At 51.4% G+C, this 115343-nt stretch carries 105 protein-coding genes, 7 tRNA genes, 1 other RNA gene, 1 pseudogene and 1 riboswitch (2 of these 115 cut by a window edge); of the genes and pseudogenes, 47 read left to right on the top strand and 67 right to left on the bottom strand.

What is annotated here, in order from left to right:
• The 3 genes in view from gsiB to iaaA are tightly spaced (at most 19 nt apart) and all read right to left on the bottom strand, a layout consistent with a single transcriptional unit that may run on beyond the window.
• Positions 1-1296, bottom strand: partial view of a glutathione ABC transporter substrate-binding protein GsiB gene (gsiB, locus tag RGV86_RS20155; RefSeq protein WP_000090186.1) — the 5' portion only. Its footprint begins 243 nt before the window's first position; 1296 of the gene's 1539 nt are visible here — the first part of the coding sequence; the start codon lies at positions 1294-1296; the stop codon falls past the left edge of the window.
• A 19-nt stretch (positions 1297-1315) separates the two neighbouring features.
• Positions 1316-3187: a glutathione ABC transporter ATP-binding protein GsiA gene (gene gsiA / locus RGV86_RS20150; RefSeq protein WP_085460553.1), complete on the bottom strand. Its 1872-nt coding sequence runs from the start codon at positions 3185-3187 to the stop codon at positions 1316-1318.
• Positions 3174-4139 carry a beta-aspartyl-peptidase gene (gene iaaA / locus RGV86_RS20145; RefSeq protein ID WP_085460552.1) on the bottom strand — a complete coding sequence of 322 codons (966 nt, stop codon included), beginning with the start codon at positions 4137-4139 and terminating at the stop codon, positions 3174-3176. Before iaaA ends, gsiA begins: the two co-directional genes overlap by 14 nt.
• 201 nt (positions 4140-4340) lie before the next feature.
• Between iaaA and moeA the strand changes: the two genes are divergently transcribed.
• Positions 4341-5576 (top strand): molybdopterin molybdotransferase MoeA, encoded by a 1236-nt coding sequence (gene moeA, locus RGV86_RS20140; RefSeq protein ID WP_000397342.1) that lies wholly within the window; start codon positions 4341-4343, stop codon positions 5574-5576.
• On the top strand, positions 5576-6325 hold the full coding sequence (gene moeB, locus RGV86_RS20135) for a molybdopterin-synthase adenylyltransferase MoeB (RefSeq protein ID WP_085460551.1): 750 nt from the start codon (positions 5576-5578) through the stop codon (positions 6323-6325). Before moeA ends, moeB begins: the two co-directional genes overlap by 1 nt.
• Before the next feature lie 87 nt (positions 6326-6412).
• Here moeB and fsa read toward each other — a convergent pair whose 3' ends face one another.
• Positions 6413-7075 (bottom strand): fructose-6-phosphate aldolase, encoded by a 663-nt coding sequence (fsa, locus tag RGV86_RS20130; RefSeq protein WP_001297004.1) that lies wholly within the window; start codon positions 7073-7075, stop codon positions 6413-6415.
• Between the two features lie 130 nt (positions 7076-7205).
• On the opposite strand from fsa, the gene RGV86_RS20125 reads away from it, so the two are divergent.
• From RGV86_RS20125 to RGV86_RS20110, 4 genes are all read left to right on the top strand, one after another.
• Positions 7206-8105 carry a glycyl-radical enzyme activating protein gene (locus RGV86_RS20125; RefSeq protein WP_085460550.1) on the top strand — a complete coding sequence of 300 codons (900 nt, stop codon included), beginning with the start codon at positions 7206-7208 and terminating at the stop codon, positions 8103-8105.
• Between the two features lie 5 nt (positions 8106-8110).
• Positions 8111-10543: a glycyl radical protein gene (locus RGV86_RS20120; protein WP_000209350.1), complete on the top strand. Its 2433-nt coding sequence runs from the start codon at positions 8111-8113 to the stop codon at positions 10541-10543.
• A gap of 140 nt (positions 10544-10683) precedes the next feature.
• Positions 10684-11499 (top strand): sugar-phosphatase YbiV, encoded by an 816-nt coding sequence (gene ybiV / locus RGV86_RS20115; RefSeq protein ID WP_085460549.1) that lies wholly within the window; start codon positions 10684-10686, stop codon positions 11497-11499.
• Positions 11500-11650: 151 nt separating this feature from the next.
• Positions 11651-12910, top strand: coding sequence for a DUF1479 domain-containing protein (locus tag RGV86_RS20110; protein WP_000144772.1), 1260 nt, complete (start codon positions 11651-11653; stop codon positions 12908-12910).
• A gap of 228 nt (positions 12911-13138) precedes the next feature.
• Here RGV86_RS20110 and RGV86_RS20105 read toward each other — a convergent pair whose 3' ends face one another.
• Positions 13139-14731, bottom strand: a complete 1593-nt coding sequence (locus RGV86_RS20105) for an ABC-F family ATPase (RefSeq protein ID WP_000961452.1) — start codon at positions 14729-14731, stop codon at positions 13139-13141.
• A 218-nt stretch (positions 14732-14949) separates the two neighbouring features.
• Between RGV86_RS20105 and ldtB the strand changes: the two genes are divergently transcribed.
• Positions 14950-15870 carry a L,D-transpeptidase gene (ldtB, locus tag RGV86_RS20100; RefSeq protein WP_001056379.1) on the top strand — a complete coding sequence of 307 codons (921 nt, stop codon included), beginning with the start codon at positions 14950-14952 and terminating at the stop codon, positions 15868-15870.
• Positions 15871-15927: 57 nt separating this feature from the next.
• Here the strand turns inward: ldtB and RGV86_RS20095 are convergent, their stop codons facing one another.
• Together RGV86_RS20095 and mntR are read right to left on the bottom strand one after the other, a co-directional pair.
• Entirely contained in the window at positions 15928-17046 is a 1119-nt protein-coding gene (locus RGV86_RS20095; RefSeq protein WP_000056471.1) for an anion transporter, read from the bottom strand.
• On the bottom strand, positions 17043-17510 hold the full coding sequence (gene mntR, locus RGV86_RS20090; RefSeq protein ID WP_000091012.1) for a manganese-binding transcriptional regulator MntR: 468 nt from the start codon (positions 17508-17510) through the stop codon (positions 17043-17045). The genes RGV86_RS20095 and mntR overlap by 4 nt, the downstream gene beginning before the upstream one ends.
• Positions 17511-17695: 185 nt before the next feature.
• On the opposite strand from mntR, the gene mntS reads away from it, so the two are divergent.
• Together mntS and opgE are read left to right on the top strand one after the other, a co-directional pair.
• Positions 17696-17824 (top strand): manganase accumulation protein MntS, encoded by a 129-nt coding sequence (gene mntS / locus RGV86_RS20085; RefSeq protein WP_001001762.1) that lies wholly within the window; start codon positions 17696-17698, stop codon positions 17822-17824.
• Between the two features lie 271 nt (positions 17825-18095).
• On the top strand, positions 18096-19679 hold the full coding sequence (gene opgE / locus RGV86_RS20080) for a phosphoethanolamine transferase (protein WP_085460548.1): 1584 nt from the start codon (positions 18096-18098) through the stop codon (positions 19677-19679).
• 49 nt (positions 19680-19728) lie between these two features.
• On the opposite strand, the gene ompX is transcribed toward opgE, so the two are convergent.
• On the bottom strand, positions 19729-20244 hold the full coding sequence (ompX, locus tag RGV86_RS20075; protein ID WP_024212356.1) for an outer membrane protein OmpX: 516 nt from the start codon (positions 20242-20244) through the stop codon (positions 19729-19731).
• 52 nt (positions 20245-20296) lie between these two features.
• Complete coding sequence (locus RGV86_RS20070; RefSeq protein ID WP_123058184.1) at positions 20297-20362, bottom strand: hypothetical protein; 66 nt, start codon at positions 20360-20362, stop codon at positions 20297-20299.
• A gap of 234 nt (positions 20363-20596) precedes the next feature.
• On the opposite strand from RGV86_RS20070, the gene rhtA reads away from it, so the two are divergent.
• From rhtA to ybiO, 6 genes are all read left to right on the top strand, one after another.
• The gene (rhtA, locus tag RGV86_RS20065) at positions 20597-21484 is read left to right on the top strand and encodes a threonine/homoserine exporter RhtA (protein WP_309508450.1); all 888 of its coding nucleotides are present in this window, start codon (positions 20597-20599) and stop codon (positions 21482-21484) included.
• A 298-nt stretch (positions 21485-21782) separates the two neighbouring features.
• Positions 21783-22286, top strand: a complete 504-nt coding sequence (dps, locus tag RGV86_RS20060) for a DNA starvation/stationary phase protection protein Dps (RefSeq protein ID WP_000100800.1) — start codon at positions 21783-21785, stop codon at positions 22284-22286.
• A gap of 404 nt (positions 22287-22690) precedes the next feature.
• Positions 22691-23437, top strand: coding sequence for a glutamine ABC transporter substrate-binding protein GlnH (gene glnH, locus RGV86_RS20055; RefSeq protein ID WP_000843874.1), 747 nt, complete (start codon positions 22691-22693; stop codon positions 23435-23437).
• A gap of 126 nt (positions 23438-23563) precedes the next feature.
• Positions 23564-24223 (top strand): glutamine ABC transporter permease GlnP, encoded by a 660-nt coding sequence (glnP, locus tag RGV86_RS20050; RefSeq protein ID WP_001159053.1) that lies wholly within the window; start codon positions 23564-23566, stop codon positions 24221-24223.
• Entirely contained in the window at positions 24220-24942 is a 723-nt protein-coding gene (gene glnQ / locus RGV86_RS20045) for a glutamine ABC transporter ATP-binding protein GlnQ (RefSeq protein WP_000569080.1), read from the top strand. Before glnP ends, glnQ begins: the two co-directional genes overlap by 4 nt.
• Before the next feature lie 116 nt (positions 24943-25058).
• Positions 25059-27284 carry a mechanosensitive channel protein gene (gene ybiO / locus RGV86_RS20040; protein ID WP_001267280.1) on the top strand — a complete coding sequence of 742 codons (2226 nt, stop codon included), beginning with the start codon at positions 25059-25061 and terminating at the stop codon, positions 27282-27284.
• Here ybiO and rlmF read toward each other — a convergent pair.
• Positions 27281-28207 (bottom strand): 23S rRNA (adenine(1618)-N(6))-methyltransferase RlmF, encoded by a 927-nt coding sequence (gene rlmF / locus RGV86_RS20035; protein ID WP_010354760.1) that lies wholly within the window; start codon positions 28205-28207, stop codon positions 27281-27283. The two genes, ybiO and rlmF, sit on opposite strands and share 4 nt — an antisense overlap.
• Before the next feature lie 275 nt (positions 28208-28482).
• Here rlmF and mcbA point away from each other — a divergent pair, with 275 nt between their 5' ends.
• The 5 genes from mcbA to ybiJ all read left to right on the top strand — a co-directional run bounded on the left by mcbA (position 28483) and on the right by ybiJ (position 32874).
• Entirely contained in the window at positions 28483-28743 is a 261-nt protein-coding gene (gene mcbA, locus RGV86_RS20030) for a DUF1471 family periplasmic protein McbA (RefSeq protein ID WP_010347475.1), read from the top strand.
• Between the two features lie 264 nt (positions 28744-29007).
• On the top strand, positions 29008-31290 hold the full coding sequence (locus RGV86_RS20025; protein ID WP_085460545.1) for a catecholate siderophore receptor Fiu: 2283 nt from the start codon (positions 29008-29010) through the stop codon (positions 31288-31290).
• Positions 31291-31331: 41 nt separating this feature from the next.
• Entirely contained in the window at positions 31332-32009 is a 678-nt protein-coding gene (ybiX, locus tag RGV86_RS20020; protein ID WP_309508451.1) for a PKHD-type hydroxylase YbiX, read from the top strand.
• A gap of 73 nt (positions 32010-32082) precedes the next feature.
• The gene (gene ybiI, locus RGV86_RS20015) at positions 32083-32349 is read left to right on the top strand and encodes a C4-type zinc finger protein YbiI (RefSeq protein WP_000146362.1); all 267 of its coding nucleotides are present in this window, start codon (positions 32083-32085) and stop codon (positions 32347-32349) included.
• A 264-nt stretch (positions 32350-32613) separates the two neighbouring features.
• Positions 32614-32874 (top strand): DUF1471 family protein YbiJ, encoded by a 261-nt coding sequence (gene ybiJ, locus RGV86_RS20010; protein WP_000849301.1) that lies wholly within the window; start codon positions 32614-32616, stop codon positions 32872-32874.
• A gap of 102 nt (positions 32875-32976) precedes the next feature.
• Here the strand turns inward: ybiJ and ybiE are convergent, their stop codons facing one another.
• From ybiE to rhlE, 5 genes are all read right to left on the bottom strand, one after another.
• Positions 32977-33036 carry a protein YbiE gene (gene ybiE, locus RGV86_RS20005; protein WP_211180490.1) on the bottom strand — a complete coding sequence of 20 codons (60 nt, stop codon included), beginning with the start codon at positions 33034-33036 and terminating at the stop codon, positions 32977-32979.
• A 65-nt stretch (positions 33037-33101) separates the two neighbouring features.
• Positions 33102-34187, bottom strand: coding sequence for a malate/lactate/ureidoglycolate dehydrogenase (locus tag RGV86_RS20000; RefSeq protein ID WP_085460544.1), 1086 nt, complete (start codon positions 34185-34187; stop codon positions 33102-33104).
• A 140-nt stretch (positions 34188-34327) separates the two neighbouring features.
• Positions 34328-35290 carry a DNA-binding protein YbiB gene (gene ybiB / locus RGV86_RS19995; protein ID WP_000386505.1) on the bottom strand — a complete coding sequence of 321 codons (963 nt, stop codon included), beginning with the start codon at positions 35288-35290 and terminating at the stop codon, positions 34328-34330.
• 27 nt (positions 35291-35317) lie between these two features.
• On the bottom strand, positions 35318-37468 hold the full coding sequence (gene dinG / locus RGV86_RS19990) for an ATP-dependent DNA helicase DinG (protein WP_137598428.1): 2151 nt from the start codon (positions 37466-37468) through the stop codon (positions 35318-35320).
• Between the two features lie 325 nt (positions 37469-37793).
• On the bottom strand, positions 37794-39158 hold the full coding sequence (rhlE, locus tag RGV86_RS19985; protein WP_000007076.1) for an ATP-dependent RNA helicase RhlE: 1365 nt from the start codon (positions 39156-39158) through the stop codon (positions 37794-37796).
• 228 nt (positions 39159-39386) lie between these two features.
• Between rhlE and cecR the strand changes: the two genes are divergently transcribed.
• The 5 genes from cecR to RGV86_RS19960 are packed head-to-tail and all read left to right on the top strand — an operon-like array spanning position 39387 to position 45028.
• Complete coding sequence (cecR, locus tag RGV86_RS19980) at positions 39387-40058, top strand: DNA-binding transcriptional regulator CecR (protein WP_024212582.1); 672 nt, start codon at positions 39387-39389, stop codon at positions 40056-40058.
• A 2-nt stretch (positions 40059-40060) separates the two neighbouring features.
• Positions 40061-41056, top strand: a complete 996-nt coding sequence (gene hlyD / locus RGV86_RS19975) for a secretion protein HlyD (RefSeq protein WP_000743444.1) — start codon at positions 40061-40063, stop codon at positions 41054-41056.
• Positions 41049-42785 carry an ATP-binding cassette domain-containing protein gene (locus RGV86_RS19970; protein WP_085460542.1) on the top strand — a complete coding sequence of 579 codons (1737 nt, stop codon included), beginning with the start codon at positions 41049-41051 and terminating at the stop codon, positions 42783-42785. Before hlyD ends, RGV86_RS19970 begins: the two co-directional genes overlap by 8 nt.
• Complete coding sequence (locus tag RGV86_RS19965; RefSeq protein ID WP_000070112.1) at positions 42778-43911, top strand: ABC transporter permease; 1134 nt, start codon at positions 42778-42780, stop codon at positions 43909-43911. The genes RGV86_RS19970 and RGV86_RS19965 overlap by 8 nt, the downstream gene beginning before the upstream one ends.
• A 10-nt stretch (positions 43912-43921) precedes the next feature.
• Positions 43922-45028, top strand: coding sequence for an ABC transporter permease (locus tag RGV86_RS19960; protein WP_000469029.1), 1107 nt, complete (start codon positions 43922-43924; stop codon positions 45026-45028).
• Here the strand turns inward: RGV86_RS19960 and RGV86_RS19955 are convergent.
• The gene (locus RGV86_RS19955) at positions 44990-45400 is read right to left on the bottom strand and encodes a YbhQ family protein (RefSeq protein ID WP_000871987.1); all 411 of its coding nucleotides are present in this window, start codon (positions 45398-45400) and stop codon (positions 44990-44992) included. The two genes, RGV86_RS19960 and RGV86_RS19955, sit on opposite strands and share 39 nt — an antisense overlap.
• 132 nt (positions 45401-45532) lie before the next feature.
• Here RGV86_RS19955 and RGV86_RS19950 point away from each other — a divergent pair, with 132 nt between their 5' ends.
• The 3 genes from RGV86_RS19950 to RGV86_RS19940 are packed head-to-tail and all read left to right on the top strand — an operon-like array spanning position 45533 to position 48488.
• A complete protein-coding gene (locus tag RGV86_RS19950; protein ID WP_001113359.1) occupies positions 45533-46294 on the top strand; it encodes an endonuclease/exonuclease/phosphatase family protein in 762 nt (253 codons plus the stop codon).
• On the top strand, positions 46291-47532 hold the full coding sequence (gene clsB / locus RGV86_RS19945; RefSeq protein WP_000650351.1) for a cardiolipin synthase ClsB: 1242 nt from the start codon (positions 46291-46293) through the stop codon (positions 47530-47532). Before RGV86_RS19950 ends, clsB begins: the two co-directional genes overlap by 4 nt.
• Complete coding sequence (locus tag RGV86_RS19940) at positions 47532-48488, top strand: lysylphosphatidylglycerol synthase domain-containing protein (RefSeq protein WP_000045485.1); 957 nt, start codon at positions 47532-47534, stop codon at positions 48486-48488. The genes clsB and RGV86_RS19940 overlap by 1 nt, the downstream gene beginning before the upstream one ends.
• Before the next feature lie 219 nt (positions 48489-48707).
• Here the strand turns inward: RGV86_RS19940 and RGV86_RS19935 are convergent, their stop codons facing one another.
• From RGV86_RS19935 to moaA, 7 genes are all read right to left on the bottom strand, one after another.
• A complete protein-coding gene (locus RGV86_RS19935; RefSeq protein WP_000011423.1) occupies positions 48708-50369 on the bottom strand; it encodes a phosphoethanolamine transferase in 1662 nt (553 codons plus the stop codon).
• Positions 50370-50674: 305 nt separating this feature from the next.
• Positions 50675-51379 (bottom strand): Bax inhibitor-1/YccA family protein, encoded by a 705-nt coding sequence (locus tag RGV86_RS19930; RefSeq protein ID WP_000373623.1) that lies wholly within the window; start codon positions 51377-51379, stop codon positions 50675-50677.
• A gap of 134 nt (positions 51380-51513) precedes the next feature.
• Positions 51514-51966 (bottom strand): molybdopterin synthase catalytic subunit MoaE, encoded by a 453-nt coding sequence (gene moaE / locus RGV86_RS19925; RefSeq protein ID WP_000852301.1) that lies wholly within the window; start codon positions 51964-51966, stop codon positions 51514-51516.
• A gap of 1 nt (position 51967) precedes the next feature.
• Positions 51968-52213, bottom strand: a complete 246-nt coding sequence (gene moaD, locus RGV86_RS19920; protein ID WP_085460541.1) for a molybdopterin synthase sulfur carrier subunit — start codon at positions 52211-52213, stop codon at positions 51968-51970.
• Positions 52206-52691: a cyclic pyranopterin monophosphate synthase MoaC gene (gene moaC / locus RGV86_RS19915; RefSeq protein ID WP_000080885.1), complete on the bottom strand. Its 486-nt coding sequence runs from the start codon at positions 52689-52691 to the stop codon at positions 52206-52208. Before moaC ends, moaD begins: the two co-directional genes overlap by 8 nt.
• Positions 52692-52693: 2 nt before the next feature.
• Positions 52694-53206 (bottom strand): molybdenum cofactor biosynthesis protein B, encoded by a 513-nt coding sequence (gene moaB, locus RGV86_RS19910; protein WP_000084634.1) that lies wholly within the window; start codon positions 53204-53206, stop codon positions 52694-52696.
• Positions 53207-53227: 21 nt separating this feature from the next.
• Positions 53228-54217 carry a GTP 3',8-cyclase MoaA gene (gene moaA, locus RGV86_RS19905; protein ID WP_001295301.1) on the bottom strand — a complete coding sequence of 330 codons (990 nt, stop codon included), beginning with the start codon at positions 54215-54217 and terminating at the stop codon, positions 53228-53230.
• A riboswitch (molybdenum cofactor riboswitch) is annotated at positions 54205-54349 on the bottom strand. Its footprint overlaps the gene before it by 13 nt.
• 265 nt (positions 54350-54614) lie before the next feature.
• Between moaA and yvcK the strand changes: the two genes are divergently transcribed.
• Positions 54615-55523, top strand: coding sequence for a uridine diphosphate-N-acetylglucosamine-binding protein YvcK (gene yvcK / locus RGV86_RS19900; RefSeq protein ID WP_010347415.1), 909 nt, complete (start codon positions 54615-54617; stop codon positions 55521-55523).
• Between the two features lie 211 nt (positions 55524-55734).
• Here the strand turns inward: yvcK and uvrB are convergent, their stop codons facing one another.
• The 5 genes from uvrB to bioB all read right to left on the bottom strand — a co-directional run bounded on the left by uvrB (position 55735) and on the right by bioB (position 61936).
• A complete protein-coding gene (gene uvrB / locus RGV86_RS19895) occupies positions 55735-57756 on the bottom strand; it encodes an excinuclease ABC subunit UvrB (protein ID WP_000042545.1) in 2022 nt (673 codons plus the stop codon).
• Between the two features lie 573 nt (positions 57757-58329).
• Complete coding sequence (gene bioD, locus RGV86_RS19890; RefSeq protein ID WP_085460540.1) at positions 58330-59010, bottom strand: dethiobiotin synthase; 681 nt, start codon at positions 59008-59010, stop codon at positions 58330-58332.
• A complete protein-coding gene (gene bioC, locus RGV86_RS19885; RefSeq protein ID WP_309508452.1) occupies positions 59003-59758 on the bottom strand; it encodes a malonyl-ACP O-methyltransferase BioC in 756 nt (251 codons plus the stop codon). Before bioC ends, bioD begins: the two co-directional genes overlap by 8 nt.
• Entirely contained in the window at positions 59745-60899 is a 1155-nt protein-coding gene (gene bioF / locus RGV86_RS19880) for an 8-amino-7-oxononanoate synthase (protein ID WP_085460538.1), read from the bottom strand. Before bioF ends, bioC begins: the two co-directional genes overlap by 14 nt.
• The gene (bioB, locus tag RGV86_RS19875; protein WP_000951210.1) at positions 60896-61936 is read right to left on the bottom strand and encodes a biotin synthase BioB; all 1041 of its coding nucleotides are present in this window, start codon (positions 61934-61936) and stop codon (positions 60896-60898) included. Before bioB ends, bioF begins: the two co-directional genes overlap by 4 nt.
• An 86-nt stretch (positions 61937-62022) precedes the next feature.
• Between bioB and bioA the strand changes: the two genes are divergently transcribed.
• The 3 genes from bioA to RGV86_RS19860 all read left to right on the top strand — a co-directional run bounded on the left by bioA (position 62023) and on the right by RGV86_RS19860 (position 65282).
• Positions 62023-63312 carry an adenosylmethionine--8-amino-7-oxononanoate transaminase gene (gene bioA / locus RGV86_RS19870; RefSeq protein WP_085460537.1) on the top strand — a complete coding sequence of 430 codons (1290 nt, stop codon included), beginning with the start codon at positions 62023-62025 and terminating at the stop codon, positions 63310-63312.
• 58 nt (positions 63313-63370) lie between these two features.
• Positions 63371-63847 (top strand): kinase inhibitor, encoded by a 477-nt coding sequence (locus RGV86_RS19865; RefSeq protein WP_085460536.1) that lies wholly within the window; start codon positions 63371-63373, stop codon positions 63845-63847.
• Positions 63848-63998: 151 nt separating this feature from the next.
• A complete protein-coding gene (locus tag RGV86_RS19860; protein ID WP_085460535.1) occupies positions 63999-65282 on the top strand; it encodes a putative acyl-CoA thioester hydrolase in 1284 nt (427 codons plus the stop codon).
• Between the two features lie 324 nt (positions 65283-65606).
• Here RGV86_RS19860 and RGV86_RS19855 read toward each other — a convergent pair whose 3' ends face one another.
• From RGV86_RS19855 to RGV86_RS19845, 3 genes are all read right to left on the bottom strand, one after another.
• Complete coding sequence (locus RGV86_RS19855; RefSeq protein ID WP_085460534.1) at positions 65607-67868, bottom strand: hydratase; 2262 nt, start codon at positions 67866-67868, stop codon at positions 65607-65609.
• A 182-nt stretch (positions 67869-68050) separates the two neighbouring features.
• Entirely contained in the window at positions 68051-69484 is a 1434-nt protein-coding gene (locus tag RGV86_RS19850; protein WP_001036486.1) for an anion permease, read from the bottom strand.
• Between the two features lie 75 nt (positions 69485-69559).
• Positions 69560-70612, bottom strand: coding sequence for a 4-oxalomesaconate tautomerase (locus RGV86_RS19845; RefSeq protein ID WP_097748485.1), 1053 nt, complete (start codon positions 70610-70612; stop codon positions 69560-69562).
• A 184-nt stretch (positions 70613-70796) separates the two neighbouring features.
• On the opposite strand from RGV86_RS19845, the gene RGV86_RS19840 reads away from it, so the two are divergent.
• Positions 70797-71750, top strand: coding sequence for a LysR family transcriptional regulator (locus RGV86_RS19840; protein WP_000679976.1), 954 nt, complete (start codon positions 70797-70799; stop codon positions 71748-71750).
• A 40-nt stretch (positions 71751-71790) separates the two neighbouring features.
• Here the strand turns inward: RGV86_RS19840 and pgl are convergent, their stop codons facing one another.
• Positions 71791-72786, bottom strand: a complete 996-nt coding sequence (gene pgl, locus RGV86_RS19835; RefSeq protein WP_000815435.1) for a 6-phosphogluconolactonase — start codon at positions 72784-72786, stop codon at positions 71791-71793.
• A gap of 154 nt (positions 72787-72940) precedes the next feature.
• Here pgl and ybhA point away from each other — a divergent pair, with 154 nt between their 5' ends.
• Positions 72941-73759 (top strand): bifunctional pyridoxal phosphate/fructose-1,6-bisphosphate phosphatase, encoded by an 819-nt coding sequence (gene ybhA, locus RGV86_RS19830; protein WP_010347396.1) that lies wholly within the window; start codon positions 72941-72943, stop codon positions 73757-73759.
• Here ybhA and modC read toward each other — a convergent pair whose 3' ends face one another.
• From modC to acrZ, 4 genes are all read right to left on the bottom strand, one after another.
• Positions 73760-74818 (bottom strand): molybdenum ABC transporter ATP-binding protein ModC, encoded by a 1059-nt coding sequence (modC, locus tag RGV86_RS19825; protein ID WP_085460533.1) that lies wholly within the window; start codon positions 74816-74818, stop codon positions 73760-73762.
• Positions 74819-74820: 2 nt separating this feature from the next.
• Complete coding sequence (gene modB, locus RGV86_RS19820; protein ID WP_000604034.1) at positions 74821-75510, bottom strand: molybdate ABC transporter permease subunit; 690 nt, start codon at positions 75508-75510, stop codon at positions 74821-74823.
• Positions 75510-76283 (bottom strand): molybdate ABC transporter substrate-binding protein, encoded by a 774-nt coding sequence (gene modA, locus RGV86_RS19815; protein ID WP_000113010.1) that lies wholly within the window; start codon positions 76281-76283, stop codon positions 75510-75512. Before modA ends, modB begins: the two co-directional genes overlap by 1 nt.
• 166 nt (positions 76284-76449) lie before the next feature.
• Positions 76450-76599 carry a multidrug efflux pump accessory protein AcrZ gene (acrZ, locus tag RGV86_RS19810; RefSeq protein ID WP_000891515.1) on the bottom strand — a complete coding sequence of 50 codons (150 nt, stop codon included), beginning with the start codon at positions 76597-76599 and terminating at the stop codon, positions 76450-76452.
• A 128-nt stretch (positions 76600-76727) separates the two neighbouring features.
• On the opposite strand from acrZ, the gene modE reads away from it, so the two are divergent.
• The 7 genes from modE (at position 76728) to gpmA (ending at position 84520) form a co-directional block, all read left to right on the top strand.
• Positions 76728-77516, top strand: coding sequence for a molybdenum-dependent transcriptional regulator (gene modE / locus RGV86_RS19805; protein WP_001147441.1), 789 nt, complete (start codon positions 76728-76730; stop codon positions 77514-77516).
• Between the two features lie 67 nt (positions 77517-77583).
• Complete coding sequence (gene modF, locus RGV86_RS19800; RefSeq protein ID WP_085460532.1) at positions 77584-79056, top strand: molybdate ABC transporter ATP-binding protein ModF; 1473 nt, start codon at positions 77584-77586, stop codon at positions 79054-79056.
• A gap of 250 nt (positions 79057-79306) precedes the next feature.
• Positions 79307-80323, top strand: coding sequence for a UDP-glucose 4-epimerase GalE (gene galE / locus RGV86_RS19795; RefSeq protein WP_001265444.1), 1017 nt, complete (start codon positions 79307-79309; stop codon positions 80321-80323).
• Positions 80324-80332: 9 nt separating this feature from the next.
• Positions 80333-81379, top strand: a complete 1047-nt coding sequence (gene galT, locus RGV86_RS19790) for a galactose-1-phosphate uridylyltransferase (RefSeq protein ID WP_000191494.1) — start codon at positions 80333-80335, stop codon at positions 81377-81379.
• Between the two features lie 3 nt (positions 81380-81382).
• Complete coding sequence (gene galK / locus RGV86_RS19785) at positions 81383-82531, top strand: galactokinase (protein WP_000053447.1); 1149 nt, start codon at positions 81383-81385, stop codon at positions 82529-82531.
• Positions 82525-83565 (top strand): galactose-1-epimerase, encoded by a 1041-nt coding sequence (gene galM / locus RGV86_RS19780; RefSeq protein WP_000931411.1) that lies wholly within the window; start codon positions 82525-82527, stop codon positions 83563-83565. The genes galK and galM overlap by 7 nt, the downstream gene beginning before the upstream one ends.
• Positions 83566-83767: 202 nt before the next feature.
• Positions 83768-84520: a 2,3-diphosphoglycerate-dependent phosphoglycerate mutase gene (gene gpmA / locus RGV86_RS19775; RefSeq protein ID WP_001295305.1), complete on the top strand. Its 753-nt coding sequence runs from the start codon at positions 83768-83770 to the stop codon at positions 84518-84520.
• A gap of 140 nt (positions 84521-84660) precedes the next feature.
• Here the strand turns inward: gpmA and aroG are convergent, their stop codons facing one another.
• Positions 84661-85713: a 3-deoxy-7-phosphoheptulonate synthase AroG gene (gene aroG / locus RGV86_RS19770; protein ID WP_021550469.1), complete on the bottom strand. Its 1053-nt coding sequence runs from the start codon at positions 85711-85713 to the stop codon at positions 84661-84663.
• A 315-nt stretch (positions 85714-86028) separates the two neighbouring features.
• Here aroG and RGV86_RS19765 point away from each other — a divergent pair, with 315 nt between their 5' ends.
• Together RGV86_RS19765 and zitB are read left to right on the top strand one after the other, a co-directional pair.
• Positions 86029-86409, top strand: coding sequence for a YbgS-like family protein (locus RGV86_RS19765; RefSeq protein WP_000784355.1), 381 nt, complete (start codon positions 86029-86031; stop codon positions 86407-86409).
• Between the two features lie 114 nt (positions 86410-86523).
• On the top strand, positions 86524-87465 hold the full coding sequence (zitB, locus tag RGV86_RS19760; protein ID WP_032224980.1) for a CDF family zinc transporter ZitB: 942 nt from the start codon (positions 86524-86526) through the stop codon (positions 87463-87465).
• Here the strand turns inward: zitB and pnuC are convergent.
• From pnuC to sdhC, 30 genes and pseudogenes are all read right to left on the bottom strand, one after another.
• Positions 87462-88181 (bottom strand): nicotinamide riboside transporter PnuC, encoded by a 720-nt coding sequence (gene pnuC / locus RGV86_RS19755; protein WP_085460531.1) that lies wholly within the window; start codon positions 88179-88181, stop codon positions 87462-87464. The genes zitB and pnuC overlap by 4 nt on opposite strands.
• A 37-nt stretch (positions 88182-88218) precedes the next feature.
• Complete coding sequence (nadA, locus tag RGV86_RS19750) at positions 88219-89262, bottom strand: quinolinate synthase NadA (protein WP_309508453.1); 1044 nt, start codon at positions 89260-89262, stop codon at positions 88219-88221.
• 279 nt (positions 89263-89541) lie between these two features.
• Positions 89542-89673: non-coding RNA, RtT sRNA (locus RGV86_RS19745), on the bottom strand.
• Between the two features lie 24 nt (positions 89674-89697).
• A tRNA-Lys gene (locus RGV86_RS19740) sits at positions 89698-89773 on the bottom strand.
• Between the two features lie 33 nt (positions 89774-89806).
• A tRNA-Lys gene (locus RGV86_RS19735) sits at positions 89807-89882 on the bottom strand.
• Positions 89883-89930: 48 nt separating this feature from the next.
• Positions 89931-90006, bottom strand: a tRNA-Lys gene (locus RGV86_RS19730).
• 3 nt (positions 90007-90009) lie between these two features.
• Positions 90010-90085 (bottom strand) — tRNA-Val (locus RGV86_RS19725).
• Between the two features lie 51 nt (positions 90086-90136).
• A tRNA-Lys gene (locus RGV86_RS19720) sits at positions 90137-90212 on the bottom strand.
• 2 nt (positions 90213-90214) lie between these two features.
• Positions 90215-90290 (bottom strand) — tRNA-Val (locus tag RGV86_RS19715).
• A 26-nt stretch (positions 90291-90316) separates the two neighbouring features.
• A tRNA-Lys gene (locus RGV86_RS19710) sits at positions 90317-90392 on the bottom strand.
• A gap of 164 nt (positions 90393-90556) precedes the next feature.
• Positions 90557-91348 carry a cell division protein CpoB gene (cpoB, locus tag RGV86_RS19705; RefSeq protein ID WP_085460530.1) on the bottom strand — a complete coding sequence of 264 codons (792 nt, stop codon included), beginning with the start codon at positions 91346-91348 and terminating at the stop codon, positions 90557-90559.
• Between the two features lie 9 nt (positions 91349-91357).
• Positions 91358-91879, bottom strand: a complete 522-nt coding sequence (pal, locus tag RGV86_RS19700; protein ID WP_001295306.1) for a peptidoglycan-associated lipoprotein Pal — start codon at positions 91877-91879, stop codon at positions 91358-91360.
• Between the two features lie 34 nt (positions 91880-91913).
• Positions 91914-93206: a Tol-Pal system beta propeller repeat protein TolB gene (gene tolB / locus RGV86_RS19695; protein WP_010352214.1), complete on the bottom strand. Its 1293-nt coding sequence runs from the start codon at positions 93204-93206 to the stop codon at positions 91914-91916.
• Positions 93207-93338: 132 nt separating this feature from the next.
• A complete protein-coding gene (gene tolA / locus RGV86_RS19690) occupies positions 93339-94616 on the bottom strand; it encodes a cell envelope integrity protein TolA (protein WP_000030705.1) in 1278 nt (425 codons plus the stop codon).
• A 64-nt stretch (positions 94617-94680) separates the two neighbouring features.
• On the bottom strand, positions 94681-95109 hold the full coding sequence (gene tolR, locus RGV86_RS19685; protein WP_000090099.1) for a colicin uptake protein TolR: 429 nt from the start codon (positions 95107-95109) through the stop codon (positions 94681-94683).
• 3 nt (positions 95110-95112) lie between these two features.
• Positions 95113-95805: a Tol-Pal system protein TolQ gene (gene tolQ / locus RGV86_RS19680; RefSeq protein WP_000131314.1), complete on the bottom strand. Its 693-nt coding sequence runs from the start codon at positions 95803-95805 to the stop codon at positions 95113-95115.
• On the bottom strand, positions 95802-96206 hold the full coding sequence (gene ybgC / locus RGV86_RS19675) for a tol-pal system-associated acyl-CoA thioesterase (RefSeq protein WP_001098372.1): 405 nt from the start codon (positions 96204-96206) through the stop codon (positions 95802-95804). Before ybgC ends, tolQ begins: the two co-directional genes overlap by 4 nt.
• A 149-nt stretch (positions 96207-96355) precedes the next feature.
• On the bottom strand, positions 96356-96649 hold the full coding sequence (gene ybgE, locus RGV86_RS19670; RefSeq protein ID WP_000034602.1) for a cyd operon protein YbgE: 294 nt from the start codon (positions 96647-96649) through the stop codon (positions 96356-96358).
• Complete coding sequence (gene cydX / locus RGV86_RS19665; RefSeq protein ID WP_000270283.1) at positions 96649-96762, bottom strand: cytochrome bd-I oxidase subunit CydX; 114 nt, start codon at positions 96760-96762, stop codon at positions 96649-96651. Before cydX ends, ybgE begins: the two co-directional genes overlap by 1 nt.
• Positions 96763-96776: 14 nt before the next feature.
• Positions 96777-97916: a cytochrome d ubiquinol oxidase subunit II gene (cydB, locus tag RGV86_RS19660; RefSeq protein ID WP_000568271.1), complete on the bottom strand. Its 1140-nt coding sequence runs from the start codon at positions 97914-97916 to the stop codon at positions 96777-96779.
• A gap of 15 nt (positions 97917-97931) precedes the next feature.
• Positions 97932-99500, bottom strand: a complete 1569-nt coding sequence (cydA, locus tag RGV86_RS19655; protein WP_010345240.1) for a cytochrome ubiquinol oxidase subunit I — start codon at positions 99498-99500, stop codon at positions 97932-97934.
• A gap of 1477 nt (positions 99501-100977) precedes the next feature.
• Positions 100978-101678: pseudogene (locus RGV86_RS19650) on the bottom strand (tetratricopeptide repeat protein).
• Between the two features lie 166 nt (positions 101679-101844).
• Complete coding sequence (gene sucD, locus RGV86_RS19645; protein ID WP_000025458.1) at positions 101845-102714, bottom strand: succinate--CoA ligase subunit alpha; 870 nt, start codon at positions 102712-102714, stop codon at positions 101845-101847.
• Positions 102714-103880 carry an ADP-forming succinate--CoA ligase subunit beta gene (gene sucC / locus RGV86_RS19640; RefSeq protein ID WP_001048608.1) on the bottom strand — a complete coding sequence of 389 codons (1167 nt, stop codon included), beginning with the start codon at positions 103878-103880 and terminating at the stop codon, positions 102714-102716. Before sucC ends, sucD begins: the two co-directional genes overlap by 1 nt.
• Positions 103881-104061: 181 nt before the next feature.
• Positions 104062-105279 carry a 2-oxoglutarate dehydrogenase complex dihydrolipoyllysine-residue succinyltransferase gene (gene odhB / locus RGV86_RS19635; RefSeq protein WP_032224967.1) on the bottom strand — a complete coding sequence of 406 codons (1218 nt, stop codon included), beginning with the start codon at positions 105277-105279 and terminating at the stop codon, positions 104062-104064.
• Positions 105280-105293: 14 nt separating this feature from the next.
• Positions 105294-108095, bottom strand: a complete 2802-nt coding sequence (gene sucA / locus RGV86_RS19630) for a 2-oxoglutarate dehydrogenase E1 component (RefSeq protein WP_001181468.1) — start codon at positions 108093-108095, stop codon at positions 105294-105296.
• A 443-nt stretch (positions 108096-108538) separates the two neighbouring features.
• Positions 108539-109255, bottom strand: coding sequence for a succinate dehydrogenase iron-sulfur subunit SdhB (gene sdhB / locus RGV86_RS19625; RefSeq protein WP_001235258.1), 717 nt, complete (start codon positions 109253-109255; stop codon positions 108539-108541).
• Positions 109256-109270: 15 nt separating this feature from the next.
• The gene (sdhA, locus tag RGV86_RS19620) at positions 109271-111037 is read right to left on the bottom strand and encodes a succinate dehydrogenase flavoprotein subunit (RefSeq protein ID WP_000775531.1); all 1767 of its coding nucleotides are present in this window, start codon (positions 111035-111037) and stop codon (positions 109271-109273) included.
• Positions 111037-111384 carry a succinate dehydrogenase membrane anchor subunit gene (gene sdhD, locus RGV86_RS19615; protein WP_000254365.1) on the bottom strand — a complete coding sequence of 116 codons (348 nt, stop codon included), beginning with the start codon at positions 111382-111384 and terminating at the stop codon, positions 111037-111039. Before sdhD ends, sdhA begins: the two co-directional genes overlap by 1 nt.
• Positions 111378-111782: a succinate dehydrogenase cytochrome b556 subunit gene (sdhC, locus tag RGV86_RS19610; RefSeq protein WP_000263354.1), complete on the bottom strand. Its 405-nt coding sequence runs from the start codon at positions 111780-111782 to the stop codon at positions 111378-111380. Before sdhC ends, sdhD begins: the two co-directional genes overlap by 7 nt.
• Before the next feature lie 380 nt (positions 111783-112162).
• On the opposite strand from sdhC, the gene RGV86_RS19605 reads away from it, so the two are divergent.
• The 4 genes from RGV86_RS19605 to RGV86_RS19590 all read left to right on the top strand — a co-directional run.
• Positions 112163-112270 (top strand): hypothetical protein, encoded by a 108-nt coding sequence (locus tag RGV86_RS19605; protein WP_122983127.1) that lies wholly within the window; start codon positions 112163-112165, stop codon positions 112268-112270.
• Between the two features lie 205 nt (positions 112271-112475).
• Positions 112476-113759, top strand: coding sequence for a citrate synthase (gene gltA / locus RGV86_RS19600; protein WP_000785828.1), 1284 nt, complete (start codon positions 112476-112478; stop codon positions 113757-113759).
• Between the two features lie 380 nt (positions 113760-114139).
• Positions 114140-114706 (top strand): fimbrial protein, encoded by a 567-nt coding sequence (locus RGV86_RS19595; protein WP_000472409.1) that lies wholly within the window; start codon positions 114140-114142, stop codon positions 114704-114706.
• A 50-nt stretch (positions 114707-114756) separates the two neighbouring features.
• Positions 114757-115343, top strand: partial view of a fimbria/pilus outer membrane usher protein gene (locus tag RGV86_RS19590; RefSeq protein ID WP_000381917.1) — the beginning only. The gene runs 1873 nt beyond the window's last position; the window shows 587 of its 2460 coding nt (coding positions 1-587); its start codon is at positions 114757-114759; the stop codon falls past the right edge of the window.

Raw genomic sequence — 115343 nt, 5'->3', positions numbered from 1 at the left:
CGTCGGTGGCCAGTTCTGTGACGCAAACAGCGGCGATAACGCCCAGTCAGCTTCGCCGGTCGATGCCGACCAGCCGGTGTAGAACAGTCGCACGCCGCTCTCTTTTTGCCCTTTACCTTCTACTTCTGCCGCCCGCTGTCCGGCATCCATCGCCGTCACCTGGGCTTTAATTCCTACCTGCGCTAACTGCTGCTGGGTAAATTGCAGCACTTTCTGCGCGGTGCTGTGGTTATGTGACGACCACAGCGTGGTACTGAAACCGTTGGGATATCCCGCCTCTTTAAGTAATTCGCGCGCTTTTGCCGGATCGTAAGGCCACGGTTGGTAACTTTGCGCGTAGGCGATACTCGGCGGCACCACGCCAGTGGCGGGCGTTGCATATCCCGCAAACGCGACTTTCACCAGCGCCGGACGGTTGATGGCATAATTCAGCGCCTCCCGTACCTTCGGGTTATCGAACGGCTTTTGCGTCACATTCATACTGATATAACGCTGCATAATCGACGGGCTGGCCATCAGCTCGATATTTTTGTTTTTCTCCAGCAGCGCGGCCTGCTCGTAGGGAATGGGGAAAGCAAACTGCGCTTCACCGGTTTGCAACATTGCCGCGCGAGTGTTGTTATCCGCCACCGGACGCCAGGTAATGCTGTCCAGTTTGGGCAGTCCTGACTGCCAGTAACCGGTGAATTTTTTGACCTTCACAAAATCGGTCTGATTCCAGGTGTCCAGTTCATACGGCCCGGTTCCCACCGGATGAAAACCAATCTCTTTGCCATATTTTTCCAGCGCCGCCGGAGAAATCATCGCTGTCGCCGGATGGGCAAGAATATTTATAAACGCGGAGAACGGCTGTTTAAGCGTAATCTTCACCGTTGTCGGATCGACCGCTTCAGTTTTGGCAATATTCTTATACAAGTTATAGCGTTTAAGATGATTCGCTGGGTCACTGGCCCGATCCAGATTCGCTTTTACCGCCGCCGCGTTGAAGTCGGTGCCATCCTGGAACTTAATCCCTTCACGCAATTTCACGGTGTAAGTGAGGCCGTCACCGGAGACGGTATAACTCGCCGCCAGCACATTTTTCAGCTTCATCTCTTTATCCAGACCGAACAGCCCCTGGTAAAACGATTTCGCCACGGCCTGTGACAACGTGTCATTCGCGTCATACGGGTCGAGGGTGGTGAAGTTCGATCCCACCGCCACAACCACATCTTTGGCAGCGAATGCACAAGATGCCATCAACGCTGTGACAATACCCAGCGCCACTAACCCACTACGGTGTACAGCTCTTGCCATTTGATTCTCCGCCTGAATGTTATCTACGCATGAATGCGTATTCTGATTGTGGTTGTGCGACGTAATGCCCCGGCCCGACGCATTGCAACGAGACGGCTGCAACCTCTTCGCCACGCTGATGAATATTGCTGGGAAGATCGTCCGATAGCAGTACGCGCTGTGGTCGCAGCCGGGACGGTTCAGCAACCGGAACTGCCGCCAGTAATTTACGCGTATAAGGGTGCTGTGGATTTTCAAAGACCGCGCGCCGGGGGCCTATTTCGACAATTTGTCCAAGATACATCACCGCTACACGATGGCTGATCCGCTCCACGACCGCCATATCGTGAGAGATAAACAGATATGCAATGCCGAAATCACGCTGGAGATCGAGCAACAAGTTGATAATCTGCCCGCGAATAGAAACATCCAGCGCCGACACGGCTTCATCGGCAATAATGACTTTGGGATTCAACGCCAGCGCACGGGCAATACAGATACGCTGACGCTGGCCGCCGGAAAACTCATGCGGGTAGCGCCACGCATGTTCGGGTAACAGACCAACGCGTTCCAGTAGCCACGCAACGCGTGCAGCGGCTTCATTACCCTGCAATAATCCATGAACACGTAGCGGTTCGATAATCGAATCACCGATCGTCTGGCGTGGATCCAGTGAGGCGTAAGGATCCTGAAAAATAAACTGAATATCGCGGCGCAATGCCTGAAGTTTGCCGGGTGACAGAGTATCGATTCGCTGGCCGTTGAAGATAATTTCTCCGCCCTGACTTTCAACCAGGCGCAACAACGCCCGTCCGGTGGTGGATTTACCACTGCCAGACTCCCCCACCAGCGACAACGTTTCGCCCGGCCAGAGATCAAAACTAACCTTTTCAACGGCGTGCACTTCCCGCGTTACGCGATTCAACAAACCGCTGCGCAAAGGGAAACGGGTGACCAGATTACGCACCTGTAAAACAGGTTCGCCATCAACCACCGTTTTCTGCTCGACAGGGCGTTCCTGTTGAGTCGGATGTTCAAGCGATATCAACGGGAAACGTCGGGGATAATCTTGCCCTCTCATCGCGCCAAGCTGCGGAACAGCAGCCAATAGCGCACGGGTATAAGGATGCTGTGGCGCATGAAAAATCTGTTCGACGCTGCCCGTTTCCACCGCCTCGCCCTGATACATCACCAGTACCCGATCGGCAATCTCCGCCACCACGCCCATGTCGTGAGTGATAAAGATGACGCCCATCGACATCTCTTTTTGCAACACTTTGATTAATTGCAGGATCTGCGCCTGAATGGTGACGTCCAGTGCAGTCGTCGGCTCATCGGCAATCAGCACCGCCGGGCGACATGACAGCGCCATGGCAATCATCACCCGCTGACGCATCCCACCGGAGAGTTGATGCGGATAACGCGAAAGAATGGTTTGTGCTTCCGGGATGCGAACCTGATCCAGCATCCGTTTCGCCTCCGCCATCGCTTCTTCACGACTGGCGTTCTGATGCAGACGGATAGACTCGGCAATCTGCTCGCCCACGGTAAATACCGGATTCAGCGACGTCATTGGCTCCTGGAAAATCATCGCTATATCCGCACCGCGTATATGCTGCATTTGCCGGGAGCTCTGCTCACTAAGCTCAATCACCTCACGACTGCGGCGCCGCAATAACATTTTGTCGCATTGCACCAGCCCCCCCGCCTGTTCTAACAGACGCATCAACGCCAGTGCTGTGACTGACTTGCCGGAACCGGACTCTCCAACAATTGCCAGCGTCTCACCACGTCGCAGGCTAAAAGAGAGACCGCGAACCGCAGCCACTTTTTGCTGGTCCTGCATAAAGGCAATATTGAGATTATCAACAGCCAGCACATCATCGGCTTCAAGCTCATCACTGTGTGGCAACGGTGTCCCCTTTTTCACGATAGATACCGGTGGTTGGCGTATCGCCTGCGTAGCCCCAGGCGCGATACATTCCCTCGGTGTTAAAAGGTAGCGCGACGTTGCCTTCATGATCGATAGCGATTAGTCCGCCACTGCCGCCAAGCGCAGGGAGTTTTTCCATCACTACCCGCTCGCAGGCTTGTGCGAGGCTTAAGCCGCCGTAATCCATCAACGCGGCGATGTCATACGCCGCCAGCGCGCGAATGAAGACTTCGCCCGTGCCGGTACAAGAAACTGCCACGCTGGCGTTATTGGCGTAGCACCCGGCGCCAACCAGCGGGCTGTCGCCGACCCGACCAGGTAATTTATTGGTCATTCCCCCCGTGGACGTGGCAGCCGCCAGATTGCCATGGAGATCCAACGCCACGGCTCCCACAGTGCCCATTTTCTGTTTTTCATCCAACGGTGCGCCGCTATGGTCGAGGAGCATCTCCCCTTCCTCACGCGCCGCCAGTAATTGTTCATAACGCAAAGGCGTGGAGAAAATCTCCGGCAAGACGCGCTCCATGCCATGAGCAAAAGCAAAATTTTCTGCGCCATCACCTATCATCATCACATGCGGGCTTTGTTCCATCACCAGACGGGCGGCAAGAACCGGATTACGCAGATGACTGACGCCCGCCACTGCACCGGCTTTCAGGGTATTGCCATCCATCACACAGGCGTCGAGTTCATGGGTTTCATCACGCGTAAAGACAGCGCCAATTCCGGCGTTAAACAGTGGGCACTCTTCCAGCAAGCGCACGGCTTCCGTCACTGCATCCAGCGCACTTGCGCCCGCTTCGAGCATTTTCTGTCCGGTTTCAACAATGGCAGACAGTGCCTCAATGTAGCGTAATTCCTGTTGCAGACTCATCTGTGCGCGGCTAATTGCGCCTGCGCCGCCGTGAATTGCAATGACTGCTTTGCCCATAGTATTCGTCCATTAAGGGTGGCTCGCCACTTTGCTATAAATATCAGAATTTTTATGAATTATTCATTCAATTTTTGAATATAGAAAGATGTATATGGCATGTAAAGGCAGGAGCCCGCTCTACGACCGAGGTGGCATACAGTCCGTGGCGTTTTTCTGACATAATAGGCGGATTCGATTTTGCCCCGCAGGAGTGTTTTCATGGAATTTACCACCGGTTTGATGTCGCTCGACACCGCGCTTAATGAGATGCTTTCTCGCGTTACCCCTTTGACTGCTCAGGAAACGCTGCCACTGGTTCAGTGTTTTGGTCGTATTCTGGCGAGCGATGTGGTTTCGCCGCTCGATGTCCCTGGGTTTGATAACTCGGCAATGGACGGCTACGCGGTTCGTTTAGCCGATATCGCCTCCGGGCAACCGCTGCCCGTTGCTGGCAAATCGTTTGCCGGGCAGCCGTATCATGGTGAATGGCCTGCTGGCACCTGTATTCGCATTATGACCGGTGCTCCGGTGCCGGAAGGCTGTGAAGCGGTGGTGATGCAGGAACAGACCGAACAAACGGATGCAGGAGTGCGTTTTACCGCTGAAGTGCGTAGCGGGCAAAATATTCGTCGTCGCGGTGAAGATATCTCTGCGGGTGCGGTTGTTTTCCCGGCGGGGACTCGCCTGACTACCGCAGAGCTGCCGGTGATTGCTTCGCTGGGAATTGCCGACGTTCCGGTGATTCGCAAAGTGCGTGTGGCGCTGTTTTCCACCGGTGATGAACTCCAGTTGCCAGGTCAGCCACTGGGCGACGGTCAAATCTACGATACCAACCGTCTCGCCGTACACCTGATGTTAGAACAACTGGGTTGCGAGGTGATCAACTTAGGGATTATCCGCGACGATCCCCACGCCTTGCGCACAGCATTTATTGAAGCCGACAGTCAGGCGGATGTAGTGATCAGTTCTGGCGGTGTTTCGGTTGGTGAAGCGGATTACACCAAAACCATTCTCGAAGAGCTGGGCGAAATCGCCTTCTGGAAGCTGGCGATTAAACCGGGTAAACCGTTCGCGTTCGGTAAACTCGGCAATAGCTGGTTCTGCGGCCTGCCGGGTAATCCGGTTTCAGCAACGCTGACATTCTACCAACTGGTACAGCCGTTACTGGCAAAATTAAGCGGCAACACCGCCAGCGGCCTGCCTACGCGCCAGCGTGTACGCACGGCGTCTCGCCTCAAGAAAACGCCTGGTCGTCTTGATTTCCAGCGTGGTGTGCTGCAACGCAATGCCGACGGCGAACTGGAAGTGATGACCACCGGACATCAGGGTTCCCATATATTTAGCTCTTTTAGCCTCGGCAACTGCTTTATCGTGCTGGAACGCGATCGCGGCAATGTTGAAGCGGGCGAATGGGTGGAAGTCGAGCCGTTTAACGCGTTGTTCGGAGGCCTGTAATGGCGGAACTCAGCGATCAGGAGATGCTGCGCTACAACCGGCAAATCATCCTGCGTGGTTTTGATTTTGACGGCCAGGAAGCGTTGAAAGATTCTCGCGTGCTGGTCGTCGGCCTCGGTGGACTCGGTTGCGCAGCCTCGCAGTATCTGGCAAGCGCCGGTGTCGGCAACTTGACGCTGCTCGACTTCGACACGGTTTCGCTCTCGAATCTGCAACGCCAGACGCTACACAGTGACGCTACGGTCGGGCAACCGAAGGTTGAATCTGCCCGTGATGCACTGGCACGGATCAATCCACATATCGCAATTACACCAGTGAATGCGTTACTTGATGATGCTGAGCTTGCTGCGTTGATTGCTAAACACGATCTGGTGCTCGACTGTACGGATAACGTTGCGGTACGTAATCAACTGAACGCAGGCTGTTTTACCGCGAAGGTGCCGCTGGTTTCCGGCGCGGCAATTCGTATGGAAGGTCAAATCACCGTCTTTACTTATCAGGACGGCGAGCCTTGCTACCGCTGCCTTAGCCGTTTGTTTGGCGAAAACGCGTTAACCTGCGTGGAAGCAGGCGTGATGGCGCCATTGATTGGCGTAATTGGTTCGTTGCAGGCAATGGAAGCGATCAAACTGCTGGCAGGCTATGGAAAACCTGCCAGCGGAAAAATCGTTATGTACGATGCGATGACCTGTCAGTTCCGCGAAATGAAACTGATGCGCAATCCGGGATGTGAGGTTTGCGGGCAGTAATTGTCGCCTCCAGGCCTGATAAGACGCGCCAGGCATCGGTGCACTCCGCCACGTTATAAGCAATTTATGAGGATGCAGAACATCCCGTTAAATCGACGTTCTGCCAAACGCGCCCAGCCAGTCCTGCTCAAACTTCGCTACGGCAGCGTCAACCGCCGGATAGCTAATCATCTGTTGTGCCACATCCAGCGGCAGGGTGATGGATTCACATCCTGCCAGTAAGCAGTCCAGCGCCTGACGCGGGGTTTTGAAACTCGCGGCTAACACTTTCGCCTGTGGCGCATGCATTTTCAGTAACTGATGCAAATCGGTCACGGTTTGAATACCGCTACCACCCTGAGCATCAATACGGTTGACATAAGGCGCAACATATTCCGCGCCCGCCAGCGCCGACAACAGCCCTTGTGCTGCGCCATACACCGCCGTGCCCAGCGTCGGGATCCCTTCCGCTTTTAACATCTTAATAGCTGCCAGCCCCTCGGCGGTCACCGGGACTTTCACCACGATATCCGCAATAATAGAACGCAATTTACGTGCGTCATTCACCATCCCTTCAGCAGTGGTAGCCATTACCTGGGCAAACAGACGCCCCTGACCGCCCATCGCCTCGTGAAGTTGCGGAAGCACAACGTCCAGCGGTTTTTTACCCGCTGCGATAATGCTTGGGTTAGTGGTCACACCCGCCAGCGGAAAAATACGTGACAGCGCCTTCACCGCAACAACGTCTGAAGTATCCAGATACAGTTCCATAACCATCCTCAAAATGTACTTTTTGTCTGAAACCAGACTACCACGAGAAAACTCTCTGAACAGTTGACGCACATCAACATAACTTTCATTCGAAAGTAATTTAATATTTGAACGAAACAGAGAGGCATCTATGATCTTCAATATTCAACGCTACTCGACCCACGACGGCCCCGGCATTCGCACAGTGGTTTTTCTGAAAGGTTGCTCGCTGGGTTGTCGCTGGTGTCAGAATCCTGAAAGCCGCGCCCGCACGCAGGATCTACTGTATGACGCACGTCTGTGCCTGGAGGGCTGCGAGCTATGTGCTAAGGCCGCGCCGGAAGTGATTGAGCGCACGCTGAATGGCCTGCTTATTCATCGGGAAAAGTTAACCCCGGAGCATCTGACGGCGTTAACCAACTGCTGCCCGACACAGGCGTTAACCGTGTGTGGTGAAGTGAAAAGCGTTGAGGAGATCATGGCGACCGTTTTGCGCGATAAACCGTTTTACGATCGCAGCGGCGGCGGCTTAACGCTTTCTGGCGGTGAACCCTTTATGCAGCCGGAAATGGCGACGGCGCTACTGCAAGCCAGCCACGAGGCCGGCATTCATACTGCGGTAGAAACCTGCCTGCATGTGCCGTGGAAATATATCGCCCCTTCTCTGCCCTATATCGATCTGTTCCTTGCCGATTTAAAACACGTCGCCGACGTGCCGTTTAAACAGTGGACCGACGGTAACGCCGCCAGAGTGCTGGATAACCTGAAAAAACTCGCCGCAGCGGGGAAAAAAATCATTATCCGCGTGCCGCTGATTCAGGGCTTTAATGCTGACGAAACCTCTGTAAAAGCCATTACCGATTTTGCCGCCGACGAGCTGCACGTTGGCGAAATTCATTTCCTGCCCTACCACACGCTGGGCATCAACAAATATCACTTACTTAATCTGCCCTATGACGCCCCGGAAAAACCGCTTGATGCGCCAGAACTGCTCGACTTTGCCCAGCAGTATGCCTGCCAGAAAGGGTTAACCGCGACTTTACGAGGATAACAACCATGACAACACTGAAACTGGACACGCTCAGCGACCGCATTAAAGCGCACAAAAATGCGCTGGTGCATATTGTGAAACCGCCGGTTTGTACCGAGCGCGCACAGCACTATACCGAGATGTATCAACAACATCTCGATAAGCCGATCCCGGTTCGTCGCGCGCTGGCGCTGGCGCATCACCTGGCGAATCGCACCATCTGGATCAAACACGATGAGTTGATCATCGGCAACCAGGCAAGCGAAGTTCGCGCCGCGCCAATCTTCCCGGAATATACCGTGTCGTGGATCGAAAAAGAGATTGATGATCTGGCCGATCGTCCCGGCGCGGGTTTTGCGGTGAGCGAAGAGAACAAACGCGTTCTGCATGAAGTGTGCCCGTGGTGGCGCGGTCAGACCGTACAGGATCGCTGCTACGGCATGTTTACCGATGAGCAAAAAGGCCTGCTGGCGACCGGTATTATCAAAGCAGAAGGCAATATGACCTCCGGCGATGCACACCTGGCGGTCAATTTCCCGCTGTTGCTGGAAAAAGGGCTTGATGGTCTGCGCGAGAAAGTGGCGGAGCGTCGCTCGCGTATCAACCTGACTGTGCTGGAAGATTTGCACGGCGAGCAGTTCCTGAAAGCGATTGATATCGTGCTGGTTGCAGTCAGTGAACATATTGAACGTTTCGCTGCCCTGGCGCGTGAAATGGCAGCCACCGAAACCCGCGAAAGCCGTCGCGATGAACTGCTGGCAATGGCAGAAAATTGCGATCTTATCGCCCACCAGCCGCCGCAGACGTTCTGGCAGGCGCTGCAACTGTGCTACTTCATCCAGTTGATTTTACAGATCGAATCTAACGGTCACTCGGTGTCGTTTGGTCGTATGGACCAGTATCTCTATCCGTACTATCGCCGCGACGTTGAACTGAACCAGACGCTGGATCGCGAACACGCCATCGAGATGCTGCATAGCTGCTGGCTGAAACTGCTGGAGGTGAACAAGATCCGCTCAGGCTCGCACTCGAAAGCCTCTGCGGGAAGTCCGCTGTATCAGAACGTCACCATTGGCGGGCAAAATCTGGTTGATGGTCAGCCGATGGACGCAGTGAATCCGCTCTCTTACGCGATCCTGGAATCCTGCGGTCGTCTGCGCTCCACTCAGCCTAACCTCAGCGTGCGTTACCATGCGGGAATGAGTAACGATTTCCTCGACGCCTGCGTACAGGTGATCCGCTGCGGCTTCGGGATGCCAGCGTTCAACAACGACGAAATCGTGATCCCGGAATTTATTAAACTCGGTATTGAACCGCAGGACGCTTACGACTACGCAGCGATTGGTTGTATCGAAACCGCCGTCGGCGGCAAATGGGGCTATCGCTGCACCGGCATGAGCTTTATCAACTTCGCCCGCGTGATGCTGGCGGCGCTGGAAGGCGGTCGTGATGCCACCAGCGGCAACGTGTTCCTGCCGCAAGAAAAAGCGTTGTCAGCGGGTAACTTCAACAACTTCGATGAAGTAATGGACGCGTGGGATACGCAAATCCGTTACTACACCCGCAAATCGATCGAAATCGAATATGTGGTCGACACCATGCTGGAAGAGAACGTGCACGATATTCTCTGCTCGGCGCTGGTGGATGATTGCATTGAGCGAGCGAAAAGTATCAAGCAAGGCGGCGCGAAATATGACTGGGTTTCTGGCCTGCAGGTGGGCATTGCCAACCTCGGCAACAGCCTGGCGGCAGTGAAGAAACTGGTATTTGAACAGGGCGCGATTGGTCAACAACAACTGGCTGCCGCGCTGGCGGATGACTTCGATGGCCTGACTCATGAGCAGTTGCGTCAGCGTCTGATTAATGGCGCGCCGAAGTATGGCAACGACGATGATAGCGTCGATACGCTGCTAGCTCGCGCCTATCAGACCTATATTGACGAACTGAAGCAGTACCACAACCCGCGCTACGGTCGTGGTCCGGTTGGCGGCAACTATTACGCAGGTACGTCGTCTATCTCCGCTAACGTACCGTTTGGCGCGCAAACAATGGCAACGCCGGACGGACGTAAAGCACATACCCCGCTGGCGGAAGGCGCAAGCCCGGCTTCCGGTACTGACCATCTCGGCCCAACGGCGGTCATTGGCTCGGTGGGTAAACTGCCTACCGCAGCGATTCTCGGCGGTGTATTGCTCAACCAGAAACTAAACCCGGCGACGCTGGAGAACGAATCTGACAAGCAGAAACTGATGATCCTGCTACGCACCTTCTTCGAAGTGCATAAAGGCTGGCATATTCAGTACAACATCGTTTCCCGCGAAACGCTGCTGGAAGCGAAAAAACATCCGGATCAGTACCGGGATCTGGTCGTGCGCGTAGCGGGTTATTCCGCCTTCTTCACCGCGCTCTCTCCAGACGCCCAGGACGATATCATTGCCCGCACCGAACACATGCTGTAATCCCCTCAGCCCGGCGTCACCGCCGGGCTAAAACATTCACGAAATCAATTTTACTCTCGCTTTCATTCGAAATTAGTTTGTGCTCCGCATCACATTGTCATTACACTGTGGCGTTTGCATTCATTGCCGGGAGCACTTTTATGACTGTAAAAGTTATCGTTTGCGATATGGACGGTACTTTTCTTAACGACGCCAAAATGTACAACCAGTCACGTTTTATGGCGCAGTATCAGGAACTGAAAAAGCGCGATATTGAGTTCGTTGTCGCCAGTGGTAACCAGTATTACCAGCTTATTTCCTTCTTTCCTGAGCTAAAAGATGAAATCTCTTTTGTCGCGGAAAATGGCGCGCTGGTCTACGAACATGGCAAGCAGTTGTTCCACGGCGAACTGACCCGGCATGAATCCAGGATTGTCATTGGGGAACTGCTGAAAGATAAACAACTCAATTTTGTCGCCTGTGGTCTGCAAAGCGCATACATCAGTGAAAATGCGCCGGAAGCATTCGTCGCACTGATGGAAAAACACTACCATCGACTGAAACCTGTGAAGGATTACCAGGAGATTGATGACGTGCTTTTCAAGTTTTCGCTCAACCTGCCGGATGAACAAATCCCGCTGGTTGTCGACAAACTGCACGTTGCGCTCGATGGCATTATGAAACCTGTCACCAGTGGCGCGGGTTTTATCGACCTGATTATTCCCGGCCTGCATAAAGCAAATGGTATTTCGCGGTTGTTAAAACGCTGGGGTCTGTCGCCGCAAAATGTGGTAGCGATTGGCGACAGCGGTAACGACGCAGAGATGCTTAAAATGGCGCATTATTCCTTTGCGATGGGCAATGCTGCGGAAAACATTAAACAAATCGCCCGTTACGCTACCGATGATAATAATCATGAAGGCGCGCTGAATGTGATTCAGGCGGTGCTGGATAGCTCCTCTCCTTTCAATAAGTAATCTTCTCCCGGCCGGAGCGACCGTTCCGGCATCTCTCTTTTTTGCTCACTTTGTGCACTGACTCAAGATTTTTATCTTGCGTTAACTTATTTTTAACTTAAAGTATCAATCGTAACTATTTTTACTTTCGAACGAAAGTTGCGAGGTTGATATGACTTTTACCTATGAGACGCTGCCAACAGATGCGAAAACGGCTATCCGTGAAATGAAAGCGAAGCTGCGACAACAGATCGGCGATGTACAACAGGTCTTCGAAAAACTCTCTGCAAAAATCGAAGCGCGTGTAGCAGAAATAGACGCACTGAAAGCGCAAGGATTGCCGGTTTGGCCGGAAGTTCCTTATAGCGACATTGCAGCAGGTACAGTGAGTGAAGCCACGCGCAATGAGATAAAACGTCGCGGTTGCGCGGTAATAAAAGGCAATTTCCCCCGCGAGCAGGCGCTGGCGTGGGATCGCGCAATGCTCAACTACCTTGATGCCAATCACTTTGATGATGTGTATAAAGGTCCCGGTGACAGCTTTTTCGGCTCGCTGGAGGCGTCTCGCCCCGAAATCTATCCCATTTACTGGTCACAGGCACAGATGCAGGCGCGGCAGAGCGACAATATGGCTGCGGTGCAATCTTTCCTTAACCGTCTGTGGAAGTCTGAAAGCAACGGCAAACAATGGTTTGATCCCGATGTCAGCGTGATCTATCCAGACAGGATCCGCCGCCGCCCACCGGGCACGACGTCCAAAGGTCTGGGGGCACACACTGATTCTGGCGCACTGGAACGCTGGTTATTACCTGCTTATCAGCGCGTTTTTGCCCATGTTTTCAACGGTAATTTTGATGATTACGATCCGTGGGATGCCGCACACCGTACCGAAGTAGAAGAATACACCGTCGATAACACCACCAAATGTTCGGTGTTCCGCACGTTCCAGGGCTGGACGGCACTTTCCGATATGTTACCAGGCCAGGGATTGTTACACGTGGTGCCGATCCCGGAAGCGATGGCATACGTTCTGCTGCGTCCGTTGCTGGATGACGTACCGGACGACGAGCTGTGCGGTGTTGCGCCTGGTAAAGTTCTGCCTGTTTCAGAGAAATGGCATCCCTTATTGATGAAAGCACTAACGTCAATTCCGGCAATAACAGCGGGGGATTCTGTCTGGTGGCACTGCGATGTGATCCACTGTGTCGCACCGGTAGACAATCAACAGGGCTGGGGGAATGTGATGTATATTCCTGCCGCGCCGATGTGCGAGAAAAACCGGGTTTATGCGCACAAGGTCAGGAAAGCACTGGAAAAAGGTGCATCGCCGGGAGACTTCCCACGGGAAGATTATGAAACAAACTGGCAAGGCCGATTTACACTGGAAGATCTGAACGTTCACGGTAAACGCGCGCTGGGCATGGATGTTTGAGAAGTGATGGATTAGTGGAAGTGAATTGATGTGAGGTTAAGAAAGTAGGTTCGATGTTGCTCAGATTGCTGACAAAGTGCGCTTTGTTCATGCCGGATGCGGCGTTAACGCCTTATCCTGCCTACAAAGTCCTGAAGATTCAATATATTGCAGGTACTGCATAGGCCTGATAGCAATCTTGTATTTGTCATCAGTAGCCCTGACATAACCAGGGCTACTGACTATAACTTACTCGATCCCTTTACTACGCAGGTAATCTTCGTAATTACCGCTAAAGTCAATCACGCGTTCCGGCGTGATTTCCAGAATACGGGTCGCCAGGGAGCTTACAAACTCACGGTCGTGAGAAACAAAAATCAGCGTGCCCTGATACAGTTCCAGCGCCATGTTAAGCGACTCGATGGATTCCATGTCCAGGTGGTTGGTCGGTTCGTCCATGATCAGAATGTTCGGTTTCTGCATCATTAACTTACCAAACAGCATACGGCCTTTTTCACCACCGGAAAGCACTTTAGCAGGCTTTTTGATGTCGTCCTGGCTGAACAACAAACGACCGAGAATGCTGCGCACCGCCTGCTCGTCATCGCCTTCCTGTTTCCACTGGCTCATCCATTCAAACACGGTCAGGTCATTATCGAACTCATATTCGTGATCCTGCGCGTAGTAACCAATGCGCGCGTTCTCTGACCATTTTACGGTGCCACTATCCGGTTCCAGATCACCCACCAGCGTTTTCAGCAAAGTCGATTTACCGACGCCGTTGGTGCCGAGTACCGCCAGCTTTTCACCCACTTCCAGCAGCAGGTTGAGATTTTTAAACAGTGGACCGTTATCAAACCCCTTGGTCAGCCCTTCCACTTCCAGCGCGTTACGGAACAGTTTCTTATCCTGCTCGAAACGGATGAACGGGTTCTGACGGCTGGAGGCTTTCACCTCTTCCAGTTTGATTTTATCAATCTGGCGCGCGCGCGAAGTTGCCTGGCGAGATTTCGAGGCGTTGGCGCTAAAGCGGCTGACAAAGGATTGCAGCTCGGCAATCTGCGCTTTCTTCTTGGCGTTATCAGCCAGCAGACGTTCACGCGCCTGGGTCGCCGCCGTCATGTACTCATCGTAGTTGCCCGGATAAACGCGCAGCTCGCCGTAATCCAGATCCGCCATGTGGGTACAAACCATATTAAGGAAGTGACGGTCGTGCGAGATGATGATCATGGTACTGTCACGCTCGTTCAGCACCTGCTCCAGCCAGCGAATGGTATCGATGTCCAGGTTGTTGGTTGGTTCGTCGAGCAGGAGAATGTCTGGATCAGCAAACAGCGCCTGCGCCAGCAACACACGCAGCTTCCAGCCAGGAGCAACTTCACTCATCGGGCCGTAGTGTTGTTCTACTGGAATTCCCACACCAAGCAACAGCTCACCGGCGCGCGCTTCCGCAGAGTAACCGTCCATTTCGCCGTATTTCACTTCCAGATCGGCAACTTTATAGCCATCTTCTTCGCTCATTTCCGGCAAAGCATAGATGCGGTCGCGCTCCTGCTTCACTTCCCACAACTCTTTATGCCCCATGATCACCGTATCCAGCACGGTGAACTCTTCAAAGGCAAATTGATCCTGACGCAGCTTACCAATGCGCTCGTTGGGATCGAGGGAAACGTTACCCAGCGTCGGCTCTAAGTCGCCGCCGAGGATCTTCATAAAGGTGGATTTACCACTACCGTTCGCGCCAATCAGGCCGTAACGGTTGCCGCCGCCAAATTTGACGGAAATGTTTTCAAACAACGGCTTACTGCCGAACTGCATGGTGACGTTACTGGAAACTAACACAGGCGTATCCTGAAAAGAGATATGACAAACCGCGCATTATGCCATAAGTCTGAAAGAAGATCCCGTCCCCCGCTTAAGGTCTACACTCTTCCCAAAGGCAAAAAATGTGATTTAGTACACATCTGATTTCACTGTTAGCTGGAATGAACATATAATGCGCTTCCAATACTCTAATATTCTCAACCTAATGGCCTGCCAGGCACGAAATCTCGCTTAACATGAATATGAAATTGAAAACGTTATTCGCAGCGGCCTTCGCTGTTGTCGGCTTTTGCAGTACCGCTTCAGCGGTAACTTATCCTCTGCCAACCGACGGGAGTCGCCTGGTTGGTCAGAATCAGGTGATCACTATCCCTGAAGGTAACACTCAGCCGCTGGAGTACTTTGCGGCCGAGTATCAGATGGGGCTTTCCAATATGATGGAAGCGAACCCGGGTGTGGATACCTTCCTGCCGAAAGGCGGCACCGTACTGAATATTCCGCAGCAACTGATCCTGCCGGACACTGTTCATGAAGGCATTGTGATTAACAGCGCAGAGATGCGTCTGTATTACTATCCGAAAGGAACTAACACCGTTATCGTACTGCCGATCGGCATTGGTCAGTTAGGCAAAGACACACCTATCAACTGGACCACCAAAGTAGAGCGTAAGAAAGCAGGCCCGACCTGGACGCCGACCGCCAAAATGCATGCAGAATACCGCGCTGCGGGCGAACCGCTTCCGGCTGTCGTTCCGGCTGGCCCGGATAACCCGATGGGGCTGTACGCACTGTATATCGGTCGCCTGTACGCTATCCACGGCACCAACGCCAACTTTGGTATCGGCCTGCGCGTAAGCCACGGTTGTGTGCGCCTGCGTAACGAAGACATCAAATTCCTGTTCGAGAAAGTGCCGGTCGGTACTCGCGTACAGTTTATTGATGAGCCGGTAAAAGCGACCACCGAGCCGGACGGCAGCCGTTATATTGAAGTCCATAACCCGCTGTCTACCACCGAAGCCCAATTTGAAGGTCAGGAAATTGTGCCAATTACGCTAACCAAGAGCGTGCAGACAGTGACTGGTCAGCCGGATGTCGATCAGGCTGTTCTGGATCAGGCTATTCAAAACCGTTCCGGGATGCCGGTTCGTCTGAATTAATCTTTAAAACTTAAAGCAAAGGCGGACTCATAATCCGCCTTTTTTATTTGTCGGCTCTTACACTGCCGGGAACATAACTAACAAAACGTATCCTACCAGCGCCGCCCACAACAGCATCGGTATCGAATAGAGATGGAAACGCCACCAGATCCGGCGATCGTTCGCCATCCGTAGCGCAATCAAATTTGCCAGCGATCCGGGTAATAAACCAAAGCCACCTACGTTTACCGCCCATGCCAGTAATAAAGACGGTGGTACATAATTGAGCAGCAAAATCGTGCTCGGCACGTTACTGATCACCTGCGATAAACCAATCGCCGTTAACCATAATCCGGGTTCGGATAAATGACTCACGTTACTCAACACGCCTTGCAACGCCGGAAGCTGGGTCAGTAAATGGACGTCGATAAACATCGCCATAAACACCAGCAGCAACGTCCAGTCCACACTCAGCACCACGCGACGCGCCAGAAGCGTAAACCCCACTGCCACAATCACCAGCCCCCACAGCTCTTGTTTCAACTCCAGCGCCGTAAGGAAGACGATATACAGTCCCAGACAACTCCACACCAGCCGTGGTTTCCACTCCGGCGTTTGCGTCCCCGTATGATATTGCAGCGCCTTTCCAGGGAAACAACACCAGCACAGCAGCAGCAATGTCAGCATCATTGCGCCAGCCAACGGTGCCATCTGTGCAATAAAACCGGCAAACGAAAGACCCGAACGTCCCCAGATAAGGATATTTTGCGGATTACCAATCGGCGTCAGCAGCGATCCAGCATTCACTGCCAGTGCCTCAAAAATAATCAGCCGATTAACCGGGATCTCACACAGTCTTTTCAGCGTGATGGTCAGCGGGACAACAATAAACAGCGCGACATCGTTGGTCAGAAAGGTAGAAAGCAGCGCCGCCGCCAGCACCATAAACATCGCCAGCCGACGCTCAGTAGCAAAACGGCGCACCATTTTGCGCCCAAGCACATCAAAATAACCGCTTAATTCAACACCTTTGGTCAGCAGCATCAGGCCACTTAAGGTAATGATGGTGTGCCAGTCGATAGCGCCAGGCCAGGATTTCGGCGCAAAGGGAACAAAAAAACTTAATCCGATACCAACGAGAATTAATAACTGAAAAAAGCGATCGCCTTGCAGCGTGCGTAAAAAAGGCAGGCTCATTTGGCACCGTGTTTCTGGGTAAACAAACGAAAGGCGTCCAGCGTCTCTTCACTGACATGGTGTTCCATGCCTTCCGCGTCGCGACGGGCAATTTCCGGGCTGACGCCCAACACCAACAAGAAATTTTCGACTATCTGATGGCGCTCGCGGCTTTCCTGCGCCAGCTTCTCTCCTTCCGCCGTTAAAAACACGCCACGCCACGGGATCATTTCAATCAGCCCCAGGGTTGCCAGCCGCTTAAGCATTTTAGCCACCGTCGGTTGCGAAACGCCCAGACGAGCAGCCATATCCACCTGACGGGCTTCCCCCACTTCTCTTATCAGGTCAGAAATCAGCTCAACATAATCGTCAATAAGTTCGCGGCGATGCGCTTCTCTTACCTGGCGAAACCCTTCAACGTGCTCTTCCACGTTCACTAACTGCGTCACTTTTTTTGCTGTTGGCGTACCTGCGCGACGACTCATTGTGCTTCCTCATTATGGTGACACATATATAGCGTTCTTATTTCGTGCGCACATTGTAAACCAGAGTTGCGAAGGCACAAAAAATTAACGTTTTAGCAATAGCTATATAATATAGCCTGTGCTATATCTGTATGTAATGCAATCATCCCTCAAGGAGTGACGGGATTAGCAAGTCAGGAGGTCTTATGAATGAGTTCAAGAGGTGTATGCGCGTGTTTAGTCATTCTCCCTTTAAAGTACGGTTAATGCTGCTCTCGATGTTGTGCGATATGGTCAACAATAAACCGCAGCAGGATAAACCCTCCAATAAATAGCGGCGTCGCGGTACGCCGCTTCACTCCTGCTTTATTGCAGGCATAAATCTTTACTGCCTGAAAACCCCCACTTTTTGTCAGATTTGCAATCTTCTTCGCAAAAGATTTGTTCGTCAGTAGTTGACCTGAACGGCGGCTCGCTCTATCTTCTTGCAGCCCTGCGTATATTGCGGCTCGCGGATGCGGACCCTTTTCCCCTCTTCACGCACTCTTGCAGGTATTGACCCTTGACGCCAGGGTAAGCACATGGCGTTTGTTACGATAGTGGCATATGAATTTAACCCTCAAAGAATCGCTTGTTACCCGTAGCCGGGTATTTAGCCCGTGGACTGCGTTCTACTTTTTACAGTCGCTATTAATTAATCTCGGCTTAGGCTATCCCTTCAGTTTTCTCTACACCGCCGCGTTTACGGCTATTTTGCTTTTGCTATGGCGGACATTGCCTCGCGTGCAAAAAGTCCTGGTCGGCGTCAGTTCATTAGTGGCAGCCTGTTATTTCCCTTTTGCTCAGGCCTACGGTGCGCCTAACTTCAATACCTTGCTGGCCCTGCACTCCACCAATATGGAAGAGTCAACTGAAATCCTGACGATTTTTCCGTGGTACAGCTACCTGGTCGGCTTATTTATTTTTGCGCTCGGCGTAATAGCAATCAGGCGAAAAAAAGAGAGTGAAAAAGCGCGCTGGAGTAAATTCGACAGCCTGTGTCTGGTATTCAGCGTGGCGACATTTTTTGTCGCTCCCGTGCAAAACCTGGCCTGGGGCGGCGTATTTAAATTGAAGGATACTGGCTATCCGGTATTTCGTTTCGCTAAGGATGTCATCGTCAACAATAACGAGGTGATTGAAGAGCAAGAGCGGATGGCAAAACTTTCCGGGATGAAAGATACCTGGACGGTTACTGCAGTTAAACCGAAATATCAGACCTATGTGGTGGTGATCGGTGAAAGCGCACGTCGCGACGCTCTCGGTGCCTTTGGCGGTCACTGGAATAACACCCCGTTTGCCAGCAGCGTTAACGGTCTGCTCTTCGCTGATTACATTGCCGCCAGCGGCTCCACGCAAAAATCGCTCGGCTTAACGCTTAACCGCGTCGTCGATGGCAAACCACAATTTCAGGATAACTTTGTCACCCTTGCCAACCGCGCAGGTTTTCAGACCTGGTGGTTTTCCAATCAGGGACAAATTGGTGAGTACGATACCGCCATCGCCAGCATTGCCAAACGTGCAGATGAAGTGCACTTCCTGAAAGAAGGTAATTTTGAAGCAGATAAGAACACCAAAGACGAAGCGTTACTGGACATGACCGCTCAGGTGCTGGCGCAAGAACACTCGCAACCGCAACTGATTGTTTTGCATCTGATGGGCTCACATCCGCAGGCCTGCGACCGGACACAAGGCAAATACGAAACCTTTGTGCAATCGAAAGAGACGTCGTGCTATCTCTACACCATGACGCAAACAGACGATTTACTGCGCAAACTCTATGACCAGTTACGCAACAGCGGTAGCAGTTTCTCGCTGGTTTACTTTTCTGACCACGGTCTGGCCTTTAAAGAACGCGGTAAAGAAGTGCAATATCTGGCTCATGACGATAAATATCAGCAAAATTTCCAGGTGCCTTTTATGGTCATTTCCAGCGACGATAAAGCGCACCGGATAATTAAAGCCCGCCGTTCAGCCAATGACTTCTTAGGTTTTTTCTCTCAATGGACAGGGATTAAAGCGAAGGAGATCAACATCAATTACCCGTTTATCTCTGAGAAGAAAGCCGGGCCGATATATATCACTAACTTCCAGTTACAGAAGGTGGATTACAACCATCTCGGAACCGATATATTCGATCCCAAATCTTAAGATAAAAAAATCCGCCCCGAGAGGCGGATTTTTTATATCACCGAAGTGATTAGAAGCGGTAACCAACACCGGCAATCCAGGTGCCTACGTCAACGTTACGAATACGGCTCTGCTCGTAAGAGAAGTCCAGAGCAACGTTTTCGATTGGGTTGAACTGCAGACCCGCACCGTAGGAGAAGCCGTAGTCGCTGGTGTCATGTTTGTAGGTCGGGTATTCAGTGGTCTGGAATTTACCATAGCCCACACCGACTACACCGTAGATGCTTGCCCAGTCGTTAATGCGGTAAGCCGGACCAGCAGTGATGCCGTAGTACTGGGTTTTGTTGTAGTCACCAGAGCTTGCAGTACGGCTTTTCTCGGTGTAAGTGAAAGAACCGATCACACCCAGCGGGCTGTTGTCTTCTTCATAGCGGTATTTCAGGTTGAAACCGCCCATTTTGTTCATTTTGCCCTGAGCGTCGCTCTGTGCATAACCACCAGTTACGGTAGAAGTAGCAGCTACAGAAGTACCTGCGGTGAAAGCCAGAACTGCGGCCAGTGCTGAAAGACATGCAATTTTTTTCATAACCACCTCAAATGTGATTCAAATAAGTCCTAAGTTTTAAATATATCAAAAATTAATGGGAAACTCTTGGCGATTTGTGATGTCTAACGGGCCATTTCGTGTAACAGAACGTTTCCATTCACCGCTATCCATCTAAATTTAAATCATTTTTTCAGTGAACTGCGTAAGTATTACGCATATATTCACACTCTCTCATCCAGATTATTCTTAATCAGCAAACTGATGAATCCATCAATCCTGGCGCATTTTAGCCAAAACGGGGAAAAAATTTTTCAACAAATGCTCAACCACCCACTGGTACATCCAGTACACTCCACGCTTTACCTTGCTATACAACTTTATGGGAGAAAGGATGCCAGGGTCATTACGTAAAATGCCGGTCTGGTTACCAATAGCCATATTGCTCGTTGCCATGGCGTCTATTCAGGGTGGGGCTTCATTAGCAAAATCACTTTTTCCACTGGTTGGCGCGCCTGGAGTGACTGCGCTGCGCCTTGCACTGGGAACACTGATTCTTATCGCTTTCTTTAAACCGTGGCGGCTGCGTTTTGCCAGAGAACAACGGTTGCCGCTGTTGTTTTACGGTGTATCTCTGGGTGGGATGAACTATCTCTTTTATCTCTCTATTCAGACTGTACCTCTGGGAATTGCAGTTGCGCTGGAGTTCACCGGGCCACTGGCGGTGGCGCTGTTCTCCTCTCGTCGCCCGGTAGATTTCGTTTGGGTTTTGCTGGCAGTGCTCGGTCTGTGGTTCCTGCTGCCGCTGGGGCAAGATGTTTCCCATGTCGATTTAACCGGCTGTGCGCTGGCGCTCGGTGCCGGTGCTTGTTGGGCTATCTACATATTAAGTGGGCAACGTGCTGGTGCTGAACACGGCCCTGCGACGGTGGCGATCGGTTCGCTGATTGCGGCATTAATTTTCGTGCCAATCGGTGCGTTACAGGCTGGAGAGGCTCTCTGGCATTGGTCGGTTGTTCCATTAGGTTTAGCTGTCGCAATTCTCTCGACCGCTCTGCCCTACTCGCTGGAGATGATTGCCCTCACCCGTTTGCCGACGCGGACATTTGGTACGCTGATGAGCATGGAACCAGCACTGGCCGCCATTTCCGGGATGATTTTCCTCGGTGAGATGCTGACGCCAATACAGATTCTGGCGCTCGGCGCAATCATCACCGCTTCAATGGGTTCCACGCTGACAGCACGCAAAGAGAGCAAAATAGAAGAAATAGATATTAATTAAATTTACAATTCTGCATGGTTATGCATAACCATGCAGAATATTTCGCTAAATTTCACCTGCCACATCCTTATATATCTGACTATACAAAAGCATATTTATTCCGAAAATTCCTGGTGAATATATAAATAAGAATTATTCTTACTATAATATATAACCAACTGTATTTTATGCAGTTTTATTTTTTACGTTTGTTACCACTATTAGTGTGATAGGAACAGCCAGAATAGCGGAACACATAGCCGGTGCTATACTTAGTCTCGTTAATTACTGGGACATAACATCAAGAGGATATGAAATTATGAGTACCGCTAAATTAGTTAAATCAAAAGCGACCAATCTGCTTTATACCCGCAACGATGTCTCTGACAGCGAGAAAAAAGCGACAGTAGAGTTGCTGAATCGTCAGGTTATCCAGTTTATTGATCTTTCGTTGATTACCAAACAGGCACACTGGAATATGCGCGGCGCCAACTTCATTGCCGTACATGAAATGCTGGATGGCTTCCGTACCGCTCTGATCGATCATCTGGATACCATGGCTGAACGCGCGGTACAACTGGGCGGCGTTGCCCTTGGCACCACTCAAGTTATCAATAGCAAAACACCGCTGAAAAGCTACCCGCTGGACATCCACAACGTTCAGGATCACCTGAAAGAGCTGGCGGATCGTTATGCAATTGTCGCCAATGATGTACGTAAAGCCATTGGTGAAGCAAAAGATGATGATACTGCAGATATCCTGACCGCCGCCTCCCGCGACCTGGATAAATTCCTGTGGTTTATCGAATCTAACATCGAATAACACCACCGCTGATGGTTCAAAACGTTAACAAACAATAAAAGCGGCTTCCTGAAAGGGGGCCGTTTTTTTTTGATGCCCTGTCTCTACGCACTTTTTTAGTGCATCCCATTCCCCTTCCAGCCTGACAAAGTAAACTTTTTGTATCAACATCATCACACAATCGTTACATAAAGATTGTTTTTTCATCAGGATTTACGCTAAATAATCATTGTGTTGACTGCACTATTTTAGCGCACCACTTTGGCGCCCCATAATGGTGCAATCTAACGGTGTTGCCTCATAAATCGTGCAATGCATTTTTATCGCCTCTCGAAAAATCAACGAGTTGCAAAACTGGCACGATTTTTTCATATAGGTAAATGTTACGCAGGGGATCGTCCCGTGGATAGAAAAAAGGAAATGCTATGAAGTCTGTATTAAAAGTTTCACTGGCAGCACTGACCCTGGCTTTTGCGGTTTCTTCCCATGCCGCAGATAAAAAATTAGTTGTCGCGACAGATACCGCTTTCGTTCCGTTTGAATTTAAACAGGGCGACAAATACGTGGGCTTTGATGTCGATCTGTGGGCGGCAATCGCCAAAGAACTGAAGCTGGATTACGAGCTGAAACCGATGGATTTCAGCGGTATCATTCCGGCGCTGCAAACCAAAAACGTCGATCTGGCGCTGGCGGGCATCACTATCACCGACGAGCGTAAAAAAGCGATCGATTTCTCTGACGGCTACTACAAAAGCGGTCTGTTAGTGATGGTGAAAGCGAACAACAACGATGTGAAAAGCGTGAAAGATCTCGACGGTAAAGTGGTTGCAGTGAAGAGCGGCACTGGCTCCGTTGATTACGCGAAGACGAACATCAAAACCAAAGATCTGCGACAGTTCCCGAACATCGATAACGCCTATATGGAACTGGGTACTAACCGCGCAGACGCCGTCCTGCACGATACACCAAACATTCTTTACTTCATCAAAACCGCTGGTAACGGCCAGTTTAAAGCGGTGGGTGACTCTCTGGAAGCACAGCAATACGGTATTGCTTTCCCGAAAGGTAGCGACGAGCTGCGTGACAAAGTTAACGGCGCGTTGAAAACTCTGCGCGAAAACGGAACTTACAACGAAATCTACAAAAAGTGGTTCGGTACTGAACCGAAATAATAACGCTACACCTGTAAAGCGCACGGACAGTTCCCTCTCCCCTCTGGGGAGAGGGGCACAGGCCTGCTCCAACACCATTAATTACCCTGAATTTGATTATTTACACCACGGTAACAGGAACAACATATGCAGTTTGACTGGAGTGCCATCTGGCCTGCCATTCCGCTTCTGATTGAAGGCGCCAAAATGACCCTGTGGATTTCGATCCTCGGTCTGGCTGGCGGCCTGGTGATCGGACTGGCGGCAGGTTTTGCACGCACCTTTGGCGGTTGGATAGCCAACCACGTCGCGCTAGTCTTTATTGAAGTGATTCGCGGCACACCTATCGTCGTCCAGGTGATGTTTATCTACTTCGCCCTGCCGATGGCGTTTAACGACTTACGCATCGACCCGTTTACTGCGGCGGTGGTCACCATCATGATCAACTCCGGCGCGTACATTGCGGAAATCACGCGTGGCGCAGTGCTGTCTATTCACAAAGGTTTTCGTGAAGCAGGACTGGCGCTCGGTCTTTCACGTTGGGAAACCATTCGCTACGTCATTTTACCGCTGGCACTGCGTCGTATGCTGCCGCCGCTGGGTAACCAGTGGATCATCAGCATTAAAGACACCTCGCTGTTTATTGTTATCGGCGTGGCGGAACTGACCCGTCAGGGGCAAGAAATTATTGCCGGTAACTTCCGCGCCCTTGAGATCTGGAGCGCCGTGGCGGTGTTCTATCTGATTATTACCCTGGTGCTGAGCTTTATTCTGCGTCGTCTGGAAAGAAGGATGAAAATCCTGTGATTGAATTTAAAAACGTCTCCAAGCATTTTGGTCCAACCCAGGTGCTGCACAATATTGATTTGAACATTGCCCAGGGTGAAGTGGTGGTGATTATCGGGCCTTCTGGTTCCGGTAAATCAACCCTGCTGCGCTGCATCAACAAACTGGAAGAAATTACCTCTGGCGATCTGATTGTCGATGGTCTGAAGGTTAACGATCCGAAAGTTGACGAGCGACTGATTCGCCAGGAAGCGGGTATGGTGTTCCAGCAGTTTTACCTCTTCCCGCATCTGACGGCGCTGGAAAACGTGATGTTTGGCCCTCTACGCGTGCGTGGCGCAAACAAAGAAGAGGCGGAAAAACTGGCTCGTGAGTTACTGGCGAAGGTCGGTCTGGCAGAACGCGCGCATCACTACCCTTCCGAACTTTCTGGTGGTCAGCAGCAGCGCGTAGCGATTGCCCGTGCGCTGGCGGTGAAGCCGAAAATGATGCTGTTCGATGAACCGACTTCCGCTCTCGATCCTGAACTGCGCCATGAAGTGCTGAAGGTTATGCAGGATCTGGCTGAAGAAGGGATGACGATGGTGATCGTGACCCACGAAATCGGTTTTGCTGAGAAAGTGGCTTCACGTCTAATCTTTATTGATAAAGGCCGGATTGCGGAAGATGGCGATCCGCAGGTGTTGATCAAGAACCCACCGAGCCAGCGTTTGCAGGAATTTTTACAGCACGTCTCTTAACTTCTCAGCCTCCCTTTCCCCCGAAAGGGAGGCACACCAGATTCCTCTCATTTCAAATCGCCCCTCCCCCAGCATCTATACTTATCTTTTTGCTTTGTTTTCTCACTGGAGGAGTCATGCGGTGGATCCTGTTCATCCTCATCTGCCTGCTGGGCGCACCTGCCCACGCGGTGTCCATACCCGGCGTAACAACCACAGCAACAACAGATTCAACCTCTGAACCGGTTTCAGAACCGGATATCGAACAAAAAAAAGCGGCCTATGGCGCACTGGCGGACGTGCTGGATAATGACACCTCGCGCAAAGAGTTGATCGACCAGCTACGCACCGTTGCCGCCACGCCCCCCACAGACCCCGTACCGAAAATCGTACCGCCGACGCTGGTTGAAGAGCAAACCGTGCTGCAAAAGGTGACTGAAATCAGCCGCCATTATGGCGAAGCACTCTCCGCGCGCTTCGGGCAACTTTACCGTAATATCACTGGCTCCCCGCATAAACCCTTTAACCCGCAAACCTTCAACAACGCGCTGACCCATTTTTCAATGCTAGCGGTGCTGGTGTTTGGCTTTTACTGGCTGATTCGCCTGTGCGCGCTGCCGTTATATCGCAAAATGGGTCAGTGGGCGCGGCAAAAAAACCGTGAGCGCAGCAACTGGTTACAGCTTCCGGCGATGATTATCGGGGCGTTTATTATCGATTTGCTGTTGCTGGCACTGACGTTATTTGTCGGCCAGGTATTAAGCGACAACCTGAACGCCGGTAGTAAAACCATTGCTTTTCAACAAAGCCTGTTTCTCAATGCTTTCGCTCTGATTGAGTTTTTCAAAGCTGTTTTACGCCTGATTTTCTGCCCGAACGTGGCAGAGCTGCGCCCGTTCAATATTCAGGATGAAAGCGCCCGCTACTGGTGCCGCCGCCTTAGCTGGTTAAGCAGTCTGATTGGTTATGGACTGATTGTGGCAGTGCCAATTATCTCTAATCAGGTGAATGTGCAAATCGGGGCGCTCGCCAACGTGATAATCATGCTGTGCATGACCGTCTGGGCGCTCTATCTGATCTTTCGTAATAAAAAAGAGATCACCCAGCATCTGCTCAACTTTGCGGAGCACTCGCTGGCATTCTTCAGCCTGTTTATTCGCGCTTTTGCGCTGGTGTGGCACTGGCTGGCAAGCGCCTATTTTATTGTGCTGTTTTTCTTTTCGTTGTTCGATCCGGGCAACAGCCTGAAATTTATGATGGGTGCAACGGTGCGCAGCCTGGCGATTATTGGTATCGCAGCGTTTGTTTCCGGTATGTTTTCCCGCTGGCTGGCGAAGACCATCACCCTCTCGCCACATACTCAGCGTAACTATCCGGAGCTGCAAAAACGGCTGAACGGCTGGCTATCAGCGGCGCTGAAAACGGCGCGTATTCTGACGGTATGCGTGGCAGTGATGCTGCTACTCAGCGCCTGGGGGCTGTTCGATTTCTGGAACTGGCTGCAAAACGGCGCGGGGCAGAAAACCGTGGATATCCTGATCCGTATCGCGCTCATCCTTTTCTTCTCGGCGGTTGGCTGGACAGTGCTCGCCAGTTTGATCGAAAACCGGCTGGCTTCGGATATTCATGGCCGCCCGCTGCCCAGCGCCCGCACGCGCACCCTGCTGACGCTGTTCCGTAATGCGCTGGCGGTAATCATCAGTACCATCACCATCATGATTGTGTTGTCGGAAATCGGCGTCAATATCGCGCCACTGCTGGCAGGTGCCGGGGCATTAGGCCTGGCTATCTCGTTTGGTTCGCAAACGCTGGTAAAAGATATTATTACCGGCGTGTTCATTCAGTTTGAAAACGGCATGAACACTGGAGATTTGGTTACCATCGGGCCGTTGACCGGCACGGTGGAACGGATGTCGATTCGCTCCGTGGGCGTGCGTCAGGATACCGGGGCATATCACATTATTCCGTGGTCTTCGATAACCACCTTTGCTAACTTCGTCCGTGGCATTGGTTCGGTGGTCGCAAATTATGATGTCGATCGTCATGAAGATGCCGATAAAGCCAATCAGGCACTGAAAGATGCGGTAGCGGAATTGATGGAAAATGAAGAAATTCGCGGGCTGATTATTGGTGAACCGAACTTTGCCGGCATTGTCGGCTTAAGCAATACCGCGTTTACGTTGCGTGTTTCGTTCACCACACTGCCACTCAAACAGTGGACGGTACGCTTTGCCCTCGACAGCCAGGTGAAAAAGCATTTCGACCTGGCGGGTGTTCGCGCGCCGGTGCAAACTTATCAGGTGCTACCTGCACCGGGAACGCCCCCGGTAGCACCACTGCCATCGGGGGAGCCAACGCTTTAACGCTGGCGATTGACAAAACGACGGCGCTGTTCGTCGTTCATAAAGGTCCAGGCAATAAAGCGACTCTGCTTTTGCCCCTGGGCCATCTCTTTTTTGACCACTTTCACCGCACCAACATCCGTCAGTGCACGATACAAAGGCGGTAAGTTTTCGCCACGAGATACCAGCGAGGTAAACCACATCACCTGCTTTGCGAAGCCTTTACTCTCTTCAATCATCTTTTTGATAAAGGCCACTTCGCCGCCTTCACACCACAATTCCTGCTGTTGACCACCAAAGTTCAGCGCGTTATCTCTGTCCAGCCCCAGGTTACGCCGTTTGCGCTCGCTGCCGGCACGCGCTGCTGCTGCGGAGTCATGGAACGGCGGGTTGCACAAGGTTGCGTCGTATTGCTCGTTTTTGTGGATGATGCCGTTAAAAATGGCGCCGGTATCCTTTTGCCGACGCAGACGGATAGCGCGGTTAAGACCCGGATTGGCGCTGATGATCGCCTGCGCACTGCTTAACGCCTGGCTGTTAGTTTCTGTACCGGTAAAACGCCAGCCATATTCATGCACACCAATCAGCGGATAAATACAATTCGCACCAACACCGATATCCAGAATACTGGCATTGGCTGGAATTGTTCCGCTTGCCTCAGCCAGTAAATCGGCAAGATGATGAATATAATCTGCCCGCCCCGGCACTGGTGGGCAGAGAAAACCGTCAGGGATATCCCAGCTCGCCACAGCATAAAAATGTGCCAACAGCGCCTTGTTGAGCGCCTTCACTGCCAGCGGATTGGCGAAATCAACGCTTTGCTCACCGGCAGGGGTAAGCGTAAGGAATTGCGCCAGTTCAGGATTCACCTGACAAAGCGTGGCGAGATCGTAGCGACTGTGATGACGATTGCGCGGGTGTAACCCCGGTTTCTGGGCGGACATAGCATTCTCCTTTAAGCAGCGGCGTAAGATACCCGCATAACGCAGCAGGGTAAATATCTGGCTGCGTTTAACATGCTTCAAAACCTTAACCCGACTTCATTTTTTATCAATTCATCATAAAAATCAGTGTTCTTCATGTCATTGATTTGTCTGGTTTTGTAAAATTATTTTGTTCAAAAAATAAGCACATCTCTGTCAATTTTTTGCGTCATTTCCATCGCACAGGAGACCTACACTTATCATGCACTACTCGTTGTATTTATGAGGATGTCATTATGAAAAAGTGCCTCGCACTACTGATTGCCACCGTCCTGAGCGGAATCACCTTCACGGCTTATGCCGCGCAACCACTGAGTAACCAGGACAGCGGTCAACTACGACCCGCCGGAACCGTTTCGGCGACCGGCGCATCTAACTTAAGCGATCTGGAGGATAAACTGGCAGAAAAAGCGCGCGAACAAGGCGCGAAAGGTTATGTCATTAATTCCGCAGGCGGAAATGACCAGATGTTCGGTACTGCAACCATCTACAAATAATCCCACCAACGCAACTGCATTCACCTCTGGATGCAGTTTTCGCCCAATTTGTAATCAAAAAACATCAAATATGAACACAATGTAAATAAATGTATTTCTTTTTCGTGCAATGGGTGATAGAAAATCGCGCCAAGTGATAATGCTTATCAAAATTATTATCACTTGCACGATCGCTTTTACGGGATTAACAGTGGCATCGCATCCGCAGAGATGCTTTCTCGTGACAGTGAAAATTTCAACATATAAGAAAAAGTCACCTGCAAAATGGAAAACAATCGCAATTTCCCTGCCAGACAATTTCATTCGCTCACGTTCTTTGCCGGTTTTTGTATCGGTATCACGCCTGTGGCTCAGGCACTCGCCGCCGAAGGGCAAACTAACGCGGATGACACACTGGTTGTCGAGGCATCAACGCCTTCACTTTATGCACCACAACAATCTGCCGATCCGAAATTCTCACGTCCGGTAGCGGATACTACCCGCACGATGACGGTGATTTCTGAACAAGTGATTAAAGATCAGGGCGCAACCAACCTTACCGACGCGCTCAAAAACGTTCCCGGCGTGGGTGCGTTTTTTGCTGGTGAGAACGGTAACTCCACCACTGGCGACGCTATTTATATGCGCGGCGCCGATACCTCTAACAGCATTTATATTGATGGCATTCGCGATATTGGCAGCGTCTCGCGCGACACCTTCAATACCGAACAGGTCGAAGTGATTAAAGGGCCGTCCGGCACCGACTACGGGCGCAGCGCGCCGACTGGCTCAATCAATATGATCAGCAAACAGCCGCGCAATGATTCAGGTATTGACGCCTCCGCCAGTATTGGTAGCGCCTGGTTCCGTCGCGGCACTCTGGACGTTAATCAGGTCATTGGCGATACCACTGCGGTACGTCTGAATATGATGGGCGAAAAAACGCACGATGCCGGGCGCGATAAAGTCAAAAATGAGCGTTACGGCGTCGCCCCTTCCGTGGCATTTGGTCTTGGTACATCGAATCGTTTGTATCTCAACTATTTACACGTTACCCAACACAATACGCCAGACGGCGGCATTCCGACCATTGGTTTACCGGGCTATTCCGCACCTTCTGCGGGTACGGCGGCGCTGAATCATTCCGGAAAAGTTGATACACATAACTTTTATGGTACGGATTCCGATTACGACGATTCGACCACCGATACTGCCACCATGCGTTTTGAGCACGACATCAGCGATAACACCACGATTCGCAATACCACACGTTGGTCGCGCGTGAAGCAGGATTACCTGATGACGGCGATTATGGGAGGGGCGTCAAATATTACCCAGCCCACCAGCAATGTGGATAGCTGGACATGGTCACGCACGGCGAATACCAAAGATGTAAGCAATAAAATCCTCACCAACCAGACTAACCTGACATCGGCATTTTATACCGGTTCAATTGGTCATGACGTCAGTACCGGCGTGGAATTTACCCGCGAAACGCAGACCAACTACGGCGTTAATCCGGTGACGTTACCGGCGGTGAATATTTATCATCCTGACAGTAGCATTCATCCTGGCGGCCTGACGCGCAATGGCGCAAACGCCAATGGTCAGACGGATACCTTCGCGATTTATGCCTTCGATACGCTGCAAATCACCCGTGATTTTGAGCTAAACGGCGGAGTTCGGCTGGACAATTATCATACTGAATATGACAGTGCCACCGCCTGCGGCGGCAGCGGACGCGGTGCCATCACCTGCCCTGATGGCGTAGCGAAAGGTTCTCCGGTCACCACCGTCGACACCGCCAAGTCGGGCAATCTGGTGAACTGGAAAGCCGGGGCGCTGTATCACCTGACGGAAAACGGCAATGTCTATATTAACTATGCCGTTTCCCAGCAGCCGCCGGGCGGCAACAACTTCGCCCTTGCGCAGTCTGGCAGCGGTAACAGTGCCAACCGCACCGATTTTAAACCGCAAAAAGCCAACACCAGCGAGATTGGCACCAAATGGCAGGTTCTGGATAAACGCCTGTTGCTCACCGCCGCGCTGTTCCGTACTGATATCGAAAATGAAGTTGAGCAAAATGATGACGGGACTTATTCGCAATACGGTAAGAAACGCGTCGAAGGCTATGAGATATCCGTGGCCGGGAATATCACTCCCGCGTGGCAGGTGATTGGCGGCTATACCCAGCAAAAAGCAACCATCAAAAACGGCAAAGATGTTGCCCAGGATGGTTCCTCATCGCTGCCGTATACCCCGGAGCACGCCTTTACCCTATGGAGCCAGTATCAGGCAACCGATGATATTTCTGTTGGTGCGGGCGCGCGGTATATCGGCAGTATGCATAAAGGTTCAGACGGCGCGGTGGGAACGCCAGCATTTACCGAAAGTTATTGGGTCGCCGACGCCAAACTGGGGTATCGGGTTAATCGCAATCTCGACTTCCAGCTAAACGTCTACAACTTGTTTGATACCGATTACGTCGCCTCAATCAATAAGAGCGGATACCGTTATCATCCGGGCGAGCCAAGAACTTTCCTGCTCACCGCCAATATGCATTTCTGATTCAGATGTGGGGTGAAAGCCCCACTTTTTGGAGAACTTATATGATGTACCACATTCCCGGCGTGTTATCGCCACAAGACGTCGCCCGCTTTCGTGCACAACTGGAACAAGCCGAATGGATTGATGGACGCGTCACCACCGGCGCACAAGGCGCGCAGGTCAAGAATAATCAACAGGTAGACACCCGCAGCGCGTTATATGCCGCATTACAAAATGAAGTGCTGAACGCGGTTAACCAACATGCTTTGTTCTTTGCCGCTGCCTTGCCGCGTACCATTTCCACGCCGCTGTTTAATCGCTATCGGAACAATGAAACCTATGGTTTTCATGTGGATGGCGCAGTACGCAGTCATCCACAAAACGGCTGGATGCGCACCGATCTTTCCGCCACGCTATTTTTGAGCGATCCGCAAAGTTACGAAGGCGGCGAACTGGTCGTCAATGACGCCTTCGGGCAACATCGGGTAAAACTCCCGGCTGGCGATCTGGTGTTGTATCCCTCCAGCAGCCTGCACTGTGTGACCCCCGTAACGCACGGCGTAAGGGTGGCATCATTTATGTGGATACAATCAATGATCCGCGATGATAAAAAGCGCGCCATGCTGTTCGAACTGGACAACAATATTCAGTCACTCAAAAGCCGCTACGGCGAAGGAGAAGAGATCCTGTCGCTACTCAATCTTTATCATAATCTGCTGCGGGAATGGTCGGAGATCTGACGCTTGAACTGCCCAGGTTCATCCCTGGATTAGCTACACTTAACAGTACAAGCATTGATATGGGGAGGACAATATGGCATCCGGTTGGGCTAACGATGACGCCGTCAACGAACAGATCAACAGTACAATTGAAGATGCGATTGCCCGCGCCAGGGGTGAAATTCCGCGTGGCGAAAGCCTGTATGAATGTGAAGAGTGCGGTGCCCCCATCCCGCAGGCCCGTCGGGAAGCCATTCCTGGCGTGCGCTTATGCATCCATTGTCAGCAGGAGAAAGATTTACAAAAACCATCTTATACAGGATATAATCGCAGAGGTTCGAAAGACAGCCAGTTACGTTAACTACAACTGGCGGGATGTTTAGCGTGTATAATTTGTATTTTGCGTGGCATTCCGTGCCTTTAACGCAGCCGTAACTGCCACATGTTACAAAATTGGTTCATACATACGATAAATGAATGGATTATCAGCATGTTAGATATCAATCAATTTATTTGAACAAGGCGGTCAATTCTCTTCGATTTTATCTCTCGTAAAAAAACGTGATACTCATCACATCGACGAGACAACGTCACTTATACAAAAATCACCTGCGAGAGATTAATTATGAAAACTATCAATACTGTTGTTGCTGCTATGGCGCTTTCAACTCTGTCTTTTGGCGTATTCGCGGCGGAGCCGGTCACGGCATCCCAGGCACAGAACATGAATAAAATCGGCGTGGTTTCTGCCGATGGCGCATCCACCCTCGATGCCCTGGAAGCAAAACTGGCTGAGAAAGCGGCAGCAGCCGGTGCTAGTGGATACAGCATTACTTCCGCCACCAACAACAATAAATTAAGCGGTACTGCGGTAATTTATAAGTAATTCGTAGGACGGATAAAGCGTTTACGCCGCATCCGGCAACAGATGCCTGATGCGACGCTACCGCGTTTTATCAGGCCTACAAAATCCGAACCGTTGGACGGATCAGGCGTTTACGCTACGTCCAGCACAAGTATTTCCCTGTCTGTTTGCCGACAGACGCATGTGCTCCAACCCTCATTGATCCTATGTTACCCTTGTTTGCCCGTCCGTCACTGGACGGGCTTTTTTTAGCTGACTGATTGCTGGCAGAAAGCCTGCAACGTCTCTTCTGATATACCAATCTGCCGCGCTGCGTCGCAAATTGCCTGCCAGCTTCCGGCATCCAACGGGATCCCCATCTCCTGCCGTTCGCGACGCGTATTCACTTCCCACTCACCCGGCAGCAAAATCGGTTTATCGTCATCATGCGGCGAGGCTTTCACCCACTCGGCAAAGGCTTCGGACTGCGTTGCACAATCTGGCGCACCGAACAGCTCCGGGTTAATGATAATGGTCGTCATGCAGTTAAAACCGGCATCGGGGCTGTGCTGCAATGTTTCCTGATAAGTAGTTTTGCCGCCAGAAAGTGCACCACCGAGAATTTCGCACATCACTGCCAGGGCATAACCTTTATGTTCAGCAAAGGCCAGCAACGCTCCTAACGGTGACTCCAGCATGACTGCCGGATCGGTCGTTGGCACGCCATTAACGTCGATCAGGCAACCAGGTGGTACAGGCACGCCTTTATGCCAGGCCACACGCGCTTTACCAAACGCAATGGTGCTGGTGGCGTAATCAAGCAACAACGGGAAATTATCTTTTCGGGGAAAGACCACGCAGAACGGATTTGTGCCAAAGCGACTGTCACGACCACGGAACGGCGCGACAGCCTTACTCCCTACCACACTGACAAAGTGGATAGAGACAAACCCCGCCGCCGCGCACTGTTCCGCCCAATAACCAATGCGCCCGATATGATGTGAGTTACGCAGCGCCACGGCAGCAATGCCGTGGTGACGTGCTTTTTCAATCCCCAGAGCCATGGCCTCATATGCAGCGACCTGACCACATGCACGATCGCCATCAAGCGTGACCACTGCCCCCGCATCTTTGACAATTTTGGCGTGATGGTTGATCTGCAAATAGCCCTGCTGCCAGGAACGCACATAATTCGGGATCATGCCAATACCATGTGAATCATGTCCTGCCAGATTTGCTGCGATTAAATGATCTGCTACTAATTTTGCTTCCTGTTCCTCGCTACCCATCTGACGAAACACAGTCAGGACAAAGTTGTGCAGCGTCCGGGCATCAAAGCGATGACCACTTTCCATGGTTAACTCCTGTTTATGTTATATGCCTGTTGTTTTTTTATGCTGCGCGCCGCACACGGGAAGGTCAATAAAGATGCTGCACTTTCATGGTGCAGTGGAGTAAAGACCGGATGACAGTCATCATCCGGCTGAGGAAGAAATTAAAAGGATTGTTTAATGCGCGCCAGACCATCGCTAATGGTTGCCACTTCGCCCGCCGCCGCCAGACAGCAAGCCATCTGGATGTTCAGTGACTCAGGAATTGGTTCGTTGCCTGCCAGGCAACGCTCAATCCACTTCGCCGTGGTTTCCGGGTCTTTTGCTTGTGGCAGTAGCTCGTTGCCAGCAGTGTCCTGTTTTTCATACAGCACCCGCATCCCTTCGCGGTCAATAAGATTTATTTGCGGGCAGCGTTGCGGATTAGCATAGACTTCGCCTTCGGTGCCGTGCATTAACAGCGCCCGTCCGCCAATATCGCTAAAGAATTTCGCGACTCGCCCGATGTATTCCGGATGCGAGACGCTGGAAAGACGCAGTGCCTCACCTTCGGCAAACGGTGTCGCCAGTTTCGCCAGGGTATGCGCACTGTTACGCACGCCCATCCGCCAGCGCATTGCCAGTTGTTTTTCCAGCGGCGGGCAAAACGCGCCTACGGGCATAAATACCGGCTGGTGCTCGTCAAGCTTCGCCTGTGCTTGTCCGGCATGTAGCGTTGGCGCAATCCCCATCAGTTGAAAAATGGTTTCGGTCAGCACGCGAGTCGGATCTTCACTCACGCCGTGAACCACCACCGGAAAACCGAGTTTATGCAGCAGAATCGCCAGCAACGGTGTCAGGTTGGCCTGTTTACGCGCACCGTTGTAACTGGGGATGACAATCGGCATCGGCTTGCCGGCGGGGGGCGTTAGCTTGATGGTGTGATTTTGCATGGCTTCGTAAAAGCCGAGCATCTCTGCTTCCCCTTCCCCTTTGATACGCAGTGCAATCAATACACCACCCAACTCAAGGTCAGGCACTTCGCCATTGAGCATATGGGCATACAGACCGCGCGCCGTATCCTGATCCAGATCGCGCGCGTGGTTTTTCCCGCGCCCGATCTCTTTGATGATTTTGCGATAGTCCATTTACGACTCCTTACCTGACTCACATCATTAACGCCGCCGACGGCGTGGGGATTTCGCTTTTTCTTTCTTTTTAACTATACCTTCAGGGACTTCCGGTTGCTCTATCGGAAATACCGGTAATGCGTCCAGTAGTCGCTTGCCATAATTTTTGGTCAACAAGCGTTTGTCGTAGATAACCACCTCGCCCCAGCAACTGTGGCTTCGAATAAGACGCCCAACCTGCTGAATCAGATTAAACGAAGCACTCGGCAGGCTTTGCACCTCAAACGGGTAGCGGTTAAGACTTTTTAGCCATTCGCCTTCGGTAATCACCACTGGACTGTCGATAGGCGGAAAGGCGATTTTATGGATATGCACCTGGCTGAGCAGATCGCCTTTCAAATCAAGCCCTTCGGCAAATGACTGTAAACCTACCAGTACACTGCGTTCACCGTTAGCGACGCGTTTGCGATGCAGTTCAACTAAGCGGTAGCGCGGCTGATCTCCCTGCACTAACAGCATCAGACGTAAATCCATCACATAGTCGAGAAACCGCTGCATCGCCCGTCCGCTGGCAAACAGCACCAACATGCCGAGATGCTTTTTGCTCTCCACCTGCTCACGGAAAAAGGCGGCCATTTCGGCAATATGCTGCTCTTCGCTGTCGATAGAAGGCTCAACGCGCATCCGGGGAATAACAATTTTGCCCTGCTCACAGTGGTTGAACGGTGAATCCAGCGCCACGAAGCGATCGCCCGCTTTTTCTTTCAGCCCGCTCATCTCCTGCAAACGCGAAAAACTGTTCAACGAACGCAAGGTCGCGGAAGTGACAATAATGTGCGGAATGCTGCGCCACAGCAGCCTTTCCAGCTGATCGCTGACGCGGATCCCCACGCAGTGAAACCAGAGATGTAGCTGCCCGTCACGCTCTTCCCGCGTCGCCCATTTGGTCACTGGCGCACCGGAAGATTGCGCCAGCGAGGCCAGCCGCCAGAGTTTGCTTTGCGCCTCAAACATTCCCAGCGCGCGGTTCATCTGCAAAATAAGCCGATGCAGGCGCACAATGTCATGGCTGCCGGTTTTCTCGCTTAAATCGTTGAGGAATAGTTCTGCCAGACCACGCAACATCTCTGTCAGTTTCGCCAGCCGCTGGCAGATCTCCAGCACTTCATCAGGCAGTTCGCCCATCGCAAACCGGTGCTCAGCCTCCTGCCCGGCAGGCATATAGAGATTGAGAATGTTGTTTAAAGAGGCGATAAGCTCATACAACTCTTCACAATGCGCATTCAAACGTTCAGGGATCGCCAACGGCGGGATCGTCTTCGGGCAAAACTGCTCCATGCAGGTGGCGACCAGTTTCGTGAACAAGTCCAGTTGCAGCCGATACCAGGGCGCGGTGATTTCGGCGCTCATCTCCAGCGCATCCCGCGCCACGTCCGGCAGGTGATGCCCTTCATCCAGCACCAGCAGCAAGTTTTTCGGGTCTGGCAATACCGCTTCGCTTTCCATCGCCGCCATCACCAGCGCATGGTTTGCCACCACCACTTCCGCTTCCTGAATCTCCCGACGAGCCACAAAAAACGGGCATTCGCGGTAGTAGTAACAGTTGCGGTTCAGGCAACTGGCTTTGTCGGTACTCAAACGGCGCCAGAGATCGTCATCAATAGCGATATCCGTATGATCGCGCAGGCCATCCCATTTATAAGTGTCGAGATCGCCCTTCAGCTTTGCACAGCGTTTTTGCTCTTCCTGATTATTTGGCGTCAGTTCGTCGTCAAGAAAAGCGAGCAGATCCTGTTGCGTGGGTTCAGTGCTGGCGAGCGCCGTCAGATTGCGCGGGCAAACGTAGCGCCCACGCCCAAAAGCGGCGGTAAATTTGAGATCGGGAATGATCTTTTTCAGCAGCGGTAAATCTTTGCTGTAAATCTGATCCTGCAATGCCACGTTGGCGGTACTCACCACCAGCGTTTTTTGCTCTTCGCGGGCAATGGCGATGCCGGGGATCAAATAGGAGAGCGTTTTCCCAACGCCGGTGGGGGCTTCAATCGCCAGATGCCGCCCTTCTTCTCCGGCCAGCGTTTTGGCGACGTCCGCAATCATCTGCCGCTGCGGCGCACGGGGAATAAAGTCGGGGATCTGTTCCTGAAGCGCCTTATACCAGGCGGCAATTTGCGCTTTAAGCGCGGCGGTTAATGCCATGAGAAAACCTGAAATACTGTATAAACAGCCAATATTGTGGCATTTTTCGGTTTTCAGGGGTAATGGTTTTTCTGTTTCTGGAAAGCGGCTCGCAATAACGTTTTCCGGATGCGGGGATTTCCCGCATCGGGAGAAACATCATTGTCAGCAATCTTATGCCGGGCATAGCCCGGCATAAGATTGCTGACAAACTGGCTTAATAGCCAAAAACAGGTACGGTTTTCCCCCTCAGCCTTTTAGGGAGAGGGTCGGGGTGAGGGGACTGTCCAGGCACTTTTGGGACTTTGTCATCAGTCTGCTGCCGGGCATAGCCCGGCATAAAATATTACTGCGCAGCGGCAGGTTTACGCGGACGGCGGCGACGTTGTTGTTCGCCTGCTGGTTTGGCATCGCCGAGGCGGCGAGATGGTTTTTCTGCGGGTTTCGCGTTACCAGACTTCGCTCCACCTTCAGCGCGGCGTGGCTGCTGTTGACCGCGACCACCACCTTGCCCACGACCGCCGCCACTGCGTTGCTGGCGACCATTCTGGATCGGTTCGGCTTTGATTGACGGGTCCGGCTCATAACCCGGAATCGCAATACGCGGGATCTCTTTTTTCAGCAGTTTTTCGATATCGCGCAACAGTTTGTGTTCATCAACACACACCAGCGATAACGCTTCGCCGGTGGCGGCGGCACGACCGGTACGCCCGATACGGTGGACATAATCTTCCGGTACGTTTGGCAGCTCATAGTTGACGACGTGTGGCAACTCTTCGATATCCAGGCCACGCGCGGCGATATCAGTCGCCACCAGCACGCGAATATCACCCGATTTAAAATCGGCCAATGCACGGGTACGCGCACCTTGCGATTTATTACCGTGGATCGCCGCACTGCGAATGCCATCTTTATTTAATTGTTCAGCCAGATGGTTAGCGCCATGTTTGGTACGGGTAAACACCAGCACCTGCTGCCAGTTGCCTTTACCAATCATGTGTGACAGCAATTCCCGTTTGCGTTTCTTATCGACAAAGTGAACGTGCTGGGTTACCTGCTCAGAGGCGGTATTGCGGCGTGCAACTTCGATTTCCAGCGGGTTATGCAGCAGTTTTTCTGCCAGAGCTTTAATCTCGTCAGAGAAAGTCGCGGAGAACAGCAGGTTCTGGCGCTTCGCGGGCAGTTTTGTTAACACACGGCGAATATCGTGAATAAAGCCCATATCGAGCATACGGTCAGCTTCATCAAGGACGAGGATTTCTATCTGATCCAGCTTCACCGCATTCTGGTGTTCCAGATCCAGCAAACGCCCCGGCGTTGCCACCAGCACATCAACACCGCCACGCAGCTTCATCATCTGCGGGTTAATGCTGACGCCACCAAACACCACCAGCGAACGAATGTTCAGGTATTTGCTGTAATCACGGACGTTTTCACCAATCTGCGCCGCCAGTTCACGGGTCGGGGTAAGAATGAGCGCGCGCACCGGACGACGCCCTTTGGCGTGCGGCTCGCGGGAAATCAGGTGTTGCAACAGCGGCAGCGTAAAGCCCGCTGTTTTGCCGGTGCCGGTCTGGGCACTGGCCATCAGGTCGCGACCTTCCAGCACCGCAGGGATCGCCTGCTGCTGAATAGGGGTGGGTTCACGGTAACCTTGCTCGGCAACGGCGCGCAGGATATCAGGGCTTAAACCCAAAGAATCGAAAGACATAACTACTCCGAACCGCCCCGACCGTTACCGGTGTAGTTTTCAGGGAGATACTGAAAAGGAAAATGACAAAAACCACAATGTCATGAGGGAGCGGAGTGTAGCAGTTTTTGTGACGCAGCGCATAAATTATCCCTGTGACTGACGTTGCTCAAATTCTTAGCCATACTGGACAACGCGAAAAATGAGTCATAATCTTAATCAATCATTTGATTAAGAATGGGCTGTGCTATGAATAGTCCTGCCATGACAACCAAAGGTGAACAGGCGAAAAAGCAGCTGATTGCTGCTGCACTGGCACAGTTTGGTGAATATGGAATGAACGCCACCACCCGCGAGATAGCCGCCCAGGCCGGGCAGAATATCGCTGCCATCACCTACTACTTCGGTTCGAAAGAAGATTTGTACCTCGCCTGCGCCCAGTGGATTGCCGATTTTATTGGCGAGCAGTTCCGTCCGCACGCCGAAGAAGCCGAACGTTTGTTCGCGCAACCACAGCCTGATCGGGCTGCCATCCGCGAACTGATCCTTCGCGCCTGCAGGAACATGATTAAGCTGCTCACCCAGGATGACACCGTCAACCTCAGTAAGTTTATCTCCCGTGAGCAGCTCTCTCCTACGGCAGCCTATCACCTGGTGCACGAACAGGTGATTAGCCCGCTACACAGCCACCTGACACGCCTGATTGCCGCCTGGACCGGCTGCGACGCCAACGATACCCGCATGATCCTTCATACCCATGCGTTGATTGGTGAGATTCTGGCGTTCCGTCTTGGCAAAGAAACAATTCTGTTACGTACCGGCTGGACCGCGTTCGATGAAGAAAAGACCGAACTGATCAACCAGACGGTGACCTGTCATATCGACCTGATTTTGCAAGGATTATCGCAAAGGAGTTTGTAGTGATGAAAAAACCTGTCGTGATTGGACTGGCGGTAGTGGTACTTGCCGCCGTGGTTGCCGGAGGCTACTGGTGGTATCAAAGCCGCCAGGATAACGGCCTGACGCTGTATGGCAATGTGGATATTCGCACCGTGAATCTAAGCTTCCGTGTCGGTGGTCGTGTTGAGTCGCTGGCAGTAGACGAAGGTGATGCGATCAAAGCGGGCCAGGTTCTGGGCGAACTGGATCATAAGCCGTATGAGATTGCCCTGATGCAGGCGAAAGCAGGCGTTTCGGTGGCACAGGCGCAGTACGACCTGATGCTTGCCGGGTATCGCGATGAAGAAATCGCTCAGGCCGCCGCAGCGGTGAAACAAGCGCAAGCCGCGTATGACTATGCGCAGAACTTCTATAACCGTCAGCAAGGGTTGTGGAAAAGCCGCACCATTTCGGCAAATGACCTGGAAAATGCCCGCTCCTCGCGCGACCAGGCGCAGGCAACGCTGAAATCAGCTCAGGATAAATTACGTCAGTACCGTTCCGGTAACCGTGAACAGGATATCGCCCAGGCAAAAGCCAGCCTCGAACAGGCACAGGCGCAACTGGCGCAGGCGGAGCTGAATTTACAGGACTCAACGTTGATAGCCCCGTCTGATGGCACGCTGTTAACGCGCGCGGTGGAGCCAGGCACGGTTCTCAATGAAGGTGGCACGGTGTTTACCGTTTCACTAACTCGTCCGGTGTGGGTGCGTGCCTATGTTGACGAACGTAATCTTGACCAGGCCCAGCCGGGGCGCAAAGTGCTGCTCTATACCGATGGTCGCCCGGACAAGCCCTATCACGGGCAGATTGGTTTCGTTTCGCCAACCGCTGAATTTACCCCGAAAACCGTCGAAACGCCGGATCTGCGTACCGACCTCGTCTATCGCCTGCGTATTGTGGTGACCGACGCCGATGATGCGTTACGCCAGGGAATGCCAGTGACGGTGCAATTCGGTGACGAGGCAGGACATGAATGATGCCGTTATCACGCTGAACGGCCTGGAAAAACGCTTTCCGGGCATGGATAAGCCCGCCGTCGCGCCGCTCGACTGCACCGTTCACGCTGGTTATGTGACGGGGTTGGTAGGGCCGGACGGCGCGGGCAAAACCACGCTGATGCGGATGCTGGCCGGGTTGCTGAAACCTGACAGCGGCAGGGCCACAGTTATCGGTTTTGATCCGATCAAAAACGACGCTGCGCTGCACGCGGTGCTCGGCTATATGCCGCAGAAATTCGGTCTGTATGAAGATCTCACGGTGATGGAAAACCTCAATTTGTACGCGGATTTACGCAGCGTCACCGGTGAAGCACGTAAACAGACTTTTGCTCGCCTGCTGGAGTTTACGTCTCTTGGCCCGTTTACCGGGCGCCTGGCGGGTAAGCTCTCAGGCGGAATGAAACAAAAACTCGGGCTGGCCTGTACCCTGGTGGGCGAACCGAAAGTGTTGCTGCTCGATGAACCCGGCGTCGGCGTTGACCCTATCTCACGGCGCGAACTGTGGCAGATGGTACATGAGCTGGCAGGCGAAGGGATGCTGATCCTCTGGAGCACCTCGTATCTCGACGAAGCCGAGCAGTGCCGTGACGTGTTGCTGATGAACGAAGGCGAGTTGCTGTATCAGGGAGAACCAAAAGCCCTGACACAAACCATGGCCGGACGCAGTTTTCTGATGACCAGTCCACACGAAGGCAACCGCAAACTGTTGCAACGAGCATTGAAACTGCCACAGGTCAGCGACGGCATGATTCAGGGGAAATCCGTGCGCCTGATCCTCAAAAAAGAGGCCACACCAGACGATATTCGTCGCGCCGACGGGATGCCAGAAATCAACATCAACGAAACCACACCACGTTTTGAAGATGCGTTTATTGATTTGCTCGGCGGTGCCGGAACCTCGGAATCGCCGCTGGGCGCAATATTACATACGGTAGAAGGCACACCGGACGAAACGGTGATCGAGGCGAAAGAACTGACCAAAAAATTTGGTGATTTTGCCGCCACCGATCACGTCAACTTTGCCGTTAAACGTGGGGAGATTTTTGGTTTGCTGGGGCCAAACGGCGCGGGTAAATCGACCACCTTTAAGATGATGTGCGGTTTGCTGGTGCCGACCTCTGGTCAGGCGCTGGTGCTGGGCATGGATCTGAAAGAGAGTTCCGGTAAAGCACGCCAGCATCTCGGCTATATGGCGCAAAAGTTTTCGCTCTATGGCAATCTGACAGTCGAACAGAATTTACGTTTTTTCTCCGGCGTGTATGGCTTACGCGGTCGGGCGCAGAACGAAAAAATCTCCCGTATGAGCGAGGCATTCGGCCTGAAAAGTATCGCCTCACATGCCACCGATGAACTGCCGTTGGGTTTTAAACAGCGGCTGGCGCTGGCCTGCTCGCTAATGCACGAACCGGACATTCTGTTTCTTGATGAACCGACCTCCGGCGTCGATCCCCTCACCCGCCGCGAGTTCTGGCTGCATATCAACAGCATGGTAGAGAAAGGCGTCACGGTGATGGTCACCACCCACTTTATGGATGAAGCGGAATATTGCGACCGCATCGGGCTGGTGTATCGCGGGAAGCTGATTGCCAGCGGTACGCCGGATGATTTGAAAGCACAGTCGGCTAACGATGAGCAACCCGATCCCACTATGGAGCAAGCCTTTATTCAATTGATCCACGACTGGGATAAGGAGCATGGCAATGAGTAACCCGATCCTTTCCTGGCGTCGCGTGCGGGCGCTGTGCGTCAAAGAGACGCGGCAGATCATTCGCGATCCAAGTAGCTGGCTGATTGCGGTGGTGATCCCGCTGTTGCTGCTGTTTATTTTTGGTTACGGCATTAACCTCGACTCCAGCAAGCTGCGCGTCGGGATTTTGCTGGAGCAGCGTAGCGAAGCGGCGCTGGATTTCACCCACACTATGACCGGCTCGCCCTATATTGACGCCACCATCAGCGATAACCGTCAGGAACTGATCGCCAAAATGCAGGCGGGGAAAATTCGTGGTCTGGTGGTGATTCCCGTGGATTTCGCCGAACAGATGGAGCGCGCCAACGCCACCGCGCCGATTCAGGTGATCACCGACGGCAGTGAGCCGAATACCGCTAACTTTGTGCAGGGGTATGTCGAAGGGATCTGGCAGATCTGGCAAATGCAGCGGGCAGAGGACAATGGGCAGACGTTTGAACCACTTATCGACGTCCAGACACGCTACTGGTTTAACCCGGCGGCGATAAGCCAGCACTTTATTATCCCCGGTGCGGTAACCATTATCATGACGGTCATCGGCGCGATCCTCACCTCGCTGGTGGTGGCGCGGGAGTGGGAGCGCGGCACTATGGAGGCTTTGCTCTCTACGGAGATTACCCGCACGGAACTGCTGCTGTGTAAGCTGATCCCCTATTATTTCCTCGGTATGCTGGCGATGCTGCTCTGTATGCTGGTGTCGGTGTTTATTCTCGGCGTGCCCTATCGCGGTTCGCTGCTGATCCTGTTTTTTATCACCAGCCTGTTTTTACTCAGTACGCTGGGGATGGGGCTGCTGATTTCTACGATTACCCGCAACCAGTTCAACGCCGCTCAGGTGGCACTGAACGCCGCTTTCCTGCCGTCGATTATGCTTTCCGGCTTTATATTTCAGATAGACAGTATGCCAGCGGTGATCCGCGCGGTGACGTACATTATTCCCGCACGTTATTTCGTCAGCACCCTGCAAAGCCTGTTCCTCGCAGGGAATATTCCGGTGGTACTGGTGGTAAACGTGCTGTTTTTGATCGCTTCGGCGGTAATGTTTATCGGCCTGACGTGGCTGAAAACCAAACGTCGGCTGGATTAGGGAGAAGAGCATGTTTCATCGCTTATGGACGTTAATCCGCAAAGAATTGCAGTCGCTGCTGCGCGAACCGCAGACGCGAGCGATTCTGATTTTACCCGTGCTTATTCAGGTGATCCTGTTCCCGTTTGCCGCCACGCTGGAAGTGACCAACGCCACCATCGCCATCTACGATGAAGATAACGGCGAGCATTCGGTGGAGCTGACCCAGCGTTTTGCCCGCGCCAGCGCCTTTACCCATGTGCTGCTGTTGAAAAGTCCGCAGGAGATCCGCCCAACTATCGATACGCAAAAGGCGCTACTGCTGGTGCGTTTCCCGGCTGACTTCTCACGCAAACTGGATACTTTCCAGACCGCACCGTTGCAGTTAATTCTCGACGGGCGTAACTCCAACAGTGCGCAAATTGCCGCCAACTACCTGCAACAGATCGTCAAAAATTATCAGCAGGAGCTGCTGGAAGGAAAACCGAAACCCAACAACAGCGAGCTGGTGGTACGCAACTGGTATAACCCGAATCTCGACTACAAATGGTTTGTGGTGCCGTCGCTGATCGCCATGATCACCACTATCGGCGTAATGATCGTCACTTCACTTTCCGTCGCCCGCGAACGTGAACAAGGTACGCTCGATCAGCTGCTGGTTTCGCCGCTCACCACCTGGCAGATATTCATCGGCAAAGCCGTACCGGCATTAATTGTCGCCACCTTCCAGGCCACCATTGTGCTGGCGATTGGTATCTGGGCGTATCAAATCCCCTTCGCCGGATCGCTGGCGCTGTTCTACTTTACGATGGTGATTTACGGTTTGTCACTGGTGGGATTCGGTCTGCTGATTTCATCACTCTGTGCAACGCAACAGCAGGCGTTTATCGGCGTATTCGTCTTTATGATGCCCGCCATTCTGCTTTCCGGTTACGTTTCGCCGGTGGAAAACATGCCGGTGTGGCTGCAAAACCTGACGTGGATTAACCCTATCCGCCACTTTACGGACATTACCAAGCAGATTTATTTGAAGGATGCGAGTCTGGATATTGTGTGGAACAGTTTGTGGCCGCTACTGGTGATAACGGCCACGACAGGGTCAGCGGCGTACGCGATGTTTAGACGCAAGGTGATGTAACTTTTTATCTTTCGCCAGTAACGACACCACCGCCGGGCCGGCAAGGATCGCCAGCCCTGCAATTGCCAGCAAATAGTTGTTTTCCAGTACGCGGGACAACAGCCACAGCACAATCAGCGCTGCGCCAAAATACCAGGTGGTGGTCAGCTCTTCCAGTACGTCTGCCACCTCGCGCCAGCGTTGTTCGGGGTGGCGCTGAAACACCAGCATCATCACTACCGTTACGCAATACAGCACGCACAATCCCACGCCGACGTGAACCAGGGTTTTACTCATCCAGCCCACCACCAGCAGCGCCACTACCAGTAAATGCAACATAATCTGCCAGCAACTTAGGCCAGTTGCGACACGAACACGTTGTTGCCACTTCATGGCTTCTCTCCTGAAGAATTTATCTCTACTAACTCAGAGTACCGAACTTTACGGAAAATTCCGTAAGACCGCACCTTTTTGTGACGCCGACTACACTATTTCAATGAGATAAGAGGCAAAGACAGGAAAATTATGCCCGATCAAACACAACAATTTTCGTTCAAGGTACTCACCATCAATATTCACAAAGGCTTTACCGCGTTTAACCGACGCTTCATTTTGCCGGAACTTCGCGACGCCGTGCGCACCGTCAGCGCCGATATTGTTTGCCTGCAGGAAGTGATGGGCGCGCACGAAGTTCATCCGCTGCATGTGGAAAACTGGCCCGATACCTCGCACTACGAGTTTCTTGCCGACACCATGTGGAGCGATTTTGCCTACGGTCGCAATGCTGTGTATCCAGAAGGGCATCACGGAAACGCGGTGCTGTCACGCTATCCCATTGAACATTATGAAAATCGTGATGTTTCTGTCGATGGAGCGGAAAAACGTGGCGTACTGTATTGCCGCATTGTGCCACCGGTGACCGGGAAAGCGATTCATGTGATGTGCGTGCATCTTGGCCTGCGTGAGGCGCACCGTCAGGCGCAGCTTGCGATGCTCGCCGAATGGGTGAACCAGCTTCCGCCCGACGAACCCGTTTTAGTGGCGGGTGATTTCAACGACTGGCGGCAAAAAGCCAATCATCCCTTAAAAGTACAGGCCGGGTTGGATGAGATATTTACCCGCGCCCACGGACGCCCGGCGCGCACGTTTCCAGTGCAATTTCCTCTACTACGTCTGGACAGGATCTATGTCAAAAATGCCAGCGCCAGCGCGCCAACCGCGTTGCCGCTGCGGACATGGCGACACCTTTCTGATCATGCCCCTTTGAGTGCGGAGATTCATTTATGAAATGTAGCTGGCGCGAAGGCAATAAGATCCAGTTGCTGGAGAACGGCGAGCAATATTATCCCGCTGTATTTAAAGCGATTGGTGAGGCGCAAGAACGCATTATTCTTGAAACGTTTATCTGGTTCGAGGATGACGTCGGTAAACAATTACACGCAGCATTGCTGGACGCTGCACGACGCGGGGTTAAAGCGGAAGTCTTGCTGGATGGCTACGGTTCGCCGGATCTCAGCGATGAGTTTGTCAATGAACTGACGGCGGCTGGCGTGGTGTTTCGTTATTACGATCCCCGCCCTCGCCTGTTCGGTATGCGCACCAATGTGTTTCGCCGGATGCATCGCAAAATTGTGGTGATCGACGCACGTATCGCCTTTATTGGCGGGCTGAATTACTCCGCCGAGCATATGTCCAGCTACGGTCCAGAGGCTAAACAGGATTACGCGGTACGCCTCGAAGGGCCAATTGTCGAAGATATTCTGCAATTTGAACTGGAAAATCTGCCCGGACAAAGCGCGGCACGGCGCTGGTGGCGACGTCATCACAAGGCGGAAGAGAACCGCCAGCCGGGAGAAGCGCAGGTATTGCTGGTCTGGCGCGATAACGAAGAACATCGCAGCGATATTGAGCGCCACTATCTGAAAATGCTCACTCAGGCGCGGCGGGAAGTGATTATCGCCAACGCCTACTTCTTCCCCGGCTATCGATTTTTACACGCCTTGCGTAAAGCGGCACGGCGCGGGGTGCGGATCAAACTGATCATTCAGGGCGAACCGGATATGCCGATTGTCAGAGTCGGCGCGCGTTTGCTGTATAACTATCTGGTTAAAGGCGGCGTTCAGGTTTTTGAGTACCGCCGCCGCCCGCTCCACGGCAAAGTGGCGTTGATGGACGATCACTGGGCGACAGTAGGGTCCAGTAATCTCGATCCGCTCAGTTTGTCACTGAATCTCGAAGCAAATGTCATCATCCACGATCGTCATTTTAACCAGACGCTGCGCGATAATCTGAACGGCATTATCGCCGCAGATTGTCAGCAGGTCGATGAGACCATGCTGCCGAAACGCACCTGGTGGAACCTGACCAAAAGCGTGCTGGCATTCCACTTTTTACGCCATTTCCCGGCGCTGGTGGGCTGGCTTCCGGCGCACACGCCACGTCTGGCGCAAGTTGATCCGCCCGCGCAGCCGGCAATGGAAACTCAGGATCGGGTAGAAACTGAAAATACGGGGGTGAAACCCTGATGAGTAAATCACACCCGCGCTGGCGCTTAGTAAAGAAGATCCTCACCTGGCTGTTTTTTATCGCGGTGATTGTGTTGCTGGTGGTCTACGCCAAAAAGGTGGACTGGGAAGAGGTCTGGAAGGTCATCCGTGACTACAATCGCGTTGCGCTGCTCAGTGCGGTCGGGCTGGTGGTCGTCAGTTATCTGATTTACGGCTGCTATGACCTGCTTGCTCGCTCTTACTGCGGTCATAAACTGGCGAAACGTCAGGTGATGCTGGTGTCGTTTATCTGCTACGCCTTCAACCTGACGCTTAGTACCTGGGTTGGCGGCATTGGTATGCGCTATCGTCTTTACTCCCGCCTGGGATTACCGGGTAGCACTATTACACGGATTTTCTCGCTGAGTATTACCACCAACTGGCTGGGCTATATTTTGCTGGCCGGGATTATTTTTACCGTGGGCGTGGTGGAACTGCCGGATCACTGGTATATCGATCAAACCACGCTGCGTATTCTCGGCATTGGTTTGCTGCTGATAATTGCAGTCTATTTATGGTTTTGCGCCTTCGCTAAACACCGCCATATGACCATCAAAGGGCAAAAGCTGGTGCTACCTTCATGGAAATTCGCCCTCGCCCAGATGCTGATTTCCAGCGTTAACTGGATGGTAATGGGAGCGATTATCTGGCTGTTACTCGGTCAAAGCGTGAACTATTTCTTTGTACTGGGCGTGTTGCTGGTTAGTAGTATTGCTGGTGTCATCGTGCATATTCCGGCGGGGATTGGTGTGCTGGAAGCGGTGTTTATCGCGCTACTGGCAGGGGAACATACATCCAAAGGAACGATTATCGCCGCCCTACTCGCTTACCGTGTCCTGTACTACTTTATCCCGCTGCTGCTGGCGCTGATCTGTTACCTGTTGCTGGAAAGCCAGGCGAAGAAGCTACGGGCGAAAAATGAAGCGGCGATGTGATGTTTAGTTAAGTTCTTTGGTTTGTGCAGATTGTTAGCAACGTGCTATTTGTTCATGGCGGATGCGGCGTGAACGCCTTACCCGCCCTACACAACTAATGCTTTCCTGCATTCTGATACGCTACAGCCCTTTAACAAAGTATGTTTTACGCCAGAGTAATGTTTGTTGTTTCCTTAATAATCATCAGGGGACATCTGGCGATGTCCTCTCAGCATAAAATTACAGCGGATTCGGACTGGCTTCGCGATAAGAAACCTTTTTCTTCGGTGATGTAAAGGTGTCTCGCAGATCTTTATATTCATATATTTTAGCTCGGGTGCCATCCGTTACTGGAATAGAGGAGTGCGGACGATAACACTGAGATAATGGCGAATTGCAATGCTCTTCGTGGGTAGAGATGCCCAGCCAGTCAAGAATCATCGCATAGTTATTAAGCAATGAATAAACTTCTTGAATGTGTCCAAGTTTACGCGGTTGACTGGCGATAGCAGCCTGGCTATACCAGATAAATTGCGGTACATCGTAGGCTTCTTTACTGGGAGTATCTGCGGCGTGCATATAATACGATGGAATATTGGGATTTTTCTCCAGACCGTGGTCAGAAAAATAGAGTAATGAGGATTTACTTCCCTCCAGTCTTTTCATGATTTCGCCAATGATGTAATCGGTAAATCGTATGGAGTTGTTGTAGCAATCCTCGTATTTATCCCCAGTTTTAATTTTACCTGCCCATTCAGGGTAGCGTGTACAGGCAATTTCATGGCTACCATTACCATGTAGCAGTATTAATTTCTTACCCTTGACTTTTAATGCTTCATCCAACAACGGCAGAAGGCTATCATCGTATTCCTCGCTTACCCAATGTGTATTATTACTGGAACGACCAATGAGCGTAATATAGTTATTATGCTTCCCGGACATACCCACGGTACTTAACCAGGTAGTCTGATACCCCACTTTATTAGCTACGGCAATAACATTATTTGATAAGTCCGCAGTGGTAAAACTTTCTGTTGTCGCTTTACTGAGGATCATCGGAACAGAAGTTACTGTTGCCGCCGCTGGAGAAACTGCATTATCAAAGATAAGCGCCTGTGGTCCAATCTCATTTTGTACAGGCGTGGTATTGATACCAAAGCCATACAAACTCATATTACTGCGCCGTACAGACTCCCCTACGATAATAACATAATTTTCAATATCCGTTTCTTTAGCGATCAATCCCGGTAAATCCATATCAATTTGTTTTATTTCTCTGGCAAAAGAAATATCTCGATAAGCAATAATAAAATCGGCAGCGGTATAAAATGGTGTAAATCTTAACACCCTGGAGCTTAATGGAGAGTATCCTCCAAGACCATCTTTTTTCTGTTTACTCCATTGATTGTAACTAAACCATGAGATAAATATTAATAGTATCACCAGTGATGCACATTGAACCTTAGTAGACACACACTTAACGCCCATGGGTATAGAAAAATAAGTCAGCAAGAAATAAACAACACATACTGGCATCCAGGATAGATATAACCCCGACATTGCTTTCACTTCAGACCAGTGGGTTTCCATGATACTCATTGCAAAGATAATATTAAATTCACTTTGATAAATTTGCCATGTACAAAGCGCGACTATAAAATTAATGGTCAATAATAGTGACACACTCAATGCGACTATTTTCCCAACAAATAATCGATAACACCCTGTCAAACACAGGATGATTAGCAAGTTGCAGATACCGACGCGCAGGATAACTCTCAATGGCTGTAAAAAATAAACAGGCCAAAGCTGGAGTAATACAGACACAAGTAGCAATGCGATGAAAATGTATTTTTTTGACTGCCGAGGATAAGCCGTTATCGATGGTAATACGAAAGACATAGAACCCTGATCCATTTATTATATGAATATATATTTAAAAATTAATCCCATTGAAATATATTATCAGCAGATGATTGATTTTTACCCGCAAGCATTTATTTAACAGATGAATATCGCCAGCCATTAATAAAACCGTAGGATTGTACTCTATTTTCTTATAGGTATACCAGATTTATAAAAATGCATCATATGCATAGATATAATCAATGTGAATTATATCTTTATGTCTATTTTTTAAATATATACTTATTATCGAATAGATAAAAAATCCCGGTGTCGTTCCGGGATTTTTATAAGAAATGCGTTTAACGGCGGTTACCGAATATCCGCAGCAACATCAGGAACAGGTTGATGAAGTCCAGATACAACGTTAAGGCGCCAAGAATGGAATATTTACGCAGGTTCGACGTGTCGCGGGTATCAATCTGTTCACCCATATTTTTCAGTTTCTGAGTGTCATACGCCGTCAGTCCAACAAAGACAATCACGCCGATGTAAGTGACTGCCCACATTAATGCTTCGCTTTTCAGCCAGAAGTTCACCAGCGAGGCTATGACGATACCAATTAATGCCATAAATAGCATATTGCCGAAGCCACTTAAATCGCGTTTCGTGGTGTAACCATACAGACTCATCGCGCCGAACATCCCGGCGGTGACAACGAAGGTACTGGCAATAGAGGCGGCAGTGTATACAATGAAAATACTGGAGAGCGTTAAGCCCGTTAGCGCCGAATAAAGCATAAAGAGCATCGTCGTTACGCCCGCGCTGAGTTTTTGAATCATCGCTGATAACACGATAACCAGAGCTAATTGCGCGATTATCAAACCGATTAAGAAGACACGGTTAGTGAATAGCAGCTCCATAACGGCAGCAGAGTTGGCTGCATACCAGGCAACAAATGCGGTCAGTAACAAACCAACTGTCATCCAGCCATAGACTTGCGCCATATAGGTTTGCAAGCCAGCACGGGGTTGTACGATTGAATCTGAACGTGGGAATCTGTCCATGACTTTCTCCTGAAGATATAAGGAATATCTAAAGGATACTGCAAATGATGAGGGTGTGCATCGACGCAGCGTAAACGTATGTCCAGAGCGGTGAAATTGCCGGACGCAGCGGTGCCTTATCCGGCTAACAAAAACTACCAGCGTTTTGCCGCCTGCTGATCGCTCTCCCGGGCTTCAACCCAGCGGTCGCCTTCCGGCGTGGCTTCACGCTTCCAGAACGGTGCGCGGGTTTTGAGATAGTCCATAATAAACTGCCCGGCTTCAAACGCGCTGCTACGATGCGCGCTGGTGACCCCGACAAATACGATTTCATCGCCCGGCCATAATTCGCCAATGCGATGAATCACCGTGACTCTCCCCAGCGGCCAGCGGTTACGCGCCTCATCCACGATTTCCGCCAGTGCTTTTTCCGTCATCCCCGGATAGTGTTCGAGGGTTAATGCTTTGACGCTGTCGCCCAGGTTATGGTTGCGCACCTTACCGGTAAACGTGACCACTGCACCATCTTCGTCACGCTCAGCCAGCCACGGGTACTCTTCCCCAACGCTAAAAGGCTGAGATCCGACAACAATTTTGGTTTCTGCCATCTTAACCTCCGGTTACCGGCGGGAAGAAAGCAACTTCGTCGCCGTCAGTCAGCGGATGGTCAAAACTCACCAGCGTCTGGTTGACGGCAGCCAGCAATTTGCCATCTTCCAGCGCCCGCGCCCAGCGATCGCTCTGCGCTGCCAGGTGTTGGCGTAACGCTTCAACGGTTGGGAAATCCGCAGCCACTTCGGTTGCATCTGTTCCCACCAACTCGCGCACCTGGGCGAAAAAAAGAACTTTAATCATCCGCTTCCACCTTAAAATCACCCGACTTGCCGCCGCTCTTCGCCAGCAAACGTACCGGACCAATCACCATATCTTTTTGCACCGCTTTGCACATGTCATAAATGGTCAGCGCCGCCACGGAGGCTGCGGTTAATGCTTCCATTTCGACACCCGTTTTCCCGGTCAGGCGGCAAAGCGTTTCAATTCGTACCCGATTATGTTCCGGCTCAGCCTGTAAATTGACTTCAACTTTGCTGAGCATCAGCGGATGACAAAGCGGGATCAGATCCCAGGTGCGTTTTGCCGCCTGAATACCGGCAATGCGCGCAGTGGCAAATACGTCGCCTTTGTGATGGCGACCATCAATGATCATCGCCAGCGTCTCACTGCGCATGGTGACAAAGGCTTCGGCGCGCGCTTCACGCACAGTTTCCGCTTTGGCGGAGACATCCACCATGTGCGCTTCGCCAGCGGCGTTGATATGGGTCAGTTGCGACATACTTATTTCTTCAAATGTGGATGGAAATTGCACGGACGCGTACGGGCATCCAGCTGCGGGGCGATGATATTTTCCCAGGCGGTGCGGCACGCTTTAGTCGAGCCGGGCATCGCGAAAATCAGCGTTTTGTTAGCAACACCCGCCACCGCACGAGATTGCAGGGTTGCGGTGCCAATCTCTTCGAACGACAGCATACGGAACACTTCGCCGAAGCCTTCGACTTCACGATCGAACAGCGGCAACAGTGCTTCTGGCGCCTGATCGCCTTCTGTCAGGCCAGTACCACCTGTAATCAGCACCACTTGCACATCGTCGCTGGCGATCCACGCAGATACCTGAGCGCGAATGGCGTAGCGGTTTTCTTTGACAATGGCTTTATCGACAACGTGATGGCCTGCTTCCTGCGCCGAGTCGCGCAGATAGTGACCGGAGGTATCGTCTTCTTCACCGCGACGATTAGAAACCGTAAGAATAGCAATACGGGTCGGGATAAATTCAGTGCTTACCTGACTCATCTGATCTCTCCTTTTGACGTTTTAACCGCCAATGTACGATAAGTTTTGCGTAATACCGGTGTTGTTTTGATGCAGGAAATGGGTCTGTTTTTTCTCCCGCAGCGCCGCCGAAATACGCGCTTCCAGCGCCTGTTGCTGGGTATCGTCTTCCAGCAGATCGCGCAGGTTAACGCCGCCTTCACCAAACAGGCAGAGATGGAGTTTACCAATGGAGGAGACGCGCAGGCGGTTGCAGGTGGCGCAGAAGTCTTTTTCATACGGCATGATAAGGCCGATCTCTCCGGCGTAATCCGGATGACAAAAGACTTGTGCGGGGCCGTCGCTGCGTTGACGAAGCTGATGGATCCAGCCGCGACGCAGCAGCTCGTCACGCAGAACCTGACCAGAAATATGGTGCTTGCGGAAGAGTTCGCTGCCCTCGCCCGTTTCCATCAGTTCGATAAAACGCAGCTGAATGGGGCGATGCTGGATCCAGTTCAGAAAGGTGTCGAGTTGATGATGATTGACATCCCGCATCAGCACGGTATTGACTTTAACCTTCTCAAACCCGGCTTCAAATGCAGCATCGATGCCTGCCATTACCTGGTTGAATTTATCCTGCCCGGTAATGGCATGAAACTGACGGGCGTCGAGGCTATCAACGCTGACGTTAATGCCCGTCAGGCCTGCATCGCGCCAGTTCGCGACATCGCGTTCCAGGCGATAACCATTGGTGGTGACCGCAATCTGGCGAATAGCGTCGTTTTCCCGCACAGCGGCGATGATATCGGTAAAGTCGCGACGTAAAGACGGCTCGCCGCCTGTCAGACGCACTTTTTCGGTGCCCAGACTGGCGAAGGCGCGAGTAACCCGACGAATTTCATCGACGGTCAGGAAGCCTTTATTAGTGACGCCGCTCGGCTTGTAGCCATCCGGCAGGCAGTAGGTGCAACGAAAGTTACACACATCGGTAATCGACAGGCGCAAGTAGTAAAACTTACGCGCAAATGCATCAGTCAGTTGTGAAGCCATGTACACCTTTCCAGATACGGGAGGCGAAGTCATTTCTTCCTTCGCCCTGGTGGCAATCTTTATGAGCATTGTCACGGCCAAAGCACCGTATCAGTTGACCCAGGTGCAGAGGCTAGAGTGTTTAGTGGTTATGCCGATACTAGCGTGTAAATGAGATTTTTACCATTCACACTTTTCGCTATGTAATCATGTATATAGCGTCATGATCGTGCTATTTCCCTACAGAATAAGGGAAAATGATGGTTTTACTTTGATGTACATCATCAGCAATGCAGTGCGTATATCGTCCTTTAGAGGTAGAAAACAATTATTTGTATCCTCAATTTTGGCGGGTTAATTGCTGTTTCCCTGTCAGTTGCGCTACTGTAGCGCGGATAATCTGACTTCAGGAATTTATATGCGCAATCGTACGCTGGCTGACCTTGATCGTGTCGTTGCTCTCGGCGGAGGGCATGGACTGGGACGCGTTCTCTCATCACTTTCGTCTTTGGGTTCTCGTTTAACGGGCATTGTGACCACCACCGATAACGGTGGTTCAACAGGGCGTATTCGCCGCTCAGAAGGCGGTATTGCCTGGGGCGATATGCGCAACTGTCTTAATCAGTTAATTACAGAACCCAGCGTCGCTTCCGCGATGTTTGAATATCGTTTTGGCGGTAATGGCGAGCTTTCCGGGCATAACCTTGGAAACCTGATGTTAAAGGCGCTGGACCACCTTAGCGTGCGGCCTCTGGAAGCCATCAATTTAATTCGTAATCTGCTGAAAGTGGATGCGCATTTGATTCCGATGTCAGAGCATCCCGTTGATCTGATGGCGATTGACGATCAGGGGCATGAAGTTTACGGCGAGGTAAATATTGACCAGTTAACCACGCCGATTCAGGAATTACTGTTAACCCCTAATGTGCCTGCTACGCGTGAAGCTGTACATGCTATCAATGAAGCAGATCTGATTCTTATCGGGCCAGGCAGTTTTTATACCAGCCTGATGCCGATCCTGCTGCTTAAGGAAATGGCGCAGGCATTACGCCGCACGCCAGCACCGATGGTCTATATCGGCAATCTGGGACGTGAACTTAGCCTACCAGCGGCGAATCTGAAACTGGAAAATAAGCTGGCGATTATGGAGCAGTATGTCGGCAAGAAGGTTATTGATGCCGTCGTCGTTGGGCCGAAAGTGGATGTTTCTGCGGTCACCGACAGAATAGTGATTCAGGATGTACTGGAGGCCAGCGATATCCCCTATCGTCATGACCGCCAGTTGTTACATAACGCACTGGAAAAGGCGTTACAGGCGTTGGGTTAACGGAAAACCGGAAGAACATTCCGGCGTCAGATTGCAGACAAAGTGCGCGTTGTTCATGTCGGATGCGGCGTGAACGCCTTATCCGGCCTACAAATCGCGCAAATTCAATATATTGCAGAGTGCATGTAGGCCTGATAAGCGTAGCGCATCAGGCAATTTTACGTTTCTCATCAGCCTCAAACCAGAAGAACATTCCGGCTTTTTCATCTCGTCACGAAGCCGCAATAAACAGCTCACGCAACTGATGCAACTGGTCACGAATTTGCGCCGCCTCTTCGAACTCCAGGTTTTGTGCGTGTTTCATCATCTGCCCTTCCAGTTCATGGATTTTCTGCTGCAACGCTTTTGGCGACATATCCATCGGCACATTATCCGGCTCAACAATCGCGCGCGCTTTCCCTCTGCCCTTGGCTTTGGTTTTAGCAATGTTCTGCCCCAGCGCCAGGATATCGACCACTTTCTTGTTCAGCCCTTGTGGTGTAATGCCATGCTCTTCGTTGTACTTCTGCTGTTTCTCGCGGCGACGTTCGGTTTCGCCAATCGCTTTCGCCATTGACGGGGTTATCTTATCGCCGTAGAGAATCGCTTTACCGTTAACGTTACGTGCCGCACGACCAATGGTCTGGATCAACGAACGTTCAGAACGCAGGAAGCCCTCTTTGTCGGCGTCGAGGATTGCCACCAGCGACACTTCCGGCATATCCAGACCTTCGCGCAGTAAGTTGATGCCAACCAGCACATCGAACTCGCCCAGACGCAAGTCGCGGATGATTTCCATACGTTCAACGGTATCAATGTCGGAGTGAAGATAACGCACGCGCTCGCCGTGTTCTTCGAGATATTCGGTGAGGTCTTCCGCCATCCGCTTGGTCAGCGTCGTCACCAGAACGCGTTCGTTAATTGCCGCCCGCAGGCGAATTTCTGAAAGAAGATCATCGACCTGGGTCGCGACCGGACGCACTTCGATAATTGGATCAAGCAATCCGGTTGGACGCACCACCTGATCCACCACGTCGCCGCCAGATTTCTCCAGTTCATAGTTGCCGGGCGTCGCGGAAACATAGATGGTTTGCGGGGCTAATGCTTCGAACTCTTCAAACTTCAGCGGACGGTTATCCAGCGCCGATGGCAGGCGGAAACCATACTCCACCAGCGTTTCTTTACGCGCCCGGTCGCCGCGATACATACCGCCTATCTGCGGAATGGTGACGTGTGATTCATCAACCACCAGCAGCCCATCGGCAGGCAGGTAATCAAACAGCGTCGGCGGTGGCTCGCCAGGCCCACGCCCGGAAAGAAAGCGAGAATAGTTTTCGATGCCCGAGCAATATCCCAGCTCATTCATCATCTCCAGATCAAACTGGGTACGCTGGGTCAGCCGCTGCTCTTCCAGCAACTTGTTATTTGCCAGCAGTACCTTGCGCCGATCCGCCAGTTCTTCTTTAATCTCTTCCATCGCCTGCACAATGCGCTCGCGCGGCGTAACATAGTGCGTTTTCGGGTAGATGGTATAACGCGCAATGGTCGAGATAATCTGCCCGGTTAGTGGGTCGAAAAGCGAGAGACGTTCCACTTCTTCGTCGAACAATTCTACACGTAGCGCAACGTCGTCGGACTCTGCCGGGAAGATGTCGATCACCTCACCCCGCACGCGAAAAGTGCCGCGCTGGAATGCCTGGTCGTTGCGGGTGTATTGCAACTCCGCCAGGCGACGCAGGATCGCGCGCTGATCGATAATCATACCGACCGTGAGGTGCAGCATCATCTTGAGATATAAATCAGGATCGCCCAGACCATAAATTGCGGAAACTGACGCTACGACAATGACATCTCGCCGCTCCAGCAACGCTTTGGTTGCTGAAAGTCGCATCTGTTCGATATGTTCGTTTACTGAGGCATCTTTCTCAATAAACGTATCTGAACTCGGAACATAGGCTTCTGGCTGATAGTAATCGTAATAGGAGACGAAATACTCCACCGCGTTTTCCGGGAAGAACTCTTTCATCTCACCATATAGTTGCGCTGCCAGCGTTTTGTTGGGCGCCAGCACCATAGTTGGGCGTTGCAGGTCAGCGATGACATTAGCAATAGTGAAGGTTTTCCCCGACCCCGTCACGCCAAGCAGAGTCTGATGCGCGAGGCCATCCTCCAGCCCCTCTTTGAGGCGTCGAATCGCCTCCGGCTGATCGCCAGAAGGTTTAAACGCGGAATTCAGTTTGAATGGTTTACTCATGAGTTGCTACCTGAAGGAATGGGCGGGCAGGTGTGTAATTTTACTCGTCATGATTAATAATGCCAATAAATTATACTGGATAGAAAAACAGTCTCACACCACAACATTTCTGTTACGCCGTAAACTAAGGTCTCAACCGTAGGCAAAATTGACCCTGTGACGAGATAAAACTCTGGTCTGCAGGGTTATCCCCAGAGCAATGGCTTTTTTAACATTTGTCAAGATGGCTGATGACGGATTTATTGCAGGAGATGACACTTTCCTGACAGCCATTGCATTTATCTAACAGATTGAAAAATAAAAAATATTTATTTAAGCCGTCTTTAGCGCCAATTTGCGTGCAAGCCGCGTATTCTCTCGCTTACCTTACGTTTTCTAACTCTAATGCACATGGTTATCCACAGGAATAGTGGATAACTACCTGCAGCCCCTATGTCCAGCCGCCTGGGCAATTCCCATACTAATCGTATAATGCCGGGGTAAAATTTTTTTCGCGATTTTTTTAGCATTTGGTTGGTTAAATTACGGGCGACCGAAGACGCGATCTCGCTCGCAATTCAACCAATTTTTTTGCTACTTCAGTGATGTGAGATTTATATATTTTCCGGTTAGCGCACTTTCTGGATTTTCCTGAAGCCAGGGAATTTCCCCCAGCAGCGGCGCGGGGATCATTCGGGTGAGCGTAGCCATATATTCACTGTGGCGTTTACCCTGCGGCGTGACATCGTTCGCCACCCAGCCTGCGAGTGTTAGCCCTGCCTGCTGTACTGCCTGTGCTGTCAGCATTGCATGATTGATGCAGCCCAGTTTTACCCCAACGACCAGAATCACCGGCAGTTGTTCCTGCGTTACCCAATCTGCAAACATGAAGGAATCCGAAAGCGGCGTAAACCAGCCGCCAGCGCCTTCCACTAACACCCAGTCAGCCTGTTGTTCAAGCACGCGTAATCCGGCGCTCATTACCAATGATTCTATCGGCCTGCCCTCTTGCGCGCTGATGATGTGCGGCGAAGTGGGTTCTGCGAAGGTATAAGGATTTACCGTTGCGTAATCCAGCTGCAGGCTGCTGTTGCGCTGTAACGCCAGCGCGTCGCTGTTACGTAAGCCTTCCGGGGTATTTTCGCTGCCAGAGGCCACCGGTTTATAACCTGCCGTCCGATAACCTGCTGCCTTCGCGGCTTGTAAAAGTGCACAACTGGCGACAGTTTTCCCTACTTCGGTGTCCGTTCCGGTGACAAAATAACGTTTACTCACGAGCAATCACTCCCAAAAAAAGATGATACGTCAGAGGATATCGCCCCTGTTGTTGCGGCCAGGCCAGTTGCAGTTGTTGTAACTGTGAACGGGTTAATACTCGCTGGTCGCGCCCTGCGTGAAGATGCGTTGCGCCAATGCCTTTCAGCGAACGCATGGCGCTGAGCGCATCATCAAAGCACAGGGTGATGGGTTGAAGATGGTGTTGATAACATAAGCCTTTCAGCGCCTGTTCAATGTCAGCGGGTAGTAAAAAGTGATTAGCATGAGGCCGTTTATCTACCGCTTGCCACGCCTGATGTAATTCAGGGAGCGATCCCTGCGCCAGCGTGGTAAATGCCACCACGCCGCCGGGGCGTACTACGCGACAAAGCTCACCTAATGCCGTGGATAAATTACCGCACCACTGCACCGCGAGATTGCTCCATGCAAGATCGAACGTCGCAGTCGCTAACGGCAGGGATTCGATATCCCCCGCCAGATAATGATCTGCGGCATCCTTCTGGCGTGCCTGGGCAAGCATTGGCGGCGAGAGATCTAACGCCATCACCTGCTCGCTGCGCTCGCGCCAGTGGCGGCTCATCCAGCCAGGTCCACAGCCAGCATCCAGCACTCGGGCGTATTTGCGTTGCGGGAGCATTGCCAGCAAGGCATCGGCGCTCTGACGCTGTAACTCTGCGTGTTGCTCATACTGTGAGGCAGCCCGACCAAATGCCGCCGCAATGGCTTGTTTATTAACCGTTGCCATGCAGCACCTCCAGCAGACGGTCGATATCCTGCGTTTCATGAGCTGCGGTTAAGGTCAGGCGCAGTCGCGCAGTGCCAGCGGGTACGGTTGGCGGGCGAATCGCCGTGACCCAGCAGCCTTGCTGGCGCAGTTTTTCTGCTAGTTGTAACGCACGGCTGTTATCACCGACGATCAATGGCTGGATGGCGCTGCATGAATCAGCAAGCGTAAACGGCAAATCCTGTACTCCGGCACGAAAACGCGCAATGAGTGACGCCAGTTTTTCGCGCCGTGCATCACCCTCATCACGGCGAATGACCGCCAGCGACGCACGTAATGCCTGCACCTGAGCGGGCGGCATACTGGTGCTGTAGATAAGATGGCGGGCAAATTGCAGCAGATAATCCGCCACAGTTTCAGAGCAAAGCACCGCCGCACCGCTGACACCAAATCCTTTGCCAAACGTAACCACCAGCAATTCTGGTTTTACCTTTTGCAGCCAGCAGCTGCCGCGCCCCTGCTCCCCGATAACGCCCGTACCGTGGGCATCGTCGACCATCAACCAGCCATTGTGCTGCTGCGTCTCACGGTGGATTTCCGTCAGCGGCGCACTATCGCCGTCCATACTGAATACGCCTTCTGTCACCACCAGTCGCAACCCTGGACAGGAGGAAGCAAGCAGGCGCGCCAGATGAGCGACATCGTTATGAGCAAAACGGCGAAGCTGCGCCGGACTTAAACTGGCCGCTTCCTGCAAGGAGGCGTGGCTAAGCCGGTCGGCAACGATGCGGTCATCTTTCGCCATCATCGCGGCAATGACCGCCTGATTAGCGGCAAAACCGGAGATAAACAGCAGCGCCCGCGAATAACCCAGCCACTCGGCCAGTTCTTCTTCCAGCGCCTGATGCGCCACGCTATAACCGCTGACGTGACCGGAACCGCCACTACCGACGCCAAATTGCTCCGCACCCTGCTGCCAGGCACGGATAATTTGCGGATGATGGCTTAAACCTAAGTAATCGTTACTGGAAAAGTTCAGATACTGCCGTCCGTCCGCCACCAGCCAGCGTCCGGCGCCTTGTGCCACCGGATAACGGCGACGCAGGGCATCGGCAGCACGCCGCGCATCGAGCGCCGCGTTAATCTTCTCCTGCCAGGTCATAGGGCTGCCGCGTTGTAGTATTCGTCGGTGTCCGGGGTCATCAGCGCCTGTTCCAGACGTTGCTGTTGTTCGTTATCGCCCGCCAGAACGGCGGTTTGTTGCGGATTCAGCCCCAGTTTGCGGAACAGTTGCAGGTCTTTATCTTCTTCCGGATTCGGCGTGGTCAGCAGTTTGCAACCGTAGAAAATCGAGTTTGCTCCGGCCATAAAGCACATCGCCTGAGTCTGTTCGTTCATCTGCTCGCGTCCGGCAGAAAGGCGCACATAAGAGGTCGGCATCAGGATCCGCGCCACCGCAATGGTGCGAATAAAATCAAAGGCATCGACATCATCATTATCCGCCAGCGGCGTGCCTTTCACCTTCACCAGCATGTTGATTGGCACGCTTTCCGGCGGCGTCGGCAGGTTTGCCAGTTGCAGCAATAATCCGGCGCGATCTTTTACCGTTTCGCCTAAGCCCACAATGCCACCTGAGCAGACTTTGATCCCGGCATCGCGCACTTTTTCCAGCGTATCGAGACGTTCCTGGTAGGTACGTGTGGTAATGATATTGCCGTAAAACTCCGGCGAGGTGTCCAGGTTGTGGTTGTAGTAATCCAGCCCGGCGTTCGCGAGGCGCTGCGCCTGGGATTCACTTAATGTCCCCAGCGTCATACACGCCTCCAGCCCCATCGCTTTTACCCCCTGCACCATCTGCTCGAGATAGGGCATATCGCGTTCGTGCGGATTCTTCCACGCCGCGCCCATGCAGAAACGTGTCGATCCCGCCGCTTTCGCTTTGCGCGCCGACTCCAGCACCTGTTCAACTTCCATCAACCGCTCGGCTTCCAGCCCGGTTTTATAGCGCGAGCTTTGCGGGCAGTATTTGCAATCTTCCGGGCAAGCACCGGTTTTAATTGACAGCAAAGTGCTAACCTGCACCTGACGAGGATCGAAATGCTGACGATGCACCTGCTGCGCTTCAAACAGCAGATCCAGCAACGGTTTTTCAAATAATTCTGTGACTTGCGACAATGTCCAGCGTGGGCGGTGAGCCATGGGGCTTCTCCAAAACGTGTTTTTTGTTGTTAATTCGGTGTAGACTTGTAAACCTAAATCTTTTCATTTTGGTTTACAAGTCGATTATGACAATGGACGATCTTGCCTTTGACCAACGCCATATCTGGCATCCGTACACATCCATGACCTCCCCGCTGCCGGTTTATCCGGTGGCGAGCGCGGAAGGTTGCGAGCTGATTTTGTCTGACGGCAGACGCCTGGTTGACGGTATGTCGTCCTGGTGGGCGGCGATCCACGGCTACAATCACCCGCAGCTTAATGCGGCGATGAAGTCGCAAATTGATGCCATGTCGCATGTGATGTTTGGCGGTATCACCCATGCGCCCGCCATCGAGCTATGCCGCAAACTGGTGGCGATGACGCCGCAACCACTGGAGTGCGTTTTTCTCGCAGACTCCGGCTCCGTAGCGGTGGAAGTGGCGATGAAGATGGCGTTGCAGTACTGGCAGGCCAAAGGCGAAGCGCGCCAGCGTTTTCTGACCTTCCGCAATGGTTATCATGGCGATACTTTTGGCGCGATGTCGGTATGCGATCCTGACAACTCTATGCACAGCCTGTGGAAAGGCTATCTGCCAGAAAACTTGTTTGCTCCAGCCCCGCAAAGCCGCATGGACGGCGAATGGGATGAGCGCGATATGGTAGGCTTTGCGCGCCTGATGGCGGCGCATCGTCATGAAATCGCTGCGGTGATCATTGAACCGATTGTCCAGGGCGCAGGCGGGATGCGCATCTACCATCCGGAATGGTTAAAACGAATCCGCAAAATGTGCGATCGTGAAGGTATCTTGCTGATTGCTGACGAAATCGCCACCGGATTTGGTCGTACCGGCAAACTGTTTGCCTGTGAACATGCGGGGATTGCGCCGGACATTTTATGCCTCGGTAAAGCCTTAACCGGCGGCACGATGACCCTTTCAGCCACGCTCACCACGCGCGAGGTTGCAGAAACCATCAGTAACGGCGAAGCCGGCTGCTTTATGCACGGGCCAACTTTTATGGGCAATCCGCTGGCCTGCGCGGCTGCAAACGCCAGCCTGGCGATTCTCGAATCTGGCGACTGGCAGCAACAGGTGGCGGATATTGAAGTACAGCTGCGCGAGCAACTTGCCCCCGCCCGTGATGCCGAAATGGTTGCCGATGTGCGCGTGCTAGGGGCCATTGGCGTGGTCGAAACCACTCGTCCGGTGAATATGGCGGCGCTGCAAAAATTCTTTGTCGAGCAGGGTGTGTGGATACGGCCTTTTGGCAAGCTGATTTACCTGATGCCGCCCTATATTATTCGCCCGGGACAGTTGCAGCGCCTGACCGCAGCGGTAAATCGCGCCGTACTGGATGAAACATTTTTTTGCCAATAACGGGAAGTCAGCGTGAGGGTTTCTGGCTACACTTTCTGCAAACAAGAAAGGAGGGTTCATGAAACTCATCAGTAACGATCTGCGCGATGGCGATAAGCTGCCGCATCGTCATGTCTTTAACGGCATGGGTTACGATGGCGATAATATTTCGCCACATCTGGCGTGGGATGATGTTCCTGCGGGAACGAAAAGTTTTGTTGTCACCTGCTACGACCCGGATGCGCCAACCGGCTCCGGCTGGTGGCACTGGGTAGTTGTTAACTTACCCGCTGATACCCGCGTATTACCGCAGGGGTTTGGCTCTGGTCTGGTGGCAATCCCTGATGGCGTGCTCCAGACACGTACCGATTTTGGTAAAACCGGGTACGATGGCGCAGCGCCGCCGAAAGGCGAAACTCATCGCTACATTTTTACTGTTCACGCGCTGAATGTAGAACGTATTGATGTCGATGAAGGTGCCAGCGGCGCGATGGTCGGGTTTAACGTTCATTTCCACTCTCTCGCCAGCGCATCAATTACCGCGATGTTCAGTTAAATGTTCTGTCAGATGGTGCAAGGCCATCTGACATCACTTAAAGGTATTAAAAACAACTTTTTGTCTTTTTACCTTCCCGTTTCGCTAAAGTTAGTATAAAAAAGCAGGCTTCAACGGATTCATTTTTCCATTTCAAAGCCCGGAGCAACCTGTGAACACATTTTCAGTTTCCCGTCTGGCGCTGGCACTGGCTTTTGGCGTGACGCTGACCGCCTGTAGCTCAACACCGCCCGATCAACGCCCTTCCGATCAAGTAGCACCTGGTACGTCTTCTCGCCCGATTCTGTCGGCAAAAGAAGCGCAGAATTTCGATGCTCAACACTATTTTTCCTCCCTGACGCCAGGTGCTGCAGCATGGAATCCTTCCCCGATTACCCTGCCTGCGCAACCTGACTTTGTTGTCGGCCCGGCGGGTACTCAAGGTGTAACGCATACCACGATTCAGGCGGCGGTAGATGCGGCAATTATCAAGCGTACTAATAAGCGCCAGTATATTGCCGTGATGCCAGGTGAGTATGAAGGTACGGTTTATGTCCCTGCGGCACCGGGCGGAATCACTGTCTACGGCATGGGCGAAAAACCGATTGATGTGAAAATTGGACTTTCCCTTGATGGTGGAATGAGCCCTGCTGACTGGCGTCATGACGTTAACCCACGCGGCAAATATATGCCCGGTAAACCAGCGTGGTATATGTACGATAGTTGCCAGAGCAAACGCAGCAACAGCATCGGCGTTCTCTGTTCTGCGGTCTTCTGGTCACAAAACAATGGCCTGCAACTGCAAAACCTGACCATCGAAAACACGCTGGGCGATAGCGTAGATGCGGGTAACCATCCGGCGGTGGCGTTGCGTACTGATGGCGACAAAGTACAGATCAACAACGTTAACATTCTTGGTCGTCAGAATACCTTCTTTGTCACCAACAGCGGTGTACAAAACCGTCTGGAAACGAATCGTCAGCCGCGTACTCTGGTAACTAATAGCTACATCGAAGGGGATGTGGATATCGTTTCCGGCCGTGGTGCAGTGGTGTTCGATAATACCGAATTCCGCGTGGTGAACTCACGTACTCAGCAAGAAGCGTATGTGTTCGCACCGGCTACGCTGTCCAATATTTACTACGGTTTCCTTGCCGTAAATAGCCGTTTCAATGCCTCCGGTGATGGCGTCGCACAGCTGGGCCGCTCGCTGGATGTTGATGCCAATACCAACGGTCAGGTAGTGATCCGTGATAGCGCCATCAACGAAGGCTTTAACACGGCTAAACCGTGGGCCGACGCGGTGATTTCCAATCGTCCATTTGCGGGTAATACCGGCAGCGTTGACGATAACGACGAAGTACAGCGCAATCTGAATGACACTAACTACAACCGCATGTGGGAATACAATAACCGTGGCGTGGGTAGCAAAGTGGTTGCAGAAGCAAAGAAATAAGCGTTGTTAACTATTTGCCGGATGCGGCGTAAACGCTTTATCCGGCCTACGGGTCGATGCAATTTGTAGGTCGGATAAGATGCGCCAGCATCGCATCCGACAATAAGTGCCGGATGCGGCGTAAACGCTTTATCCGGCCTACGGGTCGATGCAATTTGTAGGTCGGATAAGATGCGCCAGCATCGCATCCGACAATAAGTGCCGGATGCGGCGTAAACGCCTTATCCGGCCTACGGGTCGATGCGATTCGTAGGTCGGATAAGATGCGCCAGCATCGCATCCGACAATAAGTGCCGAATGCGACCTACATTCACATGGCGCTTTTTACATCTGACGGTTTTTATTGAAGTTAATCAAACTACCCGCTTTGATAATCTCGCGCTCTTCAGCAGTCAGACTTTCCATATACAGCGTAATTTCCGTAACCGGCGCATCTTCATGGATCACATAACCTTTGAAGGTCGTACCTGGATTATCCAGCGCCGCTTTAATGCCAGGAATATAAATGTAATCCCCCACTTCAAAGTTCGGCACTTCTGCCATTTGCAGCGGTAACATCCCCCAGTTGATGACATTAGAACGGTAACGTTTAGTCGCGTATTCCTCGGCAATATTCGCCAGACCGCCAATCACACGCTGGCAGCTCGCCGCCTGTTCACGCGCAGAACCATCACCTGGTTTGACCGCATAAACCATGCTGCCAATTTCAGTTTGCAGCGGATCAATATGTTCCTGACCAGCAATCTGTTTAATACGGGCAAATACGGATTCCAGCTCGCTGACATTCCCCGCCAGACGTTGATTTTCCAGCTCAGCAGTGGCTTTACTTCTGCCAACATAGCCTGGATCGCGGCGTGACAGGGTAAACTCCGCCAGACCAATCGGATTTGAACGATAAGAAGAGGTTTCACCGGAAGGAATCAATTCGTCGGTAGTGGTCACTTCGTCGAGGATCTTCGAGCACACTTTGAGGACGATATTGTCAGTCAGCGCACCCAATTCCGGCCAGTCTTTGATGTTCGGTCCATAGATCAACGGTTGCTGGGTCGCCCCTTTCACAAAACCCTGATAGACACGATTTTTATACGGCGTCACATCGAAAACGTACTCCGGCACGTTGTCCCAGCAATCCAGCTCGCTGGCAGAGGTTAAATAGCCACCGTTTGCCGCAGTCGCAGCGATAGAACGGGCGTCCATTAATGCAACCGCTGACATCTGCCCATTAGCTGGCTTAGAGCCTTCGCGGTTCGGGAAGTTACGCGTGGTGTGGCGAATACTCAAACCGTTGTTGATTGGCGTATCACCCGCCCCAAAGCATGGGCCGCAGAACGCGGTTCTGATGATTGCGCCTGCGCCAATCAAATCTGCTACCACGCCTTTTTTGGCTAAATCCATAAACACCGGCTGCGATGACGGGTAAACCGCCAGCGAGAAGGTATCATTGCCACAGGATTGACCGCGCAGCGCATTTGCTGCGGCGATAACGTTTTCATAGTTACCGCCAGAACAGCCGGCGATAATCCCCTGTTGTACTTTCAGGCGTCCATTTTCCACTTTATCCAGCAGCGAGAGTCTGGCTTTACCGTGCGCCACGCGCTCGGACTCAATTTCAATCTCACGCAGAATATCGGTCAGGTTCTGGTTCAGCGTGTCGATTTCATACACGTTGCTTGGGTGGAACGGCAGCGCAATCATTGGTTTGATGGCGCTTAGATCAACGCTGATGCAGCCATCGTAGTACGCCATCGGTTGTGGATTAAGCTGGCAGTAATCCTGGCCGCGACCGTGCAGCGCCAGCCAGTTATGGACTTCTTCATCGGTTTGCCAGACGGAACTTAAACAGGTGGTTTCAGTGGTCATCACGTCAACGCTGTTGCGGAAATCGGTAGAGAGCGCAGCAACACCCGGCCCCACGAACTCCATCACTTTATTTTTGACGTAGCCGTTTTTGAACACCGCGCCGATGATCGCCAGCGCCACATCTTGCGGTCCCACATAAGGTGCTGGTTTTCCGGTCAAATGCACCGCAACAACCCCCGGATAGTCGATATCCCAGGTATCATTAAGCAGTTGTTTTACCAGCTCGCCGCCGCCCTCACCGACCGCCATTGTCCCTAATGCACCGTAACGGGTGTGGCTGTCTGAACCGAGGATCATTTTGCCGCCGCCTGCCATCATTTCACGCATATATTGATGGATTACAGCAATATGCGGAGGCACAAAAATACCGCCATAACGCTGCGCTGCCGATAAACCAAAAACATGGTCATCACCGTTAATGGTGCCGCCAACTGCGCACAGTGAGTTATGGCAGTTGGTCAGCACATACGGTAGCGGAAAACGTTCCATACCGGACGCTTTAGCGGTCTGTACAATACCAACAAAGGTAATATCGTGAGAGGCTAATGAATCAAACTTAATTTTAAGTTTGTCCATATTTCCGGATGTATTATGAGAAGAGAGAATAGACCAGGCAATAGTGCCTTTTTTTGCTTCTTCTTTATTAATTTCGCCGGTGAAATGTTCTTCGGTAATTATTTCGTTATTACTGGCGAGAAACACGCCTTTTTCAGATAACTTGATCATCAAATGCTCCAGATATCTGCGCACCGTAAAGTGCGCAGAAAGATAATAAATGGATATACTCTAAATAATTCGAGTTGCAGGAAGGCGACAAGCGAGTGAATCCCCAGGAGCTTACATAAGTAAGTGACTGGGGTGAGCGAACGCAGACGCAGCACATGCAACTTGAAGTATGACGAGTATATTTACAGCATGTTCCAGCCGATCAGCATATTCCACCACCATACGCCAAGGGTGATATGCACCAGGAAGGTTAATATCGTCAGTACCGCACCGACCAACCACCAGGATTTAATGTCGTTATAGCCAACACCGAAGATAACCGGACCAGCCGCGCCGCCATAGTGAGTGACCATGCCGCCGTAGGAGTTGGAGAACAGCAGCGCCAGCGCAGTTAACATTAACGGTGCGCCGGAGACGTTCGCCAGCATGGCAAATACCGGCAACATAGCAACGATATAGGCGCTACCAGAAGCGAAGAAATAACGCACGATGATGCTAAGGAAAATAATGACAAAGAAGGCAACGTTGCCATGACCATCAAATGCCAGGTTATTTTTAAAGACTTCAGCTAACCATTCGAAGAATTTAACTTTTGATAATAAGGAGCTTAAACCGATAATACCGCCGTACCAGATTAAGGTATTCCAGCCGCCTTTATTTTTAACCACATCTTCCCAGGTCACAATACCCAACAGCAGCATGGTTGCCATAACAACGATTGCCACAGTGGATTCATCAACCCCCAGAGACTTACTGAAAATCCAGCCCAGCAGCGCCAGCACAAAGACACCGAGCAGCATTTTTTCGCGAATTTTCATCGGCCCCAGTTCGGCAAGACCCGCTTTAGCGATAGTTTTGTTATCCACCTTCTTAATTTCTGGCGGATACATGGTGTAAATCACCAGCGGAGTGACCAGCAGCATAATGATGCCAGGCAAACCAGCGGCCAACGCCCATCCACCCCAGCTAATTTGCAGATGCAGAATGTCGTTGATCATTTTCAGCGCCAGAATGTTCCCCGCCATTGCGGTAAAGAACATGTAGCTGGTGGTTTTGGTGACCATGTAAATGGACATCATCAGGTAATGTCCAACACGACGCGGGCTTTTTTCCGGTTCTGACCCCAAAGCCACCGCCACGCTGTTGATGATCGGTAACACAATGCCGCCCGCACGCGCGGTGTTAGACGGTGTTGCCGGAGCCAGTACCAGATCGAGGAATACGGTAACGTAACCCAGACCCAGGGTGGTGCTACCAATTTTACCAATCAGCAGATAGGCGATACGTTTGCCTAATCCGGTGGTAACAAACGCGGCGCTTAAGGTGAACGCCGAGAACACCAGCCAGGTTGTACCGGAAGAGTAACCGCTTAATACGGCGGTGGTTTTAAACGCACCATCGGATAAGTTACCGACCACCACCATTGAAGCGGCAACCGCAATTAACAGTACGACAGGTTCCGGGAATGGCTTAATAACCAGACCCACAATTGCCGCCAGGTAGATACCAAACAGTACCCACGCCAGTTCGCTTAATCCTGCCGGAGCAGGCATAAAGCCAATAATACATGGGATCGCTAATATCAGAATTAGCTTCCATAACGATTTCTTATTCATTTAAAATCCTGTTCTTTCTGTATGACTCATACAGAAGTCCTTTATTGATTGTCCTTATCCTGACAACGAATTTTTTCAGGGAAGATAAACTTCACCGGAAAATATTTTTCTGGTCGTCCGAATAACAGATGCTCGTAACGTCGTGGCATCCTGACCTTCATTGCTTAAATGAACGTCAAGCGCACCACTGGGGTGTTCAATATTGATATTGCCGTATCCAACAGAAGGGACGATTTGTCGGGTGACGGTGCCTTCCAATGCACAACTACTGGAAATGGCAATAGCACCAGTTATCGCCAGCGCGCGATGGCAAGAATGCGGCATAAAATAACGCACATTAATTGCCCCACCTTTCTGTGCTGGAGAAATAAGCACAGGTTTAGGGATAACCATATTACTGACATCGCCCAAGCCCATTGCTTTACCCGCTTGTAGACGGATAGATTCAATGCGGGCTAATAATGCTTTGTCGGCATCCAGTTCCGCTGGTAATTCATAGCCTGTTTTTCCCAGATATTCAGCCGGAATAATAACGACTGGCATCGCCATATCGATACAAGTCACCGGGACATCGTCAAAATAATCAATCTGATTATCCGTCGGGAAAACTTTTCCGGTTTTTGTTCCGGCAGCATTCAGGAAAGTGAGCGCGACCGGCGCGGCTGTCCCTGGCACACCATCAATTCTGGCGCTACCCTCATACTCGACGACACCGTTTGGCGTTTGCACATCGGCTTCGATGAACGTGCCTGTATTGACGTTACGGATACGCACGCGGATGACCGGTGATGTCGCTGCAATCAAACCATTTTCAATGGCGAATGCCCCAACGCCAGACAACATATTGCCGCAGTTAGGTGTGGTATCGACACGTTGCTCATGGACGATTACCTGCGCAAACAAATAATCGACATCAGCACGCGGATCGCTGGAACGGCTAATAATGGCGACTTTACTGGTCAGCGGATTACCGCCGCCGATACCGTCAATTTCCAGATCATTACCGGAACCCATAATTGCCATCAATATTTTATCGCGCTGCGTTTGATCTTCGGGTAAATGTTCCGCTAACAGGAACGCGCCCCTCGAGGTTCCACCTCGCATCATCACGCAGGGTATTTTTTTCATAATAATGCCCTCAATTTAAAAACATAACTTATTGCGATATGGTTACATTAAGGGCAAAGCATCTCTAATGACTTTAGCTTCACGATTAATAACATTTTTTCATTAATTTAAGTGATTAAAAGGCAGTTAAACTGGTTTAACTGCAAATCACTAAAAAGCACCGCTTCCATTTTCCGGAGTAATAATGAAGCATGAGTTATCAAGTATGAAAGCATTTGTCACGCTGGCAGAGTCCAGTTCATTTAACAATGCTGCTAAATTACTTAATATTACGCAACCTGCATTAACGCGCAGAATAAAAAAGATGGAGGAGGATTTACATATTCAACTCTTTGAGCGTACAACTCGCAAGGTTACTTTAACAAAAGCGGGGAGAATGTTGCTTCCTGAGGCGCGGGAATTAATAAAGAAATTCGATGAAACACTGTTTAATATTCGCGATATGAATATTTATCATCGTGGTATGGTGACATTAGCGTGTATTCCTACCGCTGTTTTTTATTTCTTGCCGTTGGCAATTGGCAAATTTAATGAGCTATATCCCAATATTAAAGTGCGAATTCTGGAACAAGGCACGAATAATTGCATGGAATCGGTGCTGTGCAACGAATCGGACTTTGGCATAAACATGAACAACATCACAAATTCATCCATCGATTTTACGCCACTGGTCAACGAGCCGTTTGTGCTGGCCTGTCGGCGTGACCACCCATTAGCCAAAAAGCAGCTGGTGGAATGGCAGGAACTGGTAGGTTACAAAATGATTGGCGTGCGCTCCTCCAGCGGCAACCGACTGCTGATTGAGCAAAAATTGTCCGACAAACCCTGGAAGCTGGACTGGTTTTACGAAGTGCGTCATCTTTCGACGTCATTAGGACTGGTGGAAGCAGGACTGGGGATTTCGGCGCTTCCTGGCCTGGCAATGCCTCATGCGCCCTATTCTTCTATTATTGGTATCCCGCTGGTGGAACCCGTTATACGTCGGACATTGGGGATTATTCGTCGCAAAGATGCCGTGCTTTCTCCGGCAGCAGAACGCTTTTTTGCCTTGCTGATTAATTTGTGGACTGATGATAAAGACAATTTATGGACCAATATCGTCGAACGCCAGAGACATGCGTTACAGGAGATGGGGTAATACCCCGGCGCAGGAAATACTGCGCCGGGTAACTCAACGGTTAGTGTGCGTTCACCACCACCCACATCGGCCCCTGCCCGACCGCATAGCGACCTTTTTCATGCAGTAGCCCCTGCTCGCCAACAATTTCGTAAACTGAGATGTGGTGAGATTTTTGCCCGGCAGCAATCAGATACTTGCCACTGTGATCAACGTTAAAGCCGCGCGGCTGGGTTTCCGTTGGCTGGAAACCTTCTTTGCTCAACACGCTGCCATCTTCCGAAACGCTGAAAACGGTAATCAGACTGGCGGTACGGTCACAGGCGTATAAATGACGACCATCCGGAGTAATATGAATATCAGCCGCCCAACGGGTGTCGGAGAAGTTTTCCGGCATCATATCCAGCGTCTGGACACATTCGATATTGCCGTGCGGATCTTTCAGTTCCCAGACATCCACTGAACTGTTTAACTCATTGACGCAATACGCATATTGTTCGTTTGGATGGAACACCATATGACGCGGCCCGGCGCCTTCAACGGTCGTCACTTCCGCCGGGTCCTGTGCCACCAGATGACCATCATCGCTGACCGTAAACAGGCAGATGCGATCCTGCTTTAATGCCGGAACCCACAGCGTGCGGTTATCCGGTGAGATATTGGCGGAATGGCAGCCGTCCAGCCCCTCGACCACATCGACGACGCCCACTGGCAGGCCATCTTCCAGTCGCGTTACGCTCACGTTACCCGCATTGTAAGAACCTACAAAGACAAACTGCCCCTGGTGATCGGTAGAAATATGCGTCGGGCTACCCGGCAGCGCCGACTCTGCGGCGAATGTCAGTGCACCATCGTCCGGGGCGATACGATACGCCAGGACGCGAAACTCAGGGCGAACGCCAACGTAGAGATAACGTTTGTCCGGGCTGACCACCATCGGCTGCACCTGCCCCGGCACATCAACAACCTGCGTCAGCGTCAGTGCGCCTTCATGATTCAGGTTCCAGACGTGAATTTGCTGGCTCTCAGGGCTGGCGATATAAACTGTTTGCTTCATGAATGCTCCTTTGCATTTAGCAACTGACTGTAACAGCTAAAATTAGTCGCTTTTGGCGGTGAATGCTGAATTAAAGCGCAGAATTTTGTCCGATAGTGGTATCGGTGTACCATTCGCTCAGACGAAAATTCTTAACCTTAATCTGGAATACGCCATGACCACACGCGTGATTGCTCTCGACTTAGACGGCACCTTATTGACCCCGAAAAAGACCTTGCTTCCTTCATCGATAGAAGCCCTGGCCCGCGCTCGCGAAGCAGGCTATCAATTAATCATCGTCACAGGTCGCCATCACGTCGCTATTCATCCTTTTTATCAGGCGCTGGCGCTGGATACACCTGCTATTTGCTGTAATGGCACCTATTTGTATGATTATCATGCAAAAACCGTGCTGGAAGCCGATCCAATGCCCGTAAACAAAGCCCTGCAACTCATTGAGATGCTGAATGAACACCACATTCACGGCCTGATGTATGTGGATGATGCAATGGTGTATGAACACCCGACCGGGCATGTCATTCGTACTTCTAACTGGGCGCAAACCCTGCCACCAGAACAGCGTCCTACCTTTACCCAGGTTGCCTCACTGGCCGAGACGGCACAAGAAGTTAAGGCGGTGTGGAAGTTCGCCCTGACGCACGATGACCTGCCGCGATTGCAGCATTTTGGTAAGCATGTTGAACATGAATTGGGACTGGAGTGCGAATGGTCCTGGCACGATCAGGTTGATATTGCACGCGGCGGCAACAGCAAAGGTAGACGCCTGACGAAATGGATTGAGGCGCAAGGCTGGTCGATGGAAAATGTGATTGCGTTTGGCGATAACTTTAATGATATCAGTATGCTGGAAGCCGCCGGAACGGGTGTGGCGATGGGCAATGCCGATGACGCAGTAAAAGCCCGCGCCAATATTGTGATTGGAGATAACACCACCGACAGCATTGCTCAGTTCATTTATAGCCACCTGATTTAATCAGGCGGTTATCGACACACTTTTAATTTGCGCGTACAGCCACAGACCTGGTCTGATTGCCAGTTCATCCCTCGCCCACGGGCTAATACGCGCCCACAGCTTTTTACCCCCGACTTCCAGTTCGACCTCCACCTGGCCGTTGTCGTCATAGCTATTGACCACTTTTGCGCGCAACACGTTACGAATGCTGGTTTGCTGCGGAGGCTGTAAAACCAGCGAGACATCGGAAGCCTGAATGCGGATACGTAGCGCAGCTTGCAGCGGCGCGTCCAGCTTATTGACCCACAAATGCTGATCGCCCAGCGCCAGCGCGGTCATCGCGTAATGCGGATGATGCTCAAGCACCGTCACTTTCAGAATGCTACTTTGTTGCTCTTTCGGCAGCCACGGATTCATCACGCTACTACCCCAGACTTCTTCCAGCGCGCCAAAGGCTTTCACCTGACCGTTTTCCAGCACCATCACTCTGTCTGCCAGATGGAGGATCTCATCCAGAGAATGGCTGACATACAACATCGGAATGTTGATTTCCCGCGTCAGACGTTGCAGATAAGGCAACAGTTCGCGTTTACGCGGAATATCCAGTGACGCCAGCGGTTCATCCAGCAACAGCAATTCCGGCGCTGTCAGCAAAGCCCGCCCAATCGCCACACGCTGTTTTTCGCCACCGGACAGGCTGCCAGGTAAACGGTCAAGTAGCGGTTCAATGCCTAAAAGCGCCACCAGCTTGTCGAACTGATCGACCATGCTTTTCGCCATGCCGTAGCGCAGATTGCCACGCACTTTGTAATGCGGAAACAGCCGCGCATCCTGAAACACATAGCCAACACGACGCTTTTCTGGCGTCAGGCAGATACCTTTTTCGGCATCATTTAGTACCCGACCATTGAGGACAATCCGCCCTTTTTGCGGACGCGTCAGTCCACTGATGGCGTTAATCAGCGAGGTTTTTCCGGCACCGGAGACGCCAAAGATAGCAGTGATGCCGTTGGCGGGCAGCGTTTCATTAATGGTCAGGCAATGGTTGCCCAACGTCTGGGAAAAATTCAGTTCCAGCATGATTAGCGCCCCGCCCGCTCACGGCTGATTCTGGCCAGCCATTCTGAAATCAACAGAGAGATCATCGCCAGCGCAATAGAGATGATGCAAAGTCTCGCCGCACCGCTTTCCCCGCCAGGAGTCTGGATCAAGGTATACATGGCTGAAGGAATGGTTCGCGTTTCACCAGGAATGTTAGAAACAAAGGTGATAGTTGCACCAAACTCACCGAGCGAACGAGCGAAAGCCAGCACCGTACCGACAATAATTCCTGGTAAGGTCAGCGGTAACGTAATAGTAAAGAAAACGCGCCAGCGCCCGGCACCCAGTGTTCTTGCGGCCTGTTCCAGTTTGACATCAACCCCTTCCAACGCCAGACGAATTGCCCGCACCATCAGCGGAAAAGACATGACGGCGGCAGCGAGAACCGCACCGCGCCAGCTAAAGGCGAAGGTAATGCCAAACCAGTCATACAGGCGTTCACCGATAAATCCGCGCCGTCCCATAGAGACTAACAGCAAGTAACCAACGACCACGGGCGGTAACACCAGCGGTAGATGCAGTACGCTGTCGAGCAGAGCTTTGCCCGGAAAAGTGCAACGCACCAGTAACCAGGCAAAAAAGATCCCAAACGGCAGGCTAAACAGCACAGCCAGGGAAGAAACTTTCAGGCTTAGTAAAACCGCCTGCCATTCTGGATCGGTCAGTATCATTACTTAGTTGTAAATCCGTAACGTTTAAAGATTTCCGCAGCCTGCGGTCCCTTCAGATAATCATAAAATGCTTTCACTGCCGCATTGTTATGCCCTTCAACAACAGCAACCGGATATTCCACTTTTTTATGTGAATCTTCCGGGAAGGTGGCAACCACTTTTACCCCTTTGCTGGCAACTGCGTCAGAACCGTAAACAATGCCCAGCGGAGCTTCATTACGTTCGACCAGCGCCAGCGCCCCACGAACATCTTCCGCCGGAGCCAGTTTCGGGGAGAGCGTATCCCATGCGCCCAGTTTTTGCAGTGCTTCTTTCGCATAAATGCCAGCGGGGACATGTTCCGGATCGCCAACCGCCAGGCGACCGCCATTCAGCAGCGAAGTCCAGTTGGTTTTACTGTCGATAGTGAAATCTTTCTGTGCACTGGTTTTCGGTGCTACAACGACCAGACTATTGCCGAGCAATGTCTGGCGCGTGGCAGTATCGATCGCTTTTTTATCAACCGCATAATCCATCCATTTCTGATCGGCAGAAATAAACAGATCCGCAGGCGCACCCGCTTCAATCTGACGAGCCAGGGTAGAAGACGAGGCGAAAGAAGAAACGACGTCCACGCCTTTCTCTTTTTTATATTGCGTAGCGATGTCCTGCATTGCGTTGGTCAGTGATGCTGCCGCAAAAACTGTAATCTTCCCTTCGTCTGCCAGCGCATTGCCTGCAAGAGTTAAAGAGAGCGCCGCTCCGGCAAACAAGTTCAACCATTTACGAGCCATTGGTAACCCCTTCATGTAACGTTATGTAGGCAACAATATAACGACTGATTCAGAATTTTCCCAGCAGTTATTGTTAACCTTTGAGAGGTAGCTAGAAAAAATATCGGCAGGAAAAGCAGGAAGTTGAGAAAAAAGAAAATGCCCGACTAAGCGGGCATTCAGGGAATCAATGATTTTGTCCGGGCTGGTCTTTTTTACCAACACCAGAAAAGATGTTGAATACTTCACCAAGACCGTAAATCAGACCCAGGATGATGGCCATCACGACAGGTACCATGATTACGGCGAATACCAGACTTTTTAATAACTCTAACATGGTCAACTCCAGATATAGTCCTGTCACTATTCTAACCGCTAAGCACAGAAAAGCACTCCCCTTTTGTGCGGTCAGCTTTGCGTGGCGTTCGTTTTCCGTCACAATAAGACTTTTGCCAGGACATTGTTATGCAGGCCGAAATCCTTCTCACCCTTAAGCTTCAACAAAAGCTCTTTGCCGACCCACGTCGCATTTCGCTACTAAAACACATTGCCCTTTCCGGTTCTATCAGCCAGGGGGCGAAAGATGCCGGTATCAGCTATAAAAGTGCCTGGGATGCCATTAACGAGATGAATCAGTTAAGTGAGCATATTCTGGTTGAGCGTGCAACAGGCGGTAAAGGTGGCGGCGGCGCAGTACTGACCCGCTATGGTCAGCGGCTGATTCAGCTCTATGACCTCCTGGCGCAGATCCAGCAAAAAGCCTTTGATGTATTAAGTGACGACGACGCCCTGCCGCTGAACAGCCTGCTGGCAGCTATCTCACGTTTTTCACTGCAGACCAGCGCCCGTAACCAGTGGTTCGGCACCATCACCGCCCGCGATCATGATGACGTTCAACAGCATGTTGATGTCTTACTGGCTGATGGTAAAACACGATTAAAAGTCGCGATTACCGCGCAAAGCGGCGCGCGTCTGGGTCTGGATGAAGGCAAAGAAGTATTGATACTGCTGAAAGCGCCGTGGGTAGGTATTACTCAGGACAAGGCGGTCGCACAAAACGCCGACAACCAATTGCCGGGCATTATTAGTCATATTGAGCGCGGCGCGGAGCAGTGCGAAGTATTAATGGCGCTACCCGACGGGCAAACCCTGTGCGCTACGGTGCCGTTAAATGAAGCAGCTTCTCTTGAGCAAGGGCAGAATGTCACGGCCTACTTTAATGCCGACAGCGTAATTATCGCCACGCTGTGCTAAGCGTGTTGACAATTTGTTATGAAACACGTATCCCTGTCAGTAATCGCTGCAAAAAATGGGATACAAAATGTCATCGTTGCAAATTTTGCAAGGCACGTTTCGTCTTAGCGACACAAAAACGCTGCAATTGTCTCAGCTAACGTTAAACGCGGGTGATAGTTGGGCGTTTGTCGGTTCAAATGGCAGCGGGAAGTCGGCGCTGGCTCGCGCGCTGGCCGGTGAACTTTCGCTTTTGAAAGGCGAACGGCAAAACCAGTTTTCCCGCATCACTCGTCTCTCCTTCGAGCAGTTACAAAAGCTCGTCAGCGACGAATGGCAGCGGAATAATACCGATATGCTAAGTCCTGGCGAAGCTGACACCGGGCGTACCACGGCTGAGATCATTCAGGATGACGTTAAAGATGCACAGCGTTGTGCGCAGCTGGCACAGCAGTTCGGTATTACCGCTCTCCTCGACCGACGCTTTAAATACCTTTCCACTGGCGAGACGCGTAAAACCCTGCTCTGTCAGGCGCTGATGTCAGATCCTGATTTACTGATTCTTGATGAACCATTCGATGGCCTTGACGTTGCCTCACGTCAGCAACTGGCAGAACTGCTCGCCTCGTTACATCAGTCTGGTATTACTCTGGTACTGGTGCTCAATCGCTTCGATGAGATCCCGGAATTTGTCCAGTTTGCCGGTGTGCTGGCGGATTGCACGTTAGCGGAAACTGGCGCGAAAGAAGAACTGTTCCAACAGGCACTCGTCGCACAACTGGCGCACAGCGAGAAACTTGCTGGCGTGCAGCTACCAGAGCCGGATGAACCTTCAGCACGTCACGCCTTACCCGCCAGCGAACCGCGCATTGTGCTGAACAACGGCGTGGTTTCTTATAATGATCGCCCCATTCTTAATAACCTTAGCTGGCAGGTGAATCCAGGCGAACACTGGCAAATTATCGGGCCAAATGGCGCGGGAAAATCGACGTTATTAAGCCTGATTACTGGCGATCACCCGCAAGGTTACAGCAACGATTTGACGCTTTTCGGACGACGCCGTGGCAGCGGCGAAACCATCTGGGATATCAAAAAGCATATCGGTTACGTCAGCAGTAGTTTGCATCTGGATTACCGCGTCAGCACCACTGTGCGTAATGTGATCCTTTCTGGCTATTTTGATTCGATTGGCATTTATCAGGCCGTTTCGGATCGCCAGCACAAACTGGTGCAGCAGTGGCTGGATATTCTCGGCATTGATAAACGCACCGCAGACGCCCCTTTCCATAGCCTTTCCTGGGGACAACAGCGTCTGGCATTGATCGTCCGGGCACTGGTGAAGCATCCGACCTTGCTTATTCTTGATGAACCATTGCAGGGGCTTGATCCACTCAATCGCCAGCTTATCCGTAGATTTGTTGATGTGCTGATTAGCGAAGGTGAAACGCAGTTGTTGTTTGTTTCACACCACGCCGAAGATGCGCCAGCCTGTATTACCCATCGTCTGGAGTTCGTGCCAGACGGTGACCTCTATCGTTATGCGCTTACCAAAATAAATTGAGTGACTATGCCGGATGCGGTGTGAACGCCTTATCCGGTCTACGGTTTAACGCATCCAGGCATGAAAACGCGCTTTTTTTCAGATAAAAGGCGCAATCATTCATAAACCCTCTGTTTTATAATCATTTAATTGCGCATAGAAAATGGCTAAATTCTTGTGTAAACGATTCCACTAATTTATTCCATGTCACACTTTTCGCATCTTTGTTATGCTATGGTTATTTCATACCATAAGCCTGATGGAGCGAATTATGAGAGTTCTGGTTACCGGTGGTAGCGGTTACATTGGAAGTCATACCTGTGTGCAATTACTGCAAAACGGTCATGATGTCATCATTCTTGATAACCTCTGTAACAGTAAGCGCAGCGTACTGCCTGTTATCGAGCGTTTAGGCGGCAAACATCCGACGTTTGTTGAAGGCGATATCCGTAACGAAGCGTTGATGACCGAGATCCTGCACGATCACGCTATCGACACCGTGATCCACTTCGCCGGGCTGAAAGCCGTTGGCGAATCGGTACAAAAACCGCTGGAATATTACGACAACAACGTCAACGGTACTCTGCGCCTGATTAGCGCCATGCGCGCCGCTAACGTCAAAAACTTTATTTTTAGTTCCTCCGCCACCGTTTATGGCGATCAGCCCAAAATTCCATACGTTGAAAGTTTCCCGACCGGCACACCGCAAAGCCCTTACGGCAAAAGCAAGCTGATGGTGGAACAAATCCTTACCGACCTGCAAAAAGCCCAGCCGGACTGGAGCATTGCCCTGCTGCGCTACTTCAACCCGGTTGGCGCGCATCCGTCGGGCGATATGGGCGAAGATCCGCAAGGCATTCCGAATAACCTGATGCCGTACATTGCCCAGGTTGCTGTAGGCCGTCGCGACTCGCTGGCGATTTTTGGTAACGATTATCCGACCGAAGACGGCACTGGCGTACGCGATTACATCCACGTAATGGACCTGGCAGACGGTCACGTCGTGGCGATGGAAAAACTGGCGAACAAGCCTGGCGTACACATCTACAACCTCGGCGCAGGCGTAGGCAGCAGCGTGCTGGACGTGGTTAATGCCTTCAGCAAAGCCTGCGGCAAACCGGTTAATTATCATTTTGCACCGCGTCGCGAAGGCGACCTTCCGGCCTACTGGGCGGACGCCAGCAAAGCCGAGCGCGAACTGAACTGGCGCGTAACGCGCACTCTTGACGAAATGGCGCAGGACACCTGGCACTGGCAGTCACGCCATCCACAGGGATATCCCGATTAAGGAACGACCATGACGCAATTTAATCCCGTTGATCATCCACATCGCCGCTATAACCCACTCACCGGGCAATGGATTCTGGTTTCACCGCACCGCGCTAAGCGCCCCTGGCAGGGGGCGCAGGAAACGCCAGCCAAACAGGTGTTACCTGCGCACGATCCAGATTGCTTCCTTTGCGCAGGTAATGTGCGGGTGACAGGCGATAAAAACCCCGATTACACCGGGACTTACGTTTTTACCAATGACTTTGCGGCGCTGATGTCCGACACGCCAGACGCGCCGGAAAGTCACGATCCGCTGATGCGTTGCCAGAGCGCGCGTGGCACCAGCCGGGTGATCTGCTTTTCACCGGATCACAGTAAAACACTGCCAGAGCTCAGCGTTGCAGCATTGACAGAAATCGTCAAAACCTGGCAAGAGCAAACCGCAGAACTAGGGAAAACATACCCGTGGGTGCAGGTTTTTGAAAACAAAGGTGCGGCGATGGGGTGCTCTAACCCGCATCCGCACGGTCAGATTTGGGCAAATAGCTTCCTGCCTAACGAAGCTGAGCGTGAAGACCGCCTGCAAAAAGAATATTTCGCCGAACAGAAATCGCCAATGCTGGTGGATTATGTCCAGCGTGAACTGGCAGACGGTAGTCGTACCGTTGTCGAAACCGAGCACTGGTTAGCCATAGTGCCCTACTGGGCTGCCTGGCCGTTCGAAACGCTACTGTTGCCTAAAGCCCACGTTTTGCGGATCACCGATTTGACCGACGTCCAGCGCAGCGATTTGGCGCTGGCGTTGAAAAAGCTGACCAGTCGTTATGACAACCTCTTCCAGTGTTCCTTCCCCTATTCTATGGGCTGGCACGGCGCGCCGTTTAATGGCGAAGAGAATCAACACTGGCAGCTGCACGCGCACTTTTATCCACCTCTGTTGCGCTCTGCCACTGTACGTAAATTTATGGTCGGTTATGAAATGTTGGCAGAGACCCAGCGTGACCTGACGGCAGAACAGGCAGCAGAGCGTTTGCGCGCAGTCAGCGATATCCATTTTCGCGAATCCGGAGTGTAAGAAATGAGTCTGAAAGAAAAAACACAATCTCTGTTTGCCAACGCATTTGGCTACCCTGCCACTCATACCATTCAGGCGCCTGGGCGCGTGAATCTTATTGGCGAACACACCGACTACAACGACGGTTTCGTTCTGCCCTGCGCGATTGATTATCAAACCGTGATCAGTTGTGCGCCACGCGATGACCGTAAAGTTCGCGTAATGGCAGCCGATTATGAAAATCAGACTGACGAGTTTTCCCTTGATGCGCCCATTGTCGCGCATGAAAACTATCAATGGGCGAACTACGTTCGTGGCGTGGTAAAACATCTGCAACTGCGTAACAATAGCTTCGGCGGTGTGGACATGGTGATCAGCGGCAATGTGCCGCAGGGTGCCGGGTTAAGTTCTTCCGCTTCACTGGAAGTCGCGGTCGGAACCGTATTGCAGCAGATTTATCATCTGCCGCTGGACGGCGCACAAATCGCGCTTAACGGTCAGGAAGCAGAAAACCAGTTTGTTGGCTGTAACTGCGGGATCATGGATCAGCTAATTTCCGCACTGGGTAAGAAGGATCATGCCTTGCTGATCGATTGCCGCTCTCTGGGAACCAAAGCCGTTTCCATGCCGAAAGGTGTGGCTGTCGTCATCATCAACAGTAACTTCAAACGCACCCTGGTTGGCAGCGAATACAACACCCGTCGTGAACAGTGCGAAACCGGTGCGCGTTTCTTCCAGCAGCCAGCCCTGCGCGATGTCACCATTGAAGAGTTCAACGCTGTTGCGCATGAACTGGACCCGATCGTGGCGAAACGCGTGCGTCATATCCTGACTGAAAACGCCCGCACCGTTGAAGCTGCCAGCGCGCTGGAGCAAGGCGACCTGAAACGTATGGGCGAGTTGATGGCGGAGTCTCATGCCTCTATGCGCGATGATTTCGAAATCACCGTGCCGCAAATTGACACTCTGGTAGAAATCGTAAAAGCTGTGATTGGCGACAAAGGTGGCGTACGCATGACCGGTGGCGGATTTGGCGGCTGTATCGTCGCGCTGATCCCGGAAGAACTGGTGCCTGCCGTACAGCAAGCTGTCGCTGAACAATATGAAGCCAAAACAGGTATTAAAGAGACTTTTTACGTTTGTAAACCATCACAAGGAGCAGGACAGTGCTGAACGAAACTCCCGCACTGGCACCCGATGGTCAGCCGTACCGACTGTTAACTTTGCGTAACAACGCAGGGATGGTAGTCACGCTGATGGACTGGGGTGCGACTTTACTTTCAGCCCGTATTCCGCTTTCCGATGGCAGCGTCCGCGAGGCGCTGCTCGGCTGCGCCAGCCCGGAATGCTACCAGGATCAGGCCGCGTTTCTGGGAGCCTCTATTGGTCGTTATGCCAACCGTATCGCCAATAGTCGTTATACCTTTGGCGGTGAAACCGTGACGCTTTCGCCAAGTCAGGGTGTTAACCAGCTGCATGGCGGCCCGGAAGGGTTCGACAAACGCCGCTGGCAAATTGTTAACCAGAACGATCGTCAGGTGCTGTTTGCCCTGACTTCAGAAGATGGCGATCAAGGCTTTCCGGGGAATCTCGGCGCGACGGTGCAGTATCGTCTGACCGACGATAACCGTATCTCTATTACTTATCGCGCCACAGTTGATAAACCTTGCCCGGTGAATATGACTAACCACGTCTATTTCAACCTCGACGGCGAGCAGTCTGACGTGCGTAATCACAAGTTGCAGATTCTGGCGGACGAATATCTGCCGGTTGATGAAGGCGGCATTCCGCACGACGGCCTGAAATCTGTCGCCGGGACATCTTTTGATTTCCGCAGTGCCAAAATCATCGCCAGTGAGTTTCTTGCCGATGACGATCAGCGCAAAGTGAAAGGTTACGATCACGCGTTCTTGTTACAGGCCAAAGGCGATGGCAAGAAAGTGGCGGCGCATGTCTGGTCAGCAGATGAAAAATTGCAGTTGAAGGTCTACACCACCGCTCCGGCTCTGCAATTCTACTCCGGCAACTTCCTCGGCGGCACGCCGTCACGAGGAACCGAACCTTACGCCGACTGGCAAGGGCTGGCTCTGGAAAGCGAGTTTCTGCCGGACAGTCCTAACCATCCTGAATGGCCGCAACCGGACTGCTTCCTGCGTCCAGGCGAAGAGTATTCCAGCCTGACGGAATATCAGTTTATTGCTGAGTAACCTGAAGCCCTCGTGATGAGGGCTTTATCCTCATATTGTTCAAATCACCAGCAAGCACCGACATATTTGCAACTCAATATTCACAACAACCTTACACTGCGACACTATTTTCGCTATGGTTATGCGTAAGCATTGCTGTTGCTTCGTCACGGCAATATAATGAGAATTATTATCATTTAATAATGATTTGAGGAGTAAGTATATGGCTGTAACTAAGCTAGTTCTGGTTCGTCATGGCGAAAGTCAGTGGAACAAAGAAAACCGTTTCACCGGTTGGTACGACGTGGATCTGTCTGAGAAAGGCGTAAGCGAAGCAAAAGCAGCAGGTAAGCTGCTGAAAGAGGAAGGTTACAGCTTTGACTTTGCTTACACCTCTGTGCTGAAACGCGCTATCCATACCCTGTGGAATGTGCTGGACGAACTGGATCAGGCATGGCTGCCCGTTGAGAAATCCTGGAAACTGAACGAACGTCACTACGGTGCGTTGCAGGGTCTGAACAAAGCAGAAACCGCTGAAAAGTATGGCGACGAGCAGGTGAAACAGTGGCGTCGTGGTTTTGCAGTGACTCCGCCGGAACTGACTAAAGATGATGAGCGTTATCCGGGTCACGATCCGCGTTACGCGAAACTGAGCGAGAAAGAACTGCCGCTGACTGAAAGTCTGGCGCTGACCATTGACCGCGTTATCCCTTACTGGAATGAAACCATTCTGCCGCGTATGAAGAGCGGTGAGCGCGTGATCATCGCGGCACACGGTAACTCGTTACGTGCGCTGGTGAAATATCTCGATAACATGAGCGAAGAAGAGATTCTTGAGCTGAATATTCCGACCGGCGTGCCGCTGGTTTATGAGTTTGACGAGAACTTCAAACCGCTGAAACGCTATTATCTGGGTAATGCTGACGAGATCGCAGCGAAAGCAGCGGCGGTGGCTAACCAGGGTAAAGCGAAGTAAACGTCATTCGTTTAAAAATGAGAAAGCCGACTGCAAGTGAGTCGGCTTTTTTGTTGCTAACAATGGAGCACATTGCCTGATGCGACGCTGCGCGTCTTATCAGGGCTACAAACGTACAGTCATGGCGTTTCGACTATAAATTACCCGCGACGTGCTTTCACTGCGTTCGCCAGTTGGCGTAACAGTGCGTCGGTATCTTCCCAGCCAATGCAGGCATCGGTGATGCTCTTGCCATAGGCCAGCGGCTCACCGCTTTCCAGGCTCTGGTTCCCTTCCACCAGGTGGCTTTCAACCATCACGCCAATAATGGCTGTTTCGCCACCGGCAATTTGCTGGCAAACGTCAGCGCAAACTTCCATCTGCTTTTTGAACTGTTTGGACGAATTTGCATGGCTGAAATCAATCATAACTTGAGCTGGCAGACCTGCTTTGTTCAGCCCTTCTTTCACTTCAGCAACGTGCTTCGCGCTGTAGTTAGGCTCTTTACCGCCGCGCAGAATGATATGGCAATCGCCGTTACCGCTGGTATTCACAATCGCCGAATGCCCCCATTTGGTTACAGACAGGAAGCAGTGCGGCGCACCGGCGGCATTAATAGCATCGATAGCCACTTTAATCGTACCGTCGGTGCCATTTTTGAAACCTACCGGGCAAGAAAGACCGGACGCCAGTTCGCGGTGAACCTGAGATTCGGTTGTACGTGCACCAATTGCGCCCCAACTCATCAGGTCAGCGAGATACTGCGGGGTGATCATATCGAGAAATTCACCCGCCGCTGGCAGACCACTGTCGTTAATATCGAGCAGCAACTTACGGGCAATGCGCAAACCGTCGTTGATCTGGAAGCTGTTGTCCATATGCGGATCGTTGATCAGCCCCTTCCAGCCCACCGTGGTGCGCGGCTTTTCAAAATAGACGCGCATAACGATTTCCAGCTCATCTTTCAGCTCTTCACGCAGCGCCAGCAAGCGAGTGGCATACTCTTTAGCCGCGACGGGATCATGAATAGAACACGGGCCAATCACCACCAACAGGCGATCATCATTACCTTTCAGGATCTTATGGATCGCTTTTCTGGCATGGGCAACCGTATTCGCGGCATTTTCGGTAGCAGGGAATTTTTCCAGCAGTGCGACAGGTGGAAGTAACTCTTTGATTTCTTTGATACGTAAATCGTCGTTCTGATAATTCATGTCTGTTCCAGTGTTGCCATACTTATCTTGGTGAATGCAATCCCTCCAATCTATATCTTCCGTCAGAATGTGTAAACGGGGTTTTACACTATGAACGGATTAATCCTGGAATTAGCAAGAAAAACGCCAGATTGTCGCGAAAAACGAGATCTGACCTACAATTTCTAACTGTAACTTCTCTGTTTATTAATTTTTTCAAGATTCTCTGCTGGATTTATTCTTCTGGCTGAAATCTTAAACCATTACCTGATATTCACCTGCAAATGCACTGTTGGAAGAGGTTATCCGACATAACGACCATAACAGGAGCATCCTATGAAAATGACAAAACTGGCCACACTATTTCTGACTGCCACTCTAAGCCTTGCCAGCGGTGCCGCGCTGGCTGCCGATAGCGGTGCGCAAACCAATAATGGCCAGGCAAACGCCGCAGCTGATGCGGGTCAGGTTGCCCCGGACGCCCGTGAAAATGTCGCACCAAATAACGTTGATAATAGCGGGGTTAATAACAACTCAGGCGGCACCATGCTGCACCCGAACGGTTCATCAATGGACAATGACGGCATGACCAAAGATGAAGAGCACAAAAATACGATGTGCAAAGATGGTCGCTGCCCGGACATTAATAAAAAAGTACAAACCGGTGATGGCATCAACAATGATGTCGATACCAAAACCGACGGTACTACGCAGTAAGCCAGGATATATGGCTGATAATGGGAGAGCGGAGGCTCTCCTTTTTAATTTTTCCCTTCTAAAAGCAGTATGATGTCATAAAGTTAAGTGAGATAAATTAAGGGATGACTCGTCATGGCGCACTCACACTCACACGCTTCCTCACACCTGCCAGAAGATAATAATGCTCGTCGCTTGTTGTATGCTTTCGGCGTGACTGCCGGGTTTATGCTGGTTGAGGTTATTGGCGGTTTTCTCTCAGGCTCTCTGGCGTTGCTGGCCGACGCGGGTCATATGTTGACCGATACTGCCGCCCTGCTTTTCGCCCTGCTTGCCGTACAATTTTCACGTCGTCCTCCCACCATCCGCCACACTTTCGGTTGGCTAAGATTGACCACGCTCGCGGCGTTTGTGAATGCCATCGCCCTGGTGGTGATTACCATTTTGATTGTCTGGGAGGCGATAGAACGCTTCCGCACGCCGCGTCCGGTCGAGGGCGGCATGATGATGGCAATTGCCGTGGCTGGGTTGCTGGCAAATATACTTTCTTTCTGGTTACTTCATCACGGCAGCGAAGAGAAAAACCTCAACGTGCGCGCAGCGGCACTGCATGTACTGGGAGATCTTCTGGGTTCGGTTGGTGCTATCGTTGCCGCGTTGATTATTATCTGGACCGGCTGGACGCCTGCTGACCCCATTCTCTCGATACTGGTGTCGCTTCTGGTTCTGCGCAGCGCGTGGCGATTATTGAAAGACAGCGTGAATGAATTACTTGAAGGTGCGCCGGTGTCGCTGGATATCGCTGAACTCAAGCGCCGTATGTGTCGGGAAATTCCGGAAGTCCGAAATGTGCATCATGTACACGTGTGGATGGTGGGTGAGAAGCCAGTAATGACGCTGCATGTGCAGGTGATCCCACCACACGATCACGATGCGTTGTTGGACAAGATCCAACATTATCTGATGGATCACTATCAGATTGAGCACGCCACCATCCAGATGGAATATCAACCTTGTCATGGGCCAGACTGCCACCTGAATGAAGGGGTGTCTGGCCATTCACATCATCACCATTAATGGGACAGCGCGCGTGAGCCTCTTTCGCGTGCGCTGTTGATCCACATTCGGCTGCCGTTGAGGGCAATAAACGTCAGGATCAGATACTCCAGCGACATGGCATAGACGCCCTGCAAGGCGAAAATCACCACGCTAATTACGTTAATAATGACCCACAGCAACCAGTTTTCGACGTATTTCCGCGTCATCAGAATCATTGCCACGATGGAGAGTACCATCATGCAGGAATCCCACAACGGGAAGGCGTCCGGTTGTAATTCCGGCATCGCAACTTGTAATCCCAACGCTTGCATAATCGTGACTGCAACGTGTGTCAGGAACGCAAATACCGGATTGATAAATACCGTCATCAGACCAATAGCAATGACACAAACCGCCAGCCAGGTTAATGCCTTCGGCAATGGTAACCAGCGAATTTTCAACTCCGCCTCGTTCTGACTGGTTTGTCGCGACCACGCATACCAGCCGTAAATATTCGCGGCAAAGAAAAACACCTGTAATAGCAGGCTGGCATACAGCTGAATCTGAAAGAAAATAATGCCAAACAAGGTGACGTTGATCAGGCCAAAGAAGTAGTTGCTGATCTTCTCCAGACTGGCAAGGCCAATACACAGCAACCCGGCGATCGTGCCTACCGCTTCGATCCATGAAAGATCGTAACCGCCCGCCCCTATTGGTATATGTACCAGGATATTCTGTACACTAAAAAAATCCATCTTTCCCCCAAAGCGTAACGTTACGCCTTATTATTCGTTATCCACGTAGTGTAGCCGCAAATTCCAGCATACGATTGAGCGGCACTAGCGCCCTCTCTCGCAGCCTTTCATCAACATGAACCTCGTGATTGCTTCCTTCCTGTTCTAATGCCTCTGCGATGGCCTGAAGGCCATTCATGGCCATCCACGGGCAATGCGCGCAGCTACGGCAAGTTGCTCCCTCGCCAGCGGTTGGTGCTTCCAGTAACTCTTTGTCTGGCACTGCCTGCTGCATTTTGTAGAAGATACCCCGGTCAGTCGCCACAATAAGGCGCCGATGCGGCAATGTTTTCGCAGCATTGATCAACTGACTTGTGGAACCGACCGCATCCGCCATATCGACAATGGCTTGTGGTGATTCCGGATGCACCAGTATGGCTGCATCAGGGTGTTGTTTTTGTAAACGGATTAACGCCTGAGTCTTAAACTCATCATGCACAATGCAGGCACCTTGCCAGCATATAATATCTGCCCCCGTCTGCTTTTGTACGTAACGCCCCAGGTGTTTGTCTGGTGCCCAGATGAGTTTTTCACCCAGACTATCCAGATGATCAATGAGTTCAACAACAATACTTGAAGTCACCACCCAGTCTGCACGCGCTTTTACTGCAGCAGAAGTGTTAGCGTAGACCACGACAGTGCGATCGGGATGGGCATCACAAAATGCGTTAAATTCTTCAATTGGGCAGCCGAGATCCAGTGAACATTCAGCCTGAAGTGTCGGCATCAGAATTGTTTTTTCCGGGCTGAGAATTTTGGCGGTTTCTCCCATAAATCTCACCCCGGCTACGAGTAGCGTTGAAGCGGGATGTTTGGCACCAAAGCGCGCCATTTCTAAAGAATCAGAAATACAACCACCCGTTTCTTCTGCCAGTTGTTGAATTTCAGGATCGGTATAGTAGTGGGCAACCATCACCGCATTACGTTCTTTTAGCAGACGTTTTATTTTCTCACGGTAATACGCTTTCTCATCAATGCTTAACGGCGTCGGCTTCGGGGGGAAAGGATAAATCGCCGTGTCTGGATCAAACATCACGCTCATCTTACCATCTCGTTTTACAGGCTTAACATTTAAACCGATATAAAGCGTGATGTTCGCCGTTATCGGTTTGATTTGTTTTATATGCTAAACAAGATAGCCGAACAGTGGGGAAAAGTCACTCGAATTACGTATGAGATGTCGGATGTAATGCCAGGTATCTTATTTCCACCGACGTAGAGTTGCTTACGCAGCAAGCGCAAAGTATGTCATCAGGGTTAAGAATTGAAATTGTGGAATGCCTGAATAGCAAAAAAGCGCCTTTAGGGCGCTTTTTTACATTGGTGGGTCGTGCAGGATGATTCGCTTCGCTCGCCCTTCGGGTCGTCTCCGCGAGCGGCTCCGTTGTTTCGCTGCGCTCAACTCGAACCTGCTGCAGGTTCGAATCTTTGAATATCGCAGATAGCAAAAAAGCGCCTTTAGGGCGCTTTTTTACATTGGTGGGTCGTGCAGGATTCGAACCTGCGACCAATTGATTAAAAGTCAACTGCTCTACCAACTGAGCTAACGACCCCTTGCGGGATTATGCTGCTTTAATCATTCAGGATGGTGGGTCGTGCAGGATTCGAACCTGCGACCAATTGATTAAAAGTCAACTGCTCTACCAACTGAGCTAACGACCCATACGGGTGTTACCTGAAAGATTTTTTACTTGATGCCAATATTAAAATTGGTGGGTCGTGCAGGATTCGAACCTGCGACCAATTGATTAAAAGTCAACTGCTCTACCAACTGAGCTAACGACCCGAGTGGTGGGTGATGACGGGATCGAACCGCCGACCCCCTCCTTGTAAGGGAGGTGCTCTCCCAGCTGAGCTAATCACCCGATACTGCGCTGGATACTACAAACTACTTCCACCGAACCCACCGTAATTAGTGGTGGGTCGTGCAGGATTCGAACCTGCGACCAATTGATTAAAAGTCAACTGCTCTACCAACTGAGCTAACGACCCGGTGGTGGGTGATGACGGGATCGAACCGCCGACCCCCTCCTTGTAAGGGAGGTGCTCTCCCAGCTGAGCTAATCACCCGATACTACGCTGGATACTACTTAAAGTGGTGGGTCGTGCAGGATTCGAACCTGCGACCAATTGATTAAAAGTCAACTGCTCTACCAACTGAGCTAACGACCCACTTTTGCGTTGCTTTCGAGTTGTTTGATATCCCGTGGCAACGGCGGCATATATTACTGATTTCAGATTTGAGCGCAACAAAAATTTCGATGTAGATCACTCAACTGCTTATGATTCGCACGACACGACCAGAAATAATGCGACTTCTGGTCGTGTGTTATGCATTACATCGCGTTCAGACGTTTTTGCGCCTGTTTTGCGCCATCAGTCCCAGGGTATTTACTGATAACCTGCTGGTACACGGCTTTCGCTTTCGCGGTGTCACCTTTGTCCTGCATGATGACGCCAACTTTAAACATCGCATCCGCAGCCTTCGGTGACTTCGGATAGTTTTTCACCACCGAAGCAAAATAGTAGGCCGCATCATCTTTCTTACCCTTGTTGTAGTTTAACTGACCCAGCCAATAATTGGCGTTTGGCAGGTAAGTTGAATCAGGGTAATTTTTGATGAAATTCTGAAATGCCACCATTGCGTCATCCTGGCGGGATTTATCCTGTACCAGCGCAATAGCTGCATTGTAATCCGTGTTTGCATCGCCGCTTTTCACCGGCGCGCCAGCATTCGCAGTACCAGCATCAGCTGTCGGCGTCGTTGATGCCGCCGCACCGCTTTGATCGCTGCTGGTTGATTGCGCCGCTGCACCATCGCTGCTGAGGCTGTCGATCTGCAACAGGATCTGCTTTTGCCGCTCCACGACCTGATTCAGTTGATACTGATTTTCCTGAATCTGACCACGCAGGGAATCAATATCGGATTGATTATCAGAGAGTTGTTGCTGGAGTTGGGTTAAAAGCTGGCTGTGAGCATTAGAAATACGCTCAAGTTGAGTGACGCGGTCTTCGACCGAGCCCGAGCCGACACTACTGATTGGTGCCTGAGCAAAAGCGGCCCAAGGGGCCGCTATACCAACCAGTAACGACAGACTCAATAGTTGATGTCTGAAGTTACTGCTCATGCAATTCTCTTAGTAAACCAGTACCGCACGACGGTTTTTGGAGTATGCCGCTTCGTCATGACCCAGTACTGCAGGTTTTTCTTTACCGTAAGAAACGATGGAGATCTGGTCTGCAGAAACGCCTTTACCCTGCAGGTACATCTTAACGGCGTTCGCACGACGTTCACCCAGGGAGATGTTGTATTCCGGAGTACCACGTTCGTCCGCGTGACCTTCTACGGTGACTTTGTAAGACGGGTTGCTACGCAGGAAGTTTGCGTGTGCATCCAGCATTTGAGCGAAATCAGAACGGATATCGTACTTGTCCAGATCGAAGTAAACGATGTTGTTCTGCTGCAGCTGTTGCATTTGCAGACGAGCCTGCTCTTCGGAAGACATATTGCCGTTGCCGCCGTTCGCATCCATACCAGTGCCGGCACCCAGCATGCCTTCGCTGCCGTCATTGCTGGCGTTCTTATTGGAAGAACATGCCGCAATAGCCATAACAGGCAGAGCGATCATCAGCCCTTTCAGCACTTTGTTCAGTTGCATTTCAATGATTCCTTTACTATTCAATTAATTATTATCACAGATACGGCGACCAGGCAGGGAATTTGACCTGTCCATCAGTTGCCGGAAGACGCGCTTTGAAACGCCCATCTGTAGAAACCAAATTCAGCACGGATCCCATCCCCTGAGAAGAGCTGTAGATTACCATAGTGCCGTTAGGTGCCAGACTTGGCGTTTCATCCAGGAACGTTGACGACAGAACTTGTACGCCTCCCGTTACCAGATCTTGTTTGGCAATGTGCTGCTGTCCACCATTGGAGCTGACCATTACCATAAATTTACCGTCGCTGCTGACATCCGCATCCTGGTTCTGCGAACCTTCCCAGGTAATACGTTGTGGCGCACCGCCGTTAATATTCACTTTATAAACCTGCGGACGACCGGCCTGGTCAGAAGTGAAGGCCAGGTTCTGGCTGTCCGGGAACCAGGTCGGTTCGGTGTTGTTGCTGCGACCATCAGTCACCTGACGAATCTGACCAGAAGCCAAATCCATTACGTACAGGTTCAGGCTACCGGTTTTCGACAGAGCGAATGCCAGCTTGCTGCCGTCTGGCGAGAATGCAGGCGCACCATTGTGACGAGGGAATGAGGCTACCTGACGTACAGCACCATTTGCCAGCGTCTGGATGACCAGCGCGGAACGACCGCTTTCGAAGGTGACATATGCCAGTTTAGAGCCATCCGGTGACCACGCCGGAGACATCAGCGGCTGCGGTGAGCGATGAACCACAAACTGGTTGTAACCGTCATAGTCAGATACGCGCAGTTCATACGGGAACTGACCGCCATTGGTCTGAACAACGTAGGCAATACGGGTACGGAACGCACCTTTAATGCCGGTCAGTTTTTCAAACACTTCGTCACTGGCGGTATGACCAGCATAACGCAGCCATTGCTTGTTAACTTTATATGAGTTCTGAGCAAGTACAGTACCCGGCGCACCGCCGGTATCAACCAGCTGATAAGCAACATTGTAAGAGCCGTCAGGATTCGGAGTGACCTGACCTACAACGACAGCATCAATGCCCAATGCAGACCATGCAGCAGGTTGAACTTCTTGCGCACTACCCGGCTGCTGTGGCAGACGAGCGCGATCTAACGGATTAAACTTACCGCTGTTACGCAAGTCAGCAGCAACGATGCCACCAATATCTTCGGGTGCCGCGCCAGGGCCTGCCCACTGGAAAGGAACTACACCAATAGGACGACCGGAATCTACACCGCTGTCGATCACAATGCGGACTTCAGCGTGCAGAACTGATGCCCACAGTATGAGAAAACCAAATGCTACTCGTAATGCCTGCTTCATCATATCTCCCTTATCTGGACAGATAGCCCACGATAATTTAGCAGAATGTTAACAAACTCAAATACACAAAACTACCAGAACCCAGCGACAACCGATGTTTGATGTTAACCGCCGTGACGGTCAACATCGCGATTACGGCTTGAAGTCCAATGGTGCGTTTTTGAACACTTCATATACTGCCTGGCTTGGTGGTTTCGGGATCTTCGCAAGTTTAGCTGCTGCCAACGCAGCCTGACAAAGTGCGGGATCGCCACCTTCAGGTTTGATATCCAGTAACATACCATCTGGCGCCAGTTTTATGCGCAGCGTACAGGTTTTGCCTGCATAGGACGATGCGTCATAGAACTTACTTTCGATAGCAGATTTAATCTGCCCGGCATAGTTATTGATATCTGCGCCTGATGCGCCATTGTTTTTAGTATTACCACTCCCGGCAGGCGAAGCATTGTTCCCTTTCGCACCACCACCGGTTTTCGGTGCATTCTTACCAGAGCTTAGCTCACCGAAAATATCATCTGCCTCTGCGGCAGCTTTTGCTGCAGCGGCTTTTTCAGCGGCTGCTTTTGCCGCTGCCGCTTTTTTGTCTGCGGCGGCTTTTTCTGCAGCTGCTTTCTTATCAGCAGCAGCCTTTTCAGCAGCCGCTTTTTCTGCTGCTTTTTTCTCTGCTGCGGCTTTCTCTGCTGCCGCTTTCTTATCAGCAGCAGCTTTTTCTGCCGCTGCTTTCTTCTCAGCTTCGGCCTTCGCTTTTTCAGCAGCTTCGGCAGCCGCTTTTTTTCTCGCTTCTGCTGCTGCGGCTTCTGCTGCTTCCGCCTTCTTCTTCAGCGCCGCAGCAGCTTTAGCGGCTTCAGCCTCGGCTTTTTTCTGTGCTTCAGCAGCGGCTTTGGCGGCTTCTGCTTCCGCTTTTTTCTTCGCGTCTGCAGCCGCTTTCTTCGCAGCTTCTGCGGCTGCTTTGGCATCCGCTTCGGCCTTCGCTTTGGCATCTGCTGCCGCTTTCGCTGCCGCCTCTTCCGCTTGCTTCTGCTTTAACTCGGCCTGTTTAGCGGCTTCTTCAGCCTGCTTTTTCTGTTCCTGAGCAGCTAACCGCTCTTTCTCAAGTTGCTTCAGGCGTTCCTGTTCAGCCGCTTGTTTCTCACGCAGTTCTTCAGCAGCCTGCTGTTCCTTCATCTTGCGCTGCTCTTCGGAACGCTTCGCGCTTGATTCCTGGCTTTGCATACGTTTGTACTGCTCAACTACCGCACCTGAGTCAACCATTACCGCGTCGATGGACGAACCACCGCCGCCTCCGGCTGAAGCTTCTATATTCTCATCGAACGAACTCCAGATCAGCGCCGCAAATAAGATGACATGCAGCACTGCTGAAATAATTATCGCCCGCTTGAGCTTGTCGTTTTGTTCGGTTGCCTTTGACACTCTCGGTTCCCAAAAACTGTTCGCCTGTTACCCGCTCTCTTTCAAGCAAGGGAAACGCAGATGCTTAGATAGGCTGCGTCATTAAACCAACCGATTTCACACCCGCACTATGTAACAAGTTCAGTGCTTTAATTATTTCATCGTAAGGCACATTTTTTGCGCCACCGATCAGAAAGACCGTTTTCGGATTAGCCTTGAAACGGCTGGACACTTCCGCCACCACCTGCTCTGGGGGTAAACGCTCCAGACGATCTTTCTCAACCACCACGGTGTACTGACCAATACCAGACACTTCAACAATCACTGGCGGGTTATCGTTACTGCTCACCGCCTGCGATTCAGTAGCGTCTGGCAGATCGACCTCCACGCTCTGGGTAATGATGGGCGCTGTCGCCATAAAGATCAGCAACAGCACCAGCAGTACGTCCAGCAACGGAACAATGTTGATTTCGGACTTGAGATCGCGACGACCTCGTCCACGCGCTCTGGCCATGGCTTACCCCTTGTTGCTCTCACTAACGGTAAACGCCTGGCGGTGCAGAATCGCGGTAAACTCTTCCATAAAGTTGTCGTAATTCAGTTCCAGTTTGTTTACGCGCTGGTTGAGGCGGTTATAAGCCATTACCGCTGGAATTGCGGCGAACAGACCAATTGCCGTCGCAATCAACGCTTCTGCGATACCGGGCGCAACCATTTGCAGCGTTGCCTGCTTCACTGCGCCAAGAGCGATAAAGGCATGCATGATCCCCCAGACTGTACCAAACAGACCAATATATGGGCTGATGGAACCTACCGTACCGAGGAATGGAATGTGCGTTTCCAGATTTTCCAGTTCACGGTTCATCGAGATACGCATCGCTCGTGAGGCCCCTTCTACTACGGCTTCCGGCGCATGGCTATTGGCACGATGCAGGCGCACAAATTCTTTGAACCCGCTGTAAAAGATTTGTTCCGAACCAGTGAGATTATCCCGTTTTCCCTGGCTCTCCTGATAGAGGCGAGAAAGTTCGATTCCAGACCAGAATTTATCTTCAAACGCTTCGGCTTCACGCGCCGCAGCGTTCAGAATACGGGTCCGCTGGATAATAATGGCCCAGGATGCGATTGAAAAACCAATCAAAATCAGCATGATAAGTTTAACCAGAAGGCTAGCCTTCAGGAACAAATCAAGGATATTCATGTCAGTCACTGCTTAAACTCCGCGACAATAGACTTAGGAAGCGCACGAGGCTTCATTTTGAGTGGGTCAACGCAAACAATCAGAACCTCGGCTTCATTCAGCAGAGTATTCTCAGCGTTGACAATACGTTGCGTGAAAACCAAAGAGGTGCCACGCATTGATGTTATTTCAGTCTGTATTTCGAGCATATCGTCGAGCCGTGCAGGTGCGTAATATTCCACCGTCATTTTACGTACCACGAAGGCAACACGCTCAGCCATCAGCGCCTGTTGACTGAAGTGATGGTGACGCAGCATCTCTGTGCGTGCTCTTTCATAAAAAGCGATGTAACTGGCGTGGTACACCACACCACCGGCATCGGTATCTTCATAGTAGACGCGAACCGGCCATCGAAACAGCGTTGTATTCACTTTACATCCCGGTAATGCAACAAAAGTTAGAACTTTTAAACGCTGCTACTATACGCGTGCGATTGAGGTTTGGGAATGAGGGCAAGTTAAGGGAGCGTAAAAATTTATGGACTGTTGAAGGTCCATAAATTTTTAAAGAGAATTCTGATTTAAAAGAAGAAGAAAATCAGCCCGACAATGAGAACAATATCGGCAAGCAGTGGGCAAAAAATCCCTTGCCAAAGAACCTTCTGCGGACGAAAACCCACGCCGTGAATCACGCCAGCACAGACGGCCCACATCAGCAATAAACCATGCCAGATTTCCAGTTCACTGGTCTTCGCGGCGAAACGTGATGGATCCCAAAACATACATCCTGCTAACAGAAGCGCCATCACGAAGGAAAGCGCCCGCAGAGGGCGCTTGTCCATTACCGCATACAAGGTTGCGATAATCTTGCTCATTAGCTGTCTTCTTGACCGGCTTTACCTGATTCGACGTGCTCAAGCGCCAGCGCGGTGATTACCCCAAATGAACAGGCAAGAAGCGTTCCCAGAATCCATGCGAAATACCACATTATTAGCTCCTTACTTAGTACAGAGAGTGGGTGTTACGTTCAATATCTTCTTTGGTGATACGTCCGAACATTTTCCAGTAACACCAGATGGTGTAGAGAAGAATGATCGGAACCAGAACCACCGCAACCCAGGTCATGACGTTAAGCGTCAGCTGGCTGGAAGTTGCATCCCACATTGTCAGACTTGCGTTCATCATGGTGCTGGACGGCATCACAAACGGGAACATTGCGATACCGGCAGTCAGGATAATGCAGGCCAGCGTCAGGGAGGAGAACACAAACGCCCATGCGGCTTTATCCATACGTGCAGTCAGGATGGTCAGCAGCGGCAGAACCACACCCAGTGCCGGAATAGCCCACAGAATTGGCGTGTTGTTGAAGTTAACCAGCCATGCGCCAGCTTCACGAACCACTTCTTTATTCAGCGGGTTAGAGGCTGCGTAATGGTCCATTGTCGATTTCACGACATAACCATCGATACCGTACATCACCCATACGCCAGCCAGTGCGAAGCAGACCAGTGTCACCAGCGCCGCCACCTGAGCTGTTGCACGGGTACGCAGGTGCAGTTCGCCCACGGTACGCATCTGCAGATAGGTCGCACCCTGAGTAATGATCATCCCTACGCTCACCACACCTGCCAGCAGGCCGAACGGGTTAAGCAACTGGAAGAAGTTACCGGTGTAATACAGACGCAGATACTCATCCACGTTGAACGGTACGCCCTGCAACAGGTTACCGAATGCTACGCCAATCACCAGCGGTGGAACGAAGCTACCTACGAAGATGCCCCAATCCCACATGTTGCGCCAACGGGTGTCTTCAATCTTGGAACGGTAATCAAAACCGACCGGACGGAAGAACAAAGACGCCAGCACGAGGATCATCGCGACATAGAAGCCGGAGAACGCAGCGGCATAGACCATCGGCCAGGCAGCGAACAGCGCGCCGCCTGCGGTGATCAGCCATACCTGGTTACCGTCCCAGTGTGGCGCGATAGAGTTAATCATAATTCGACGCTCGGTGTCGTTACGACCGAGGAAACGGGTGAGCATCCCCACCCCCATGTCGAAACCGTCAGTGACTGCAAAACCAATCAGCAGAACGCCAACCAGCAGCCACCAGATAAAACGCAATACTTCATAATCGATCATTTGACGACTCCTGTCTTAGCGTGCCGGCTGAGTAGTCGTTGAAGACTGCTCAAAGTGATAGCGACCGGTTTTCAGGCTGCTTGGGCCAAGGCGTGCAAATTTGAACATTAAGAACAATTCTGCCACCAGGAACAGGGTATACAGGCCGCAAATCAGCACCATCGAGAAGATGAGATCGCCTGCAGTCAGCGACGAGTTCGCTACTGCGGTAGGCAACACTTCACCGATAGCCCACGGTTGGCGACCATATTCAGCAACGAACCAGCCCGCCTCTACAGCAATCCACGGCAGCGGAATACCGTACAGCGCAGCGCGCAGCAGCCATTTTTTCTCGCCAATGCGGTTGCGGATGACACTCCAGAAGGAGAGCGCGATGATTGCCAGCAGCAAGAAGCCACACGCCACCATGATACGGAACGCAAAGTACAGCGGCGCTACACGTGGAATGGAGTCTTTGGTTGCCTGTTGAATCTGCGCTTCAGTCGCATCTGCCACGTTTGGCGTATAGCGTTTCAGCAGCAGACCGTAACCGAGGTCTTTCTTCATGCTATTGAACTGGTCACGTACAGCCTGATCGGTGGAACCAGAACGCAGTTGTTCGAGCAGAGAGTACGCTTTCATCCCGTTACGAATACGTTCTTCGTGCTGCACCATCAGTTCTTTCAGGCCGATAACCGGTGTATCCACGGAACGCGTTGCGATAATACCCAGCGCGTAAGGGATCTGGATCGCAAATTTGTTCGTCTGCTCTTCCTGATCAGGAATACCGAACAGAGTAAAGGCGGCGGGCGCAGGTTGAGTTTCCCACTCGGCTTCAATAGCAGCCAGTTTGGTTTTCTGCACATCGCCCATTTCGTAACCAGATTCATCACCCAGAACAATAACAGACAGGACGGCAGCCATACCGAAGCTGGCAGCAATAGCAAAGGAGCGTTTTGCGAAGGCGAAGTCACGACCTTTCAGCATATACCATGCGCTGATACCGAGGATGAACATCGCGCCAGTCACATAACCAGACGCTACAGTGTGAACGAATTTCACCTGAGCAACCGGGTTAAGCACCAGCTCGGAGAAGCTCACCATCTCCATACGCATAGTTTCGAAATTGAAATCGGACGCGATTGGGTTTTGCATCCAGCCGTTCGCAACCAGAATCCACAGTGCGGACAGGTTTGAACCGAGCGCCACCAGCCAGGTGACACACATATGCTGAACTTTACCCAGACGATCCCAACCGAAGAAGAACAGACCTACAAAGGTGGATTCGAGGAAGAAGGCCATCAGACCTTCGATTGCCAGTGGCGCACCGAAGATATCCCCTACATAGTGGGAATAGTAAGACCAGTTAGTCCCGAACTGGAACTCCATGGTCAGACCGGTTGCCACACCCAGAGCAAAGTTGATACCAAACAACTTGCCCCAGAACTTGGTCATATCTTTATAAATCTGTTTGCCGGAAAGGACGTAAACCGTTTCCATGATGGCCAGCAGGAACGCCATACCGAGCGTCAGCGGCACAAAAAGGAAGTGGTACATCGCGGTCAAGGCAAACTGTAAGCGCGACAGTTCGACTATATCTAACATCATGACTCCTTGCTCATCGCATGAAGACTCCGAGAGTGAACCCCGTTAGAAAGGGTCACACGCATGCCCCAATACAAAATTATTTGCTCGCCCCTACCGTTGCCATTTCATCAAAAGAGGAAAGACAATGATAAAAAAGTTACAAATATGTTAATGAATAAACCAAATTGATCCCGTAATTATATTACGCCGCAAAATCCTTACAATAAACAGGTTTTTATTGAGCAAAATTGCATTTTTCGACAGTGATCAATTTATAGCGAAATTGTCACCATCTCACCAATTTGATCTACGACAATTTATCTCGTTTTGCAGATTTTTTTCAAGAATTAAAAATTGATTTATATCAAAATCAATTGGATATGTTAATTATGTGTAAATCATGAGCCACTAGTAATTTTATTGTTAATTTATTGTAACCAAATAACACAGTAAAATTACCGGCATGGAAATATATAGATAAAAAACCAGTATTTTATTTAACAGAGCCGCCTTATCGACTTTTTGTAATCCTAATTGATTAGAGTAGCCAATTTGTTGCTATTCCACATAACAAATTTTTATCAAAGTTAATTGATTGTTGTCTTTATGAGCAACATACTGTAAATCCGTCACTTATTGTTTTTCTGGTAATAATCACGAAAAGAAATAGATATCTTCGGTATAGTCAGATAGAACAAGAATTTTCAAAAGAAATTATATATGGTATTGATATTTCCCGATCGGTATTCAATGATTCGCTCAACGATTGAAAATCAAGAGAAATTGTTATAGCAGTGATACGAAACAACCAAACGGAATTATAACCAGGCGTTAGAAAACACTGGATATTCTCGGATACACGCTACCTTGTCTAAAAAATATTAACTATCTGCCTTACAAAGGATTCCCCATGAAGAAAGCAACACATGTGATTGGCGTTGATGCGATTGTACTCTCCCCTATCTATGGATATAGCGATATCAACTCATCAAGCATGAACTGAGTGGTATTCAGCTCCATATGAACAGCAACCTGGTGGGTAAACATGATTTCGCCGTTGGAATCAAGGTTGTTTTGCAACATCTAACAGATTGCTTCAATCTGTCTGTTTTGGCTGTGTAATATTCTTAATTTAACCATTTGAATATGATGATATTGTAAGATGTCAGAAATTTAGTTATCTGGAGATACAGCTTTACGACTACTGAACCTTAAAGTAATAGTTGATAATTCAGTAGTACATCGAGTGATATAACTAATTATATTAAAAAGTTTTTTATACAATCGCATTGTAAAGAAGCACCAGCTACTTATAAAGCCCCCCCAAAAAATATATATTAATTCATACTGAAATAATATTTTCGACCATAGTTCACGTTTGAAATGATTAATGACCTGCGCCTCTCACGCAGGTCAAATCAGGAAACTGTGTAACCGGAAAATAAAATGTTCGTAAACAGTGGGCTTCATCAGTTGCCCTCAAAATACAGCTGATTTACATTTTTGCTTTTACACGTGCGATAGCTTCTTCATAAGAGGGCTTATTTTTTTCCGCATACGCCAGTTGATAATGCTGCAAGGCATCGGCATTCTGACCTGCGGTTTCATAAATTTTAGCAATGTTATAATAGGAGTTAGCGCGCGTTGTCGCCGCATTTGCTCCACTGGCTAACGAGATCGCTTTACGATTTGCCCAAATCGCTTCTGCTATGTTGCCATTTTTCTGATAAGCCAGCCCCAGGTTACTAAATGCCTGTCCGTAATTGCCGTCTAATTCTGTTGCCTGTTGGAAGAGTTGAATGGCTTGCTCAAGTTGACCGGTTTTGTAAACAGCTTCACCTTCACGATTATATTTTCTTGCCAGTTGAGTATCGCCACTGTTTTGCATCGCAGGCGAAGCCGGAGTTGAAGTACCTGTCGCTGGCGTTATCACAGTGGCTAAATCACTGACGTCTAATGTGGTGTCGTTAAAAGATTGGAGTAACCGTCTTTTTTGACGATTAATAACGCATCTTGATCATCAGCAAATGAAGAACCCAGACTAACGCTGCCCGATGCATTTGTGGTGCCAGAAACGGATTGTGCGCCATTGCGTTGCAGCGTCACCGATGCCCCCTCAATGCGTTTATCTTTCACTGTCGCACTTAAAATATCGATCTTTACATCGGCCGCATAAACGTCCGCATTTATACCCATCAGGGTCAGAGCAACCGGCAGAATAATTGTCTTCATGTATAAATCCTTTTACTGAATGGAGAAAAACAAAAAAGGCCATCATAAGATGGCCAACCATGTCGAAACCGACAGCCCTTCGCCATTCCTGTAGAGGGAAGCGGCGAGGGCTATTTCTTATTACAGATATTTATTTCAGAACAGTTTTCAGTGCTTCACCGATATCAGCCAGGCTGCGAACAGTTTTCACGCCTGCGGCTTCCAGAGCGGCGAATTTCTCATCCGCAGTCCCTTTACCACCGGCAATGATAGCGCCAGCATGACCCATACGTTTGCCTTTCGGCGCAGTCACACCGGCAATGTAACCAACAACTGGCTTGGTGACGTGCTCTTTGATGTACGCAGCCGCTTCTTCTTCGGCGCTACCGCCGATCTCACCGATCATCACGATCGCTTCAGTCTGCGGATCTTTTTCGAACATTTCGAGAATGTCGATAAAGTTAGAGCCAGGGATCGGATCGCCGCCGATACCGACACAGGTAGACTGACCGAAACCGTAATCCGTGGTCTGTTTAACCGCTTCATAGGTCAGTGTACCGGAACGGGAAACGATACCCACTTTACCCGGTTTGTGAATGTGACCCGGCTGGATACCAATTTTGCATTCACCCGGAGTGATTACGCCCGGGCAGTTCGGGCCAATCATACGAACGCCCGCTTCATCCAGTTTCACTTTCACAGTCAGCATATCCAGCGTCGGGATGCCTTCAGTGATGGTGATAATCAGTTTGATGCCTGCATCAATAGCTTCCAGAATGGAGTCTTTGCAGAACGGCGCTGGTACATAGATAACAGAAGCGGTAGCGCCAGTGGCAGCAACGGCTTCACGCACGGTGTTGAATACCGGCAGGCCGAGGTGGGTAGTGCCGCCTTTACCTGGGGTTACGCCGCCAACCATTTTAGTGCCGTATGCAATGGCCTGTTCAGAGTGGAAAGTCCCCTGGCTACCGGTAAAGCCCTGGCAGATAACCTTAGTGTTTTTATCAATTAAAATGGACATTATTTCCCCTCCACTGCGGCAACAACCTGCTGAGCTGCATCCGTCAGACCTTTTGCTGCAATAATATTCAGGCCGCTGTCAGCCAGTTTCTTCGCGCCGAGTTCGGCGTTGTTACCTTCCAGACGTACCACAACCGGTACGTTAACACCCACTTCCGCTACCGCGCCGATGATACCGTCAGCGATCAGGTCGCAACGAACGATACCGCCGAAGATGTTAACCAGAACGGCTTTCACTTTGTCGTCAGAGAGGATGATTTTGAACGCTTCGGTTACGCGTTCTTTGGTTGCGCCGCCGCCAACGTCCAGGAAGTTAGCCGGTTCGCCGCCGTGCAGTTTAACGATGTCCATCGTACCCATCGCCAGACCTGCGCCGTTAACCATACAACCGATGTTACCGTCCAGCGCAACATAGTTCAGTTCCCACTGAGCAGCCTGCGCTTCACGCGGATCTTCCTGCGACTGGTCGCGCATTTCGCGCAGATCAGGCTGGCGGAACAGTGCGTTACCGTCAGCGCCCAGTTTGCCGTCGAGGCAGACAAGATCGCCCTGTTTGGTAATAACCAGCGGGTTGATTTCGATAAGCGCCAGGTCGCGCTCAAGGAAAATGGTCGCCAGACCCATGAAGATTTTGGTGAACTGCTGAACCAGTTTACCTTCCAGACCCAGTTTGAACGCCAGCTCGCGTCCCTGATACGGCATCGGGCCAGTCAGCGGATCAAGCGCAACTTTGTGGATCAGGTGCGGGGTTTCTTCCGCCACTTTTTCGATTTCCACGCCGCCTTCGGTGGAGGCCATAAAGACCACGCGACGGGAACTACGGTCAACAACAGCACCGAGATACAGCTCTTTAGCGATATCGGTCGCTGCTTCAACCAGAATCTGGTTAACCGGTTGGCCATTGGCGTCTGTTTGATACGTTACCAGACGTTTACCCAGCCAGTTTTCTGCAAAAGCACGGATATCTTCTTTGCTGTTTACAACTTTCACACCGCCCGCTTTACCACGGCCACCAGCGTGAACCTGACATTTCACTACCCACGGACCAGCACCGATTTTTGAAGCGGCTTCTTCTGCTTCGCGCGGAGTAGTACAGGCATAACCCACTGGCGCCGGTAAGCCATAGCGGGCAAAAAGTTGTTTTGCCTGGTATTCATGTAAGTTCATGTGTTCTGTCCATCCTTTAGTAATCGTTATCTTTTAAACCGTAGACCGAGTATGACGTATCGCTACCGGGCATTGTCGGTCACCCGTAGGCCTGATAAGACGCGTTAGCGTCGCATCAGGCTTCCATTGCCGAAGAGGGCGATCCCTTATCCGGTCTACAGTGCAGGTGAGGCTTAAACTACTACACGTCCAGCAGCAGACGCGTCGGATCTTCCAGCAACTCTTTGATGGTTACCAGGAAGCCTACGGATTCGCGACCATCGATCAGACGGTGATCGTAGGACAGCGCCAGGTACATCATCGGCAGGATCTCAACCTGACCATTCACGGCCATCGGACGATCTTTGATAGCGTGCATACCCAGAATTGCGCTCTGCGGCGGGTTGATGATAGGCGTAGACATCAGGGAACCGAACACACCACCGTTGGTGATGGTGAAGTTACCACCGGTCAGATCTTCAACCGTCAGCTTACCGTCACGGCCTTTAACAGCCAGCTCTTTGATTTTCTTCTCGATATCTGCCATGCCGAGGGTATCGACATCACGCAGAACCGGCGTCACCAGACCGCGCGGTGTAGAAACCGCCATGCTGACGTCGAAATAGTTGTGGTAAACCACATCATCGCCATCGATAGACGCATTCACTTCCGGGTAACGTTTCAGGGCTTCAACCACCGCTTTCACGTAGAAAGACATAAAGCCCAGACGGATGCCGTGGCGTTTTTCAAACGCTTCACCGTACTGCTTACGCAGATCCATAATCGGCTTCATGTTGACTTCGTTGAACGTGGTCAGCATGGCGGTGGAGTTTTTCGCTTCCAGCAGACGCTCTGCCACACGCTTACGCAGGCGAGTCATTGGTACACGTTTTTCGCTACGTGCAGCCAGTGCCGGTTGCGCCGCCGGAGCAGCAACTGCCGGTGCAGACTCTTTCGCCGGGGCTTTCGCCAGATGTTTTTCCACATCTTCACGGGTCAGACGACCACCGACACCAGTGCCTTTAATGGCGCTGGCGTCGAGGTTGTGTTCAGCCAGCAGACGACGGATCGCCGGGCTTAACGCATCGTTGTTTTGCTCTTCCAGAGACGCCTGCTGGCGTTGCGCCGGAGTGGACGCTTTCTCTTCAGATTTGGCACTGGTTTCTTTACCGGCGCTGTTGCCTTCACGCAGGCGACCAAGGATCTGACGAGACGTTACGGTTGTACCTTCATCTTCCAGAACCGCATCCAGAATGCCGTCTGCTGATGCCGGTACTTCCAGTACCACTTTGTCAGTTTCGATTTCTACCAGCACTTCATCACGTACGACTGCGTCGCCGGGTTTTTTATGCCAGGTTGCGACGGTGGCATCGGCTACGGATTCAGGCAGGTCAGGGACCAGAATATCTACGCTACTCATTATGTATCCTTTATTTATTCGACGTTCAGCGCGTCATTAACCAGATCTTGTTGCTGTTTCTGGTGAACGGACATATACCCTACCGCCGGAGAGGCGGAGGCCGGGCGGCCTGCATAACGCAGAGAAGCCCCAAACGGAATCACTTCGCGGAAATGATGCTGGCTGCAGTACCATGCGCCCTGGTTGAGCGGCTCTTCCTGGCACCAGACAAAATCCTTGACGTGAGCAAACTGCTGCAACACTTCCTGCATCGCTTTATGCGGGAACGGGTAGAGTTGCTCGATACGCACAATGGCGACATCGTGTTGATTATTCTTACGGCGTTGTTCCAACAGGTCGTAATAAACCTTACCAGAACACATCACCACGCGCTTCACGCCCTTCGGATCAAGCTCGTCGATTTCACCGATGGCTGGCAGGAAGGTGCCGTTCGCCAGTTCTTCGAGGCTGGAGACCGCCAGCGGATGACGCAGCAGGGATTTCGGCGACATCACGACCAGCGGACGACGCATCCCGCGCAGCGCCTGACGACGCAGCATGTGGTAAACCTGTGCCGGGGTAGACGGTACGCACACCTGCATGTTTTGCTCAGCGCAAAGTTGCAGATAACGTTCCAGACGCGCGGAGGAGTGCTCCGGCCCCTGCCCTTCGTAACCGTGCGGCAGTAGCATCACCAGGCCACACATCCGACCCCATTTCTGTTCGCCAGAGGAGATGAACTGGTCGATAACCACCTGTGCACCGTTGGCGAAGTCACCGAACTGCGCTTCCCAGATGGTCAGAGTGCGTGGTTCTGCGGTGGCATAACCATATTCAAACGCCAGCACGGCTTCTTCAGACAGTACGGAGTCCCAGACGCGGAACGCGCCCTGGCCGTTATGAATATGTTGCAGCGGCGTGTAAGTGGAACCGTTGGACTGGTTGTGGATAACCGCGTGGCGGTGGAAGAACGTACCGCGACCAGAGTCTTCACCCGACAGGCGAACCGGAATGCCTTCATCAACCAGTGTGGCGTAAGCGAGGTTTTCCGCGCCGCCCCAGTCGAACAGTTTTTCACCAGCCGCCATTGCCTGACGGTCGCCATAAATCTTGGCAACACGAGACTGCATTTCAATGGCTTCTGGCACCGTACTGATGCGTTTAGCCAACTCCTGCAGGCGCTTCATCTCAACTTTGTTCGGGTACTCTTCGTCCCATTCGTGGTTGAGGTACGGCGACCAGGTGAAGGAGTGCATGTTCATCGGACGCCACTCTGCCACCACGCAATCACCCGCATCCAGCGCATCGCGGTACAGGTTAACCATTTCGGTGGCATCTTCCAGCGTTGCCACTTTTTCCTGCTCCAGCTTGTCAGCGTAGATTTTGCGCGGCGTTGGATGTTTTTTGATTTTCTGATACATCAGCGGCTGAGTTGCACTCGGCTCGTCGGCTTCGTTGTGGCCGTGACGGCGGTAGCACACCAGGTCGATGAAGACATCACGTTTAAAGGTGTTACGGAAATCAAGCGCCAGACGGGTCACAAAGGCAACGGCTTCCGGATCGTCCGCGTTAACGTGGAAAATCGGTGCCTGAACCATCTTGCCGATATCCGTACAGTACGGCGTAGAACGGGCATCCAGCGGGTTAGAGGTGGTGAAGCCAACCTGGTTGTTGATAACGATACGTACCGTACCGCCAACTTCATAACCACGCGCCTTCGACATGTTCAGGGTTTCCTGAACCACGCCCTGCCCGGTCACTGCGGCGTCACCGTGGATGGTGATTGGCAGCACTTTGTTGCTGCTCGGCTCATCAAGTCTGTCCAGACGGGCACGAACAGAACCGATAACTACCGGGCTAACAATCTCAAGGTGAGACGGGTTAAACGCCAGCGCCAGGTGCACCAGGCCGCCATCGGTCTGGAAGTCAGACGAGAAGCCCATGTGGTATTTCACGTCACCTGTGCCGAGGTGTTCTTTATGTTTACCGGCAAACTCGTCGAACAAGTCTTGCGGTTTTTTACCCAGCACGTTCACCAGCACGTTCAGACGACCACGGTGCGCCATCCCGAGAACCACTTCACGGGTGCCGCTGTTGCCAGCGTGGCGGATCATCTCTTTAAGCATCGGGATTAACGCGTCGCCGCCTTCCAGCGAGAAGCGTTTTGCGCCAGGGAATTTTGCGCCAAGGTAACGTTCAAGGCCTTCAGCGGCGGTCAGTTCGCTTAAGAAGCGTTTTTTCTCTTCGCTATTGAACGTCGCGCGACCAGACTCGATACGCTGTTGGATCCAGCGTTTTTCTTCGGTGCTGGTAATGTGCATATACTCGGCGCCAATCGGGCCGCAGTAGGTTTGCTTCAGGGCTTCCAGCAGCTCGCCGAGTTTCATGGTCTCTTTGCCGCTGGCAAATGAACCGACGTTGAAGGTCTCCTGGAAGTCTGCTTCGGTCAGATCGTGGAAAGACGGATCCAGATCGGCCACCTTATCTTGCTGCCACAGTCCCAGCGGATCGAGATTCGCATGTTGGTGACCACGGAAGCGGTATGCGTTAATGAGCTGCAGGACTTTAACCTGCTTCACATTGGTGTCAGGGTCGGAGATCGTTGAAGAGTAACGTGAAGCGTCTTTCGCCAGGCGGCGGAAATATTCACGCGTTTGAGAGTGGAATTGATCCGGTTTGACTCCCGTACCAGGTAACTGCTGGAACGTCGAACGCCAGTTAGCGTCAACCGAGTCAGGATCGGTTAAGAAGTCTTCATAGAGCTGTTCTATCCAGCTCTGGTTTGCGCCAGAGAGGTAAGAAGAGTCCAACCAGGCTTTCAAAGCGCTGTTCTGCATCGTGATCCCTTAAGCATCTTTTTTATGCTTACTTCGCCGTGGATACTACCACGCACAGTGATGTGCGTGCCGGGGTTCACTTGTTGCGGACTTGTCGTATTTTCTGCGTCCGCTAAGGAACCTTTAAAAACTGTCTTAGTGTCAGGGGCAGTTTTTAAAGATTTCCTGCATTTCTTTTGTAGACCGGATAAGGCATTCACGCCGCATCCGGCGCTGGTTGCCTGATGCGACGCTTGCGCGTCTTATCAGGCCTACGGTTCCTAACAAACCTGCTTAATTGTTAACGCAGGCTCGATTTTCCCCCTCGCCCTTCCAGGGAGAGGGTCGGGGTGAGGGTCATTGTCCGCACCGGCGCTGACCTTTTCCCCTCCCCCTAACCCTCTCCCCAAAGGGGCGAGGGAACCGTTCGTGCACATTTTTGCCTTGGCCATCAGGCCAGGACATTACGCATTACGTTGCAACAACATCGACTTGATATGGCCGATGGCGCGCGTCGGGTTCAGCCCCTTCGGACATACACTGACGCAGTTCATGATGCTGTGACAGCGGAATACACTGAATGCATCGCTCAAACCGTCGAGGCGGCTGTCAGTCTCGGTATCACGGCTATCAATCAGGAAACGATACGCCGCTAACAAGCCTGCAGGACCGATAAACTTATCGGGATTCCACCAGAAAGACGGACAAGAGGTTGAACAACATGCGCAGAGAATACATTCATACAGCCCGTCGAGTTTTTCACGTTGCTCGGGCATTTGTAAATGCTCACGAGCTGGTAGATTTTGTCCATTATTCAACAAGTAAGGCTTAATTTTCTCATATTGCGCATAGAATTGTCCCATGTCTACCACCAAATCGCGGATCACCGGTAAACCTGGCAACGGACGAATTACAATCTTCTTGCCCGGCTGGTTGAGTGCCGAAATCGGGGTAATACAGGCCAGACCATTCTTGCCGTTCATGTTCAGACCGTCGGAACCACACACACCTTCACGGCAGGAGCGACGGAACGACAGGCTGGGATCTTTCTCTTTCAGCTGGATAAGCGCATCCAGCAGCATCATGTCGCGACCTTCTTCCGCTTCCAGGGTGTAATCCTGCATACGCGGAGCATCATCAACATCCGGGTTATAGCGATAAATTGAAAACTCGAGTCTCATTTTCCTGTCTCCGCATTAGTAAGTACGAATCTTCGGCGGGAATGCCGGGCGCAGTTTCGGTTCCATGTTGACGCTACGTCGCGTCATGGATTCCGACTCTGGCAGATACAGGGAGTGACACAGCCAGTTTTCATCATCACGCTCCGGGAAGTCGAAGCGGCTATGCGCGCCACGGCTTTCGGTACGGAAGTTGGCAGAAACAGCCGTTGCATACGCCGTTTCCATCAGGTTATCCAGTTCCAGGCATTCAACGCGCTGGGTGTTGAACTCGCTGGAGGTGTCATCCAGGCGGGCATTTTTCAGACGCTCGCGGATCACTTTCAACTGCTCAAGCCCTTTCGCCATCGCATCACCTTCACGGAAGACCGAGAAGTTATGCTGCATACATTCTTGCAGTGCTTTACGAATCGCCACCGGATCTTCACCGTTACGGTTGTTGTTCCAGCGGTTCAGGCGCTCCAGAGAAGCTTCGACATCAGACTCGCTGGCATCGCGCAGTGCGCCCTGCTCGGCGATAGACTCTTGCAGATGCAGACCTGCTGCGCGACCAAAGACCACCAGGTCCAGCAGCGAGTTACCGCCCAGACGGTTAGCGCCGTGTACCGATACGCAAGCAATTTCACCCACCGCGAACAGGCCAGGGATCACCACATCTTCGCCCTTCTCGTTCACCGTCAGCGCCTGCCCGGTCACTTTGGTCGGAATACCGCCCATCATGTAGTGACAGGTTGGGATAACCGGAATCGGCTCTTTCACCGGATCGACGTGAGCGAAGGTACGGGAGAGTTCAAGAATGCCCGGCAGACGGGATTCGAGAACTTCTTTACCCAGGTGGTCGAGTTTCAGTTTTGCGTGTGGTCCCCACGGGCCATCACAGCCACGACCTTCACGAATTTCGATCATGATGGAACGCGCCACCACATCACGCCCCGCCAGGTCTTTGGCGTTCGGCGCATAACGCTCCATAAAGCGTTCGCCATGTTTGTTCAGCAGATAACCGCCTTCACCACGGCAACCCTCGGTGACCAGTACGCCCGCACCGGCAATACCCGTCGGGTGGAACTGCCACATTTCCATATCCTGCACCGGTACGCCTGCACGGATAGCCATGCCGACGCCGTCGCCGGTGTTAATGTGGGCGTTAGTGGTGGACTGATAAATACGCCCAGCCCCGCCGGTCGCCAGCACAGTCGCGCGAGCTTTGAAGTAAACCACTTCACCAGTTTCGATGCACAGTGCGGTACAACCGACCACTGCGCCATCCTGGTTTTTCACCAGATCCAGCGCATACCACTCGGAGAAAATGGTGGTGTGGTTTTTCAGGTTCTGCTGATAAAGGGTGTGCAACAGTGCGTGACCGGTACGGTCAGCCGCTGCCGCTGTACGTGCCGCCTGCTCGCCGCCGAAGTTTTTCGACTGACCGCCAAACGGACGTTGATAGATACGACCATCATCAAGGCGCGAGAACGGCAGTCCCATGTGTTCCAGTTCCAGAATCGCTTCCGGCCCGGTTTTACACATATATTCAATCGCGTCCTGGTCACCGATATAGTCCGACCCTTTTACGGTGTCGTACATATGCCATTCCCAGTTATCTTCATGGGTATTACCCAGCGCAACGGTAATGCCGCCCTGCGCCGAAACGGTATGGGAACGGGTCGGGAAGACTTTAGAGAGCAGCGCACAGGTCTGGCCGCTCTGGGAAATTTGCAGCGCCGCGCGCATACCTGCGCCGCCGGCACCAATCACAACTGCATCAAATTCTCTGACTGGCAATTTCATCACACACCCCACACCACAACGAATCCATAAATCACGTAAACCACCAGTGCAACGACAATCACCAGTTGCAGCATCAGGCGCAAAGCCAGCGGTTTAACGTAGTCGGTCAACACCTGCCACATGCCGATCCAGGCATGGATCAAGATGGAAAACAGCGCCAGCAGGGTGAACACTTTAGTGAACGCAGAGGCAAAGAAACCGATCCAGACTTCATATGTCAGTTCGCCACTGGTAGCGAAAAAACCGACCATATAAATGATGTAGAGCGTCAGGACGATAGCAGTAGCGCGAACGAGGATGAAATCATGTACGCCATTGCGTCCTAATGCGGAGGCGTTGCTTACCATACGAGGACTCCTGCAAGAATTGAAAGCACGACAGTAATGACAAAGGAGATTTTGGCGGAGCGTTTACCCGCTTCGAATGTTTCTTCCAGATAGCCAAAATCCATCATCATGTGGCGAATACCTACGACGACGTGATACGCCAGAGCGGTAAGGATGCCCCACATGATAAATTTGACGAAGAAGCTGCCCATAATGGCGGAAGCTTGCTCGAAACCTTCAGGGGAAGAGAGGCTAGTACCCAGAAGCCACAGCAGGATGCCCACTGCAACGAAGGTGATCACACCGGAAACGCGATGGAGAATGGACGCTATCGCCGTGACGGGGAACCGGATGGTCTGTAGGTCCAGATTAACAGGTCTTTGTTTTTTCACATTTCTTATCATGAATAACGCCCACATGCTGTTCTTATTATTCCCTGGGGACTACGGGTACAGAGGATAACTTTCTGTTACCTGGAGACGTCGGGATTTCCTTCCTCCGGTCTGCTTGCGGGTCAGACAGCGTCCTTTCTATAACTGCGCGTCATGCAAAACACTGCTTCCAGATGCGAAAACGACACGTTACAACGCTGGGTGGCTCGGGATTGCAGGGTGTTCCGGAGACCTGGCGGCAGTATAGGCCGTTCACAAAATCATTACAATTAACCTACATATGCTTTGTCGGGTTTTATCCAGAACAGTGATCTAAGTCACGATAACAACATTTATTTAATTTTTAACCATCTCATTTGACAATCATTCAACAAAGTTGTTACAAACATCATCAGGAAAAGCATATAATGCGTAAAAGTTATGGGGTCACTATTTCACCTAAGATTAACTTATGTAACAGTGTGGAAGTATTGACCAATCCATCCAGGACAGTTATTAGTGATAGACAGGTTTAATAATTCGGATTGCTAAGTGCTTGATTCGCCGTTTATTCGTCATCAATGAATCCTTTACCTGCAAGCGCCCAGAGCTCTGTACCCAGGTCTTCCCCTCTTTCGCAGAGCGGCGAGCCAAATAACAAACGGGTAAAGCCAGGTTGATGTGCGAAGGCAAATTTAAGTTCCGGCAGTCTTACGCAATAAGGCGCTAAGGAGACCTTAAATGGCTGATACAAAAGCAAAACTCACCCTCAACGGGGATACAGCTGTTGAACTGGATGTGCTAAAAGGCACGCTGGGTCAAGATGTTATTGATATCCGTACTCTCGGTTCAAAAGGTGTATTCACCTTTGATCCAGGCTTCACTTCAACCGCATCCTGCGAATCTAAAATTACTTTTATTGATGGTGATGAAGGTATTTTGCTGCATCGCGGTTTCCCGATCGATCAGCTGGCGACCGATTCTAACTACCTGGAAGTCTGTTACATTCTGCTGAATGGTGAAAAACCGACCCAGGAACAGTATGACGAGTTTAAAACTACCGTTACCCGTCATACGATGATCCACGAACAGATTACCCGTCTGTTCCACGCCTTCCGTCGCGACTCTCATCCGATGGCGGTCATGTGCGGTATCACCGGCGCGCTGGCAGCGTTTTATCACGATTCACTTGACGTCAATAATCCGCGTCATCGTGAAATCGCCGCGTTCCGTCTGCTGTCGAAAATGCCGACCATGGCAGCGATGTGTTACAAATACTCCATCGGTCAGCCATTTGTTTACCCGCGCAATGACCTTTCCTACGCCGGAAACTTCCTGCACATGATGTTCTCCACCCCGTGCGAACCGTATGAAGTCAATCCAATTCTGGAACGTGCAATGGATCGTATTCTGATCCTGCACGCTGACCACGAACAGAACGCCTCGACTTCCACCGTGCGTACCGCTGGTTCTTCGGGTGCGAACCCGTTTGCTTGTATCGCAGCAGGTATTGCTTCGCTGTGGGGGCCGGCTCACGGTGGTGCTAACGAAGCTGCGCTAAAAATGCTGGAAGAAATCAGCTCCGTTAAACACATTCCGGAATTTGTTCGTCGTGCGAAAGATAAGAATGACTCTTTCCGCCTGATGGGCTTCGGTCACCGCGTGTACAAAAATTACGACCCGCGCGCCACCGTAATGCGTGAAACCTGCCATGAAGTCCTGAAAGAGCTGGGCACCAAAGATGACCTGCTGGAAGTGGCAATGGAGCTGGAAAACATCGCGCTGAACGACCCGTACTTTATCGAGAAAAAACTGTACCCGAACGTCGATTTCTACTCCGGTATCATCCTGAAAGCGATGGGTATTCCGTCTTCCATGTTCACCGTCATTTTCGCAATGGCACGTACCGTTGGCTGGATCGCCCACTGGAGCGAAATGCACAGTGACGGCATGAAAATTGCCCGTCCGCGTCAGCTGTATACTGGCTATGAAAAACGTGACTTTAAAAGCGATATCAAACGTTAATCGGTGATTACTGAGCAGCAAATAATTTAGCCCGCCATTTATATGGCGGGTTATTTTTTGTTGGTTTAAGCATAAAAAATTGTAAAAATAAAATCAAAAACCGGACGCCAAATAAAAAACAACCAGTTCAAATAGCAGTCAATGCAATATCTTCATAAAAATAATTGTTCTCTCCGTCCTGTTTATAATCCACTGAATATTATGCATATCCATAACTCACTTCTATTTTCTACGTCTTGATTAATTCACAACACCAATCAATTGCATTTGCATTTAATAAAACTAAATATATTTTAAGCAAAACTAAAAACAATCCACACGCAAAATCAGATAATCTGGTAGAGCTATACTATTTTTCTATTTCCTTAAAGGATTCTGTTATGTTTAAAGGACAAAAAACATTGGCCGCATTGGCCGTATCTCTGTTGTTCACTGCTCCTGTTTATGCCGCAGACGAAGGCTCTGGTGAAATTCACTTTAAAGGTGAAATTATTGAAGCACCTTGTGACATTCATCCAGATGATGTTGATAAAAATATTGACCTTGGACAAGTCACGACAACCCATATAAACCGGGATCATCACAGCAATAAAGTGGCCGTCGACATTCGCTTAATAAACTGTGACCTGCCAGGTTCTGATAATGGTAGCGGTTCGCCAATATCCAAAGTTGCCGTAACCTTCGACGGTTCGGCTAAAACGACGGGGGCAACACCTCTGTTGAGCAATACCAGTGCTGGCGAAGCAACAGGTGTCGGCGTAAGACTGATGGACAAAAATGACACAAACATCGTATTGGGTACAGCTGCGCCAGACCTCGACCTGGATGCAAGCTCAACAGAACAAACGCTGAACTTCTTTGCCTGGATGGAACAAATTGACAATGCAGTCAATGTCACTGCCGGTGCCGTAACCGCTAACGCGACCTACGTTCTGGATTATAAATAAGAATAATTATGGCGGCGACGTAGCCGCCTTTCTGCAGATATTTATCAGGTATGGACACCGTGAATATTTATCGACTTTCTTTTATTTCCTGCCTGACGATGGTAATGCCGTCCGCGCTGGCGGTCGAATTTAACCTGAGCGTCCTCGACAAATCGATGCGTGATAGCATTGATATTTCATTATTAAAAGACAAAGGGGTGATTGCCCCCGGTGAATATTTTGTTAGCATTACCGTTAATAATAACCAAATAAGTAACGGGCAAAAAATTAGCTGGCAAAAAAGCGGTGATAAAACCATTCCGTGCATCGATGAATCACTGGTGGATAAATTTGGTTTAAAACCAGACTTCCGTCAATCATTAGTACAGATAAATCAGTGTGTTGATTTTAGTTCGCATCCAGAAATACTCTTCAATTTCGATCAAGCCAATCAGCAACTCAATATCACCATTCCGCAAGCGTGGCTGGCATGGCACTCAGAAAACTGGATGCCGCCATCAACATGGAAAGAAGGTGTAGCCGGCGTCCTGATGGATTACAACCTGTTTGCCAGCAACTACCGTCCACAGGGCAGTAGCAGCAACACCAACCTGAACGCTTACGGTACTGCCGGTATTAACATGGGTGCATGGCGCTT

Source organism: Escherichia ruysiae (assembly GCF_031323975.1).
GTDB classification, from domain to species: domain Bacteria; phylum Pseudomonadota; class Gammaproteobacteria; order Enterobacterales; family Enterobacteriaceae; genus Escherichia; species Escherichia ruysiae.
This window is presented reverse-complemented; position numbering and strand designations above follow the sequence as displayed.

Bases quoted from the DNA above. Each gene is read 5' to 3' on its own strand.
- iaaA (WP_085460552.1), bottom strand. From the start codon at position 4,139: ATGGGCAAAGCAGTCATTGCAATTCACGGCGGCGCAGGCGCAATTAGC.
- moeA (WP_000397342.1), top strand. From the start codon at position 4,341: ATGGAATTTACCACCGGTTTGATGTCGCTCGACACCGCGCTTAATGAG.
- moeB (WP_085460551.1), top strand. From the start codon at position 5,576: ATGGCGGAACTCAGCGATCAGGAGATGCTGCGCTACAACCGGCAAATC.
- fsa (WP_001297004.1), bottom strand. From the start codon at position 7,075: ATGGAACTGTATCTGGATACTTCAGACGTTGTTGCGGTGAAGGCGCTG.
- RGV86_RS20125 (WP_085460550.1), top strand. From the start codon at position 7,206: ATGATCTTCAATATTCAACGCTACTCGACCCACGACGGCCCCGGCATT.
- RGV86_RS20120 (WP_000209350.1), top strand. From the start codon at position 8,111: ATGACAACACTGAAACTGGACACGCTCAGCGACCGCATTAAAGCGCAC.
- ybiV (WP_085460549.1), top strand. From the start codon at position 10,684: ATGACTGTAAAAGTTATCGTTTGCGATATGGACGGTACTTTTCTTAAC.
- RGV86_RS20110 (WP_000144772.1), top strand. From the start codon at position 11,651: ATGACTTTTACCTATGAGACGCTGCCAACAGATGCGAAAACGGCTATC.
- ldtB (WP_001056379.1), top strand. From the start codon at position 14,950: ATGAATATGAAATTGAAAACGTTATTCGCAGCGGCCTTCGCTGTTGTC.
- RGV86_RS20095 (WP_000056471.1), bottom strand. From the start codon at position 17,046: ATGAGCCTGCCTTTTTTACGCACGCTGCAAGGCGATCGCTTTTTTCAG.
- mntR (WP_000091012.1), bottom strand. From the start codon at position 17,510: ATGAGTCGTCGCGCAGGTACGCCAACAGCAAAAAAAGTGACGCAGTTA.
- mntS (WP_001001762.1), top strand. From the start codon at position 17,696: ATGAATGAGTTCAAGAGGTGTATGCGCGTGTTTAGTCATTCTCCCTTT.
- opgE (WP_085460548.1), top strand. From the start codon at position 18,096: ATGAATTTAACCCTCAAAGAATCGCTTGTTACCCGTAGCCGGGTATTT.
- ompX (WP_024212356.1), bottom strand. From the start codon at position 20,244: ATGAAAAAAATTGCATGTCTTTCAGCACTGGCCGCAGTTCTGGCTTTC.
- rhtA (WP_309508450.1), top strand. From the start codon at position 20,597: ATGCCAGGGTCATTACGTAAAATGCCGGTCTGGTTACCAATAGCCATA.
- dps (WP_000100800.1), top strand. From the start codon at position 21,783: ATGAGTACCGCTAAATTAGTTAAATCAAAAGCGACCAATCTGCTTTAT.
- glnH (WP_000843874.1), top strand. From the start codon at position 22,691: ATGAAGTCTGTATTAAAAGTTTCACTGGCAGCACTGACCCTGGCTTTT.
- glnP (WP_001159053.1), top strand. From the start codon at position 23,564: ATGCAGTTTGACTGGAGTGCCATCTGGCCTGCCATTCCGCTTCTGATT.
- ybiO (WP_001267280.1), top strand. From the start codon at position 25,059: ATGCGGTGGATCCTGTTCATCCTCATCTGCCTGCTGGGCGCACCTGCC.
- rlmF (WP_010354760.1), bottom strand. From the start codon at position 28,207: ATGTCCGCCCAGAAACCGGGGTTACACCCGCGCAATCGTCATCACAGT.
- mcbA (WP_010347475.1), top strand. From the start codon at position 28,483: ATGAAAAAGTGCCTCGCACTACTGATTGCCACCGTCCTGAGCGGAATC.
- RGV86_RS20025 (WP_085460545.1), top strand. From the start codon at position 29,008: ATGGAAAACAATCGCAATTTCCCTGCCAGACAATTTCATTCGCTCACG.
- ybiX (WP_309508451.1), top strand. From the start codon at position 31,332: ATGATGTACCACATTCCCGGCGTGTTATCGCCACAAGACGTCGCCCGC.
- ybiI (WP_000146362.1), top strand. From the start codon at position 32,083: ATGGCATCCGGTTGGGCTAACGATGACGCCGTCAACGAACAGATCAAC.
- ybiJ (WP_000849301.1), top strand. From the start codon at position 32,614: ATGAAAACTATCAATACTGTTGTTGCTGCTATGGCGCTTTCAACTCTG.
- RGV86_RS20000 (WP_085460544.1), bottom strand. From the start codon at position 34,187: ATGGAAAGTGGTCATCGCTTTGATGCCCGGACGCTGCACAACTTTGTC.
- ybiB (WP_000386505.1), bottom strand. From the start codon at position 35,290: ATGGACTATCGCAAAATCATCAAAGAGATCGGGCGCGGGAAAAACCAC.
- dinG (WP_137598428.1), bottom strand. From the start codon at position 37,468: ATGGCATTAACCGCCGCGCTTAAAGCGCAAATTGCCGCCTGGTATAAG.
- rhlE (WP_000007076.1), bottom strand. From the start codon at position 39,158: ATGTCTTTCGATTCTTTGGGTTTAAGCCCTGATATCCTGCGCGCCGTT.
- cecR (WP_024212582.1), top strand. From the start codon at position 39,387: ATGAATAGTCCTGCCATGACAACCAAAGGTGAACAGGCGAAAAAGCAG.
- hlyD (WP_000743444.1), top strand. From the start codon at position 40,061: ATGAAAAAACCTGTCGTGATTGGACTGGCGGTAGTGGTACTTGCCGCC.
- RGV86_RS19970 (WP_085460542.1), top strand. From the start codon at position 41,049: ATGAATGATGCCGTTATCACGCTGAACGGCCTGGAAAAACGCTTTCCG.
- RGV86_RS19965 (WP_000070112.1), top strand. From the start codon at position 42,778: ATGAGTAACCCGATCCTTTCCTGGCGTCGCGTGCGGGCGCTGTGCGTC.
- RGV86_RS19960 (WP_000469029.1), top strand. From the start codon at position 43,922: ATGTTTCATCGCTTATGGACGTTAATCCGCAAAGAATTGCAGTCGCTG.
- RGV86_RS19955 (WP_000871987.1), bottom strand. From the start codon at position 45,400: ATGAAGTGGCAACAACGTGTTCGTGTCGCAACTGGCCTAAGTTGCTGG.
- RGV86_RS19950 (WP_001113359.1), top strand. From the start codon at position 45,533: ATGCCCGATCAAACACAACAATTTTCGTTCAAGGTACTCACCATCAAT.
- clsB (WP_000650351.1), top strand. From the start codon at position 46,291: ATGAAATGTAGCTGGCGCGAAGGCAATAAGATCCAGTTGCTGGAGAAC.
- RGV86_RS19940 (WP_000045485.1), top strand. From the start codon at position 47,532: ATGAGTAAATCACACCCGCGCTGGCGCTTAGTAAAGAAGATCCTCACC.
- RGV86_RS19935 (WP_000011423.1), bottom strand. From the start codon at position 50,369: ATGTCTTTCGTATTACCATCGATAACGGCTTATCCTCGGCAGTCAAAA.
- RGV86_RS19930 (WP_000373623.1), bottom strand. From the start codon at position 51,379: ATGGACAGATTCCCACGTTCAGATTCAATCGTACAACCCCGTGCTGGC.
- moaE (WP_000852301.1), bottom strand. From the start codon at position 51,966: ATGGCAGAAACCAAAATTGTTGTCGGATCTCAGCCTTTTAGCGTTGGG.
- moaD (WP_085460541.1), bottom strand. From the start codon at position 52,213: ATGATTAAAGTTCTTTTTTTCGCCCAGGTGCGCGAGTTGGTGGGAACA.
- moaC (WP_000080885.1), bottom strand. From the start codon at position 52,691: ATGTCGCAACTGACCCATATCAACGCCGCTGGCGAAGCGCACATGGTG.
- moaB (WP_000084634.1), bottom strand. From the start codon at position 53,206: ATGAGTCAGGTAAGCACTGAATTTATCCCGACCCGTATTGCTATTCTT.
- moaA (WP_001295301.1), bottom strand. From the start codon at position 54,217: ATGGCTTCACAACTGACTGATGCATTTGCGCGTAAGTTTTACTACTTG.
- yvcK (WP_010347415.1), top strand. From the start codon at position 54,615: ATGCGCAATCGTACGCTGGCTGACCTTGATCGTGTCGTTGCTCTCGGC.
- uvrB (WP_000042545.1), bottom strand. From the start codon at position 57,756: ATGAGTAAACCATTCAAACTGAATTCCGCGTTTAAACCTTCTGGCGAT.
- bioC (WP_309508452.1), bottom strand. From the start codon at position 59,758: ATGGCAACGGTTAATAAACAAGCCATTGCGGCGGCATTTGGTCGGGCT.
- bioF (WP_085460538.1), bottom strand. From the start codon at position 60,899: ATGACCTGGCAGGAGAAGATTAACGCGGCGCTCGATGCGCGGCGTGCT.
- bioB (WP_000951210.1), bottom strand. From the start codon at position 61,936: ATGGCTCACCGCCCACGCTGGACATTGTCGCAAGTCACAGAATTATTT.
- bioA (WP_085460537.1), top strand. From the start codon at position 62,023: ATGACAATGGACGATCTTGCCTTTGACCAACGCCATATCTGGCATCCG.
- RGV86_RS19865 (WP_085460536.1), top strand. From the start codon at position 63,371: ATGAAACTCATCAGTAACGATCTGCGCGATGGCGATAAGCTGCCGCAT.
- RGV86_RS19855 (WP_085460534.1), bottom strand. From the start codon at position 67,868: ATGATCAAGTTATCTGAAAAAGGCGTGTTTCTCGCCAGTAATAACGAA.
- RGV86_RS19850 (WP_001036486.1), bottom strand. From the start codon at position 69,484: ATGAATAAGAAATCGTTATGGAAGCTAATTCTGATATTAGCGATCCCA.
- RGV86_RS19845 (WP_097748485.1), bottom strand. From the start codon at position 70,612: ATGAAAAAAATACCCTGCGTGATGATGCGAGGTGGAACCTCGAGGGGC.
- RGV86_RS19840 (WP_000679976.1), top strand. From the start codon at position 70,797: ATGAAGCATGAGTTATCAAGTATGAAAGCATTTGTCACGCTGGCAGAG.
- pgl (WP_000815435.1), bottom strand. From the start codon at position 72,786: ATGAAGCAAACAGTTTATATCGCCAGCCCTGAGAGCCAGCAAATTCAC.
- ybhA (WP_010347396.1), top strand. From the start codon at position 72,941: ATGACCACACGCGTGATTGCTCTCGACTTAGACGGCACCTTATTGACC.
- modC (WP_085460533.1), bottom strand. From the start codon at position 74,818: ATGCTGGAACTGAATTTTTCCCAGACGTTGGGCAACCATTGCCTGACC.
- modB (WP_000604034.1), bottom strand. From the start codon at position 75,510: ATGATACTGACCGATCCAGAATGGCAGGCGGTTTTACTAAGCCTGAAA.
- modA (WP_000113010.1), bottom strand. From the start codon at position 76,283: ATGGCTCGTAAATGGTTGAACTTGTTTGCCGGAGCGGCGCTCTCTTTA.
- acrZ (WP_000891515.1), bottom strand. From the start codon at position 76,599: ATGTTAGAGTTATTAAAAAGTCTGGTATTCGCCGTAATCATGGTACCT.
- modE (WP_001147441.1), top strand. From the start codon at position 76,728: ATGCAGGCCGAAATCCTTCTCACCCTTAAGCTTCAACAAAAGCTCTTT.
- modF (WP_085460532.1), top strand. From the start codon at position 77,584: ATGTCATCGTTGCAAATTTTGCAAGGCACGTTTCGTCTTAGCGACACA.
- galE (WP_001265444.1), top strand. From the start codon at position 79,307: ATGAGAGTTCTGGTTACCGGTGGTAGCGGTTACATTGGAAGTCATACC.
- galT (WP_000191494.1), top strand. From the start codon at position 80,333: ATGACGCAATTTAATCCCGTTGATCATCCACATCGCCGCTATAACCCA.
- galK (WP_000053447.1), top strand. From the start codon at position 81,383: ATGAGTCTGAAAGAAAAAACACAATCTCTGTTTGCCAACGCATTTGGC.
- gpmA (WP_001295305.1), top strand. From the start codon at position 83,768: ATGGCTGTAACTAAGCTAGTTCTGGTTCGTCATGGCGAAAGTCAGTGG.
- aroG (WP_021550469.1), bottom strand. From the start codon at position 85,713: ATGAATTATCAGAACGACGATTTACGTATCAAAGAAATCAAAGAGTTA.
- RGV86_RS19765 (WP_000784355.1), top strand. From the start codon at position 86,029: ATGAAAATGACAAAACTGGCCACACTATTTCTGACTGCCACTCTAAGC.
- zitB (WP_032224980.1), top strand. From the start codon at position 86,524: ATGGCGCACTCACACTCACACGCTTCCTCACACCTGCCAGAAGATAAT.
- pnuC (WP_085460531.1), bottom strand. From the start codon at position 88,181: ATGGATTTTTTTAGTGTACAGAATATCCTGGTACATATACCAATAGGG.
- nadA (WP_309508453.1), bottom strand. From the start codon at position 89,262: ATGAGCGTGATGTTTGATCCAGACACGGCGATTTATCCTTTCCCCCCG.
- cpoB (WP_085460530.1), bottom strand. From the start codon at position 91,348: ATGAGCAGTAACTTCAGACATCAACTATTGAGTCTGTCGTTACTGGTT.
- pal (WP_001295306.1), bottom strand. From the start codon at position 91,879: ATGCAACTGAACAAAGTGCTGAAAGGGCTGATGATCGCTCTGCCTGTT.
- tolB (WP_010352214.1), bottom strand. From the start codon at position 93,206: ATGAAGCAGGCATTACGAGTAGCATTTGGTTTTCTCATACTGTGGGCA.
- tolR (WP_000090099.1), bottom strand. From the start codon at position 95,109: ATGGCCAGAGCGCGTGGACGAGGTCGTCGCGATCTCAAGTCCGAAATC.
- ybgE (WP_000034602.1), bottom strand. From the start codon at position 96,649: ATGAGCAAGATTATCGCAACCTTGTATGCGGTAATGGACAAGCGCCCT.
- cydX (WP_000270283.1), bottom strand. From the start codon at position 96,762: ATGTGGTATTTCGCATGGATTCTGGGAACGCTTCTTGCCTGTTCATTT.
- cydB (WP_000568271.1), bottom strand. From the start codon at position 97,916: ATGATCGATTATGAAGTATTGCGTTTTATCTGGTGGCTGCTGGTTGGC.
- cydA (WP_010345240.1), bottom strand. From the start codon at position 99,500: ATGTTAGATATAGTCGAACTGTCGCGCTTACAGTTTGCCTTGACCGCG.
- sucD (WP_000025458.1), bottom strand. From the start codon at position 102,714: ATGTCCATTTTAATTGATAAAAACACTAAGGTTATCTGCCAGGGCTTT.
- sucC (WP_001048608.1), bottom strand. From the start codon at position 103,880: ATGAACTTACATGAATACCAGGCAAAACAACTTTTTGCCCGCTATGGC.
- odhB (WP_032224967.1), bottom strand. From the start codon at position 105,279: ATGAGTAGCGTAGATATTCTGGTCCCTGACCTGCCTGAATCCGTAGCC.
- sucA (WP_001181468.1), bottom strand. From the start codon at position 108,095: ATGCAGAACAGCGCTTTGAAAGCCTGGTTGGACTCTTCTTACCTCTCT.
- sdhB (WP_001235258.1), bottom strand. From the start codon at position 109,255: ATGAGACTCGAGTTTTCAATTTATCGCTATAACCCGGATGTTGATGAT.
- sdhA (WP_000775531.1), bottom strand. From the start codon at position 111,037: ATGAAATTGCCAGTCAGAGAATTTGATGCAGTTGTGATTGGTGCCGGC.
- sdhD (WP_000254365.1), bottom strand. From the start codon at position 111,384: ATGGTAAGCAACGCCTCCGCATTAGGACGCAATGGCGTACATGATTTC.
- sdhC (WP_000263354.1), bottom strand. From the start codon at position 111,782: ATGTGGGCGTTATTCATGATAAGAAATGTGAAAAAACAAAGACCTGTT.
- RGV86_RS19605 (WP_122983127.1), top strand. From the start codon at position 112,163: ATGCGTAAAAGTTATGGGGTCACTATTTCACCTAAGATTAACTTATGT.
- gltA (WP_000785828.1), top strand. From the start codon at position 112,476: ATGGCTGATACAAAAGCAAAACTCACCCTCAACGGGGATACAGCTGTT.
- RGV86_RS19595 (WP_000472409.1), top strand. From the start codon at position 114,140: ATGTTTAAAGGACAAAAAACATTGGCCGCATTGGCCGTATCTCTGTTG.